Origin of the sequence: Amycolatopsis sp. WQ 127309 (genome assembly GCF_023023025.1) — a bacterium.
GTDB lineage: Bacteria > Actinomycetota > Actinomycetes > Mycobacteriales > Pseudonocardiaceae > Amycolatopsis.
In genome coordinates this window covers 3,049,357-3,160,126 of the sequence record NZ_CP095481.1, presented here as the reverse complement: position 1 = coordinate 3,160,126, position 110,770 = coordinate 3,049,357, and the positions used below count along the sequence as shown (strand labels likewise).

Annotated in this window: 115 protein-coding genes, 3 tRNA genes and 2 pseudogenes (2 of these 120 running past the window's edge); 60 read left to right on the top strand and 60 right to left on the bottom strand. The window is 69.8% G+C overall.

Annotated elements, in window-relative coordinates; genetic code table 11:
• Both MUY22_RS14685 and MUY22_RS14680 read left to right on the top strand, forming a co-directional pair.
• Window positions 1–284 carry the 3' portion of a MarR family transcriptional regulator gene (locus tag MUY22_RS14685; RefSeq protein ID WP_247060234.1) on the top strand. The gene continues 214 nt to the left of window position 1, outside the view, so 284 of the gene's 498 nt are visible here — the last part of the coding sequence; its start codon lies beyond the left edge, outside the window; it ends in the stop codon at window positions 282–284.
• 29 nt (window positions 285–313) lie between these two features.
• Window positions 314–1,099, top strand: a complete 786-nt coding sequence (locus MUY22_RS14680; RefSeq protein ID WP_247060233.1) for a class I SAM-dependent methyltransferase — start codon at window positions 314–316, stop codon at window positions 1,097–1,099.
• Between the two features lie 39 nt (window positions 1,100–1,138).
• Here MUY22_RS14680 and MUY22_RS14675 read toward each other — a convergent pair whose 3' ends face one another.
• Window positions 1,139–2,062 (bottom strand): ABC transporter substrate-binding protein, encoded by a 924-nt coding sequence (locus MUY22_RS14675; RefSeq protein ID WP_247060232.1) that lies wholly within the window; start codon window positions 2,060–2,062, stop codon window positions 1,139–1,141.
• A 138-nt stretch (window positions 2,063–2,200) separates the two neighbouring features.
• Here MUY22_RS14675 and MUY22_RS14670 point away from each other — a divergent pair, with 138 nt between their 5' ends.
• Together MUY22_RS14670 and MUY22_RS14665 are read left to right on the top strand one after the other, a co-directional pair.
• Window positions 2,201–2,899 (top strand): ABC transporter permease, encoded by a 699-nt coding sequence (locus MUY22_RS14670; RefSeq protein ID WP_247060230.1) that lies wholly within the window; start codon window positions 2,201–2,203, stop codon window positions 2,897–2,899.
• On the top strand, window positions 2,896–3,606 hold the full coding sequence (locus MUY22_RS14665) for an ABC transporter permease (RefSeq protein WP_247060229.1): 711 nt from the start codon (window positions 2,896–2,898) through the stop codon (window positions 3,604–3,606). Before MUY22_RS14670 ends, MUY22_RS14665 begins: the two co-directional genes overlap by 4 nt.
• A gap of 105 nt (window positions 3,607–3,711) precedes the next feature.
• Here the strand turns inward: MUY22_RS14665 and MUY22_RS14660 are convergent, their stop codons facing one another.
• The gene (locus MUY22_RS14660; RefSeq protein ID WP_247060228.1) at window positions 3,712–4,275 is read right to left on the bottom strand and encodes a cadmium resistance transporter; all 564 of its coding nucleotides are present in this window, start codon (window positions 4,273–4,275) and stop codon (window positions 3,712–3,714) included.
• A 60-nt stretch (window positions 4,276–4,335) separates the two neighbouring features.
• Between MUY22_RS14660 and MUY22_RS14655 the strand changes: the two genes are divergently transcribed.
• The gene (locus tag MUY22_RS14655) at window positions 4,336–5,271 is read left to right on the top strand and encodes a GNAT family N-acetyltransferase (protein WP_247060227.1); all 936 of its coding nucleotides are present in this window, start codon (window positions 4,336–4,338) and stop codon (window positions 5,269–5,271) included.
• A 386-nt stretch (window positions 5,272–5,657) separates the two neighbouring features.
• Here the strand turns inward: MUY22_RS14655 and MUY22_RS14650 are convergent, their stop codons facing one another.
• The 6 genes from MUY22_RS14650 to MUY22_RS14625 all read right to left on the bottom strand — a co-directional run bounded on the left by MUY22_RS14650 (window position 5,658) and on the right by MUY22_RS14625 (window position 10,160).
• Complete coding sequence (locus MUY22_RS14650) at window positions 5,658–7,079, bottom strand: aromatic amino acid lyase (protein ID WP_247060226.1); 1,422 nt, start codon at window positions 7,077–7,079, stop codon at window positions 5,658–5,660.
• Complete coding sequence (locus tag MUY22_RS14645; RefSeq protein ID WP_247060225.1) at window positions 7,076–8,083, bottom strand: ornithine cyclodeaminase family protein; 1,008 nt, start codon at window positions 8,081–8,083, stop codon at window positions 7,076–7,078. Before MUY22_RS14645 ends, MUY22_RS14650 begins: the two co-directional genes overlap by 4 nt.
• Window positions 8,080–8,622 (bottom strand): YbaK/EbsC family protein, encoded by a 543-nt coding sequence (locus tag MUY22_RS14640; RefSeq protein ID WP_247060223.1) that lies wholly within the window; start codon window positions 8,620–8,622, stop codon window positions 8,080–8,082. The genes MUY22_RS14645 and MUY22_RS14640 overlap by 4 nt, the downstream gene beginning before the upstream one ends.
• 51 nt (window positions 8,623–8,673) lie before the next feature.
• Window positions 8,674–8,967 (bottom strand): DUF2516 family protein, encoded by a 294-nt coding sequence (locus MUY22_RS14635; RefSeq protein ID WP_247060222.1) that lies wholly within the window; start codon window positions 8,965–8,967, stop codon window positions 8,674–8,676.
• A gap of 84 nt (window positions 8,968–9,051) precedes the next feature.
• Window positions 9,052–9,738: a hypothetical protein gene (locus tag MUY22_RS14630; protein WP_247060221.1), complete on the bottom strand. Its 687-nt coding sequence runs from the start codon at window positions 9,736–9,738 to the stop codon at window positions 9,052–9,054.
• Window positions 9,735–10,160 carry a helix-turn-helix domain-containing protein gene (locus MUY22_RS14625; RefSeq protein ID WP_247060220.1) on the bottom strand — a complete coding sequence of 142 codons (426 nt, stop codon included), beginning with the start codon at window positions 10,158–10,160 and terminating at the stop codon, window positions 9,735–9,737. The genes MUY22_RS14630 and MUY22_RS14625 overlap by 4 nt, the downstream gene beginning before the upstream one ends.
• Before the next feature lie 148 nt (window positions 10,161–10,308).
• Between MUY22_RS14625 and MUY22_RS14620 the strand changes: the two genes are divergently transcribed.
• The gene (locus tag MUY22_RS14620) at window positions 10,309–11,481 is read left to right on the top strand and encodes a methyltransferase domain-containing protein (protein ID WP_247060219.1); all 1,173 of its coding nucleotides are present in this window, start codon (window positions 10,309–10,311) and stop codon (window positions 11,479–11,481) included.
• Between the two features lie 731 nt (window positions 11,482–12,212).
• On the opposite strand, the gene MUY22_RS14615 is transcribed toward MUY22_RS14620, so the two are convergent.
• From MUY22_RS14615 to MUY22_RS14605, 3 genes are read right to left on the bottom strand one after another with little or no spacing between them, the layout of a single operon-like run.
• Entirely contained in the window at window positions 12,213–12,845 is a 633-nt protein-coding gene (locus MUY22_RS14615) for a nucleoside kinase (RefSeq protein WP_247060218.1), read from the bottom strand.
• 1 nt (window position 12,846) lies between these two features.
• A complete protein-coding gene (locus tag MUY22_RS14610; protein ID WP_305879367.1) occupies window positions 12,847–13,233 on the bottom strand; it encodes a zf-TFIIB domain-containing protein in 387 nt (128 codons plus the stop codon).
• 25 nt (window positions 13,234–13,258) lie between these two features.
• A complete protein-coding gene (locus MUY22_RS14605; RefSeq protein WP_247060216.1) occupies window positions 13,259–13,627 on the bottom strand; it encodes a VOC family protein in 369 nt (122 codons plus the stop codon).
• 90 nt (window positions 13,628–13,717) lie between these two features.
• Here MUY22_RS14605 and MUY22_RS14600 point away from each other — a divergent pair, with 90 nt between their 5' ends.
• Entirely contained in the window at window positions 13,718–14,179 is a 462-nt protein-coding gene (locus MUY22_RS14600; RefSeq protein WP_247060215.1) for a CGNR zinc finger domain-containing protein, read from the top strand.
• A gap of 211 nt (window positions 14,180–14,390) precedes the next feature.
• Here the strand turns inward: MUY22_RS14600 and MUY22_RS14595 are convergent, their stop codons facing one another.
• Complete coding sequence (locus tag MUY22_RS14595) at window positions 14,391–15,689, bottom strand: DUF445 domain-containing protein (RefSeq protein ID WP_247060214.1); 1,299 nt, start codon at window positions 15,687–15,689, stop codon at window positions 14,391–14,393.
• Between the two features lie 29 nt (window positions 15,690–15,718).
• Between MUY22_RS14595 and MUY22_RS14590 the strand changes: the two genes are divergently transcribed.
• Both MUY22_RS14590 and MUY22_RS14585 read left to right on the top strand, forming a co-directional pair.
• Window positions 15,719–16,885, top strand: coding sequence for a pyridoxal phosphate-dependent aminotransferase (locus MUY22_RS14590; protein WP_247060213.1), 1,167 nt, complete (start codon window positions 15,719–15,721; stop codon window positions 16,883–16,885).
• A gap of 523 nt (window positions 16,886–17,408) precedes the next feature.
• On the top strand, window positions 17,409–18,623 hold the full coding sequence (locus MUY22_RS14585; RefSeq protein ID WP_247060212.1) for a hypothetical protein: 1,215 nt from the start codon (window positions 17,409–17,411) through the stop codon (window positions 18,621–18,623).
• A 494-nt stretch (window positions 18,624–19,117) separates the two neighbouring features.
• On the opposite strand, the gene MUY22_RS14580 is transcribed toward MUY22_RS14585, so the two are convergent.
• Window positions 19,118–20,569, bottom strand: coding sequence for a PLP-dependent aminotransferase family protein (locus tag MUY22_RS14580; protein ID WP_247060211.1), 1,452 nt, complete (start codon window positions 20,567–20,569; stop codon window positions 19,118–19,120).
• A gap of 61 nt (window positions 20,570–20,630) precedes the next feature.
• Here MUY22_RS14580 and MUY22_RS14575 point away from each other — a divergent pair, with 61 nt between their 5' ends.
• Window positions 20,631–21,278 carry a YitT family protein gene (locus MUY22_RS14575; RefSeq protein WP_247060210.1) on the top strand — a complete coding sequence of 216 codons (648 nt, stop codon included), beginning with the start codon at window positions 20,631–20,633 and terminating at the stop codon, window positions 21,276–21,278.
• On the opposite strand, the gene MUY22_RS14570 is transcribed toward MUY22_RS14575, so the two are convergent.
• Together MUY22_RS14570 and MUY22_RS14565 are read right to left on the bottom strand one after the other, a co-directional pair.
• A complete protein-coding gene (locus MUY22_RS14570) occupies window positions 21,275–21,814 on the bottom strand; it encodes a Clp protease N-terminal domain-containing protein (RefSeq protein ID WP_247060208.1) in 540 nt (179 codons plus the stop codon). The two genes, MUY22_RS14575 and MUY22_RS14570, sit on opposite strands and share 4 nt — an antisense overlap.
• Complete coding sequence (locus MUY22_RS14565; RefSeq protein ID WP_247060207.1) at window positions 21,814–22,023, bottom strand: ECF-type sigma factor; 210 nt, start codon at window positions 22,021–22,023, stop codon at window positions 21,814–21,816. The genes MUY22_RS14570 and MUY22_RS14565 overlap by 1 nt, the downstream gene beginning before the upstream one ends.
• A gap of 90 nt (window positions 22,024–22,113) precedes the next feature.
• On the opposite strand from MUY22_RS14565, the gene MUY22_RS14560 reads away from it, so the two are divergent.
• Both MUY22_RS14560 and MUY22_RS14555 read left to right on the top strand, forming a co-directional pair.
• Window positions 22,114–22,899: a protein phosphatase 2C domain-containing protein gene (locus MUY22_RS14560; protein ID WP_247060206.1), complete on the top strand. Its 786-nt coding sequence runs from the start codon at window positions 22,114–22,116 to the stop codon at window positions 22,897–22,899.
• A 52-nt stretch (window positions 22,900–22,951) separates the two neighbouring features.
• Window positions 22,952–23,515: pseudogene (locus MUY22_RS14555) on the top strand (DUF998 domain-containing protein); the annotation flags it as partial.
• Between the two features lie 81 nt (window positions 23,516–23,596).
• Here MUY22_RS14555 and MUY22_RS14550 read toward each other — a convergent pair.
• Complete coding sequence (locus tag MUY22_RS14550; RefSeq protein WP_247060205.1) at window positions 23,597–24,625, bottom strand: D-cysteine desulfhydrase family protein; 1,029 nt, start codon at window positions 24,623–24,625, stop codon at window positions 23,597–23,599.
• A 106-nt stretch (window positions 24,626–24,731) separates the two neighbouring features.
• On the opposite strand from MUY22_RS14550, the gene MUY22_RS14545 reads away from it, so the two are divergent.
• The 3 genes and pseudogenes from MUY22_RS14545 to MUY22_RS14535 all read left to right on the top strand — a co-directional run bounded on the left by MUY22_RS14545 (window position 24,732) and on the right by MUY22_RS14535 (window position 27,537).
• Complete coding sequence (locus MUY22_RS14545; protein WP_247060204.1) at window positions 24,732–26,117, top strand: amidase; 1,386 nt, start codon at window positions 24,732–24,734, stop codon at window positions 26,115–26,117.
• Window positions 26,084–26,659: a TetR/AcrR family transcriptional regulator gene (locus tag MUY22_RS14540; protein WP_247060203.1), complete on the top strand. Its 576-nt coding sequence runs from the start codon at window positions 26,084–26,086 to the stop codon at window positions 26,657–26,659. Before MUY22_RS14545 ends, MUY22_RS14540 begins: the two co-directional genes overlap by 34 nt.
• Window positions 26,659–27,537, top strand: a pseudogene (locus tag MUY22_RS14535) (oxygenase MpaB family protein). The gene MUY22_RS14540 and the pseudogene MUY22_RS14535 overlap by 1 nt, the downstream one beginning before the upstream one ends.
• Before the next feature lie 59 nt (window positions 27,538–27,596).
• On the opposite strand, the gene MUY22_RS14530 reads toward MUY22_RS14535, so the two are convergent.
• Window positions 27,597–28,142: an ABATE domain-containing protein gene (locus tag MUY22_RS14530; RefSeq protein WP_247060202.1), complete on the bottom strand. Its 546-nt coding sequence runs from the start codon at window positions 28,140–28,142 to the stop codon at window positions 27,597–27,599.
• Between the two features lie 53 nt (window positions 28,143–28,195).
• Between MUY22_RS14530 and MUY22_RS14525 the strand changes: the two genes are divergently transcribed.
• The 5 genes from MUY22_RS14525 (at window position 28,196) to MUY22_RS14505 (ending at window position 32,630) form a co-directional block, all read left to right on the top strand.
• The gene (locus MUY22_RS14525) at window positions 28,196–29,050 is read left to right on the top strand and encodes an alpha/beta fold hydrolase (RefSeq protein WP_247060201.1); all 855 of its coding nucleotides are present in this window, start codon (window positions 28,196–28,198) and stop codon (window positions 29,048–29,050) included.
• Between the two features lie 95 nt (window positions 29,051–29,145).
• On the top strand, window positions 29,146–30,546 hold the full coding sequence (locus MUY22_RS14520) for a hypothetical protein (RefSeq protein WP_247060199.1): 1,401 nt from the start codon (window positions 29,146–29,148) through the stop codon (window positions 30,544–30,546).
• Window positions 30,543–30,935 (top strand): FixH family protein, encoded by a 393-nt coding sequence (locus MUY22_RS14515; protein ID WP_247060197.1) that lies wholly within the window; start codon window positions 30,543–30,545, stop codon window positions 30,933–30,935. The genes MUY22_RS14520 and MUY22_RS14515 overlap by 4 nt, the downstream gene beginning before the upstream one ends.
• Before the next feature lie 14 nt (window positions 30,936–30,949).
• On the top strand, window positions 30,950–32,092 hold the full coding sequence (locus MUY22_RS14510; RefSeq protein ID WP_247060196.1) for a hypothetical protein: 1,143 nt from the start codon (window positions 30,950–30,952) through the stop codon (window positions 32,090–32,092).
• Entirely contained in the window at window positions 32,085–32,630 is a 546-nt protein-coding gene (locus MUY22_RS14505; RefSeq protein ID WP_247060195.1) for a hypothetical protein, read from the top strand. Before MUY22_RS14510 ends, MUY22_RS14505 begins: the two co-directional genes overlap by 8 nt.
• Before the next feature lie 131 nt (window positions 32,631–32,761).
• Here MUY22_RS14505 and MUY22_RS14500 read toward each other — a convergent pair whose 3' ends face one another.
• Window positions 32,762–33,016, bottom strand: coding sequence for a DUF397 domain-containing protein (locus MUY22_RS14500; protein WP_247060194.1), 255 nt, complete (start codon window positions 33,014–33,016; stop codon window positions 32,762–32,764).
• 284 nt (window positions 33,017–33,300) lie between these two features.
• Between MUY22_RS14500 and MUY22_RS14495 the strand changes: the two genes are divergently transcribed.
• Window positions 33,301–33,570, top strand: a complete 270-nt coding sequence (locus tag MUY22_RS14495) for a hypothetical protein (protein ID WP_247060193.1) — start codon at window positions 33,301–33,303, stop codon at window positions 33,568–33,570.
• A gap of 3 nt (window positions 33,571–33,573) precedes the next feature.
• Window positions 33,574–33,822 (top strand): hypothetical protein, encoded by a 249-nt coding sequence (locus MUY22_RS14490; RefSeq protein WP_247060192.1) that lies wholly within the window; start codon window positions 33,574–33,576, stop codon window positions 33,820–33,822.
• A 96-nt stretch (window positions 33,823–33,918) separates the two neighbouring features.
• On the opposite strand, the gene MUY22_RS14485 is transcribed toward MUY22_RS14490, so the two are convergent.
• From MUY22_RS14485 to MUY22_RS14465, 5 genes are all read right to left on the bottom strand, one after another.
• Window positions 33,919–35,118: an IS30 family transposase gene (locus MUY22_RS14485; protein WP_247059359.1), complete on the bottom strand. Its 1,200-nt coding sequence runs from the start codon at window positions 35,116–35,118 to the stop codon at window positions 33,919–33,921.
• A 112-nt stretch (window positions 35,119–35,230) separates the two neighbouring features.
• Window positions 35,231–35,836, bottom strand: a complete 606-nt coding sequence (locus tag MUY22_RS14480) for a class I SAM-dependent methyltransferase (protein WP_247063889.1) — start codon at window positions 35,834–35,836, stop codon at window positions 35,231–35,233.
• Between the two features lie 2 nt (window positions 35,837–35,838).
• Window positions 35,839–36,687 carry an SAM-dependent methyltransferase gene (locus MUY22_RS14475; protein WP_371827616.1) on the bottom strand — a complete coding sequence of 283 codons (849 nt, stop codon included), beginning with the start codon at window positions 36,685–36,687 and terminating at the stop codon, window positions 35,839–35,841.
• The gene (locus MUY22_RS14470; RefSeq protein ID WP_371827615.1) at window positions 36,684–37,514 is read right to left on the bottom strand and encodes an SAM-dependent methyltransferase; all 831 of its coding nucleotides are present in this window, start codon (window positions 37,512–37,514) and stop codon (window positions 36,684–36,686) included. The genes MUY22_RS14475 and MUY22_RS14470 overlap by 4 nt, the downstream gene beginning before the upstream one ends.
• Before the next feature lie 102 nt (window positions 37,515–37,616).
• Entirely contained in the window at window positions 37,617–38,480 is an 864-nt protein-coding gene (locus MUY22_RS14465; RefSeq protein ID WP_247060191.1) for a helix-turn-helix transcriptional regulator, read from the bottom strand.
• 241 nt (window positions 38,481–38,721) lie between these two features.
• Between MUY22_RS14465 and MUY22_RS14460 the strand changes: the two genes are divergently transcribed.
• Window positions 38,722–39,642: an MBL fold metallo-hydrolase gene (locus tag MUY22_RS14460; protein WP_247060190.1), complete on the top strand. Its 921-nt coding sequence runs from the start codon at window positions 38,722–38,724 to the stop codon at window positions 39,640–39,642.
• An 85-nt stretch (window positions 39,643–39,727) separates the two neighbouring features.
• Window positions 39,728–41,167, top strand: a complete 1,440-nt coding sequence (gndA, locus tag MUY22_RS14455; RefSeq protein ID WP_247060189.1) for an NADP-dependent phosphogluconate dehydrogenase — start codon at window positions 39,728–39,730, stop codon at window positions 41,165–41,167.
• A gap of 156 nt (window positions 41,168–41,323) precedes the next feature.
• Here the strand turns inward: gndA and MUY22_RS14450 are convergent, their stop codons facing one another.
• The 5 genes from MUY22_RS14450 to MUY22_RS14430 all read right to left on the bottom strand — a co-directional run bounded on the left by MUY22_RS14450 (window position 41,324) and on the right by MUY22_RS14430 (window position 45,854).
• A complete protein-coding gene (locus MUY22_RS14450) occupies window positions 41,324–42,064 on the bottom strand; it encodes a Clp protease N-terminal domain-containing protein (RefSeq protein WP_247060187.1) in 741 nt (246 codons plus the stop codon).
• 52 nt (window positions 42,065–42,116) lie between these two features.
• Window positions 42,117–43,331 (bottom strand): NAD(P)/FAD-dependent oxidoreductase, encoded by a 1,215-nt coding sequence (locus MUY22_RS14445; protein WP_247063885.1) that lies wholly within the window; start codon window positions 43,329–43,331, stop codon window positions 42,117–42,119.
• Between the two features lie 58 nt (window positions 43,332–43,389).
• Window positions 43,390–44,175, bottom strand: a complete 786-nt coding sequence (locus tag MUY22_RS14440) for an IclR family transcriptional regulator (protein ID WP_247060185.1) — start codon at window positions 44,173–44,175, stop codon at window positions 43,390–43,392.
• A 222-nt stretch (window positions 44,176–44,397) separates the two neighbouring features.
• A complete protein-coding gene (locus tag MUY22_RS14435; protein ID WP_247060184.1) occupies window positions 44,398–44,715 on the bottom strand; it encodes an NIPSNAP family protein in 318 nt (105 codons plus the stop codon).
• On the bottom strand, window positions 44,715–45,854 hold the full coding sequence (locus tag MUY22_RS14430) for a 5-methyltetrahydropteroyltriglutamate--homocysteine S-methyltransferase (RefSeq protein ID WP_247060183.1): 1,140 nt from the start codon (window positions 45,852–45,854) through the stop codon (window positions 44,715–44,717). The genes MUY22_RS14435 and MUY22_RS14430 overlap by 1 nt, the downstream gene beginning before the upstream one ends.
• Window positions 45,855–45,973: 119 nt before the next feature.
• On the opposite strand from MUY22_RS14430, the gene MUY22_RS14425 reads away from it, so the two are divergent.
• Complete coding sequence (locus tag MUY22_RS14425; RefSeq protein ID WP_247060182.1) at window positions 45,974–47,305, top strand: nucleobase:cation symporter-2 family protein; 1,332 nt, start codon at window positions 45,974–45,976, stop codon at window positions 47,303–47,305.
• On the opposite strand, the gene MUY22_RS14420 is transcribed toward MUY22_RS14425, so the two are convergent.
• Window positions 47,292–47,831 (bottom strand): TetR/AcrR family transcriptional regulator, encoded by a 540-nt coding sequence (locus tag MUY22_RS14420; protein WP_247060181.1) that lies wholly within the window; start codon window positions 47,829–47,831, stop codon window positions 47,292–47,294. The two genes, MUY22_RS14425 and MUY22_RS14420, sit on opposite strands and share 14 nt — an antisense overlap.
• Before the next feature lie 88 nt (window positions 47,832–47,919).
• Here MUY22_RS14420 and MUY22_RS14415 point away from each other — a divergent pair, with 88 nt between their 5' ends.
• Entirely contained in the window at window positions 47,920–48,366 is a 447-nt protein-coding gene (locus MUY22_RS14415; protein ID WP_247060180.1) for a pyridoxamine 5'-phosphate oxidase family protein, read from the top strand.
• On the opposite strand, the gene MUY22_RS14410 is transcribed toward MUY22_RS14415, so the two are convergent.
• Window positions 48,367–48,894, bottom strand: a complete 528-nt coding sequence (locus tag MUY22_RS14410; RefSeq protein WP_247060179.1) for a hypothetical protein — start codon at window positions 48,892–48,894, stop codon at window positions 48,367–48,369. It abuts the gene before it with no gap.
• 130 nt (window positions 48,895–49,024) lie between these two features.
• Between MUY22_RS14410 and MUY22_RS14405 the strand changes: the two genes are divergently transcribed.
• Window positions 49,025–49,777, top strand: a complete 753-nt coding sequence (locus MUY22_RS14405; protein ID WP_247060178.1) for a rhomboid-like protein — start codon at window positions 49,025–49,027, stop codon at window positions 49,775–49,777.
• Between the two features lie 40 nt (window positions 49,778–49,817).
• Window positions 49,818–52,133, top strand: coding sequence for an EAL domain-containing protein (locus MUY22_RS14400; RefSeq protein WP_247060177.1), 2,316 nt, complete (start codon window positions 49,818–49,820; stop codon window positions 52,131–52,133).
• Here the strand turns inward: MUY22_RS14400 and MUY22_RS14395 are convergent.
• Window positions 52,130–52,480 (bottom strand): YciI family protein, encoded by a 351-nt coding sequence (locus MUY22_RS14395; protein WP_247060176.1) that lies wholly within the window; start codon window positions 52,478–52,480, stop codon window positions 52,130–52,132. The two genes, MUY22_RS14400 and MUY22_RS14395, sit on opposite strands and share 4 nt — an antisense overlap.
• An 811-nt stretch (window positions 52,481–53,291) precedes the next feature.
• Between MUY22_RS14395 and MUY22_RS14390 the strand changes: the two genes are divergently transcribed.
• Both MUY22_RS14390 and MUY22_RS14385 read left to right on the top strand, forming a co-directional pair.
• A complete protein-coding gene (locus MUY22_RS14390) occupies window positions 53,292–55,340 on the top strand; it encodes a hypothetical protein (protein WP_247060175.1) in 2,049 nt (682 codons plus the stop codon).
• Window positions 55,337–55,693 carry a hypothetical protein gene (locus MUY22_RS14385; RefSeq protein ID WP_247060174.1) on the top strand — a complete coding sequence of 119 codons (357 nt, stop codon included), beginning with the start codon at window positions 55,337–55,339 and terminating at the stop codon, window positions 55,691–55,693. Before MUY22_RS14390 ends, MUY22_RS14385 begins: the two co-directional genes overlap by 4 nt.
• A gap of 86 nt (window positions 55,694–55,779) precedes the next feature.
• Here MUY22_RS14385 and MUY22_RS14380 read toward each other — a convergent pair whose 3' ends face one another.
• Both MUY22_RS14380 and MUY22_RS14375 read right to left on the bottom strand, forming a co-directional pair.
• Entirely contained in the window at window positions 55,780–56,133 is a 354-nt protein-coding gene (locus MUY22_RS14380; protein ID WP_247060173.1) for a hypothetical protein, read from the bottom strand.
• Window positions 56,134–57,455: 1,322 nt separating this feature from the next.
• Window positions 57,456–58,454 (bottom strand): HNH endonuclease, encoded by a 999-nt coding sequence (locus MUY22_RS14375; RefSeq protein ID WP_247060172.1) that lies wholly within the window; start codon window positions 58,452–58,454, stop codon window positions 57,456–57,458.
• 79 nt (window positions 58,455–58,533) lie between these two features.
• Between MUY22_RS14375 and MUY22_RS14370 the strand changes: the two genes are divergently transcribed.
• On the top strand, window positions 58,534–60,276 hold the full coding sequence (locus tag MUY22_RS14370) for a hypothetical protein (RefSeq protein WP_247060171.1): 1,743 nt from the start codon (window positions 58,534–58,536) through the stop codon (window positions 60,274–60,276).
• 378 nt (window positions 60,277–60,654) lie between these two features.
• Here the strand turns inward: MUY22_RS14370 and MUY22_RS14365 are convergent, their stop codons facing one another.
• The gene (locus tag MUY22_RS14365; RefSeq protein WP_247060170.1) at window positions 60,655–61,836 is read right to left on the bottom strand and encodes a Fic family protein; all 1,182 of its coding nucleotides are present in this window, start codon (window positions 61,834–61,836) and stop codon (window positions 60,655–60,657) included.
• Window positions 61,837–62,583: 747 nt separating this feature from the next.
• Between MUY22_RS14365 and MUY22_RS14360 the strand changes: the two genes are divergently transcribed.
• Window positions 62,584–62,778 (top strand): hypothetical protein, encoded by a 195-nt coding sequence (locus tag MUY22_RS14360; RefSeq protein WP_247060169.1) that lies wholly within the window; start codon window positions 62,584–62,586, stop codon window positions 62,776–62,778.
• Between the two features lie 262 nt (window positions 62,779–63,040).
• Here MUY22_RS14360 and MUY22_RS14355 read toward each other — a convergent pair whose 3' ends face one another.
• The gene (locus tag MUY22_RS14355) at window positions 63,041–63,670 is read right to left on the bottom strand and encodes an NAD(P)-dependent oxidoreductase (protein WP_247060167.1); all 630 of its coding nucleotides are present in this window, start codon (window positions 63,668–63,670) and stop codon (window positions 63,041–63,043) included.
• Between the two features lie 311 nt (window positions 63,671–63,981).
• Window positions 63,982–64,818: a GntR family transcriptional regulator gene (locus MUY22_RS14350; protein ID WP_247060165.1), complete on the bottom strand. Its 837-nt coding sequence runs from the start codon at window positions 64,816–64,818 to the stop codon at window positions 63,982–63,984.
• A 236-nt stretch (window positions 64,819–65,054) separates the two neighbouring features.
• On the opposite strand from MUY22_RS14350, the gene MUY22_RS14345 reads away from it, so the two are divergent.
• The 20 genes from MUY22_RS14345 to MUY22_RS14250 all read left to right on the top strand — a co-directional run bounded on the left by MUY22_RS14345 (window position 65,055) and on the right by MUY22_RS14250 (window position 79,192).
• Entirely contained in the window at window positions 65,055–65,240 is a 186-nt protein-coding gene (locus MUY22_RS14345) for a hypothetical protein (RefSeq protein WP_247060163.1), read from the top strand.
• Between the two features lie 39 nt (window positions 65,241–65,279).
• Window positions 65,280–65,603 (top strand): hypothetical protein, encoded by a 324-nt coding sequence (locus tag MUY22_RS14340; protein ID WP_247060161.1) that lies wholly within the window; start codon window positions 65,280–65,282, stop codon window positions 65,601–65,603.
• Entirely contained in the window at window positions 65,603–66,100 is a 498-nt protein-coding gene (locus MUY22_RS14335; RefSeq protein WP_247060159.1) for a hypothetical protein, read from the top strand. The genes MUY22_RS14340 and MUY22_RS14335 overlap by 1 nt, the downstream gene beginning before the upstream one ends.
• Window positions 66,101–66,207: 107 nt before the next feature.
• Complete coding sequence (locus MUY22_RS14330; protein ID WP_247060158.1) at window positions 66,208–66,480, top strand: hypothetical protein; 273 nt, start codon at window positions 66,208–66,210, stop codon at window positions 66,478–66,480.
• Complete coding sequence (locus tag MUY22_RS14325; RefSeq protein WP_247060157.1) at window positions 66,477–66,914, top strand: RRQRL motif-containing zinc-binding protein; 438 nt, start codon at window positions 66,477–66,479, stop codon at window positions 66,912–66,914. Before MUY22_RS14330 ends, MUY22_RS14325 begins: the two co-directional genes overlap by 4 nt.
• Before the next feature lie 94 nt (window positions 66,915–67,008).
• Entirely contained in the window at window positions 67,009–67,197 is a 189-nt protein-coding gene (locus MUY22_RS14320) for a hypothetical protein (RefSeq protein WP_247060156.1), read from the top strand.
• Complete coding sequence (locus tag MUY22_RS14315) at window positions 67,194–67,439, top strand: hypothetical protein (RefSeq protein ID WP_247060155.1); 246 nt, start codon at window positions 67,194–67,196, stop codon at window positions 67,437–67,439. The genes MUY22_RS14320 and MUY22_RS14315 overlap by 4 nt, the downstream gene beginning before the upstream one ends.
• Window positions 67,436–67,738, top strand: coding sequence for a hypothetical protein (locus tag MUY22_RS14310; RefSeq protein ID WP_247060154.1), 303 nt, complete (start codon window positions 67,436–67,438; stop codon window positions 67,736–67,738). Before MUY22_RS14315 ends, MUY22_RS14310 begins: the two co-directional genes overlap by 4 nt.
• On the top strand, window positions 67,735–68,841 hold the full coding sequence (locus tag MUY22_RS14305) for a hypothetical protein (RefSeq protein ID WP_247060153.1): 1,107 nt from the start codon (window positions 67,735–67,737) through the stop codon (window positions 68,839–68,841). Before MUY22_RS14310 ends, MUY22_RS14305 begins: the two co-directional genes overlap by 4 nt.
• A gap of 17 nt (window positions 68,842–68,858) precedes the next feature.
• The gene (locus MUY22_RS14300) at window positions 68,859–71,027 is read left to right on the top strand and encodes a cell division protein FtsK (protein ID WP_247060152.1); all 2,169 of its coding nucleotides are present in this window, start codon (window positions 68,859–68,861) and stop codon (window positions 71,025–71,027) included.
• Between the two features lie 279 nt (window positions 71,028–71,306).
• Complete coding sequence (locus MUY22_RS14295) at window positions 71,307–71,480, top strand: hypothetical protein (protein WP_247060150.1); 174 nt, start codon at window positions 71,307–71,309, stop codon at window positions 71,478–71,480.
• Between the two features lie 61 nt (window positions 71,481–71,541).
• Window positions 71,542–72,639: a hypothetical protein gene (locus MUY22_RS14290; RefSeq protein WP_247060149.1), complete on the top strand. Its 1,098-nt coding sequence runs from the start codon at window positions 71,542–71,544 to the stop codon at window positions 72,637–72,639.
• Window positions 72,640–72,713: 74 nt separating this feature from the next.
• Window positions 72,714–73,181 (top strand): NUDIX hydrolase, encoded by a 468-nt coding sequence (locus tag MUY22_RS14285; RefSeq protein ID WP_256475898.1) that lies wholly within the window; start codon window positions 72,714–72,716, stop codon window positions 73,179–73,181.
• The gene (locus MUY22_RS14280; RefSeq protein ID WP_247060148.1) at window positions 73,178–73,450 is read left to right on the top strand and encodes a hypothetical protein; all 273 of its coding nucleotides are present in this window, start codon (window positions 73,178–73,180) and stop codon (window positions 73,448–73,450) included. Before MUY22_RS14285 ends, MUY22_RS14280 begins: the two co-directional genes overlap by 4 nt.
• 14 nt (window positions 73,451–73,464) lie before the next feature.
• A complete protein-coding gene (locus tag MUY22_RS14275) occupies window positions 73,465–74,400 on the top strand; it encodes a bifunctional DNA primase/polymerase (RefSeq protein WP_247060146.1) in 936 nt (311 codons plus the stop codon).
• Window positions 74,401–74,434: 34 nt separating this feature from the next.
• Window positions 74,435–75,466, top strand: a complete 1,032-nt coding sequence (locus MUY22_RS14270; RefSeq protein WP_247060144.1) for an AAA family ATPase — start codon at window positions 74,435–74,437, stop codon at window positions 75,464–75,466.
• 134 nt (window positions 75,467–75,600) lie between these two features.
• A complete protein-coding gene (locus MUY22_RS14265) occupies window positions 75,601–76,305 on the top strand; it encodes a hypothetical protein (RefSeq protein WP_247060142.1) in 705 nt (234 codons plus the stop codon).
• 51 nt (window positions 76,306–76,356) lie between these two features.
• Window positions 76,357–77,427 (top strand): hypothetical protein, encoded by a 1,071-nt coding sequence (locus tag MUY22_RS14260; RefSeq protein WP_247060141.1) that lies wholly within the window; start codon window positions 76,357–76,359, stop codon window positions 77,425–77,427.
• 222 nt (window positions 77,428–77,649) lie between these two features.
• Window positions 77,650–77,856, top strand: a complete 207-nt coding sequence (locus MUY22_RS14255; RefSeq protein ID WP_247060139.1) for a helix-turn-helix domain-containing protein — start codon at window positions 77,650–77,652, stop codon at window positions 77,854–77,856.
• Between the two features lie 10 nt (window positions 77,857–77,866).
• Window positions 77,867–79,192 (top strand): tyrosine-type recombinase/integrase, encoded by a 1,326-nt coding sequence (locus MUY22_RS14250; RefSeq protein WP_247060137.1) that lies wholly within the window; start codon window positions 77,867–77,869, stop codon window positions 79,190–79,192.
• Here MUY22_RS14250 and MUY22_RS14245 read toward each other — a convergent pair.
• From MUY22_RS14245 to MUY22_RS14220, 6 genes are all read right to left on the bottom strand, one after another.
• Window positions 79,189–81,249 carry a P-loop NTPase fold protein gene (locus MUY22_RS14245; RefSeq protein ID WP_247060135.1) on the bottom strand — a complete coding sequence of 687 codons (2,061 nt, stop codon included), beginning with the start codon at window positions 81,247–81,249 and terminating at the stop codon, window positions 79,189–79,191. The two genes, MUY22_RS14250 and MUY22_RS14245, sit on opposite strands and share 4 nt — an antisense overlap.
• Before the next feature lie 690 nt (window positions 81,250–81,939).
• Window positions 81,940–82,013: transfer RNA gene (locus MUY22_RS14240), tRNA-Phe, on the bottom strand.
• A gap of 31 nt (window positions 82,014–82,044) precedes the next feature.
• Window positions 82,045–82,118 (bottom strand) — tRNA-Asp (locus MUY22_RS14235).
• Window positions 82,119–82,155: 37 nt separating this feature from the next.
• A tRNA-Glu gene (locus MUY22_RS14230) sits at window positions 82,156–82,228 on the bottom strand.
• A gap of 101 nt (window positions 82,229–82,329) precedes the next feature.
• The gene (locus MUY22_RS14225; protein WP_247060134.1) at window positions 82,330–83,124 is read right to left on the bottom strand and encodes a hypothetical protein; all 795 of its coding nucleotides are present in this window, start codon (window positions 83,122–83,124) and stop codon (window positions 82,330–82,332) included.
• A 163-nt stretch (window positions 83,125–83,287) separates the two neighbouring features.
• The gene (locus MUY22_RS14220) at window positions 83,288–83,542 is read right to left on the bottom strand and encodes a hypothetical protein (RefSeq protein ID WP_247060133.1); all 255 of its coding nucleotides are present in this window, start codon (window positions 83,540–83,542) and stop codon (window positions 83,288–83,290) included.
• A 614-nt stretch (window positions 83,543–84,156) separates the two neighbouring features.
• Between MUY22_RS14220 and MUY22_RS14215 the strand changes: the two genes are divergently transcribed.
• Window positions 84,157–84,594 (top strand): hypothetical protein, encoded by a 438-nt coding sequence (locus MUY22_RS14215; protein ID WP_247060132.1) that lies wholly within the window; start codon window positions 84,157–84,159, stop codon window positions 84,592–84,594.
• 179 nt (window positions 84,595–84,773) lie between these two features.
• Here MUY22_RS14215 and MUY22_RS14210 read toward each other — a convergent pair whose 3' ends face one another.
• Window positions 84,774–84,977: a cold-shock protein gene (locus MUY22_RS14210; RefSeq protein WP_003097368.1), complete on the bottom strand. Its 204-nt coding sequence runs from the start codon at window positions 84,975–84,977 to the stop codon at window positions 84,774–84,776.
• Between the two features lie 469 nt (window positions 84,978–85,446).
• Between MUY22_RS14210 and MUY22_RS14205 the strand changes: the two genes are divergently transcribed.
• From MUY22_RS14205 to MUY22_RS14190, 4 genes are all read left to right on the top strand, one after another.
• Window positions 85,447–86,646 carry an Ig-like domain-containing protein gene (locus MUY22_RS14205; RefSeq protein ID WP_247060131.1) on the top strand — a complete coding sequence of 400 codons (1,200 nt, stop codon included), beginning with the start codon at window positions 85,447–85,449 and terminating at the stop codon, window positions 86,644–86,646.
• A 173-nt stretch (window positions 86,647–86,819) separates the two neighbouring features.
• On the top strand, window positions 86,820–87,113 hold the full coding sequence (locus MUY22_RS14200) for a hypothetical protein (protein ID WP_247060130.1): 294 nt from the start codon (window positions 86,820–86,822) through the stop codon (window positions 87,111–87,113).
• A 4-nt stretch (window positions 87,114–87,117) separates the two neighbouring features.
• Window positions 87,118–87,669 carry a SigE family RNA polymerase sigma factor gene (locus tag MUY22_RS14195; RefSeq protein ID WP_247060129.1) on the top strand — a complete coding sequence of 184 codons (552 nt, stop codon included), beginning with the start codon at window positions 87,118–87,120 and terminating at the stop codon, window positions 87,667–87,669.
• Entirely contained in the window at window positions 87,666–88,160 is a 495-nt protein-coding gene (locus MUY22_RS14190; protein WP_247060128.1) for a hypothetical protein, read from the top strand. Before MUY22_RS14195 ends, MUY22_RS14190 begins: the two co-directional genes overlap by 4 nt.
• Window positions 88,161–88,229: 69 nt before the next feature.
• On the opposite strand, the gene MUY22_RS14185 is transcribed toward MUY22_RS14190, so the two are convergent.
• Entirely contained in the window at window positions 88,230–89,606 is a 1,377-nt protein-coding gene (locus MUY22_RS14185; RefSeq protein ID WP_371827614.1) for an MFS transporter, read from the bottom strand.
• 201 nt (window positions 89,607–89,807) lie between these two features.
• Here MUY22_RS14185 and MUY22_RS14180 point away from each other — a divergent pair, with 201 nt between their 5' ends.
• Window positions 89,808–90,395, top strand: coding sequence for a PaaI family thioesterase (locus tag MUY22_RS14180; protein WP_247060127.1), 588 nt, complete (start codon window positions 89,808–89,810; stop codon window positions 90,393–90,395).
• On the opposite strand, the gene MUY22_RS14175 is transcribed toward MUY22_RS14180, so the two are convergent.
• The 14 genes from MUY22_RS14175 to MUY22_RS14110 form a co-directional block, all read right to left on the bottom strand.
• Window positions 90,396–93,119, bottom strand: a complete 2,724-nt coding sequence (locus tag MUY22_RS14175) for a serine/threonine-protein kinase (protein ID WP_247060126.1) — start codon at window positions 93,117–93,119, stop codon at window positions 90,396–90,398.
• A gap of 55 nt (window positions 93,120–93,174) precedes the next feature.
• Window positions 93,175–94,146 carry a glutamate ABC transporter substrate-binding protein gene (locus MUY22_RS14170; protein ID WP_247060125.1) on the bottom strand — a complete coding sequence of 324 codons (972 nt, stop codon included), beginning with the start codon at window positions 94,144–94,146 and terminating at the stop codon, window positions 93,175–93,177.
• Window positions 94,143–95,573 (bottom strand): hypothetical protein, encoded by a 1,431-nt coding sequence (locus MUY22_RS14165; protein WP_247060124.1) that lies wholly within the window; start codon window positions 95,571–95,573, stop codon window positions 94,143–94,145. The genes MUY22_RS14170 and MUY22_RS14165 overlap by 4 nt, the downstream gene beginning before the upstream one ends.
• Window positions 95,574–95,668: 95 nt before the next feature.
• A complete protein-coding gene (locus tag MUY22_RS14160) occupies window positions 95,669–96,307 on the bottom strand; it encodes a response regulator transcription factor (RefSeq protein ID WP_247060123.1) in 639 nt (212 codons plus the stop codon).
• Entirely contained in the window at window positions 96,304–97,425 is a 1,122-nt protein-coding gene (locus MUY22_RS14155) for a sensor histidine kinase (protein WP_371827613.1), read from the bottom strand. Before MUY22_RS14155 ends, MUY22_RS14160 begins: the two co-directional genes overlap by 4 nt.
• 9 nt (window positions 97,426–97,434) lie before the next feature.
• Window positions 97,435–97,614, bottom strand: coding sequence for a hypothetical protein (locus tag MUY22_RS14150; protein ID WP_247060119.1), 180 nt, complete (start codon window positions 97,612–97,614; stop codon window positions 97,435–97,437).
• A gap of 66 nt (window positions 97,615–97,680) precedes the next feature.
• On the bottom strand, window positions 97,681–98,949 hold the full coding sequence (locus MUY22_RS14145; protein ID WP_247060118.1) for a GAF domain-containing protein: 1,269 nt from the start codon (window positions 98,947–98,949) through the stop codon (window positions 97,681–97,683).
• Window positions 98,950–99,060: 111 nt separating this feature from the next.
• Complete coding sequence (locus tag MUY22_RS14140) at window positions 99,061–100,059, bottom strand: alpha-ketoacid dehydrogenase subunit beta (RefSeq protein WP_247060117.1); 999 nt, start codon at window positions 100,057–100,059, stop codon at window positions 99,061–99,063.
• 5 nt (window positions 100,060–100,064) lie between these two features.
• The gene (locus tag MUY22_RS14135; protein WP_247060116.1) at window positions 100,065–100,934 is read right to left on the bottom strand and encodes a thiamine pyrophosphate-dependent dehydrogenase E1 component subunit alpha; all 870 of its coding nucleotides are present in this window, start codon (window positions 100,932–100,934) and stop codon (window positions 100,065–100,067) included.
• 16 nt (window positions 100,935–100,950) lie between these two features.
• Window positions 100,951–101,964 (bottom strand): ATP-NAD kinase family protein, encoded by a 1,014-nt coding sequence (locus MUY22_RS14130; RefSeq protein WP_247060115.1) that lies wholly within the window; start codon window positions 101,962–101,964, stop codon window positions 100,951–100,953.
• A gap of 284 nt (window positions 101,965–102,248) precedes the next feature.
• Window positions 102,249–102,473: a heavy-metal-associated domain-containing protein gene (locus MUY22_RS14125; protein ID WP_247060114.1), complete on the bottom strand. Its 225-nt coding sequence runs from the start codon at window positions 102,471–102,473 to the stop codon at window positions 102,249–102,251.
• A gap of 64 nt (window positions 102,474–102,537) precedes the next feature.
• Window positions 102,538–102,741 carry a cold-shock protein gene (locus MUY22_RS14120; protein WP_247060113.1) on the bottom strand — a complete coding sequence of 68 codons (204 nt, stop codon included), beginning with the start codon at window positions 102,739–102,741 and terminating at the stop codon, window positions 102,538–102,540.
• A gap of 204 nt (window positions 102,742–102,945) precedes the next feature.
• The gene (locus MUY22_RS14115) at window positions 102,946–103,116 is read right to left on the bottom strand and encodes a hypothetical protein (protein WP_247060111.1); all 171 of its coding nucleotides are present in this window, start codon (window positions 103,114–103,116) and stop codon (window positions 102,946–102,948) included.
• A 214-nt stretch (window positions 103,117–103,330) separates the two neighbouring features.
• The gene (locus MUY22_RS14110) at window positions 103,331–104,989 is read right to left on the bottom strand and encodes a thiamine pyrophosphate-dependent enzyme (protein WP_247063879.1); all 1,659 of its coding nucleotides are present in this window, start codon (window positions 104,987–104,989) and stop codon (window positions 103,331–103,333) included.
• A gap of 135 nt (window positions 104,990–105,124) precedes the next feature.
• Here MUY22_RS14110 and MUY22_RS14105 point away from each other — a divergent pair, with 135 nt between their 5' ends.
• Entirely contained in the window at window positions 105,125–106,405 is a 1,281-nt protein-coding gene (locus MUY22_RS14105) for a hydroxyacid-oxoacid transhydrogenase (RefSeq protein WP_247060109.1), read from the top strand.
• Window positions 106,399–106,812 carry a thioesterase family protein gene (locus tag MUY22_RS14100; protein ID WP_247060107.1) on the top strand — a complete coding sequence of 138 codons (414 nt, stop codon included), beginning with the start codon at window positions 106,399–106,401 and terminating at the stop codon, window positions 106,810–106,812. The genes MUY22_RS14105 and MUY22_RS14100 overlap by 7 nt, the downstream gene beginning before the upstream one ends.
• Window positions 106,813–107,051: 239 nt before the next feature.
• On the opposite strand, the gene MUY22_RS14095 is transcribed toward MUY22_RS14100, so the two are convergent.
• Both MUY22_RS14095 and MUY22_RS14090 read right to left on the bottom strand, forming a co-directional pair.
• Window positions 107,052–109,829 (bottom strand): ABC transporter ATP-binding protein, encoded by a 2,778-nt coding sequence (locus MUY22_RS14095; RefSeq protein ID WP_247060105.1) that lies wholly within the window; start codon window positions 109,827–109,829, stop codon window positions 107,052–107,054.
• A protein-coding gene (locus tag MUY22_RS14090) for an ABC transporter ATP-binding protein (RefSeq protein WP_247060103.1) crosses the window boundary here: on the bottom strand, window positions 109,826–110,770 show its 3' portion. It continues 723 nt past the right edge of the window; only the last 945 of its 1,668 coding nucleotides appear in the window; its start codon lies beyond the right edge, outside the window — the gene reads right to left on this strand; the stop codon is at window positions 109,826–109,828. Before MUY22_RS14090 ends, MUY22_RS14095 begins: the two co-directional genes overlap by 4 nt.

Below are 110,770 nucleotides of genomic sequence, written 5' to 3'. Positions count from 1 at the left end.
CGGGCCTGCACCCGGCGACGATGACCGGCATCCTCGACCGCCTCCAGAAGGGCGGCTGGATCGTCCGGGAACGCGACCCGGAGGCGACCGACCGGCGCGCGATCGCCGTGCGCGCGGTCCGCGGCCGCAACGCCGAGCTGTTCCGGCTGTATTCGGGCATGAACGGCGCGCTCGACGAGATCTGCGACGAGTACAGCGAAGCCGAACTGGACCTGATCAGCGACTTCCTCCGCCGCGCGAGGGCAGCGGGCGGCGCCGCGACGCATGATCTGGCCCACAGCTGACCTGGGCTTTTGTGTGTTCTACTCACACCGTGGCGGGAGACATGTGGGTGGCCGGAGACGCGTACGAGGCCTACATCGGGCGCTGGAGCCGGCGGATCGCGGAGACGTTCGTCCGGCGGCTCGACGCCCCGGCGAGCGGCCGCTGGCTCGACGTCGGCTGCGGCACCGGCGCGCTGACGTCGGCCGTGCTGGCCGCGGCCGACCCCGCGGAAGTCGTCGGCGTCGATCCGTCCGAGCAGTTCCTGGAGACCGCCCGCGCCGGCGTCACCGACCCGCGCGCGACGTTCCAGATCGCCGACGCGCGTTCGCTGCCGTTCGAAGACGACCGCTTCGACGTCGTCGTGACCGGGCTGGTCCTCAACTTCGTCCCCGAGCCGGCGCGGGCCGCCGCGGAGATCGCGCGGGTGACGGCGCCGGGCGGCGTGGCCGCCGCGTACGTCTGGGACCTCGCCGAGGGCATGCAGCTGATCCGGCACTTCTGGGAGGCCGCCGCCGAGCTCGACCCGGCGGTGCCCGACGAGGGCCGCCGCTTCCCGCTGTGCCGCCCGGAACCGCTCGGCCGCCTGTGGACCGAGGCGGGCTTCCACGCGGTGTCCGTCGAGGAGATCAAGGTCCCGACCGTGTTCACGGGCTTCGACGACTACTGGACGCCGTTCCTGGGCGGCCAGGGCCCGGCGCCGACGTACCTCATGACGTTGCCCGAAGCCCGCCGCTCACAGGTCCGCGAACTGCTGCGCAGCCGCCTGCCGACGAACCCGGACGGCTCGATCCCGCTGTCGGCCCGCGCCTGGGTCGTCAGCGGAGTCCCCGCATGACGAAGGCCGCCCCTTCCGGGACGGCCTTCGTGCGGTGGGTCAGAGACCGGCCTGCGCCAGCCAGTCCTTCGCGACGTCTTCGGCCTTCTCGCCGTCGGAGTCGACGCGCTTGTTAAGGTCCCGCATGATGTCGGTCGTCAGCTTCGCGCTCACCGCGTTGACGGCGGTGGCGAAGTCGGCACCGCGCTCGTCGAGCACCTTCTTGTTCACCGCGGGCACGACGTTCTCAGTCGGCACGATGTTCAGGTCGTCCTTGAGCACGGTGTAGTTCGAGTCACCGGTCAGCGGGCTGACCGAGTCGACCGGGATCACCGTGACGGCCCCGGACTTGAGCTGCTCGACCCGCGGCCCGGCTTCCTGGATCGTCTGGAAGGTCGAGTTCGTCAGCTTGTAGACGTCCTTGAAGCCCTGGTAGCAAGGCAGGCGCTTCTCGCACTCGGGCGGGCCCGCCATGACGACCTTGTCCAGCTTCTTCAGGTCGCTGATCGAGGCGATGCCCTTTTCCTTGGCCAGGTCGGACTTGATGATGTAGGTGTTCTTGTCCTCGGCCGGGGCGAAGTTCAGCAGCGAGACACCGCTGGGCTCGAACAGCTTCGCGAGCTGGTCGTGCTCCTCCTGCGCCGTCTTCCCGGCGTCCTTGCCGAAGCCGGTCGTGATCGCCGCGCCCTGGTACTCCGGGATGAACTGCAGCTCACCGGACTTCAGGGACGGGTAGATCAGCTCGCGCGAGCCCAGGTTCAGCTTGCGCGTCACCGGGTAGCCCTTGGCCTCCAGCGCCTGCGCGTAGATCTCGGCCAGGATCTGGCTGTCGGTGAAGTTGAAGGACGCCACGACGATCGGCGCCCCACCCTTGCCCGGCGCGGCGGGCTTGTCACTGCTGTCGCTGCCACCCCCACAGGCGGCCAAACCGAGCGTCGCCGCGACGGCCACCGCCATCACGGACGCGTTCCGGAACCAGCGCACGAATCCCCACTCCCTCGTCACTCGAACAGACGAAAGGACCCTAGCCCTGTCCACCGACAAGGATCCACATGTTGGGAGAAAAGCGCCAGAATTCCCAGCCTGCGGAATTTCACCGCCCGATCGGGGTAGGGTCGGCCGGTGCATGTGACCGCGGTGACCCCGTTGGCCGCCGACAGCGGACCGCCGATCTTCCAGTGGCGCTGGATCGATCGCAACGCCGACGACATCGCCCAGCGCTTCGTCGAGCACATCTCGCTCACGGGCGCCGCGCTCGGCATCGGCCTGGTCGTCTCGATCGGGCTGGCGGTGCTGTCCTTGCGGTTCCGCTGGTCGTACGGCGTCATCCTGAGCACCGCGGGCGCGTTGTACGTGATCCCGAGCCTGGGCGCGTTCGCCGTGCTGGTGCCGTTCTTCGGGCTGACATTCGTGACCGCGATGATCCCGCTCGCGACGTACACGCTGCTCATCCTGATCAGGAACATCGTCACCGGCGTCGACCAGGTGCCCAACGAGGTCCGCGAGGCCGCGATCGGCATGGGCTACACACGTGGCCGGCTGTTGTGGCAGATCGAGCTGCCGCTGGCGCTCCCGGTGGTGATCGCCGGCCTGCGCGTCGCCGCCGTGACGACCATCGGCCTGGTCACGGTCACCTCGATGCTCGGACTGGGCGGCTTGGGTTACTTCATCCGCGCGGGCATCCAGACGGCGACTCCCAACCCGACGGAGATCATCGTCGGCGTCGGGCTGTCGGTGGTTCTCGCGGTGGTCGTGGATCTGCTGCTGTGGTTCAGCGAACGCCTGCTGGCACCCTGGACCCGGAAGGTGCGGGCGCGATGAGCTTCCTCGACCAGGTGAACGCCTGGCTGTCCGACCCGAACCGCTGGAGCTGGACGGACAAGGCGGGCATCCCCTACCGGACGCTCGAGCACCTCAGGTTCTCCCTCCTCGCGCTGGTGATCGCGGCGGTGCTGACGATCCCCGCGGCCCTGTGGCTCGCCCACTACCGCCGGGGCGCGTTCCTCGCGAGCAGCGCGGTCAACATCGGCCGCGCGATCCCGAGCTTCGGCTTGATCATCCTGTTCTGGTTCCTGGCCAGCCGCTGGGAGCTGGACACGACGTTCTGGCCGCTGCTGCTGGCCCTGGTCGCCCTGGCGATGCCACCGTTGTTCACCAACACGTACGCGGGCGTGGTGTCCCTGGAGCAGGAAACGGTCGACGCGGCCCGCGGCACGGGCTACCGCGAGTGGCAGATCATGCTCAAGCTGGAACTCCCACTGGCATCCCCGGTGATCCTGGCGGGCGCCCGGGTGTCGTTCCTCCAGCTGATCGCCACGGTCGCAATCGGCGCCATCGTCAACGACGGCGGCGGCTTGGGCCGCTACATAGTCGACGGCTTCGCCCTGGGAGCCCAGGGCTACGGCGAGATCTTCGCCGGCGGCCTGGCCGCGGTGGTCCTGGCCCTGGTGTGCGACGGCGTGTTCGCGTTGCTCACCCGCTTGGCAACACCGCGAGGCTTGGCCCTGCAGAACGCCCGCCGCGACTAGCACCCGGCCCGCCGGGCGGCGCTCCTCCCAGCCGGGTGGGGCCCTCCCCCTCCCCTCCCACCAACCACCTGTGCCGGAGTGGTCCTCGCCCTGACGTCGCGTCGGCTAGAACGCGCCGGTCAGGATCAGTACGCCGAGCGCGATCAGCACCACCGGCAGCACCACGTGCCCCCAGCGTGCGAGGGCTCGGGCGACGGTCGGCCGGGTCGCGAGGAAGCGGCCGATCACGCACCACAGCGCCACTCCCGCCAGGAACACCACGCCGTAGCCGGCCAGGCCCGCGGGTCCGGTCGTCGCGAACGCGGGGACGTACACGCCGATGTTGTCGCCGCCGTTGGCGAAGCACACCGCCGCGACTGCGAGCACGCCACTCGCCGGTGCCGGTTCGTCGTCGTCCCGGCGCCACGCCTGCCAAGCCGCGCGGATCCCGAGCAGCACCGGCAGCACGCCCAGCCACCGGACGGCACCGTCGGGCAGCAGCCCCGCCCCGAGCGCGCCCGCGACCGACGCGGCCAAGATCGCCGCGAAGCCGAGGAATTGCCCGGCCACGACCTTGAGCTCACCGCGACGTCCGGTCGCCTGGCCGAAGAACACCGCGAGCAGCACCAGGTCGTCGACGTTCGTCACGGCGAACATCGCGACCGCGCGCCCGATCAACCCGACGTCCACTCCTCACCCCTCCGGAAATCCGCTTGGCAGGAGCCGCCGCGGCACAGGACGATTCTGCCCATGCCTGCCGTCACGCGCCGCGCCTACACCGGTCCGGAGGACCTGCGGGCCATGCAGAGCCTGGCCCAGCGGATCTGGTCGCGGTCGAGTTCGGTGCACGTCGGGGATCTCGCGTGGCAGCGGTTCCAGCACGTGGGCCGCGAAGCCGAGTGGCCGACCGTACTGTGGGAAGCGGGTCGCGAAGTCGTCGCCTGGGGCTGGGTTTCGCTACCCGGCGGGCTGGCGCTGCTCGTCGATCCGGCGCGCCCCGAACTCGCGTCCGAGGTGCTCGGCTGGTTCGAGGACACCGCCACCACCGCCGAGCTCACTGTCACGGTGCTCGACGCCGAGAAGCATGTCATCGCCGCGTTGGAGCGAAGCGGTTACGCGCTTCCGGAGAGTTCCGTTCACCAGTCGTATATGTCTCGCCTCCTCGAAGATCTGCCGGAACCGGTGGTGCCCGGCGGGTTCACCGTCCGCCCGGTCGGTGCGGACGATCTGGCCCGGCGCGTGGCCGTGCATCGTGCGGTGTGGCACCCGTCGCGGGTGACCGAACCGAGCTACCGCAACGTGATGCGAGCCTGGCCGTACCGCGACCGCCTGGACTGGGTCGTGGAAGCACCCGACGGCCGGTTCGCCGCCCAGTGCCTGATCTGGCTCGACGACCGCAACGCCGTCGGCGAGCTGGAGCCCGTCGGAACTTTGCCGGAGTTCCGACGGCTGGGTCTGGCCCGCGCGGTGTGCCTCGCCGCAATGCACGCAGCGCGTGACGCCGGCGCTCGCGAAGCCGTGGTGTATCCCGTGATCGGTGATCCGAAGTCTCCAGCTGCCCTCCCGTTGTATCGCGATCTCGGCTTCAGCCCTTATGCGCGCACCCTCACCTTCACCCGGACCCGCCGTCGTATCCCTCCTTCCTCGGGGTCCGCGTCCCCGGAGGGCGCACACCAACGAACGTAGCGGCCGCGATGCGCGGCCTGTCCGATTCGGGGTCGGATCCGGGGCGGTTATCCACATCGGGATCGACCTGTGGACAACTCGGTGGATTTCCCTTGCGCGGCCCGAAAACGTCGGTGCCGGCCGATAGAGTTGAGACCGGGGGCGCCCCCACGCGCGGGGAGTGGAAGAGGACAAGCCTTGTGTGGCAAGGATGTTCGGCGCGTTGAAACCGGGGCGAGCAGCGGCAATCGACGGACTGTGTCCAGCCGATCAATCTGCAGGACAGGCCCAGCTTCTCGTCCAGACGATCAATCGGTCCACAGGGCTGGCCCACGGACGGGCGACCAGCCGCTGCGGCAAGGCGACCTCCGGCAGCGCGACCAACGCAAGCCCGGCAACCAGCCGGATCAGCCAGCCCGGCAGGCGGCGATCAGGCGCTCGATCTCGGGCCCGAGCGGACGATCCTCGTCCAGCGGTGGCACCACCGATCGCACCCATTCGTACGACTCGCGGAGCCCGGCGGCACCGTCGCCTCCAGCTAGATATCGCGCCTGGGAGCCCGTGATCAGCTCGCACGCCGTGATCGCGAACAGGTGCGCCGCGGCCGAACGCAGTTGCTCCCCCGCCGCCCACGCAAACGCTTGCACGTCCTCCTGGCCGGCCGAGGTGTCGATCGAGCCGAGGGTCGCGGGAGTCGCGAGACGGCGCAGCGCGTGCAACTCACCGACTGCGCGCTTGTGCAGCGGCACCAGTCCCGCTCGCGGGCCGGGATCGGCCGTGAGCTGCGCCGGGAGACCGCTGAAGCGCTCGTCCAGCAGCCGGTGCATCCGCTGCACCGACACTTCGCCGACGTGCACCAGCGCCGCCGTCAGCGCGTCCATCCGCAGTCCGAGGTCGACCGCGTGGTAGCCGGTGCCCGGCACGAACTCGCCGTCGACGAACGACGGTGAATCCCCGGGCATCGATTCCCAGCGCAGCCACGTCTCGCGCAGGTCCGCGGCGACGCGGTCCGCGTGCGCCAGGGCGCGCGGCGCGACCCGCACCGAGAGCGGCGACTGGACGATGTCCGGGCGCACAAAACCACCGCTGACCAGGTCGTTCAGTTCTTCCAGCAGGCGCCGCAGGTGGTCGTCACCGCCGGCCATGACCGGTGCGAACACCGCGGGGGGTGCGCCGAGGACGTCGATCGCGAACGCCGCTGTCAGCGTCTGCAGGCGAATCAGCCGTCGCGCCTCCGCCCAGCCGCGCTGCGCGTGCGTCACGGCCAGTGGAGATCCCTGGATCAGCGACGCGCCTTCCTTCGGGCCGAGGACATAAGGCGCGGCGCCACGCGCGGCGAGCGCCTCGGCCGCGGGCGTCTCGACGCCGTCCTCGAGGACCGTGCCGATCCCGAGGAATGTCTGGAAAGCGTGCGACAGCGGGATGATCTCGCCAGAACTGCCGAGTCCGGTGCGCGGAATCGCCGGGGTGAAACCGTCGTTCAGGCGGTCGACCAGGAACTGCACCAGGTCCGGGCTCACGCCCGACCACGGGCGCAGGAAGTCGCGCAGCCGCACCACAAGCAGCGCACGGACGTCTTCCGGCGGCAACCACGGCTGGCCGCCGACGGCGCGGCCGATCAGCAGGTTGCGCTGGTGTTCGGCCTGCTGCCGCGCGTCGAGCGCGACGCCCGCGAGGCGGCCCATCCCGGTGTTGACGCCGTACACCGGGTTTTCACCCTTTCGGAGGGCCGCCAAGACCTCGTCCCGACGCGCTTTCAGGGCTTCTACCAGCGGTTTGGTCAGAACCAACCGTTCACCGTCGGCGAAATCGCTTCCGGTGACGATCATCGGTACGGCAGCATGGTGCCGACGCCGGAAGCCTCGGCACGGGCCAGGATCATGTTCGCCACCGCGACGTCCGTTGTGGACAGTCCGCGGTGCCAGAACAGGATCCGCTCGGCGTCGTGCTCGCGGCCGGGCTTCTTGCCCGCCACGATGTCGCCGATCTCGGCGTGGACCCCGTCCGCGGTGAGGAGGCCGGCGTTGAGCTGCGGGCGCAGGGCGCCGAATCGCGGGTTGCCGGACTGCGATTCGCGCCAGTCGTCGACGACGACCTTGTCGATGTCGTCGAGCAGCGTGAGCTCCAGCGCGCTGATCGTGCCGTAGGGCACCAGGAAGGTGCCCGGCCGGAGGTACTCGCGGCGCACCAGCGCCTCGGGTTCGACCAGCCGGGAGGCCTCGACCTGGATGTCCGCGCCGTCCAGGGTCTCCTCGGCCGTGGCGCAGACGCGGACGTCCTTGCCGAGCCGCTCGGACAGCCGGCGGCCGAAGTCCTCACGTGACTCCGGGCGTTTGCTGGTCACGCGGATCTCGGCGAAGTCGAACAACGAGTCGAGGAGCACGACGTTCCACCAAGCGGTACCGCGGGCGCCGATGTGCCCGAGCACCCGTGAGTCCGGGCGGGCGAGGTACTTCGCGCCGACGGCGGTCATCGCGCCGGTGCGGGCTTCGGTGATCATCGTGCCGTCGACGATCGCCCGCGGCATGCCGGTGTCCGGGTCCAGCAGCAGGATCAATGCCATTTCCGAAGGGAGGCCCCGTTCGAAGTTCCCCACGAAGTCACCGACGACCTTGACGCCACTGACCTGCTTCGCCGACAGGTGGCCACGAAGGATGTTGAAGTGGCCCTTGCCGCCGTTGTCCGGCACGAGGTGCGTGCGCGGCTCGAAGACGACCTGGCCGCGGCCGTGGTCGCCGAGCACGTCCTCGACCGCGCCGACGATGTCCGCGTCCGTGACACCGAGCGAATCGATGTCGGCGCCGGTCAGGTACCGGAGCCAGACCGACGTCACTGCGCGAGACCCTCGATGACCTCGGCCCCGGGCAGCGCGGCCAGCGCGGCGCCGGCGATCAGCAGCTTGCTGCCGCGGATCCCGCTGCCGATGACCAGCTCGGGCGCGTCGGCGACGGCCTTGTCGATCAGGATCGGCCACTCGGCGGGCAGGCCGACGGGCGTGATGCCGCCGTACTCCATCCCGGTGAGTGAGACGGCTTCGTCCATCGGCGCGAACGACGCCTTGCGGACGTCGAGGCGGCGCTTGATCACGCCGTTGACGTCGGCGCGGGTCGTCGCGAGCACGAGCGCGGCGGCGAAGCGGACTTCGCCGGAGCGCTTGCCGGCGACGACGACGCAGTTGGCGGACGCCGTCAGCGGCGAGCCGTAGGCCTCGCAGAAGGCGGCCGTGTCGGCCAGCGAAGGGTCGATTTCGGTGACGCCGATGGCATCCGGCTCGGCGAGCGCGGCCAGCGCCTTGGCGACAGGCTCGGCGAGGAGGTCAGTACGCGTGGGGGCGGGAACGACAGTCAGGCTCCCGGCGATGGTCCAGGTCACGACCCCATTAAAACAGCGCCCCCGCCGAGAGCGACGGGGGCGGGAAGGAGCTCACCAGTTGGAGCCACCGCGCTGGACCTCGATGAGCTTGGGGCGGACGTCCACGATGTAGACGAGCGCCGCGGCCATCGCGGGCACCCAGAAGATCATCCCCGGGCCCATCACGCTGAACAGCGCCATGGCGAGCGTCGAGCCGCCGGTGATCAGCATCCAGATGGGCTTGGTCTTGCGGTCGGCGGCCGAATAGGCGTCGGCACGCTGCAGCAACGCGTGCACGAAGGCGAAGAGCCCGACCAGCGCGCTGCCCCAGTGGATGACTTCGAGGATCCAGTAGGCAACTAGCACAGCCACAGCTTACGGCAAACCGCCCGAACGACCCCGGCCCCGCCACCGGAGGTCCGATGGCGGGGCCGGGTGTTCACGGCGTTTTTACTTGTCGGTCTTCGGCGCGACCGGCTTCTTCGCAGCGGTGCTGGTGGTCGTCGTGGTGGTCCGGCGGGCCGGGGCGGCCGTCTTCGGAGCCGTCTTGTTCGCGACCTTGCGGGACACCGAGCGGGTCTCGTGGGCGACGTCGTCACCCAGCTCCTCGACGGCCTCGGCGGCTTCGCCGGCGACCTCGGTCACCTTGCGGGCGGTCTTCTCGCCGACCGAGCGGGTGCGCTTGGTGAAGGTCGACAGCACGCCGTCGACGCGCTCGCGGACGTCGGTGGTGACGTCCTCGACCTGGCCCTGCGCGGTGGTGAGGGCCTCTTCGAGCTGCTCAATGGCCTTCTTGACCTGCGGCTGCGCGGAGAACTTGTCCCACGCCTGCTCGCCCGACTCGGCCAGCTTGTTGTACAGCTTCAGCGCGGCCTCGGTGTACTCGTCGATGACCTTGCGCAGCTCGGCCGGGTCCAGCTTCTCGCGGAGGCTCTCGACGTCGGTCGGCAGCTCCTGCAGGTTCTTGCGGGCGCTCTCGCTGCTCTTGGCCACGTTCTCGCGGGCCTTGGCCACGGCGTCGGTGACGGCCTGGCCGGCCAGGTTGCCGGCGCCGAGCGCGGCGAGCAGCGGGGTGCGGACCTGGTCGAGGGCGGTGTTGACGGCCTTCTTGACGTCTTCGGTCTTGGGGGTGGTCATGCTGACTCCTTCTTGGTGTCTGCGGCTGGCGAGGTGTCTGTGGTGTCTGCGGTGGGGGATTCGGCGGCCGGCCGTGCCGCGGCGTTCTCCCGTCGGAAGGACTCGAAGACGTCGAGCAGGACCTGCTTCTGCCGCTCGGTCAGCTCGGCGTCGGCGCGAATCGCGTCGCCCACCGGACCGCCCGTCGGCAGATCGAGGATCCCGGCCTGCACATACAGCGCTTCAGCTGAAATGCGCAGCCCCTTGGCGATTTGCTGCAGGATCTCGGCGCTGGGCTTGCGCACCCCGCGCTCGATCTGACTCAGGTACGGGTTGGACACTCCGGCGAGCTTCGACAGCTGGCGCAACGAGATCTTCGCGGTGTTGCGCTGCTGGCGGATGTACTCGCCGATGTCGGAAGCGAGGTCCGCGACCTTCTCCATGGGGCTGCCGGATCCTGGCTGCGTCCCACCGGTTTCTGTCATCCGGTCACCTCCTTGCGACACCAATGACGCTACGCGCGCGTGCTAGCTATTGCAAGCACCCTGCTTGCACATCGGGTGTGGTGGTGCTCACCGCTAACGTGGTCCCATGACGAGCTCGGGCCGGCTGCGGCGACGGCTCGTCGAGCTGCTGCTCGACGAGGACGTCCTGCACGCCCCGGAATGGATCGCCGCGTTCCGCGCGGTGCCCCGCCACGTCTTCCTGCCGCGGTTCTTCACGCGGGCGGGCGGGCTGTGGGCGGCGGTCGACCGGGGCGACCCGGGGTGGCTGGAGGCCGTCTACTCACGCGACGTCCTGGTCACGCAGCTGGACGACGATCCCGGCCGCTGGGAGCTCGCCCGGACCACCGGCCCGGTGACGGGCACGCCCACGAGCTCGTCGAGCATGCCCGCGATCATGGCGATCATGCTCGAAGAGCTGCGGGTGCGGGACGGGCACCGCGTGCTCGAGATCGGCACCGGCACCGGGTACAACGCCGCGCTGCTCAGCCACCGCTGTGGCGCCGGCCAGGTGTCCACAGTGGACATCGACCCGGTGCTCGCCGCCGCCGCGCGCGAGCGGCTGGCCGAGGCGGGCTACCGACCCTCTTGCGCGGTCGGCGACGGCGCGCTCGGTTTCCCGGCGGGGACCGTCTTCGACCGGGTGCTGTGCACGGCGTCGGTGACGTCGATCCCGCCGGTGTGGCTGGAGCAAACGGTGCCGGGCGGGCTGATCGTGACGACGCTGAACCGGCCGATCGGGGCCGGGCTGGTCCGGCTCGTCGTGGGTGAGGACGGCACCGGGCAGGGCCCGGTCCTCGCGCGCGATGGCCGTTTCATGCCGCTTCGCGCGCACCGGCTGCCGGAGGCGGACCCGCTGCCGATGCCGTCGCGCGACGACTGGGAGCAGACGCGGCTGCCGATGTCGATGGTGCTCCAGCCGCGCAAGCAGTTCGAGTTCTTCGCCGGGCTGTCGCTGCCGGGCGTCCGGGCGGTGCGCGAGCACGACGGCCTCGACCCGAACACCGCGGGCGGCCCGGGTGAGGCCGGCCTGGCGCTGGTGCACCCGGACGGCTCCTGGGTCCGCCACCGCAAACGCGCCGGCGCGAACGAGGTCGCCCAGGGCGGCCCGCGAGCGCTGTGGGAGGTCGCCGAAGCGGCGTACGTGGAGTGGTGCGAGCTGGACAAGCCCGACCGCGACCGCTTCGGGGTGACGGTGACCGGCGAGCGCCAGGAGTTCTGGCTCGACGCCCCGGACGGCCCCACCTGGCCGCTGGCCTGACGCGCCACGCCGACACCGCGGGTCGCGCTGACGCCGCCCACGCCCTCGAAGGCCGCAGCTCACGCCAACAGCAGTTCGCCCCGACTGGAGCAGCCCACCGCAGAGGCCACGGCCCACGCCACAGCAGTTCATCGGGACCGCCATCCGCCCCGGCCCCGTACGGCCCCTTGCTCGGCACCGCGAACTCCTCGATTGACGCCATCGCGCACCCGGAACAGCCCGCCGCAAAGGCCGCAACTCACGCAACGGCAGTTCACGCCGACAGGAGCAGCCCACCCCGAAGGCAGCGGCTCACGCCGACGCAGCCCACGCCCGCAACGAACCGCAGCTCACGCCGCAGCAGCTCGCCCCGAAAGCCGCGGCTCACGCCAACAGCAGTTCACCTGACCGGAGCAGCCCACCTCAAAGCCGCAGCCGGACCGACCCGGCCGGCGCGGGTTCACCAGGCCGGGGCCGACGGCGGGAACCGGCCGCGCCGGGCGTGGCGACGAGCCCGCGATCTGCACCGGCCCCCAGCCCTGCTCACGCCAAAGCCTCGACGGCAGCAGACCGCCATCTGACGTTTCCCGCTCAGGTCGCGCCGAGAAAGAGCGACCCGCCGCAGGGCGGCCCCCACCCATCCCAGGGGGGCGTCCCCGATCCCAGCGTATCGCTACCGACCTGCGAAAACGGGGGGTGCGGAAATCTGTGGACAACTTTCGGCCTGTGGATGGCGGACTTGACAGCCGCGCTCAGTCGCGCTCAATCCGGCTACCCGGCAGGTGGGACCGGATCCACTTCTCCGCGTGGTCCGCCGTTGCTTCCGGTGGGACGTCTGTGGTGTCGAAGATCTCCACGCCCAGTTCCGGTGCCGACTTCTGGAGCCAGTCGTTGAACTCCAGCATCTCCTCGATCCGCGGCTCGTCCCACTCGCGCCATGCCGGGCGCGCGCGCAGCCTGCGGCGCAGGGACTCCGCCGAACCGACCAGGGCCAGGTAGTGGATCTCGCTGAAGAACACTCGTTCCGGCAGCGGCTCCAGCTCCGGTGGCGCGACCGTGCCGCACAGGACCACCGGGCGGCCGTTCTGGTGCAGCATCGCCGCCATCCGGAGCCAGGCCCCGCGGAACGCGCGGATGTCGCCGCGCAGGGCGTCCGCCCATAAGACGTCTTGCTCCAGCACCACCACTTCGCCCGCGAAGCGTGACGTCAGCAGGGGTCCCACCGTCGACTTGCCGGCGCCGCTGGGGCCCGTCAGCGCGAACAGCGGCAGCCGGCGAAACGGCCACCGATGTCCGCACCGGACGCACGAAAGTTCCGCGCCGACGGCGACCGGGCGGTCTGCCCGGTCGCCGCACGACGGGCAGATCCGCAGGTCGAGCGCCACTTCAGTCGAAGAGGTTCTCGAGGAAGCCGCGCTTGCGGTGGCCGTGGCCGTGCGGCCTCGGCGAATCCGAATACCCGCCGCGGTGCGGCCGCGGCGAGTCCGAGTAACCGCCGCCGCGGTACCCCTTCGGCGAGTCCGGGTAGCCGCCACCCCGGTACGGGCGCGGCGAGTCGGACCGGCCGTACTGCGGGGCCGCCCCGCCATACTGCGGAGCCGCCCCGCCGTACGGCGGTGGCTGCTGGCCGCCGTAGAAGGAGGTTTCCGCACCGGCGATGGCTTCGAGCTCACCGCGGTCCAGGAAGATCCCGCGGCAGCCCTCGCACTGGTCGATGTGGACGCCGTTCTTGTCCACGGTTCGCATCTGGTTCTGACACTTCGGACAAATCACTCATCCGAGACTACGCATGTTCGGCTCAGCAGGCGCAGAGGCAGAACGGGTGGCCCACCGGATCGGCGTAGACGCGGAACCCCTTCGGCTTGTCGTCCAGGAGCTTCGCGCCCAGATCCAGCACGCGCGCGTGCGCCGCTTCCATGTCCGTGACCTCGAGATCGAGGTGCATCTGCTGCGGGTTGTCCGCGGACGGCCACGCCGGCGGCCGGTAGTCGGGCACCCGCTGGAACGCGATGCCCGCGCCGCCGGCCGGGTTGGGCAGCGTCACCCAGTGGCCGTCGTCGGAGACGTCGGGTGCGCCCCAGTCCAGCACCGCCCGGTAGAACCCGGCCAGGGCCACCGGGTCGGGGCAGTCGATGGCCACCACACCCAGCGTCGGTACCGCACCCATCGTCGCTCCCTTCGATCACGGATAACCAGTGAACGAATTATGTGGGTTAGCGCACGAGGGTGCAACCACCTTCCGCCGTACACTGGTTCGGTGCACACCGACGCTTCCCTCGTGGTGGAGTTCCTCAACACGGTCAACGTCGAAGAGGGCGCGGACCTGCTCGAACAGCCCGGGCCGTGGCGCGAGTGGGCCGCCGGGCACGCGCTGACGGCCAATCCGGCCGCCGAGGCCCGTGCGGCGCGGGACGCGCTGCGGGCCTCGATCGGCGATCCGCGGCTGCCCGGCGGCAGCGTCGACGTGGGCACCCGGATCTCCCTCACCGACGCCGGCCCGGCGCTGATGGCGGACGACGTCGTCGGCGCGGTGTTCGCCGCCTGCACCCGCCTGGTCGTGCGCGGCGACTGGATCCGGCTGAAGATCTGCCCCGCCGACACGTGCCTGTGGGCGTTCTACGACGAGTCGCGCAACCGGTCGCGGACCTGGTGCTCGATGCGCGTCTGCGGCAACCGCGAGAAGGCGCGCGGCTGGCGGGCGCGCGCGGCCACTGGTTGAGACTCTCATCCGAGCGGTCGACCCCCGACCAGCTGTGGACAACTCGCCACACCAGCACCACATATCCACGGCCCGGGCGGGGTTGCCCCCACACGTTGTGGACAGCCGTTAGGCCATCACCGTGAAAAGTTGTGGATAACCCGGGGGATAACTCAGCTTCCTGTGGACAACTGGTTTGAACCTCTCTCGGGTGTGGTATACGGAACGGCCGTCAGAACAGCAGCTCCGCCACGGCGTAGATGACGAGCCCGGCGAGCGCGCCCACGACGGTGCCGTTGATGCGGATGAACTGCAGGTCACGGCCCACTTGGAGCTCGATCTTGCGGGACGTCTCCTCGGCGTCCCAGCGCTCCACCGTGTCCGTGATGATCGTGGTGATCTCCTGGGAGTAGTTCTTCACCAGGTACACCGCGCCACCCTCGACCCAGCCGTCCACCTTGCCGCGCATCTGGTCGTCCTCGACCAAGCGCGTGCCCAGGGACATCAGGCCCAGGCGGACGCGCCGGCGCAGTTCGCTCGACGGGTCCTCCGCCGCGTTGAGGAGCATCTCCTTGGCCGTGCTCCAGGCCGAGCCGATCAGCCGCTGCACCTCTTCGTGGTGCACGATCTGGCCCTTGACCTGCTCGGCGCGGGCCATCACGTCCGGGTTGGTCTGCAGGTCCTGTGCGAACTCGCCGAGGAACTTGTCCAGCGCCAAGCGCATCGGGTGGTTGACGTCGGTCTTGACCGCCCACGCGAACGAGAGCACCTCGCCGTAGACCTTGTCCGCGAGCATCTCGTCGACGAACTTCGGCGACCAGCTCGGCGCCCGGTCGGACACCACACGCAGCATCGTCGTGTGGTTCTCGCGCACCCATTCGTAGGCCTGGTCGCACATCAGGTCCACGAGCTTGTGGTGCGCGCCGTCGGCGAAGACGCCCTGCAGGATCTTGCCCAGCGGCGGGCCCCACGGCTTGTCGATGATCCGCCGCGCGACGGCCTGCTCCATGATCGCCTGGACGTCTTCGTCGCGGAGGACCCGGACCGCGGCCCGGACCATCGTGGCCAGCTCGGACGTCACGCGCTCGGCGTTGTCCTCCTGCGCGACCCACGCGCCCAGGCGGCGGGCGATCTCGACGCGCTTGAGCTTGTCGCGGATGACCTCCTCGGAGAGGAAGTTGGACCCGACGAACTCGCCGAGGCTGTTGCCCAGCGCGTCCTTCTTGTTCGGGATGATCGCCGTGTGCGGGATCTTCAGGCCGAGCGGGTGCCGGAAGAGCGCCGTGACGGCGAACCAGTCCGCCAGCGCGCCGACCATGCCGGCCTCGGCCGCGGCCCGCACGTAGCCGACCCAGCCCGCCCAGCCGCTGGACTGCGCCCAGCTGGCCAGCAGGAACACGACGGTGGCGCCGATCAGGAACGACAGCGCGACCAGCTTCATCTTGCGCAGCGCGCGCCGCTTTTCCGCTTCACCGGCTGCGCCGCCCGGCGGATCGGCCGGGGTCACCTTGGCGGGGGTCAGTTGCTCCACACCACCATTGTCCGCGAGGATCGCTGATCGTGCGCGAACCTGCTCTCGTCCCCCGGCTGCGGCCCTTCACGTCGACCATCTTCGCCGAGATGACGGCGCTGGCCGTCAAGCACGACGCGGTCAACCTCGGCCAGGGCTTCCCGGACACCGACGGACCCGCCGGCATGCTCGACGCGGCCAAGAACGCCCTGTTCGGCGGCGCGAACCAGTACCCGCCGGGGCCCGGCCGCCCCGAGCTGCGCGCGGCCATCGCGCGGCACCGGCTGCGCTACGGCACCGAGTACGACCCGGACACGGAGATCCTGGTCACCGCGGGCGCCACCGAGGCCATCACGGCGACGCTCATCGCGCTGACCGAGGCCGGCGACGAGGTCGTCGTCATCGAGCCGTACTACGACTCCTACGCCGCCGCGGTCGCGATGGCCGGCGCCCAGCGCCGGGTCGTCGGGCTCGTCGAACGCGAGGACGGCCGGTTCGGCCTCGACGTCGACGGGCTGCGGGCCGCCGTCACGCCGCGGACCCGGGCGATCCTCGTCAACTCGCCGCACAACCCGACCGGCACGGTGTTCACCCGCGCCGAGCTCGAGGCGCTGGCCGCGCTCTGCGTCGAGCACGACCTGATCGCGATCACGGACGAGGTCTACGAGCACCTGGTGTTCGACGACGCGGAACACGTCCCGCTCGCCACGCTGCCCGGCATGCGGGAGCGGACCGTGAGCATCTCCAGCGCGGGCAAGACGTTCAACTGCACCGGCTGGAAGATCGGCTGGGTCTGCTCGACGCCCGAGCTGGTCGCCGCGGTCAAGGCGGCGAAGCAGTTCATCACCTTCGTCTCCGGCGGGCCGCTGCAGCCGGCCGTCGCGCACGCGCTCGACCACGAACTGCCGTGGGTCGACGGGCTGCGCGCGAGCCTGCAGGAGAAGCGCGACCGGCTTTCGGCCGGGCTCGCCGACGCCGGGTTCACCGTGCGGCCGACGGCGGGCACCTACTTCGTCTGCGTCGACGTCCGGCCGCTCGGTTTCACGGACGCGGCCGATCTGGCGTGGGAGCTGCCCGGCCGGGTCGGGGTCGCCGCGGTGCCCGTCAAGGTGTTCACCGATCACCCGGACGAGTGGAAACATCTTTTGCGTTTCGCGTTCTGCAAGCGCAACGACGTCATCGACGAGGCCATCACCCGGTTGCGCAAACTGGTCTGACGTCCGACGGCGAAGCTTCCGCGGCGGCGCAGACGCGAGTCCCTCACATGCCGCATCGCTTCGTGACGCTCCGCCACTGCCGGAAGCGCGCGAACGCCGCCGTCCGGCCGCCGACGGTCACGGACCGCAGCCTGCCGTCTCACAATTCGGAAACATGCTGATCGGTTCGTCGAAATCGGCGAACACGCACCCAGTGCGACCGCTTGGGCACGGTCCGCGACCCGTGCCACGAAAACATCAGGTCAACGCCGAATGGGCCCAACTCCGGCACTCGTCCGAATGGCCGCAGAGAGGCGTCCGAACGGCACTGAGAGTGATCAACTCGTCGGCCGTAGATACCTTGCCCGGTAGGGCCGTTCCGCCTTACGGGCTGGATAGAACGCGGGAGAGGTGAAAGACTCCCGAGCGGTGCTAGAAAGAGTGCAGCCCCGGGGGATCTGCGACCTGGCCGGAGAAAGACCCCAGCAAGATCAGACTCGAGCGGGTATCGCGAGAGCCTCAGGCGCGGATGGTGGTGGTGGCGGTGAGTGACACGGTATTCGTGCGCCCCGGCGCCCCGGCGCGGCCCGCGTTCACAGCCGGTGAAACCCCTTCGCGGATGCGCGCTCCGCGCCCGTGGGCGGCAGCGCTCCCTCGGCCCGCGGCCCGGATCCTGCTCGCCGGCGGGCTGACGCTGGCCGGCTGGCTGCTCGGCGCCGCACTGGCCGGCAACACCGCTTCCGCCGCCGAGACGGCGACGTCGTCCTGCCCGCACTCCTCGGTGTCCCGCTCTTCGGAGTCCACTGTGGAGCACGGCAAGCACGGCCACCACCGCACGAGCCACCGGGACAACGGCGCCGCCACCTGCGCGCAGCAGCCGAAGTCCGATGACGGCACCAAAACAGACGAAACGCAGACGGACGAGACGCCCGCAGCGGAGACGAAGCAGTCGGTCCAGCAGCAGAGCCTGGCAAAGGTCAGCGCGAAGCAACAGTCCACGAAGGACGTCCAGACCGACGAAGCGCCCTCGGCCAAGAAGACCACCGCGGCCACATCGTCCGGTGGTCTGCTCGGCGGGCTCGTCGGCGGCGTCCTCAACGTCGTCGGCGGGACGCTCACCACCGTCACGGACACCGTCGGCGCGGTCACGCACACCGTCGCCGCCGTCACCGACACGCTCAGCCACACGGTGCTGGCGCCGCTCACCCAGCCGCCCGCGGACAACCCGGACGCGCCGGTGCTGCTCCCGCTCGACGACATCCTGGACCCGGTCCTCAACGGCGGGTCGAACTCGGGTGGCGTCACGGCGACGGTGCCCGACGCCGTGAGCGGCGTCGTCACGCAGGTGACGACCCCCGCCACCGAGACCACGTCCGCCGCGACGCCGACGCCGACGTCGACGCCGGTCGCCGCGACGGAAGAAACCCAGACCCGCACCGCCGTGGTGCACCTGGTCGAGGTGCAGAACGCGCTGCCCGCCGTCCACCAGGAGCAGCCGCGCGATTCCGGCGTCCACGCACGCGACGGCGGCGACTCCACCCCCGGTCTTCCCGGCCTCCCCGGCGGGACGTCGGCGCCGAGCGCGCCGGCCAGCAGCGCCGCCCCGGGCCACGACGGCCCCGGTGGCGCCCGCCCGCAGTTCGCGGTGCACTCCGACGACGTGACCACCACGCAGCTGAAGCTCATCGGAGCCAGCCGCGACCACGACGTCGACGGCGCGGGGCGCGAAGCCGCCCTGCCCACCACCTCCCCCGACTGACCCGACCGGGCAACCGGGGAGAACTGCGTCCAAAACAAGATCAACTTGCCGGACGTCCACGCTGATAACGCGTAGTGTTTTCCCTGCTTAAGTACGTAATCCGTGACTCTTTCACGTCTCGTGACGCCTAGCCGCGTCCGACGTACCCCAGGGGCCTTCCATGTGCACCACCCACAGTCTTTCCGACCGGCCGACCGCGCCCGGCCGGGTCGGATCCCGGTCCCGGCGTCGCACTGCCCCTGCGACGCCGGGACCCACACCGGGCGTGCTCCGGGAGTTCCTGCTCACCGCGCCGAGCAGGGACTCGCTTTACCGAGAGCCCGCCTGAGCCGCCGGCTTCCCGGCACGTCGAGGGGCTGTGCCGGGAAGCCGCGGTACCCGCAGCGGAGTCACGTACCGCCGCGGGTGGTGGAAACAGACCGGTGCGCCGGATGCACACGAACGCCGCCCATCCCTGGGAGCAGGCTCGCATCCGGCGCACCGGTTTGTTCTTCCTAGGAGATCGGGACGTCCAGGGAGCGCGGGGTGCCCTGGACCGCGGCCGCCGCGGCGCTCAGCCGCCGGACGGCTTCGTCGATCCGCTCCGGCGGCAGTGAGAACGGCAGCCGGATCCAGCGCTCCAGGCCGCCGTGGACGCCGAAGCGCGAGCCCGGCGCGATCTGGATGCCGTGCCCCGCGGCCGCCACCGCCAGCCGGGAGCTCACCGGCTCCGGCATCCGGCACCACAGCGAAAGCCCGCCCTTGGGCAGGCTGAACGTCCACTCCGGCAAGTGCGTGTGCACCGCCGAAACCAGGGCGTCGCGGTTGCCGCGCAGCTCCGTGCGACGGCGGCCCAGCGCGGCCCAGCCCTCGTCGCCCAGCAGCTCCGTGAACACCACCTGCTCGAACACCGGCGACCCCAGGTCCACCGCGTAGCGCGCCGAAACCAGGCGGCCGAGCAGGTCCTCCGATGCGCGGATCCAGCCGATCCGCAGCCCGCCCCAGTGCGACTTCGACGCTGAGCCGACGCAGATCGCCAGGTCACCGGCGAACGCGGCCAGCGGCGGCGGGCCGTCCAGCGGATCACCCTCGAGGTCCAGCTCCACCAGCGTCTCGTCCACCACCACCGGCGTCCGCGCGCGGGTGAGGACCGCGCCGAGCCGTTCGCGCCCTTCGGCGTCCAGACGCAGGCCGGTCGGGTTCTGGAAGTCGACGACGAGGTAGGCGAACCGCGGGGCCGCCTGGCGCAGCGCCGCGTCGACGCCGGCGATGTCCCAGCCGCGCGCACCGGTCGGGTCGAGCGCCACCGGCACCGGGATCGCGTGCGCGGCGCGGATCGCCTCCAGCGCGTTCGGGTAGGTCGGCTGCTCGACCAGCACGCGGTCGCCCGGGCCCGCGAGCATGCGCAGGGCCAGCACGAACGCGTGGTGCGCGCCGTTGGTGACCATGACCTGCGCGGACGTCGTCGGCAGCCCGCGCTCGGTGTAGCGCTGGGCGATCTTCTCGCGCAGGCCGAGCAGGCCGCGCTCCTGGTAGCCGTGGTCCCCCAGGTGGCCGAGGAGCTCGCGGCGGGCGACGTCGACCGCGCCGATCATGCCCGGGATGGCCGGTGACGACGCGTGGGTGAAGTCGATCAGGTCGTCGCCGACCGCGGCGAGCGGCTCGCGGCGACGCCGCCCCGGCGCGGCGATCCACGACCCCGCGCCGCGGCGGCTGGCGACGAACCCGTTGTCCCGCAAGCGGTCCAGCGCGCCGCCGATGAGCGTCCGGCTGGCGCCGAGCGCGTCGGCCAGCTCGCGCTCGGCGGGCAGCCGGGTGCCGAGCGGGAGCTGGCCGTCGAGCACCTGCAGCTCGATGGCCGCGGCGAGGTCGGCCGCACCCTGCCGGGAGCCTTGCCGCCACGAGCCCAGCATGACGGCCAGTCGCGGACCGGAGATGCGTCCACCCAGTGGGAGCGTGGGTTCCATCAGGCCAATATCCTGGAATTGGCTATGGTTTACAAGGCCACTTGACGTCGATAGTGGTGACGTGGCTCAGATCGATCTCCGGCCCGTCCGGATCTCCCGTGACCCCGCCCGCCGCAGCTTCCAGCTGCTCGCGGGCCTCGCCCTCTACGGCGCCAGCGTCGCCCTGGTCACCCGGGCCCGCCTGGGCCTGGAACCGTGGAGCGTGCTGGCCGAAGGCGTCATGAAACGCACCGGTCTCACGTTCGGCACCGTGACCGGCGTGGTCTCGGTGGCCGTGCTCCTGCTGTGGATCCCGCTGCGCCAGCGGCCCGGGATCGGCACCATCGCGAACGTCGTGGTCATCTCGGTGGTGGTCGACCTGGTCCGGGCGGTGCTCCCGGACCAGCACGACCTCGGTTGGCAGATCGCGCTCCTGGTCGGCGGGGTCCTGCTGAACGCCGTCGCGACCGCCACCTACGTCGGCGCCCGGCTCGGCCCGGGCCCCCGCGACGGCCTGATGACCGGGCTCGCCGGGCGCACCGGCTGGTCGGTCCGGCTGGTCCGGACCGGCATCGAGGTCACCGTGGTCGGCGCGGGGTTCCTGCTCGGCGGGACCGTCGGGGTCGGCACCGTGCTCTACGCCCTCGCGATCGGTCCGCTGACCCAGATCCTGCTGCCCCGGGTCGTGTGGCGCGAACCGCAGCGCGAAGAGCAGGAGCCCGTTCACTAACCCGCCTTGCGCTGCTGCACGATCCGCCGCAGCGTGACGTAGTCGGCGCCACGGCGGGCGAGGACGTCGTCGGTGCCGCGTTGCTGGGCCAGCGCCAGCAGGATGTGCTCCTGCCCCAGGTGCTTGTCCCCCAGCCGGACGGCTTCTTTGAGGCTCAGCTCGAGCGTCTTCTTCGACTGGGCGGTGAACGGGATGTGCCCGCGCTTGGCCTTGCCGAGCCGGCCGGCGAGGGCGCCCGCGCCGTGGGTCTGCTCGACGCGTTCCACGATCTGCTCGACGTCGATGCCGAACTCGGTGAGCGCTTCGGCGTCGGCGTCGCTGACCCCGCCGCGGCGGCGGGTGCGCTCCAGTTCCGCGGTGACGTCTTCGGTGGAGACGCCCAGCTCGGCGAGCAGCCGGACGCCGTCGCCGTCGGCGATCTTGACCAGCCCGGCGAGCAGGTGCGGCGGCGCGATCTCCACCGACCCGGACTCCCGCGCCACGATCTGCGCCTCGACCACCGCCAGCCGCGCGTCGGCCGTGAACCTCTCGAACATCAGTTCCTCCCGTACTTCTTGTGCACGGCCTGCCGGCTGACCCCCAGCTCGGCGGCGATCTCCTGCCACGACCACCCGTGCATCCGCGCACTGCGGACCTGCACGGTCTCCAGTTGTTCCAACAGCCGCCGGAGCGCGGCGACCGCGCGCAGTCCCACTCGGGGATCGCGGTCGCCGGCCCGGGCGGCCAGGTCCGTCGCTTCCGTCATGATGTCAACCTACGTTGACGTCTCGGCCTTGTCAACCTGAGTTGACGTCGTCAGCGCGAGGAACCCGCCCGGGAGCCGTACAGTCGGGTGATGCCCGAGATCGTGATCGCCGAGCGGGCCGGGGTGGGCGCCGACGGCCACCCCCGCCCGACCGAAGACCACGTCGTCGTGCTGGACAACGCGGTTCTGCTCCTCGACGGCGCCACCTCGTCGGACCCCTCGCTGCCCCCGGGCGGCTGGTACGCGGAACGGCTGGCCCGGCGGCTCGCCGACGACCTGCGCACGACGCCCGAAGCCGACCTCACCGACGTCCTGACCACGGCGATCGCCGTCGTCACGGCGGAGAACGAGCTGCGCCCCCAGCGCTCGCCGTCGAGCACCGTCGCGGCCGTGCGCTGGCTCGACGACCGCGTCGACGCGCTGGTCCTCGCCGACAGCCCGGTGATCGGCTTCGGCGGTTTCGGCACCGACGGCGTCGACGTCGTCTCGGACGACCGGCTCGCGGGCCTGCGGCGACGCGGGATGCTGCAGACCGGCGCCGACGTCCGGCGCCGGCGCAACGCCCACGACGGCTTCTGGGTCGCCGAGGCCGATCCGGGCGCCGCCGCGCACTCGGTCCGGCGCAGCTGGCCGCGGGCCGACGTCGACGCCGTCCTGCTCGCGAGCGACGGCGTGTCCATCGGCGTCGACCAGTACACGCTGTTCGACTGGCGCGAAGTCCTGGCGACCACCCGCGCCAAGGGGCCGGACGCGGTCCTCGACGCCGTCCGCACGGCGGAGAAGCAGGACCCCGACGGCGACCGCTGGCCGCGTCCGAAACGCCACGACGACCAGGCGCTCGTCCTCGTCGACTTCGCGGCCTGTTCCAGGGTCTGATTCAGGGTCTTCCCGGATCACCGCCGTCCGGTTCTTCGGGACCCTGGACGGCATGGGGACGGAACAGGGGAAACGCACCCGCCCGTGGCGGCTCGTCGCGGTGTGCGCGATCGGCTGGGGGCTGTTCACGGCCGTGGTGCTGCACATCATCAGCTCGCACGACCCGGTGTACGACACGCTGTCGAGCTACACCGTCACGGACCGGGGTGAGGGCATGCTCGCGGCGAGCGTGCTGTCACTGGCCATCGGCTCGCTGGCGGTGCTCGGCGCGCTGCACGTCGCGGGTGTGCCGCTGTCGCGGACGACGCGGCTGCTGCTCGCGCTCTGGTCGCTCGGGATGGCCGCCGCCGCGGTGTTCCCGGCGAGCTACCCGGAGGCGCCGAACCCGCTGAGCGGCGAGGTCCACCTCTACGCGTGCCTGGTCGCGTTCTGCAGCCTGCCCGGCGCGGCGTTCACGTTACTGGAGCCGCTGAAGGGGCGGCCGGAGCGCGTCGCCGTCGTGCGCGCGCTCCGGCTGAGCGCGGTCGCGTTCGGCCTCTTCGCCCTGAGCTTCGTGTTCGTGCGGCTGAGCGAAGCCGGCGTCGAACCGTTCCACGCGGTTTCGGACGTGGTGCCGATCGGCGTCACGCAGCGGGCGTTGCTGCTCGCGGACGTCGTGCTGCTGTTCACCTTGCTGCGGGTGGCGACCCGGCTGGAGTCAGCGTTCGACAGCCGCCGCGAATTCGGGCGCGTAGCCGTACAGGCCGGGCATGCCGCCGGTGTGCAGGAACACCACGTGGTCGTCCGGGGCGAAGTGCCCCGCCCACTCGACCAGCGCGGCGGCCACCTTGCCGGTGTAGACCGGATCGAGCACGACGCCTTCCGTGCGCCCGAACAGCCTTAGCGCGTCCCAGACCGCGTCGGTCGGGATGCCGTAGCCGGGGCCGAGCGTGGAGTCGCCCAGCCGGACGTGGTCGAGCGACGGCGGTTCGACGCCGAGCAGCTTCGCCGCGCCGGAGGTGAGTTCGCGCAGGTTCTCGGTCGCCTCGTCGAGCGGGTGGCTGACGCAGGCGACGCCGACGCCGAGGCCGCCGAGCAGCCCGGCGGCCAGGGCCACCCCGGCCGCCGTGCCGCCGCTGGCGTGCGGGACGACGAGGTGGGCGCGCTCGATACCGCGTTCGGCGAGCTGAGTCGCGAGCTCGTAGGTGGCGCGGACGTAGCCGAGCGCGCCGAGGTCGTTCGAGCCGCCGACCGGGACCATGGCGATCTTCCGGCCTTCTCGCGCGGCTTCGGCGACGAGCCGGTCGTACGTCCGGCCGGTCTCCTCGCCGTCGGCGCAGACGTGGACGGTCGCGCCGAAGAGCCAGTCGAGCGGGATGTTTCCGGAGTGCTCGTACGCGTCGCCGTCGCGCGGGACCTTCGCGGTGAGGACGAGTTCGCAGCGCAGGCCGAGCTTCGCGCAGGCCGCGGCGGTCTGGCGGCCGTGGTTGGTCTGCAGCGCGCCGAACGTGATGACGGTGTCCGCGCCGGCCTCGAGGGCGGCGCCGAGGTGGTACTCCAGCTTGCGGAGTTTGTTGCCGCCCGCGCCGAGCGGGTGGACGTCGTCGCGCTTGAGCAGGAGGTTCGGCAGGCCGAGGGCTTCGCCGAGCCGGGGCGCTTCGTGCAGCGGCGTCGGCCAGCCACCCAGGTCGACGCGGGGCACGGCGTCCAGCGCGGCGGTCGGGAATCGGTCGAAGTCGAACGTCATCGGCCCTCCAGGCTCGGTTGTCCGCCCACAGTAAAGCGGGAGTGGCCGGAGACCGTCGGTATCCGGTAACGTTCGTTCGAACGAACGAGAACCCTCGGGGGCAGCCATGACCGCGACACCGAAGACCGGGCTCGACTTCACCGGGCTCGCCGCGCAGGCCGCCCAGCTCACCGCGGGCGAGGTCACCGCGGCGGAACTGACCGCGGCCGCGCTCGGCCGGGCGCACGCGAGCCAGCCGACGCTCAACGCCTTCCGCTACCTCCGCGACGACGACGCCCGGGCCGACGCCGCCGCGGCCGACCGGCGGCTCGCGGCCGGTGAACGCGGGCCGCTGCTCGGCGTGCCCGTCGCGATCAAGGACGACGTCGACCTCACCGGCCTGCCCACCGCGTTCGGCTGTCCCGGCACCTTCCCTGCCGCCACCCGGGACGCGCCCGCCGTCGCGCTCCTGCGCGAAGCCGGCGCCGTGATCATCGGCAAGACGAACACGCCCGAGCTGGGCCAATGGCCGTTCACCGAAGGGCCGGCCTTCGGGACCACACGCAACCCCTGGGACCTCGGGCACACGCCCGGCGGTTCCTCGGGCGGGAGCGCGGCCGCGGTGGCGTCGGGGGTCATCGCGGCCGCGCTCGGCTCGGACGGCGCCGGCTCGGTGCGGATCCCCGCCGCGTGGACTGGGCTCGTCGGCATCAAGCCCCAGCGCGGCCGCATCCCCACCGACGGCGAGCTGTTCCACGGCCTGACCGTGCTCGGCCCGCTCGCCCGCACCGTCGAAGACGCCGCCCTGCTGCTCGACACCACCACGGGCACCGGACGGACGTTCCGGGCGGCCGCGGCCCGCGAGCCCGGGCGGCTGCGGATCGGGCTGTCGACGCGGATCCCGTTCACCGCCACCAGGACCCGGCTCGACCCGGTCGTCGAAGCCGCCGTGCGCCGCCTCGCCGAGTCGCTCGCCGGGCTGGGCCACGAGATCGTCGAGATCGAGCCGGACTACGGGCTGATCGGCCTGACGTTCCTGCCGCGCTCGCTCACCGGCGTCCGCGACTGGACGCTGCGGGTGCCCGACCGCGCCGGGCTCGACCCGCGCACCCGCAGCAACGCCGGTCAGGGCCGGCTGCTCGCCGGGCCCGCGCTGCGGCTCGCCCGCGCGCTCGAGCCGGGGCTGCACCGCCGGATCGGCTCGGTCTTCGGCCGCGTCGACGTCCTGCTGACGCCGACGACCGCCACCCCGCCACCGCCGATCGGCACCTTCGACGGCCTCTCCGCCTGGGAGACCGACCAGGCCATGATCGCCGCCTGCCCGTACGCTTGGCCGTGGAACGTGCTGGGCTGGCCCGGGGTCGGCGTCCCGGCCGGGCGCACGGCAGGCGGGCTCCCGCTCGGGGCCCAGCTGCTCGGCCCGTCGCACGCCGAGGAGCGGCTGATTTCGCTTGCCGCGCAACTGGAAGAGGTCGAGCGGTGGCCGGAGCGGCATCCCGAGACAAGCTGGTAAGCACCCGGGAAGCCATCCTGCGCGGCGCGCTGACCGTCGTCGGCGAACACGGCGTCGGCGGCCTCACGAACCGCCGGATCGTCGCCGCGGCCGGCGTTTCGCTCGGCACGCTCACCTACCACTTCCCCAGCCAGACGGCGCTCCTGCGCGAGGCGATGCTGCTGTTCGTCGAAGAGGAAACGACCAAGCTCGGCGCGATCGTCGACGGCCACCGGTCGGACGGTCTCAGCCTCGAGCAGGCGGCGACGATCGTCGAGCACGTGATCGCGCAGCTGCCGTTCGGCGCCGACGAGCTCGGCGCGCACGAGCTGTACCTCCAGTCCGCGCGCGACCCGGAGCTGCGCGAAGCGTCTTCGCGCTGCTTCGCGGCGTACGACGAACTCGCCGTGACGATCCTCGAAGCGCTGGCCGTGCCGGAGCCGCGGCGGCTGGCCGGGCCGGTCGTCGCGCTGATCGCCGGGCTGCAGCTGCGCCGGCTGGCCACCGGCGACACCGCGACGCCGATCGCCGAGCCGTTGATGATGCTGATCCGCGGCGCCTGATGGCCCGGCCGATCGTGCGCGGAACAGCCGCGTGGAAGTACTTCGGCGACTTCCGCGACGGGCTGCTGGCCGGGCAGGTCCTGGTACTGCAGGTGGCGCACCCGGTCGTCGCGGCCGGCGTGCGCGATCACTCGAACTACACGGAAGACCCGTGGACGCGGCTGATGCGCACCGTCGCGTCGCTCGCGATCTACGTCTACGGCGGTCCATCCGGCGCCCGGGTCGAGGCTTGCCGGTTACGGGAGTTGCACCGCGGCTTCACCGGCGTCTCCGAAGGACATCGGTACAGCGCGCTGAACCCGGCCGCGTACGCCTGGGTGCACGCCACGCTCGTGAAGGCTCCCGTTGACGCGCAACGGTTCTTCGGCCGAGCACTGTCCACTTCGGAGCTGGACGAGTACTACGCGCAGATGTGCGACATCGGCCGGCTGCTCGGCGTGCGCGAGCAGGACCTGCCGCCGGACTGGGCCGCGTTCGAGCGTTACTACGACGGGATGGTCGCGGGTTTCGAGCCGAACGCGACGCTCGAGACGCTCTTCGAGACGTTCCGGACGGTCCGGAAGCCGGTCTCGTGGCTGCCGGACTCGTGGTGGCGGCGGCACGTCCGCGGCTAGCTGTTCCTGATCAGCGCGACGCTGCCGCCGGCGGTCCGGACCCGTCTCGATCTACAGTGGACAGACCGCGACCAGCGGCGGTTCAAGCGGTTCGCGGGCCTCGTACGGCTGGTCTGCACGCCGATCCCGGCCTGGCTGCGGACGGCGCCGATGCGCTGGGTCGGGAAGCTGAACGTCTGGTTCCGCGCCCACCCCCGCGCCTACCGCCTGCTGGTGCGCCACGACGACGGCCCCGGCGCCCGCCCCGAGACGCATCTTTCGTAGGGAAAGTGCCGCTCAGCGTCTCCGGTGGAGCTTTCGCTGAGAAAGTTGCGGTTGGGGCGTCAGGGGGTGTCGGAGCGGAGCCGGGCGTAGTGGGCGCGGGCTTTCGCGCGGTTGCCGCAGCGGGCCATCGAGCACCACTGGCGGTTGCGCCGGGGGGACGCGTCGCTGAAGCGCAGGCCGCAGTCGTCGGCCGCGCAGATGCGGACCGCGGCGCCGCTTGGCGCGAGGTCGATCGCGTCCGCCGCCAACGCCGCGAACGCCGACGCCACCGGGTCCGGCGGCGTCGGGACTTCGCGACACAACCCGCCGTCGCCGAACGCCAGCCGCGGGGGTGCGGCCGGGGCCGCGGCGGCCGTGGTGTTCACCAGGTCGACGTCCTTCCACTTGGGCAACCGGGTGAGCAGCACGCGGTCGATCGCCTCGCGCAACGCCTTCGCCGCCAGGACGTTCCCGGCCGTGACCGCGCCCGTCGTGAAGCCGGCCAGGCCGAGCCACTCGGCCAGCGCGTCCGGACCGGTCAGCAGCTCGACGCCCTCGGTGTGCCGGGAGCGTCGCGTGTTGACCAGGTCGAGGCACGCGCGGCCGCCGTCGAAGACCCATTCCATGCCTTCATCCTAACCCTTGAATGCGGTTAGAACCCCGCGTACCGTCTAACCCCATGAACCGGTTAGGGAACATGGCGACGGTGAACGACCTGCGGATGCACTACCTGCGCGCCGGCGACGGTCCGCCACTGTTCCTGCTACACGGCTGGCCGCAGACGTCGCACTGCTGGCACAAGGTCCTCGAACCGCTGGCCGAGACGCACACCGTGATCGCCCCCGACCTGCGTGGTTACGGCCGCACCGACAAGCCGAAGTCGGGCTACGACAAGCGCACCATGGCCGCCGACGTCGCCGCGCTGGCCGAGCACCTCGGCTACGAGCGAGTCGCCGTCGCCGGGCACGACCGCGGCGGCCGCGTCGCGCACCGCTGGGCCCTCGACCGCCCGGACCAGGTCGAACGCCTCGCCGTGCTCGACATCGCGCCGACCCGCGCGATGTGGCAGCGCCTCGACACCGGCGTCGCGAAGGCCTACTGGCACTGGCTCTTCCACCTCCAGCCCGACCTGCCGGAGCTGCTGGCCGGCCAGAACATCGCCGGCTACCTCGGCTACTTCTACGAGCGCTGGACCTACCAGCGCCACACCCTCGACCCGGACGCCGTCGCCGAGTACGTCCGCGCGTTCTCCCAGCCCGGCGCGCTGCGGGCCGGTTTCGACGACTACCGCGCCTCCTTCCCGGACGACGCCGGGCTCGACGACGCCGACTTCGCCGCCGGAAAGCGGCTCACCCAGCCGGTTCTCGCGCTGTGGGGCGCGAACGGCCTGCTCGGCACATTGCCGACGCTGGAGATCTGGCGGGAGTACGCGACCGACGTCACCGGCGTCGCGCTCGCGGAGTGCGGGCACTTCCTGCCCGAGGAGCAGCCCGGCGAAGTCGTCTCCCACCTGCGGAAATTCCTGAACCCCTGAGATCCCCGGGGGTCCGGGTCCCCCGGGGAGGGGACCGAGGTTCCCTCGCCGCCGTGACGCCCGCCACCCCGCGACGTCGCTAGGTTCAGACCACGATGGGGACCACACCTAAAGCGACTTTGCTGCTCCTGCTGGCCTTGCTGGGGATCGCGCTCGGCACGGGGACCGCGCACGCCGACGGCGCGCCGACCGGCGCCGACGTCCAGGTGGCGCAGACGCTCGGCGCGCGCGAGCTGACCGTGATCATCCGGCGGGTCGACACGACGCCGTCGCCACTGCGGGTCGACGTCGTGACGCACCAGGGCACCGCACCCGGCACGCTGCACCTGGCCGTCGCGGCCGACGGCGTCGTGACCTCGCGGGGTGACGTCGTCCTCGGCGCCGAGCCGGGCGTGTACCCGGGGACGTTGGAGGTCGGCAAGCCCGGGCCGTGGCTGCTTTCGCTGAGCGACGGCACCGGGCCGGCCGCGACGATCCCGTTCCTCGTGCCCGCGCGCGTCGTGCCGCCGTGGGAGAGGGCGACCTACGGCGGGTTCGTCGCGGCGGGGGTGTTCCTGCTGCTCGCGCTGGCCGTCGGGGTCCGGGCGCGGCGGACGGCGTTCGCGCTGATCCCGGCGGGCGGCATGGTCGCCGCCCTCGCCGTCGCGGTCACCGGCGCGCTGCTGTCGGCGAGCACTCCCCCGCCACCCGCGCCCGGCAGTCAGCTCGACCCGACGTTCGACAACGTCACCGACCCGTACGCGAACGCCCAGTTGTCCACTGTGGACTACTCACGGCCGCCGGTGAACCTCGCGGTGCGCGTCGAAGCCGGCGACCTGCGGCTGGCGCTCACCGACGGCGCCACCGGGCTGCCGGTCGACGACCTGCTCATCCACGACAACGCGCTGGTGCACCTGGTCCTCGTCTCGCCGTCGGGGCGGATGAGCCACCTGCACCCGGTGCGCGTCGGCCCCGGCGACTACCGCGTCCGGCTGGCCGATCCGGAAGCGGGCACGTACGCCGTGGCCGCGGAACTCGTCCGGCGCGGCGGCGGCGTCCAGCTGGCCCGGTCCACAGTGGACGTGCGGGGCACCGCCGCGCCCACGCCCGAACCGCCCGGCGCCGGAAAGCGCACGATCGACGGCACCCCGGTCGACCTCACGATCTCCCCCGGCACGCCGACCACCGTGACCGCACACTTCCCTGCCGGCGACCTCCAGCCGTGGCTGGGCATGCTCGGGCACCTCATCATCGCCGGGCCGATCACCGGGCCGGACGTCGGCGCGGCCGCCGCGAAAGCCCCGACGTGGGCGCACGTCCACGCCATGATCCCGCCGGTCGCGGGCCAGCTCGACCGGCCCGACGAGACGGTCGCGGCTTACGGCCCGGACGTCAGCTTCACCTACACCTTCGCCACGCCCGGCCGGTACCGGATCTGGCTGCAGGCCGAACGCGGCTACCGCGTGCTCACCATCCCCGTGGTGGTCGACGTCCCGACGACAGGAGCCGCCCGATGAAACGCCCGACGTTGCTGATCACCGTGGTCGCGCTGGTCGTCGCGGCCGGGGCCGCCTGGCTGCTGTGGGGTGGCAGCGGCGCGAAACCCACCACGCAGCAAGCGACTTCCGGCCCGTACACCGTGCAGTTCTCCGCGGACCAGCCGCGCATCGGCGGCAACACGTTCGCGGTGGCGGTGACCGGGCCGGCGCCCGAAGCCGTCACCGTCGCGCCGGTCATGGCGCAGATGGGGCACGCGCTCGCGCCCGTGGCCGCCGGGCCGGACGGGCCCGGCCGCTTCCGCGCCGCGGACGTCGGGCTGCCGATGTCCGGGCAGTGGGAGATCACCGTCTCGCTGCAGGGCCCGGGCGGGCCCGCGCAGGTCGTCTTTCCGTTGCTGGTCAAATAGAAAGGTCGGGGGAAATGGATCTCACCGCATCCGGCGTGCACACCACGTCGGTGGCGAAACAGGCGCGAACGGGGTTGCTGCCGGCGAACGTCGTGCTCGGCGGTTCGCTGTTGTCACTGGTCGGGCTGACCTGGGACATCCAGTGGCACAGCGACGTCGGGCCGGACACGTTCTTCACGCTGCCGCACCTGTTCCTGTACGCGGGCAGCGCGGTCGTCGGCCTGGCGAGCCTCGCCGTCGTGCTGCTGACGACGGCGGCGCGGCGCGCGGGCCGGCCGGTCGACCCGCGGGTCGGCGGGCGCGTGGTCAACGTGTTCGGCAGGACCTTCGCGGCCCCGATCGGTTACCTGGTCTCGGGGGTCGGCGCCGCGACGTTCCTGGTGTACGGCCTCTGGGACCAGTGGTGGCACGGCCTCTACGGCTTCGACGCGGTGATCGACTCGCCGCCGCACATCGGCCTGCTGCTGTCGATCACGGTGTCGCTGATCGGCACGACCGCGGTGTTCGCCGCGGCTCGCGAACACCGCTGGGGCCGGGTCGGCACGCTGGCGTCGCTCACCGTGCTGCTCACCTTCGGACCGGTGCTGGCGCTCGGTTTGCAGCAGGTGCCGGACGACTACGCCGACGCCGTCTCGATCGGCTGCTCGATGATGGCGGTGCTGCTGGTCGCGGTCGGCGCCGGATTCCTGCGGCGCCCGGGTGGGGCGCTCGGCACCGCGGCGATGGTCGCGGTCGTGCAGGCGGTCTTCTGGTGGTTTTCGCCGTGGGCGGCGCAGTCCTACGCCGATCTCGTCGGCCTGCCGATGCGCGACGTGGTCACCGCGGTGCCGCAGATGCCGTCGCTGACGCCGATGGCGTTGCTGCCGGTGGCCGCGCTGATGGAGCTGGGCTACCTGCTCGGCCGTCGTCGCGGCTGGCCCGTGGGCCGCGTTTCGGTGGTCGTCGGCGGGGTCGCCGGGCTGCTGATCGGCCTGAGCCTGCCGCTGCAGCGCGCGATGCTCTACACCGGCGCGCACGTGCCGCCGGTCTGGTACCTGACGACGACCGCCGTGCTCAGCGCGGCGCTGGGGCTGCTCGGCGGGTTCGCCGGGTGGCGGTTCGGCGGGATGCTCTGCCTGCTGGCACCCGCGAAGAAGGGGGAAACCGCTGATGCGTAAGGCACTTCTGGCTATGGCCGCCGTGGCCGGGCTGTTGTTCGCCACCGAAGCGCCGGCGAACGCGTACGAGCCCGTCAACATCGTGCACACGGAGCACGTGCAGGCCGGCCCGTACCGGATGACGATCGGCTTCAGCACCTGGCCGCTGCGCGCGGAGCAGTCGCTGGACTTCACCTTCATCCCCGACGGCGGGATCGCGGACAAGTCCGGCACGCTCACGATGATCAACCCGGAGGGCGGGAAGAACCGGATCCAGGCGCTGGTCCGGCACCCGCGCAAGCGCGAGGTCTGGGGGCTCGACGTCCGCTCGATGCCGCGGCCGGGCGAGTGGACGTTCCACTTCGTGGTGAACGGGCCGGCCGGGCCCGGCACCGGCGACCTGCGCGCGCTGCCGGTGCTCGAACAGCCGGGACCGCCGATGGGGCTGAGCTGGGCGATCAGCACGCTCCCGCTGATCGGGCTCGTGGTGATCGTCGTGCTGGCGTGGCGCCGGACCCGTGGCCGGTTGCGGGGAGGGGAGCTCCCGGCAATCGGGTGAGATATCGGTCACATACGGCAGTCGCCCGTATCCACGCCGTCGCGAAGGCCTCCTTCTCCGTAGAGGGGAAGGGGGCCTTCGTCACTTTCTTACACGGTCGGGTGATCATCATCACCCAGTCAAGGGATACGTCAGGCGGGCAGGTCGAACTGCCCCGCCTTCACGGCGACGAGGAACGCTTCCCACTCGGCGGAGTCGAACACGAAGACCGGGCTGGTCGAGAGCTTGGTGTCCCGGACCCCGATCAGGCCTTCCCGACCCAGGTTGACCTCGACACAGCTGCCGCCGTTGGGCTCGCTGGCGAACGACTTCTCCCACGCGGCCTCTTCGAACAGGGACACGGCCGTGCTCGGATCGTAATCCGCGAACGACGGATAATCCGCCATGGGTCGTACCTCCGTGGATCGATGGGGGGCGCGGCCGCAACCTGGTCGAAGGTACCCGCTCCCGGCTACTCAGTGTCTCAATGGAGCAGAGTGCAGGGCCAAGCGGGTGATCAACTAGCTCCGGCCTCGACATGAAGATTATTCCAGGAGTAGGATTAATCGCATCGGCCGGGGGCGGCGCTGTCGGTGAACGACAACCCGCATGCGGCGGGCGGCACGATCGCCGCGCCGGCCGCGCACAGCACACCATCCACCAACGCAGTACCTCATGGGGGAGGACCAGCGTGATCGTCGAGGACAGTGCCCCACCAGGCGTCGTCGTCGTGGGCAGGCTCGCCAAGGGAACCGCCGGTGAAGCCCGCCGGGTGGTCCACGTCTTCGGCGTGGAGGCCACCGCGGCCACGAGTGCGCTGATCCGTACCAAGTGCGGGGAAGCGCTTTCCCGCACCGATGTCGAATGGCTGGCCCCCGGGGTCGGCATGCCTTGTGAACCCTGTCTCGGACTGACCACCGGCGAACCCGCCAGGTCACCGCGACGAGAGCTGGGGGTGTAGACGATGGCCGTCCGGTTGAACTCGCTCTTACGACGTGAAGAAGAACACCGCGGCCGCCGAGGGATCGCGACCGAACTGCGGAACCGCTTCGGTTTCAGCCTGATCCAGGCGCCGCTGCGCAAGACCACCACCTGGGCCACGGACCTCGACGTCCCGGCCCGGCACTCCGACGGCGTGCGCACGACGCGCCCGCTGGAGACCGCGATCGACCTGGCCCCGCTGCTGCGCGGCCGGATCGGCTCGCGCGCCTGACTGCGTTCCACCACCACATCATGAAGGAGCCCCGGTTCACGACGAACCGGGGCTCTCGCCGTTGCAGGGCCTGAAAGCCGTGAAGGCCTGGCGGATTCACGCGGTGGTTGCAACACCTGTCGTTGGTTGATCCAACAGTAGCTTCGTGAGGACCTCGGCTGGTGTTCGCCAGCCGAGGGTCTCCCGCGGTCGCCCGTTCAGCTCAGCCGCGACCTCCGCCAGGTCCTCAGCTGTGTGCTGAGACAGGTCGGTGCCTTTCGGAAAGTACTGCCGGAGCAGACCGTTGGTGTTCTCGTTGGACCCCCGCTGCCACGGCGAATGCGGATCGCAAAAATAGATATCCAGCCCCGTGGCCAGGGTGATCGTCCGGTGATGCGCCATCTCCTTGCCCTGATCCCAGGTCAGCGACCCCAGCAGCAACGGCGGCAACGTCGCGATCATCTCGGTCATCGCCGCGGCGACGGTGGCTGCGTCTCGCCCGTCGGGCAGGTGCAGCAACATCACAAACCGGGTCGAACGCTCCACCAGCGTCCCGATCGCCGACCGGTTGTCTTTGCCCAGGATCAGGTCACCTTCCCAGTGCCCCGGGACTGCCCGGTCGGCGGCCTCGGCGGGACGTTCGCTGATGTTGACCATGTCCTGGATCCGGCCCGACGGTCGTTCCCGGCGGGCCTGGGTTTGCCGTCTCGGCATCCGCAGTGCTCGTCCGGTCCGCAGCGCCGCGGTCAGTTCCCGGCGCAACGCTCCGCGGCTTTGGACGTACAGTGATTGGTAGATCGTTTCGTGTGACACCCGCATCTCCGGCCGGTCGGGGAAGTCCAGGGCCAGTCTTTCGGAGATCTGCCGTGGTGACCACTTGCGGTTCAGCCCGGCCTGCACCACCGCCCGCAGTACCGGATCAGCGGCCAGCTTCGCGGTCTTGGGTCGTTTCGCGCGGTGTTCGGCGCGGTGCTGGGCGCTGCTGGGCCGGTAGTTCCCGGTCAGGCCGGTGTTGCGGGCCAGCTCCCGCGACACCGTCGAAGCCGACCGGCCGATCATCCTGCCGATCGCGCGGGGCCCGTGACCTGCGGCGGTCAGGCAGGCGATCTCGTCCCGCTCAGTGATGCTCAACCGGAGCGGACCGGGGCGGGTGGGTGCGTTGCTGCTCACCCCGCCAGCGTGGCGGAACAGCCGGACTCCGGTGGCGGGGGCGAAGCCGGCCGCTCGCGCGGCCGGCTTCGCCGCCTTTCCTGCCCGGATGTGGTCCCAGAACTCCAGCTGCACTGACCTGGGCAGCCAGCGATGCGCTCGAACCATCGGCAACTCCACCTTTCATCGAGGTGGTGTTGCAACGACCCCATGACTCCGAGCCTCCTTACCGGCCATAAGAGCCGGTAAGGAGGCCTTCACGGCTTTTCGCCGTTGCGGGCTACGGTTTCCGCAGCAAGAGCGCGCCGCGGCGGAAACGCTCGCCTTCACCCGGCTCGCGGTACATCCGGCCGAGCTCGGTCAACCCGGCCGCGAGGGCCAGCGCGGCCAAGTCGTCGAGCGGCCATCGGTAGGCCGGGGTGACCGCGTGGTCGAACACCGTCAGCGGCTCGCCGTCGGATTCGAAGCAGCCCAACAGAACGTGACCACCCGGCGCCAACGTCCGGGTGAATTCGGCGAAGTACCCCGGCACCTCTTCGGGCGGGGTGTGGATCATCGAATACCACGTCAGGATCCCGGCGAGCGAGGCGTCCGGGACGTCCAGCGCCGCCATCGAACCGACCTCGAACCGCAGATCGGGCGCGGCCGCCCGGGCCAGCTCGATCATCGCCGGCGACAGGTCGACGCCGAAGACGTCCACGCCGCTGTCCCGGAGGTGCGCTGTGAGGTGGCCGGGCCCGCAGCCGAGGTCGGCGACGAGCCCGGCGCCCCGCACGTGGTCGGCGAACGCGGCCAGGGCGGCGTTGTCCAACGGCGAAGCGTCCCAGACCTCACGGACGAACTCGGCGTACCGGACGGCCATCGCGTCGTAGGCGGCGGCCGTCACGCTCACGGCTTGCGGCCGAGGCCGCAGATGTGGCCGCTGAACGCCGGGTCGTTCGCGAGCTTCTTCGTCGCCCGGGACTCGATCTCCTCCGGGTGCCACTCCGGCAGGTAGACGATGCCCGGCTCGACGAGCTCCAAGCCGTCGAAGAACGTCGTGAACTCCGCCTTGCTGCGCAGGTACAGCGGGGTGCTCGACTTGTTGTACTGCTCCACGATCGACGCCCGGCTGTCGGAGTCGGCCAGCGCGTCGAGGCCCTCGGTGGTCAGGTGCGAGGACAGGAAGTACGAGCCGGACGGCAGCAGCGACAGGTACTTCTGGATGGTCTCGGCCACCGGCTCGTCCTTGCCGAGGAAGTACAGGACGCCGACGATGATCAGCCCGATCGGCCGGTTCGGGTCGAGGACGCCGGTGTCGAGCGCGCGCTTCCAGATGTCGGCCGGGTCGCGCAGGTCGCCCTGCAGCACCGCGTGCCGGCTCGCGACGCCTTCCTTCTCCAGCAGGATCTGCGAGTGGGCGACGGCGACCGGCTCGTTGTCGACGTACACGCACCGCGCGTCCGGGTTCACCTCGGCCGCGACCTCGTGCACGTTGCCGACCGTCGGGACGCCGGAGCCGAGGTCGAGGAACTGGTCGATCCCGTTGCGCGCCAGGTAGCGCACGCCGCGGCCGAGGAAGTCCCGGCCGACGCGGGCGACCGTCCGGATCATCGGGAAGGTCTTGACCGCCTGCTCACCGAACTGCCGGTCGATGGCCCAGTTGGCGTCGCCGCCGAGGAACCAGTCGTAGATCCGGGCCGCGTTCGGCCGGTCGAGGTCGACGCCTTCGGGGGCTTCGGGATCCTGCGTCGTCATGCGTTCCGTCCTCCAGGCTTGCGGCCGACACCGCCGACCACGCTCGCGAGGGGGACCGTGGCGGCGCCGGGGTCAGGGCGCCACTCTCCCACAGGCACGATTCCCGGCTCGACCACGTCGAAGGTACCGAAGAACGCGGCGATCTCGTCGAGCGAGCGGGAAACCGCGGGCGAGCTCGACCGCTCCGACAGCTTCACGAGCCGCCTGATCTGTTCCAGCTCCGTGCCGCCGACGCCGGATTCGGTCGCGTGCGACAGCACGTACGCCGATCCCGGCGCGAGCAGCTTCCGGTAGTCGCGGATCGCCTCGCGCACGCCGCCGGCGTCGGGCAGGAAGTGCAGCACGGCCACGCTGAGCAGGCAGATCGGCTCGTCCGGGTCGAGCACGCCGGTGGCCAGCGCGGCCGCCCAGACGTCCTGCGCGTCCCGCAGGTCGGCGTGCAGGACGGCGTGGCGGCCGACGTCACCGGCCTCCTCCAGCAGGATCCGCCCGTGCGCGACGGCCACCGGCTCGTTGTCGACGTACACGCACCGGCTGTCGTCGACGTGGTCGTCGGCCACCTCGTGCACGTTGCCCGCGGTCGGGATGCCGGAGCCGAGGTCCAGGAACTGCGTGATGCCCTGGGAAAGGCAGTAGCGGACGGCGCGGCCGAGGAAGTCGCGGTTGCCCCGCGCGAGGGCGCGCGCCAGCGGGAACGCCTGCAGGGCCAGCTCGCCGAACTGCCGGTCGACCGCCCAGTTGGCGGTGCCGCCGAGCGCCCAGTCGTAGATCCTCGCCACGTTCGGCCGTTCCAGGTCGACGGCGTCGGGGAGGAAGTCGGGGTCCACGATGTCCCCTTCGGATGACGCAGCCGGTGGTGGGTTCGGGCGCAACAGCAGCACTCTACCGAAAGTTGTTCACCACTTGGCCGCCTCGCGGGGCCGTTCGCCCTATTGGCTCTGCTGCATCTGCGCGCGGTAACCCTCAGCGAGCTCCTTGAGGAACTGCCGGGTCTCCTGCCGCTCCAGCGCGGCTCCGCGCAGCCTGTCCCACGAGTCGACGAAGATGTTGAAGTCCTTGACGTCGTCGAGGTACAGCCCGCCCGCGGAGTGCTCGATGTAGACGAAGTCCCGGGTGCGGTCCGGGAAGCGCATGATCGTGAAGTCGTTGGGCACCGCGGCCAGCCGCGCGCCGAAGGGCAGCACGTGGACGTAGACCCGCGGGTGCCGCTCGAGCGAGAGCAGGTGCTCGACCTGGTCCAGCATCACCGCGGGCGCGGACCCGCCGGGCGCCCGGCGCAGCGCGCCTTCGCTGATGATGAACCGGTAGTACGGCGGCTGCTGCTGTTCGAACACGGCTTTGCGGTCGAGCCGGTTGCGCACCAGCGACGTCACGTCGGTGGCGCCGAACTCGGTGAACTGCTTGAGCATGTAGTGCTCGGACTGCAGCGGGCCGGGGATGCGCTCGCCGTGCCAGGTGAGGATCTCCGCGGCGGCGGGTTCCAGGTCCGTGAAGGTGCGGAACCAGTGCGGCACCACGGAGCGGTAGCCGGACCAGTGGCCGCGCTGCCCGGCGGCCGCGCGCGCCAGGTTCATCAGCGTGTCGGCCTCTTCGCCGTTGATCCCGAACGCGTTCAGCATCGATCGCACATCCCCGAGCTTGACCCCGACGGCACCGGACTCGATCTTGTTGACCTTGCCCTGGGTGCAGCCGAGAACCTCGGCGACCTGCTGCTGTGTCATCCGCGCCGCGGTGCGGGCGTGCCGGAGCTCGTTCCCGAGCTGCTTCCGGCGCGAGGTGACGGTGCTGGCCATCGCCCTGCTCTCCCGGACCACTATCAAGCGATGACAGCCCGTATCCGGAGCCGTCATCACACGCGAACTATCGAACTCACCCAGGTTAGTGCTTGCCCTGCGGATCTCGATGATGACATCGCGCAGCGTTCCAGGAAATGTCGCGGAACGCCAGCCACCTGGGTTGTCACTCGCCTGGACCAGCGAAATTACGAATTATTCCGCCAACCGGCGGAGCCGGTTCTCGGGCAGACTGGTGCGCGTGACCGATCGTTCTCCCGCCGCTGCCGCCGTCACCCGGCTGGCCGACCAGGTCCACGGGTACGTCCAGCCGGACGGCTCCTGGTACATCAACAACTGCGGGTTCGTCGCAGCCGGTGACCACACCGTGCTGATCGACACCTGCTCGACCGAACGCCGCACGCGCGCGCTGCTCGCCGCCGTCGAGGGCGCCACCGGCCGCCCGGTGACGACGCTGGTGAACACCCACCACCACGGCGACCACACCAACGGCAACTACCTGGTCGAGGGCGCCACGATCATCGGGCACCGCAAGACCCGCGAGCTGATGGTCGCCGAGGGCATCCAGACGTTCGACGGCATCTTCACCGGCAGCGACTGGGGCGAGCTGCGGTCGCGCCCGCCCGAGGTCGTCTTCGACGACCGGCTGACCGTGCACGCCGGCGACGTCACGATCGAGCTGATCCACCCCGGCCACGCGGCCCACACGACCAACGACGTGCTCGTCTGGCTGCCCGAGCAGCGTGTCCTCTACGCCGGTGACCTGGTGTTCAACGGCGGCAGCCCGTTCGCGCTGATGGGCTCGGTGGCCGGCTGGCGCAAGGCCCTCGACGTCATCCGGGAGCTGGAACCCGAAGTGATCCTGCCCGGCCACGGCCCCGCGTGCGGCCTGGACGTCGTGGACACAGTGGACGGCTACCTGGCCTTCGTCCAGCGGACGGCGGAGCGCGGGAAGGCCGCCGGGCTGGGGCCGCTGGAGCTGGCCAAGGACACCGACCTCGGCGAGTTCGCGGGCCTGACCGAGCAGGAGCGGCTGCCGGGCAACCTGCACCGGGCGTACGCCGAGCTGGACGGCGCCGAGTGGGGCGCGCAGATCGACCTGGTCGCGGCCGTGATGGACATGGTCGCGTTCAACGGCGAGCCGATCCGGTGTTTTTCCTGAACTGAGTGGCCCCCATCGCCGTGACCTCCCTTGAGGCGTCGATCGGACTAGGGTCTGAATCGAGAGAGTCTTCGGAAGGATGCGGATGAGCAAGAAGGCGAGCATCGGGGTCACCGGCCTGGCGGTCATGGGCCGCAACCTGGCCCGGAACCTGGCGCGGCACGGCCACACGGTGGCCCTGCACAACCGGTCCGAGGAGCGGACCCGCACGCTGGTGGACCAGTTCGGCGACGAAGGCGACTTCATCCCGGCGTACTCCGCGCAGGAGTTCGTCGACGCGCTGGAGCGGCCCCGGCAGGTCGTGATCATGGTCAAGGCGGGCGGCCCGACCGACGCCGTCATCGACGAGTTCGCGCCGCTGCTGGAAGACGGCGACGTGATCATCGACGCCGGCAACGCGCACTTCGCCGACACCCGACGTCGTGAGAAGGCCCTGCGCGAGCGCGGGCTGCACTTCGTCGGCAGCGGCGTCTCCGGCGGCGAGGAAGGCGCGCTGCACGGGCCGAGCATCATGCCCGGCGGCTCGAAGGAGTCCTACGAGTCCCTCGGCCCGCTGTTCGAGGACATCTCGGCGAAGGTCGACGGCGAGCCGTGCTGCACGCACATCGGCGCCGACGGCGCCGGCCACTTCGTGAAGATGGTGCACAACGGCATCGAGTACGCCGACATGCAGCTGATCGCGGAGTCGTTCGACCTGCTGCGCGGCGCGGGCGGCTACTCCCCCGCGGAGATCGCCGACGTGTTCCGGACCTGGAACACCGGCCGGCTCGACTCGTACCTGATCGAGATCACCGCCCAGGTGCTGGCGCACGTCGACAAGTCGTCCGGCAAGCCGTTCGTCGACGTCGTCGCGGACGCCGCCGAGCAGAAGGGCACCGGCCGCTGGACCGTGCAGATCGGCCTCGACCTCGGCGTCCCGATCTCGGGCATCGCCGAAGCCGTCTTCGCGCGTTCGCTGTCCGGCTCGACGTCGCTGCGTTCGGCCGCTCGCGGCCTGGGCGGCCCGGCGCGCTCGCCGCTGACCGGCTCGTCGCTGGAGCGCTTCGCCGACGACGTCGAGCAGGCGCTGTACGCGTCGAAGGTCGTCGCGTACGCGCAGGGCTTCAACCAGATCCAGGCCGGCGCGACCGAGTACGGCTGGGACATCGACCTCGGCAAGGTCGCCTCGATCTGGCGCGGCGGCTGCATCATCCGCGCGAAGTTCCTCAACGACATCACCGCGGCCTACGCCGAAGAGCCGGGCCTGCCGACCCTGCTCACCTCGGGCGGCTTCCGCAAGGCCGTCGAGGACGCGCAGGACTCGTGGCGTTCGGTGATCTCGACGGCGGTCAAGCTGGGCATCCCGACGCCGGGCTTCTCGACGGCGCTGGCGTACTACGACGGCCTGCGCGCCGACCGCCTCCCGGCGGCCCTGGTGCAGGGCCAGCGCGACTTCTTCGGGGCGCACACGTACCGCCGCGTCGACCGCGACGGCTCGTTCCACACCGCGTGGGCCGAGGACGGCCGCCCGGAGTCCGACGCCTGAGTTCAAAGCCGTGAAGGCCTCCTTACCGGCTCTTATGGCCGGTAAGGAGGCCTTCACGGCTTTCCGGGGTGCCTGAGCGGGAAGACCCCCTGGTCCATCCCGATCAGAGCAGCGTCACCAAGGCCAGCGCTAGCAGCGCGGCCAGCAAGAGCAGCTTCACTGGCCTCGCGCGGCGAGGATCTCCGTCAGGACCGCGACGATCTTCGCCTCCGCCTTGTCCTTCTTGATCCCCAGGCCGTCGAGCACCTGGAAGCCGACGCCTTCGCCCTGCTCCAGCAGCGCCAGCAGGATGTGCTCGGTGCCGATGTAGTTGTGCCCCAGCCGCAGCCCTTCGCGCAGGGTCAGCTCCAGGGCCTTCTTCCCCCCGGGGCTGAACGGCATCGGGCTCGGCACCTCGCCGGCCGGCTCGGGCAGCTGGGCTTCGGCCGTCTCCTGGACGGTCTCCAGCGTGACGCCCTGGGCGAGGATCGCGCCCGCCGCGAGCGCCGCGGGCTCGGTGAGCAGGCCCAGCACGAGGTGCACGGTGTCGATCGCCGGGCTGCGGTGGTCGATGGCCGCCTTCTGCGCGGCGACGATCACGTGCCGCGCGCGGTCGGTGTAGCGGCCGTAGACGCGCTCGATCGCGCCGGAGACGTCACCACCCGGGTCCACCTTCGGCACGAACCGCTTCTGCGCGGCCTGCTTGGTGACGCCCATGCTCTTGCCGATCTCGGTCCAGGACGCGCCGGAGCGGCGGGCCTGGTCGACGAAGTGGCCGATGAGGTGGTCGGCGACGTCGCCGAGGTGCTCGCCCATGTAGACGGCGTCAGAGAGCTGGGCGAGCGCGTCCTGGTCGTTGTTGCTCTTGATGGCGGTGATGAGGTCGTCGAGTTTGACGGAGTGGTCAGGCAGGTTCATGCCGTCAACTGTAGGTTGACGCATCAGATGCGTCAACCACGAGTTGACGATCTCAGGCGACGCGCGCCTTCAGGTGCGCCTTCAGATCGAACCCGCTCGCTTCGAGGTCCGCGTACGCCGGGTGCGGGTCGGCGGTGAACAGCCGCCGTGCGGCGATGTGGTCGGCCGGGCGGTTCACCGACTCGACCGCGATGAGGACGTCATCGCGGAACGACAGCACCGAGAACTTGCCCGCCTCGCGATCACCCGCCACGACCGTCCGGTCGGCGCGGTCGAGGATCCCGGCGATCTGCAGCTTCGCGCCCGACTGGTCGGTCCAGAACCACGGCAGGCTCGCGTACGGCTCTTCGGCGCCGGTCAGCGCCGCGGCCACGCACCGGGCCTGGTCGACGGCGTTCTGCACCGACTCCAGCCGGGTCGCCGCGCCCGCCTGCACGCACGGGAAGTTCGCGCAGTCGCCGATCGCGAAGATCCGCGGGTCGGCCGTGCGCAGGTGCGCGTCGACGACCACGCCGTTCGCGATGTCCAGCCCGGCGGCCTCGGCGAGCGCGGTTTCCGGCACGACGCCGACGGCGATCACGACGAGGTCGGCGGGCAGCCGCGTGCCGTCGGACAGCTCGACCTCGCGCACCCGCGAGTCGCCGTGCAGCGCGGAGACGCCTTGGCCGAGCAGGACCGTGTGCCCGGCCTCGCGGTGCAGTTCGGCGAAGTACCCGGAGATCTCGGGCGACGCGACGCGGTTGAGCAGCCGGTCCTGCGCCTCGACGACTGTCACCGGCCGGCCGGCGTGGGACGCGAACTCGAGCCCGATGAAGCCACCGCCGACCACGACGACGTCCTGAGCGTCGGACAGCGACGCGCGGAGCCGGTCGGCGTCGTCGCGCGTGCGCAGGGCCAGCACGCCCGGCAGGTCCGCGCCGGGCACCGGCAACGCCCGGTTGCGCGCGCCGGTGGCCAGGACGAGGTGGTCGTAGGCCAGCTCCTCGTCGTCGTCGAAGTGGACGCGGTTCGCGGCCCGGTCGATCGACTTGACGCGCGCGTCGACGAGTTCGATGCCCTTCTCGGCGAAGAAGTCCTCGCCGCGCAGGTGCAGCTGCTCGAGCCCGGCGGTCCCGGCCAGGTAGGCCTTCGACAGCGGCGGCCGCTGGTACGGCACGCCGGGTTCGTCCCCGACCAGCACGACCCGGCCGTCGAAACCCCGGTCGCGCAGCGATGCCGCGGCCTGGAACCCGCTCTGCCCGGCGCCGACGACGAGAACCGTGCCCACTCCCTGCTCACCCATGGTTTCATCTGAGCACAACCCGCTCGGCTCGTCGAGGAGTCGATCAGTGGGGTTCGCCGCTGGTGCGCAGCGCGCGCGGGGCGCCGAGGACCCGCGAGATCCCCCTCGCCGCCGCGCGCACCGCCGGGACCAGCGTTCTCGGGTCGGTGCCCTCCGCCGGCACGACCACCGAAATCGCCGCCGCCACCTCGTCGTCGGCGCCGAAGACCGGCGCCGCCACCGAGAGGGCGATCAGCTCGATCTGGCCGTCGCTGATGGCGTACCCGTTGCGCCGGACGTCCGCGAGCACGCGACGCAGCTCACCTTCCGAGCTGATCGTCTTGGTTGTGAACACCTTCAGCGGACCCTCGACGACCTCCGCTTGGACGTCGGCCGGCGCGTGCGCGAGCAGCACCTGGCCGACGCCAGTCGCGTGCGCCGGCAGCCGGCCACCGACCCGCGTCAGGACGTTGACCGCACCGCGGCCGGAGATGCGCTCGACGTAGACGACCTCCGGCCCGTCGAGCACCGCGAGCTGCACGTTCTGGTGCGTGGCCTCGTAAAGGTCCTCCAGGAACGGCATCGCGCTCTCCCGGAGTTCGGCCCCGTGCGGCGCGAGCGAGGCGACCTCCCACAGCCAAAGCCCGACGCGGAACGCGCCCGCTTCGTCACGGACGAGCGCACCACGCCGGGTCAGCTCACCGGCCAGCCGATGCGTGGTGGACAACGGCAACCCGACGCGGCGGCTCAGCTCGGACAGCGTGAGCTGCGGCCGCTCGGCGGAGAACGCGCCGAGCAGATCGAGGACACGATCAACCACCGACGGCGGCCGCTGCGCGCTGTGTCGCATGGGGATCAGTCTTCGCACCAACGGGGTGACCCGCAACCCGCGGCCAAACCGTGCGCAGGTACGGCGCGTGCGGGCGGTGCGGCCTGCGCCAACGACTTCGGCGGCAGTTGATGTCGCCCACGTACTGGACGCAGTAGCCGTTCGCCGACGCCTTGACCGTCTCGTAGTACTTGAACGACACGCCAGCGGGTCGCCCCGGGTGCAGGCCCGGGGCGACCCACCTCAGAGGTCGTCGTCCGGGAGCAGCGGTCGCATGAACGATCGGCGGTAGCGCACCACGCAACCGCTTTCCTCGCGGATCTTGTCGGCCTCGATGAAGTCCGGGTCGACGCCGAACAGCGTTCGGTACTGCTCGTACGCGGCGAAGCTCTCGAAGCTGAACAACGCGCGCGCTTCGTCGCTCGCCCCTTCCGACGGCAGGAAGTAGCCGTGGTGGACGCCGCCTTCTCGCTGTACCAAACGCATCCACGCGGCGGCGAACCGTTCGAAGTCGGGCAGTTTCGCGGGGTCGATGACGTAGTCGACGACGCAGGTGATCATCAGTGGCTGCCCCAGACGCGGTCGGCCGTCTTCACGATCAGCTCCAGCTTCCGCAGCTGGTCGTCCACGGTGAGGTCGTTGCCTTCCTCCGTCGAGGAGAACCCGCACTGCCCCGACAGGCAGAGCCGGTCGACGTCGACGTACCGCGACGCCTCCTCGATCCGCCGCACCAGGACGTCCGGGTCCTCCAGCTCCGGGCGTTTGGTGGTGACCAGGCCGAGCACGACCTTCTTGTCCTTCGGCACGAACCGCAGGGGCTCGAAACCACCGGAGCGTTCGTCGTCGTACTCCAGGAAGAACCCGTCGACGGCCAGCTCGCCGAACACGGCTTCCGCGACGAACTCGTAGCTCCCGGAAGCGGCCCACGAGGAGCGGAAGTTCCCGCGGCACAGGTGAGTCGTCACCGTCAGGTCGTCCGGCCGGCCCTCCAGCGCCGCGTTGATCGTCGCGATGTTGCGCAGGTGCTGGGTGTCCGGGTCGCCGCCCATCCGCTGGACGAGCTCGCGCTGCGCCGGGTCGTTCAGGTACGCGAGACTCGTGTCGTCGAGCTGCAGGTAGCGGCAGCCGAGGCCGGCCATCGCGGTGACCTGCGCGGAGTACGCCGCGCTGAGGTCGGTGAAGAACTCTTCCAGCTCCGGGTAGACGGTCTCGCTGACCGCCGCCCGGCCGCCGCGGTAGTAGACCATGCTCGGCGACGGGATGGTCAGCTTCGGCGTCACGCCGGCGTCCACATGGGACTGCAGGAACCGGAAGTGGTCGGCGAAGATCGGCTCCTCGAGCCGGACCTTGCCGTCGACCTGCAGGCCCGGCGGGCTGAACTCGAGGTCGCCCGCCAGGTTGTGGAACTTGACGTGCAGCCGTTCGTCGCTCTTGGAGATGCCGCCGAGTGCGTAGATGAAGTCCATGTGCCACGAGGCCCGGCGGAACTCGCCGTCGGTGGCCGAGCTCAGCCCGGCCGCTCGCTGCATCTTGATCACGTCACGGATCGCGTCGTCTTCGACCGCGCGGAGCTGCTCCGCGCCGATCTCACCGCTTTCGTGCCGCCGTCGCGCGTCGCGCAGCACCGGGGGCCGCAGGAGGCTCCCGACGTGATCGGCGCGAAACGGCGGGCCCACCTGGGAAATACCGCCCGATGTCATGCACCGATGGTCACACATCGCGGCCCGATCCGCCGCACCCCGGAAACACGATCATCACGGCGGCGTCTTGCTACCGTCATCCGAAGCGCGTTGGCTGGCACGGCAAAAGGGGGCTGTTCATGACGAAACCCGAGGTCCACCCGGTAGACCAGGGCCTGCCCGCCGGCCGCTTGGCGCTGCTCGGGCTGCAGCACATGTCGATCATGTACGCCGGTGCGGTCGCGGTGCCGCTGATCGTCGGCAGCGCGCTCAAGCTCGACCCGGCGACGATCGGGCTGCTGGTGAACGCCGACCTGCTGGTCGCGGGCATCGCCACGCTGATCCAGTCGATCGGCATCGGGAAGCTCCTCGGCATCCGGCTGCCGGTGGTGGCGGGCGCGACGTTCAGTGTCGTCAACCCGATGATCCTCATCGCGTCGCAGTACGGCCTGCCCGCGGTCTACGGCGCGATGATGGCGTCCGGTGTGTTCGGACTGCTCATCGCGAAGCCGTTCGCGAAGCTGATCCGGTTCTTCCCACCGCTGGTCACCGGGACGCTGCTGCTCGTCATCGGCGTCTCGCTGCTCGGCCCGGGCGCCGGGCTGATCGCGGGCAACGATCCGACCGCGCCGGACTACGCGGCCCTGTCGCACATCCTGCTCGCGTTCGGCGTGCTCGCGCTGCTCGTGTTGTTCACGCGGGTGCTGCGCGGCTTCGCCAACCAGATCGGACCGCTGCTGGCCCTGGCGATCGGGCTGGTCGTCGCGATCCCGCTGGGGCTGGTGCACTGGGACGGGCTGAGCGCGGCCGGCTGGTTCGGGCTCGCGGCGCCGTTCCACTTCGGCGCGCCGACGTTCCCGGTCGCCGCGGTCCTGTCGATGTGCGTGGTCATGCTGGTGACGTTCACCGAGTCGACCGCCGACATGATCGCCGTCGGCGAGATCACCGGGCGGCCGCCGACGGACTCCGACCTCGCGCGCGGCCTGGCCACCGACGGCTTCTCGGCCGTGCTCGGCGGCGTGATGAACTCCTTCCCCGACACGGCTTTCGCGCAGAACGTCGGTCTGGTGCGGATGACCGGCGTGCGCAGCCGCTGGGTGGTCGCGGTGACCGGCGGGATCCTGGTGCTGATGGGCCTGGTCCCGAAGATCGGCGCGTTCATCGCGGCGATCCCGCAGCCGGTGGTCGGCGGGGTCGCGGTGGTGATGTTCGCGATGGTCGCCGCGGTCGGCGCCCAGAACCTCCGAACGGTGGAGTTCTCCGGCAACCACAACACTTTCGTCGTGGCGGTGGCCTTGGGCGTCGGCCTGCTGCCGGCGTTCGCGCCGAAGATCTTCCAGCACTTCCCGGCCTGGCTGCAGACGATCGGCGGCAGCTCGATCACGGTGACAGCGGTACTGGCGTTCGTGCTGAACCTGCTCTTCAACCACCTCGGCCGACGCGAGGAACCGGACCTGCTCAAAGGGTCTTGAGCAACCGTTCGACGAATTCGGCGCCGGCGCCCGGCTCGACCGGGAGCCGGAACAGGACGCGCAGGTAGAGCGGGGCCAGGACGTGGTCGAGGACGTCCTGCACCGACGGCACCGCCTCGCCGCGCGCCGTGGCCGCGTCGAGGGCCTGCTGCAGGTCGTCGCCGCGGGCTCGGAGGTATTCGACCGGTTCGCGTTCCGGGGCCATCGTCGCGACGAGCGCGCGCAGCAGGATCTGGCCGTGCCGGTCGCGCATCGCGCGTTCGACGCCGGCCGCCCAGCCCGTCAGGTCGCCGCGCAGCGAGCCGGTGTCCGGGATCGGCGACGTCTCGCGCAGGCGCGTCACGGCGGCGTCGAGCAGCAGGTTGTCGAGGTTGCCCCAGCGGCGGTAGATGCTGGTCGGGTTGACGCCCGCCCGCTCGGCGATCTTCGGGACCGTGGTGTCGGTCTCGCCCGCAGCGAGCAGCTCGACGACGGCGTCGTGCACCGCGTCGCGGACGCGGGCGCTGCGGCCGCCGGGTCGGGTCATGATCCCATCCTAAAGCAAAGGTACTTGCTTTAGCGAGCCGCGTCTGCGTACCTTTAAGGCAAATCAAATTGCCTTAAGGAGCGAGACCATGGCCCGCAAGATGACCCGTGAAGAGCGGGAAGCGTTCCTCGCCGAGCCGCGCGTCGGCGTGCTGAGCGTCGCCGCCGAACCCGGACGCGCGCCGCTGACCACGCCGATCTGGTACCGCTACGAGCCGGGCGGAGACGTCATGGTGATGACGTCACCCGGGCTGCGCAAGACGCGGCTGATCGAGGAAGCCGGCCGGTTCGCGCTGTGCGTGCAGGAGCAGGACGGCGTCTACAAGTACGTCTCGGTCGAGGGCCCGGTCGTCAAGACGTGGCCGATGACCAAGGCGGAACGGCACGAGGTGGCGGCCCGCTACCTGCCGCCGGGCATCAGCGAGGCCTACACGGACGCGACCGACGCCAGCCACGGCAACAACATCGCCATCGTGATGCGCCCGGAACGCTGGAACACGTCCGACTTCAGCGACCTCGGCGAGCAGCTCGCCTGATCACCAGCAGATGATCAGGATGCACGTGACCTGGTGCGGCGGCGAAGTCGACGTCGTCGGCGGTGGCGGCGGCTGCTGCTGACCACTGACCGGTGTCGTCGTCGTGGTCGGGGCGGTCGTGGAGCCCGGCGCGCCGGCGGTCGGCGCGGTGGTCGCCGTCGCGGATTCGGTGCTGCTCTCGGTGTCCGACGGCCGGCCCGGCACCTCGGTGACGGTGCCCTCGTGCGTGCCGGGGACGACGTCGCCGCCGGTGCCGCCGCCGACCCCGCCGTCGTTCGGCGAGTCCGTCGCCTGGCCCGCGCCGCCGAGGCCGGTGGTGCGCTGCGGCATCGGGACGACCTGGATCTCGTCGACCGGCGCGGCGTCCTGGCGCACCTGACCGCTGCTGAACGCGACCAGCACCGCGGCGGCCCCGCAGCCGATGACGACGGCGAGCATCACCGCGACCACCCGCCACCGAGACTGCACCGGCCGGTCGCCCCAACCCTCGCGCACGAGCAGCTCGGCGACCGATACCTCGTCGTTCACGGCCGTATTTTTACCGCACAAAGCACCCGAACGGGTGAGGTACCGGCAAAAATTCGTTACGTGCTGTGTGATCTGACGGTCAGTGACTATCCACAGGGGTTTCACAGCTGCGGTTGGGGAGAATCCCAGCATGCCCGGCGAAGCTGAAACCATGCTGCTGAAAGCCGAACCGCGGGTCCTCGACCTCGCGGGTCCGGCGCGGCGCAACTGGCGACAGTTCGTCCGGTTCATCCCGAACCCGCGAGCGACGCCGTTCACCTTCGGCTATCTCGTCCTCCTGCTCGGCACGACCCTGCTGCTGCGGTTCGCCGACACGGACCTGACCGACCGGCTCCTCCGGCTGTCCAGCACCGACGCCCACAACCTGTGGCGCCGGCCGCTGACCTCGCTGCTGACCAGCGCCCTCTGGCTGGCGGACGAAGGCTGGCTCGTCTACGTCCTCATCTTCGCGATCGCCGTCGCGCCGCTGGAACGCCGGTTCGGCATCCGCCGCGTGGCCACCGTGTTCTTCTCCGGTCACGTGCTCGCCACGCTCGTCACCGAACTGCCGGTGATGGGGTTGATCAGCGCGCACGTCCTGCCGAGCTCGGCCGGGCACTGGCTCGACATCGGCGTCAGCTACGGCTTCTTCACCACGGCCGGCGCCCTGGTGTTCCTGCTCCGCGGCCGCACCCGGCTCCTCGCGCTGGCCGCGATGGAGGCGTTCGTCGCGGTGATCTACCTCAGCGACGACCCCACGACCCTCGACTCGGTCGTCACGCTGCTCGGCCACGCGTTCGCCGCGCACTTCGGGCTGCTGTTCTGGGGCCCGCGGTTGCGCCGCGCATCCGCAGGCCGGACGCGTATTCCGGCGGGTATGCAGAGGCCGGAGTCGGTGGTGTAATCGACGGGCCACAGCCGAGCAGCATGGGGGACGGACGCACATGGAGGCAGACTCCCTCGCCGAGCTGGTCGAGCTGAGTCCGGACGCGATCTGCGTGCACGAGAACGGCGTCGTCACCTACGCCAACCGTGCCGCCTTGGACGCGCTCGCCGCCTGCTCCGCCGACGAGGTCGTCGGCCGCCCGTTCACCGACTTCGTCACCGAGGACTCCCGGCCCGCGCTGCTGGAGAAACTCACGCTGCTGACCGGGCCCGGCGCCGCCACCGAGCCCGTCGAAGCCCTGATGTCCCGGCTGGACGGCAGCAAGTTCGCCGTCGAGGCGCAGACCGTGCGCACGGCCGGGCCCGGCTACCAGGTCGTCATGCGTGACATCACCGCGAAGAAGGCGGCCGCCGACGCCCTCCGCTACCAGGCCGCGCTCGTGTCGCACGTCAGCGACGCCTTGATCGCGACCACCGGTGAAGGTGTCGTGACCAGCTGGAACCCGGCCGCCGAGACGGTGTACGGGTGGACCGCGGCCGAAGCCGTCGGACGCCGGGCGAGCGAGCTGGTCGGCGCGCCGCTGGAGCTGCGCCGCGGTGGTGTCGCCGAAGCCGTCCACCGGCGACGCGACGGGGCACCGCTGACGGTCCGCGTTTCGGCAGCTGAGATGAACGACGGCTGGGTGCTCGTCTGCGCCGACGAAACCGCGCGCCGGCGGGCCGAGCAGAACTACCGCACGGTCGTCGCGTCGCTCGACGAAGGCGTGCTGCTCATGGGGCCGACCGGGCTCGTCGAAGCGGCGAACCCGGCGGCGTGCCGGATCCTCGGCGCCGCCGAAGCCGACCTCATCGGCGTCCCGTGCCACTCGCTGGTGCTGTTCACCGAATCCGGGCAGTGGATCCCGCCGGACGAGATGCCGTCGGTGCGGACCCGGCGGACCGGGGTCAGCTACAACGGCCTTGTCGTGCGCCTGCGCCGGCCGGACGGCCGCGACGTCTGGGTGTCGCTGACCTCCCGGCTGCTCGACCCGGACGACCCGGCGGCGGCCGCGGTCGTCACGTCGTTCACCGACATCAGCGAGACCCGCGCGATCAGCGCCCGGCTCGCGCACGACGCCACCCACGACCCGCTGACCCGGCTGGCGAACCGGACGCTGGTGCTCGACCGCCTCGACGTCCGGGGCCGCCGCGGCCCGGCGACCGTGCTGTTCCTCGACCTCGACAAGTTCAAGGTCATCAACGACTCCCTCGGGCACTCGGTCGGCGACCAGGTGCTGCGGATCGTCGGCGAGCGGCTGCGGCGCTCGTCGGGCCGCGCCGACCTGGTCGGACGGCTCGGCGGCGACGAGTTCGTCATCGTGACCGACGAGGTCACCGAGCCCGGTGAGGTCCGCGCGCTGGCCGAGCACCTGCGGGCCGCGCTTGCCGAGCCGATCGGCGTGCTCGGCCGGCAGCTGCACCTCGACGCCAGCATCGGCGTCGTGCTCGTCGACGGCGCCGACCAGCGCAGCGCCGAGGACCTGCTGCGCGACGCGGATGTCGCGATGTACCAAGCGAAAACGCTCGGCCGAGGCCGGCACCACTTCTTCGACGTCGGCCTGCGCGAGCGGATGCAGCGCCGGCTGCGGATGGAACAGGACCTGCGCGACGCGGTCCACGAAGGTCAGCTCTGGCCCGCGTACCAGCCGGTGGTCGACCTGAAGACCGGCGAAATGGTGGCGGTGGAAGCGTTGCTGCGCTGGACACACCCGCGGCTCGGCCCGATCTCCCCGGCGGAGTTCATCCCGCTGGCCGAGGAGAGCGACCTGATCAACGTGATCGGCAAGGAGATGCTGCGCGCCACCACCCGCGAGCTCGCCTGGCGTCGCGCCAACCAGGGCTTGGACCTGACGCTGAAGGTGAACCTTTCGACGCGGCAGCTCGACGACCCGCACCTGGTGCCCGCGGTCCAGGACGCGCTCGCGAGCACCGGGCTGCCCGCGGGCGCGCTCTGCCTGGAGGTCACCGAAAGCGCGTTGATGCGCGACCAGGAAGCGGCCGGGGAAGTGTTGGCAGCACTGCGATCCCTGGGCGTGCTGCTGGCGATCGACGACTTCGGCACCGGCTATTCGTCGCTCGCGCAGCTGCGCCGGCTGACGCTGGACACGCTCAAGATCGACCGCTCGTTCATCACCGGCATCGCCGAATCCCACGACGCCGAGGCGATCGTCACGAGCATCATCGCGATGGCCCACGCGGTCGACCTGACCGTGATCGCGGAAGGCGTCGAAACCGCGGAGCAGCTGGAGCTGCTCCGCCGGCTCGGCTGCGACCAGGCGCAGGGATTCCACCTGGGCCGGCCGATCCCGGCGGACGAACTGTTCGGCAGCCGCTAACCCTCGTGGATCACCTTCCGCACCTCGACGGCGGTGTACTGCGCGTCCGGGATCTTCGCAGCCAGCTCGACGGCCCGTTCTTCGCCCTCGACGTCGACAACGTAGTAGCCACAGAGGAAAGCGTCCGACTCGACGAAGGTGCCGTTCTCGACGCGCGGCACACCGTTCTCGACCCGGACGGTCCTGGTGCCGGCCGGATCGACGAGCGCCTTGGTCTCGACCATCTCGCCGGACTCGGTGATCAGCTTGATGAAGTCGTCGTGGCCGCCGTAGACCTCGTTCTTCTGGTCGTCGGTCAGGGTGCCCCAGAGGGCGGGGTTCATGTGCAGCGTGAGCAGGTATCGCATCTCGGCTCCCCGTGTTGGGCGGCGGCCCGTTCTCGGGCTGCCTTCGCCGATGGGTCGGCGCCGCTCGCCGCGTTCGGACATGGACGTCCGGGGTTCACTCGTTCGGCTTAACGAGCAGCCGGAGGTCGACGACGTCGGCCGCGGGTGGCGGCTGATCTTCTCCGGCAGAATCGGGCCCCCCAGCGGATCCAGTCGGGCACGGTGGTCGTGATCATCGAAGGCCCAAGCCCGTCGGGTACTTCCACGTCGAGGAAGCCGGGTAACGAAAAAACCGCCTCGACTGAGTCGAGACGGTCTTCGTGAGCGGTGGCCAGGGCCGGGGTCGAACCGGCGACCTTCCGCTTTTCAGTTCTACGCATGCCCGTTCACAGCCGGTCAGGAACGTTCGAACCGCCAGGTCAGCGCGCGTACACGATCACGCTTGAACAGGTCCGGACGGGCGCGAACTGAGACGGAATTTGAGACGGTCGACCGGATCGAGGCAGACCATGATCAACTACGCAAGGCCAGGATTCCGGTCAGCGCAGCCAACCACCACCGACTGAGTGGCTGTGACGGCTGCTACAGTTATCGCCGACGGTGTCCGGCAGTGACCGGCCGCGGCCCACGCTTGCGTGGGTGCAGATGACCTCAGCCGCTGGTTTGGGGAACCTGAAACGCAGCCCAGTACCTTCCGGCCCGCCACGAAGGATCTCGACCCGCCGGGCCGAGACCTGAAGGGCGCTGACTCCTTACATGTCGGCCCCTCGACGGGCCCGACACGAGCTCCACCCCCCGTGTCTGCAAGCGGTGGAGCACGAAGGAGAAAGGGATGGTTTCCCCCGAGTTCGACGACCAGGGCATCAAGCCGCTGGTTCACGGAATCCCCGAGCTGCCGAAGGCTGCCCAGACGAAGGCGCTGGCGCGCAGCATCAAGCGCAACGGGATTAAGGCGCACGATGGCACCGTGGTCGCGGAGTTCGACGACGCGAGCGCCGACCTGCTCGCCTATCCGTGGGTCTTTCCTGGTCAGATCGCTGGTCAGCTGCAGGCGCCCCAGTCGGTGTCCGTGCAGGCCGGCACGCTGTACTTCGTGACCGGGCTCGCCCTGGTCACCCGGATGATGGCGGCCTACCACAACAGCCGGGCCCGTTCCAAGCTGGCGATCCCGCCCGCCGACAGCGACGGCCACGTGCCGATGCCCTGGATGGTCCGCGACGTCCAGCCGGACCCGGAACGTGAGCACCAGCTGCTGATCACCGCGCAGAATCTCGACGCCCTGCTCAGCGCGGCCCATAACACCGCGACCCACGTCGAGGCCCTGCAGAAGCAGCTCAAGGAGGCGCTCGCACGTGAAGGTGTCGAAGAACAGGTCCTGCTGACCCCGGCCCGGTTCAGGCTGATCAACGGCACGCTCACCAGCGACAGCGTCTGGATCGGCTCCGACGGCGGCAGCCGGATCACCATCGAGCAGGGCTTCCTGGCCGACGCAGTCGACTACATCCTCAAGCACAAGGACGAGCAGTTCTCCCCGAAGCGCCGGGCGGGGCTGGAGCGGCTCGGGGTGTACCTGCGTGGCCGCGTCGCCGGCCTGCTGGTCCGGGACGCAGTCGCCGAGCGCGACCTCAGGGACGAGCTCGAAGACCTCCGCGATGAGCCCGCCGGCCACCTGATCGCCAACCGGCTCTACGCCGCGCAGCGGGCGCTCGTCGCCCCCGCTCGCGCGCTGGTCGCCTTCCGCCCGCACGGAGGGACCGTGCTCGACGCGACCCAGCAGCTGATCGGCAACGCTCACAAGCGCGGGCCGAAGCAGTGGGACACGGCCGCCACCGCGGTCGACACCCGCGACGAGGTCCTGCGGAAGCTCGACAACGACGGGGAACTGGCCGAGCGGGAGAAGTACCTGCTGGGCCCGGCGTTCGAGGAGGCGTACCGGCGCTTCGGGGTGCCCAGCAACCCCGACTACCGGGCCGCTGAGCTGGTCCGGTTCTTCCACGATCAGCACCCCTCCAGCGAGCTCGCGCGCAAGGCCACCCGTGAGGTCCTGCGCTTCAGCAAGCTCATGCCGACCCAGCGTGCCAAGGTCATCTCCGGCGCGATCCTGGAGCAGGTGCACGAAGCCGACGCGCGCCGTCGGCAGCTCATCGAGAGTGCCCTCGATGAGCTGCTCGCCCACCCGCCGTTCTGGGGCGCTCCCGTCCGCTGGCCCAACCGGGACCCCGAGGTCAGCGACCTGGTCGCCGAAGCCAAGAAGGAACAGGACGGAGAGGAAGGCGACCAAGGCCCGGCGACCATCGAGCTGACGGTCAAGGGCGGCATCGCGCTGGCGATCCTGGGTCCCCTGCAGCGCATCTACGGCGATGACGACGCCACCAGGCGGAACTACAACGTGCTCGACCGCATGGCCACCGACCCCCTCGGCCTGGAACTGCTCGGCGAAGGCATCCAGGCGCTGCGTGACGGCCGGGACCAGATCGTGAAGCGCGACCCCGACTCGCACAAGCCGGTCTGGGACGGCAAGACGGCGAAGGCCATGGACAGCGCCAACCTCCGCGACCTGTTCCCGTCCTCCGACAAGCAGGCCAAAAAAAAGCAGAACAGTGAGAGCGATCTGCTGAAGTCGATCGTCAAGCACCTGACGAAGGGTGTGTCCACCGACCTCGACTCCTTGGAGGAGCTGCCTAAGGTCCAGCAGCAGGGCGTCACCCCTGCTGACGAGCTCACCGAGGCGATCGAGCTGCTCAGCGACCAGCGTGACCGGCTCGGGCATCTCAAGCGCAAGCACGCGGACTACTTCCGCGAGCAGGCGCCGGAACCGATGCCGGAACCCAGCGTGCCGGGCGACGAAGACGGCGACGGCGCGGACGGCCTGACCTGGTGAACCCGAACATGTATTTGGCGGCCTGGGGCGCCGCGGGCCGGTACGCGGCGGCCCCGGTCCCTCGCCCGTTCCACCTCTCCCGTGGCCTCCAGGCCATCCTGCCGGCCGAGCGCAACGCGATCTACGTCGCCTGCACCCGCGATGGGGTGATCGACTACGTCGGCAGTACCAGGCGCACTGCGCACACCCGGGCGGGTGAGCACGTCCGCAAGCCCTCCCGCGGCAAGACCTGGGACACGCTCTGGGTCATCCCCCTGCGCGAGAGCACACCGGAGGGGATCGTCCGGCAGCTCGAAGGCCGGGTCGGCAGGCTGCTTCGCCCGGCCAGCAACCGCCGACTCCCACGCAGCTAAGACCAGGGCCACCCCGTCGCCCGCGGCACGGCGTAACACCGTGCCGCGGGCGCTGCTGGAGGGGCTTGGGCTATCCCCGTGCAGGTCTAGCAGCCCGTGAGCCACAGCGTTCGCTCAACCTCATCGATCGCCGCCTGGCTCGGGAGGTGAAACTCACCGAAGTTCGCGGCACCGTCCGTCGTCAGCTCAACGAAGCTGAGCAACGTCACCGACAAGGCACGAGTGCCAGTCAGCTCTGAACTCCGGCTGTCATACCGGGCCGTCAACTCCCGGAACCCCATGGCACCGTCTTCGAGCATGAAACCACCGTTAACCGGTAAACCCGACGCACCACCTGACTGTGGATAACCTGTGGACAAATCGACAGCTGTCCACAGGTATTTTGCAGATTGCCACTCTTTGCGACCAAGAATTTCCTGCGACCACTGACGTGTCGCCATTCGTCCTCGGGCCACCGAGAAATATGGCACTTTGCGTCATGTCTTGTACCCAATAGGGTACGAACCATGCACGATCAGGTATCCAGGCTAACCATCTACAAATTAACCCATTCGGAGCAATCAAATTCGACAGCTTGACCACGGAGCGCAACAGATATTTTCATCCTACCGTGCATTTGTAAACGCTTCGAGTGTACGTACCCGACCGCGGCGCATCGTTTTTTACGTGCTGTAGCCGAAATTACGTTGCCACCCCGCCGCAACACACTAACAGGCGATACGTGATATGTTTTGTGTCGTCACGGAGCTTGATCGACTGGACAGACGGCATCGACTCAGGTCGTACGCGTCAGCTGGCAGCAGTGATCAGCGTCAGGTTCCGCAGATGAAGGAGAGCCTGAACCGAGCAAGCGACACAAGCAGTCTCGGCTCAAGGTTCAAATGAACAAAGCGGGGAAGTCGCTACCTCGCGATGGCTACGACTTCCCCGCCCTGTTGTGGCGGTCTCGACTACCGGCTCAGATAGATGGTAAGGATGGCCTCAGAGGCAATCCAGACCAGGGCGGTGGTCCCGTTAAGAGTGATTATGACGGGACCACCCCACTTCATTTCCAGCATGAGCCGGAACCGAGACCGAGGGACATCCGGCGAGCGCTCTTGCTCGTCTTTGTCCTTCTTCACCGCTGTCACCTTTCCTCGCGCCGACCGGTTGTCGACGACTAGCCACCCGGCACCCGAAGCGCCTGAGGATGATGACGCGGAAAACCTACCACTAGACTAAGACGCTCGTTTGAGTCCCACGCACTCACCCATATGGGACGTTATCGGACTACGGAGCGTCGCTTGAGACGTTTAGCGCACCAAGATTCAACGCGACGATAAATTATCGTACCCCTTCGGGTTTCACGAATCTCGATTCGGCACTCAGCGTCATGATGCCTGGACCCTCGGTCGATGTGACCGCCCCCGGCAACCAGCGCAGGGCATTGCCTTCCGCATGCAAGCTGCAGGCGGACGCGCCCCCGAGGCTGAGAACCGGATCCCTGGCCGACCACCCCGATCACAGCCGTGCCAGTCCCGGCCGACGTGACCACCAGCTTCCTGTGTCACCAGGAAGGTACTGCGTACCTCGTTCGCGCTGGTCTCCATCGCTACCGCCCTCGCCGCTGCGAAGCCAGTCGTGCGGCAAAGTAGCGCGGTCCACCGACAAAACTTCCGATTTACCGGGAGCCAGGGCGTATCAGAGCCACCGCCGCGCAGGTCAACCAGCTGGCCGCGCCCCGGGCACCTGCGGTGCCGGCTGGACGCGATCCAGCGCGCGGCTACGCCCGCGATCCCGCGTGCTGCTCGACGAGGGCGCGCAGCTCGGCGGGGGTCAGCCATTGGCTGCCGCGGTGGATCATGCGGTGGCAGTTAGCGCAGAGCACGGCGAGGTCGGCGAGGCGGGTGGTGGTCGGCCCGGTGACGTGAAGCGGGACGACGTGGTGGACTTCTGCATACCGGGCGCCGCGCTCACCGTAGATCCGTTCGAAGTCGAACCCGCAGACCTCGCAGGCCAGGCACCCGCGGGCAGTGAGGACCTGGTCGAGCTTCTTTGCCCGCAGCTTCGGGTTCCGTTCCCGCCGCAGGTGCAGCAAGACCAAGGCCCGACCTTCGGCAATCGCTTCCTCTTCATCAGGGTCGGCGACGGCGGGCAACGTGGTCAACGTGCCGGAGGTGATGCCGACGCGGATCGCGCCGGCCTCGGCATGCATCTCGTCAGGGCGATCGAGAAACGCCTGCAAGATCTCTCTGTCGAGCTTGCCACCCCGAGTGGGTCTCCCCTGGTAGTCCGGGTGCTGGGTAGCGATGTCTGCGATCTTGCGATGCACGCTGTTGACGTTGCGGAAGGTCGTCCCGCGGGTCTCCGGCGGGTGTAGCGGCAGAAGCTGCAGTAGCCGGGACACCTCGGCCACGTGAGGGTCGTGGGTGCGCAGCACGCGCCAGCCATTGCCGGCGACGAGGTCGCAGGCCAGCACCAGCTCGGCTTCAAGCCAAGCAGGACTGCGCTGGGCACGGACCTCGAACTCGCGGTCGTGCAGCAGCTTGACCACGGTTTCCAGCCCACCGGAGAAGTCGGCAGCCGTAAGCGCGTCCTGGTCATCGAGGTAGCCGTGGGCGACCCCGACGATTGCCTTCGAGTCGTATTCCCGGTGCTCGTGCACCAGCATATAAGTGCGGGCCGGGCCGAACCCGTGGTCCTGGAGAAACGTCTCGGGGTTGCGGTCGTGCTCGGCAATGGCCTGGAGGATGGCGTCGCGGGTGACGTCACTGATGCTCACAGGCTAAGACGCTAACTCGGCAAGCATGCAGGCTGGAACCACGTGTCACATTTCGTAGCGCGCCATCGACTACGGTGGCGTGGACGAGACGAAGCCCTCACCCGTGCTGACCGACCTGACCCCGCTTGAGCAACAAGTGGTCAACACCGCCCGGCGCGGGGAAGTCGCCAGACCTGCCATAACGATGACGGTGGCGGAGCTGGCGGTCACCGACAACCCCGAACTGCGGATACGCGCCGATCTGATCCGCGAGCTGCTCCGGGGCCTGCACGGTGACCTCGACCCCCGCGGAATCCAGATAGCGGGGATGCGCGTCGTCGGAAAGCTCGACCTTGAGCATCTCACTGCCCTCACCGGTCTGGACTTGCACCGATGTGCCCTCCCGGAAGGCATCGTTTGCCGGGGCGCGGACCTTCGCTATCTGTATCTGAACCACAGCCTGCTCGCCTACCTGGAAGCAGACGGTCTTCGCCTCGTCGGCGGTCTGTTCATGCGGGACGCCACCATCACCAGCACCAAGAAAGCCGGAGCGATCTGCTTGAACGCGGCCCACATCGGAGGCCAACTCAGCCTCAGTCAAGCGGCCATCACCAGCACCGCAGGCCCCGCACTGAACGCCGACGGCCTCCACACCAACGGCCACCTGTTGATGACGGGCGTTACTCTCACTGGCGCCGGAGAACTCGGCGCGATCCGCCTGCTCGCCGCCCGCATCGGCGGCCAACTGGGGCTCGACCAAGCTGCCATCACCAACACCACCGGCCCCGCACTGCACGGCGACGGCCTCCGCGCAGACGGCGGTCTGTTTATGCGGGACGCCACCATCACCGGCACCGGAGAACGCGGCGCGGTCCGGCTGGTTGGTGCCTCCCTCGGCGGCCAATTCGGCCTCGATCGCACCGCCATCACCAACACCACCGGCCCGGCGTTGCTGGCCGACGGCCTCCGCACCGACGACAGCCTGTTTATGAACGATGCCACTATCACCGGCACCGGAGGAGACGGTGCGATCCGGCTGGTCGGCGCCCACATCGGCCGCCAAGCTGAACTGCGGGTGGCCAGGCTGGACAACAGCACAGGGCCGCTCCTGATGCTGCACGAAGCGCAAGTCGCCGGGGCGTTGCTGTTTCCGCCGGCGGCGGCGTGCCCAGCAGGCAGACAGGAAATAATCCGCCGTGGCTGTCCTGATAGCGACCGCACCATCACAGCCCACGGATTGACCTACTCCACCCTGCGCGAGATCTCGTGGCGCCAATGGCTGCACCTGCTGGTCCACCACACCCCCGCCTACTGGCCTCAAGCCTTCCAGCAACTCGCCGCGATCGAGCGCCCCGCCGGCCACGACAACAACGCCCGTGAAGTACTGATCACTCAGCAAAACGACCTCCGTCGCCGCACCCCCCTTGCTGTGGGCAACCGGCTCGCACGCGCACGACACGCGCTCTGGGGCTGGCTCGGTCACTACGGCTACCGCGCCCACCGCCTCGTCACCGCCCTCGTCATCGTCCTTACCCTCGCCGCCACACTCAGCCTGCTGGCCGGACACGTCACCACCTACCCCGGCCACCAAGCCGCCGAACGCGTCCCACCCGCCACCGCAAAAACCGACACACCCTGCTCACCCGTCGAACTCATCGGCCTTGGCATCGACCGCGGACTCCCCCTCGGTACCACCGGGATTCGCGCCCACTGCGACCTCGACACCACCACCGGCTGGGGCCAAACCTTCACCGCCGCCCTCTGGGTGCTCCAAGCCCTCCTCTGGGGCCTGGCCACCCTCGCCATCGCCGCCTACACCGGCCTCGTTCGCAAACCCACCTGACCCCGCCTTGCAAAGATGCGAACCGGTTTCGCCGACGACCTGCAGAACCTTCGCTCCCTGGTCAGCGCTCTGCATGGCCTGCCGTTCCCCGTGGTTCCCCGCGCACTCCCCCGACAACGGGCACGCGAGGGGCACGTGGGGGCACAAGCGGCTGAAACAGGTGGTTGTCAGCTACTCCCCCTGTTCCAGTCGCTTTCGTTCTTCCTGTGACTATAGAGACATAGAATTAGAGTGGGGAAAGAGCTGTCACCGAAGGTGTCACTCATCTGTCACACCTATACTCGCAGGTCAGACGGGGTTGAGTGACAGAGTGACAGGTGTGACAGTCTCGACACCCTGCAAGTGTCACACCGAGCATCGGCCTAGACTCCGAGTCTACTACTCGTTGCCGTTGTTGATCACATCATAAACGCGATCACAAACAAACAGGCGCCCATAGCTCCGCCCAGTCAATTCTTTAAGGTACCCCGCCTCGCAAAGCTTAGCGACAGCATTATTTGCTGTCGGATAGGCAACATTATAAATTTCTTTGACATCATTCACAGAGACGATTGGATACCCGATCAAGTCGCCGCCAAGCTGAGTGACGACGCCGGTAAACTTCTTCTCTCGCAAGTCAAACAAGACTTCCTCGCGAAAGCTCATCAGGTCCTCAATCGTCTGAATTGCAGCTTCAGAGCGAACCGTGACAGCTTCAGCAAAGAAGCTAACCCAGCCATCATATTGACCGGTCTTACTAATCCTCAAGAGGTGATCGATATAGTCGTCACGCCGAGGCTCAAGCCAAGGCGACAGGTTGAGCACTGGATAGTCCAGCACTCCTGCCGCAATGAGTTGAAGCGTAATAGTTAGACGACCGATCCGTCCGTTCCCATCACTAAACGGATGCAGCGTTTCGAACTGGTAGTGCCCCATTGCAGCCTTGACAAGGATTGGGATATCATCGACGCGATTGATCCATTTCTCCCAATCGCTCACGCCCTCAATAAGTGCATCCCCGTGTGGAGGTGGCACGAAACGCGACTGCTCAATGCCACGTCCGCGGTCACCAATGCACACGAGCCGATCACGAAGCTGCCCGGCATCGTAACTGTCGCCGCGAGTTCGATCGACCAAGACTCTCTGAAGTTCGGCAACGACTCTCAGGCATATCGGATGAGTCCGAATCAGCTCAAGACCACGGTCGGCCGCGGAGACGTAGTTGCGGATCTCGCGAACCTCACTCGACAGGTGGTCAGTGTTGCCGTACTGCGCCTCTAGCACATCGGCAAGGGGGGCATAGGTTCCCTCCAGCGCCGACGTGCTCATGGCCTCCTGAGTAAGAGCCGGCCGAACAAGCAGGCTCGGGTTCGGCAACTGAGAGAGGCGGGCGTTGAGCCCTCCGATCGCCCGGTCCGCCTTACTGAGGACGTTGTACGTTGCCTGCCCCAGGGGGATCTCTGAGGGCAAGGCGTCCGGAACGAACGCGAAGTGATCGAAGGTCCGTCGCGTACGACTGTCCGTACCACTGATCGGAGTCAGACGCCCAACGGGAGAGTCTTTGAAGTCTTCTACCTGCACTTTTAAAGTCTAGGCCGGATCACGTTAGAAGTCCATCAGACTTTGAACGCCCACGACCCTGAAGAGAGTCAAATTAACGTCAGACCCTCAACGACGTTAGATCACACCAGTGGAATTAACTTCATTCCGCCAGCAGCCCCGTCAAGACTACACCGTCGCCACATCTTCCTTGCGACGGGGTCGGACCACGGAGCCAGATAGCGCCCTACGGCCGCCCAGGTGGCCCACAGGGCGCCTATCTTGCCCCCCTGAGGGTCAACGAGACCCCTCTACCCCAAGAAGGTCTCCACAGCCAAATGGTGGCCTAAAGTTTCGAACGTATGTTCAGAAACCAATGGACTATTGACCTGAGCATGTTTCCGGCGTATAAGCCCTGAATCTTCCCGTCAGATGCTGGCATCCAGTCTTACCACCAGCGGACAGCTGACTTGGTCGCTGAGGGTAGCTCGACGGCGACCCCCTGCATCGAACTCCTATCAGCGTTCCAGCATGTCCCGGGTGTCGCAACTACGCCAACCAGACCCGAACGCGGGTTCGAATGGAGCACGACAGATTCTCACCCCGATGGCATAAGGGATCCTCGGGGCGAGATGCGTGCCCCACAACACGAAGAGTTGCACGTCATCGAACACGTGTTCTACGGTGGCAAGCGTCGGGCGAGGCGGGGAAGCTCCCGCCCGACGCGTCACAGCACGTCGCCCCGTACCGCACATGGCGGGGCGACGTGCGCCCAAACCGGAGCACGCGATGGAAACGCCACCCGACCTGACGAACGCGACGACGTATGTCGTCGTCGACCAACCGTCCGCGGTCGACCGCTGGCACGTCCTGCCCAACATGACCGTGATCTACGAACGCCGCCCCGGCGAGTTCGAAGAGGCCCGCGTGCTGACCGCCGCCACCTTGCGCAGCCGCCCGCCCTGGACCGAACTCCCCCGCTGAACGAGTAACAACTCAAGTCGTCCGCGGCCGGCGTCGCGGCGTGACCGGAAACCGTCAGTGGCGAGTGCCAGACGCAGGCTCGGAGGAAGCACGGACCTGAGGGGGAAGCATCGCCCTGATCTACCGCGACGGCGACGACTACGTCGGCTACCCCGCAGCTGCCGCACGCTCACTTGTCTGACTAGGGAGTTGTCACGTCCCTGTAGACCATGCCCAGACAGTAAGACCAGTAGTCGGCAAGATCGCGGCTCGCGCTTGGCCTCTAGTTGTGTTCGACAGCATTCGGCGGTTGCTCCCCCCGCAAGAACGCAGCGATTTGGACGGCCGCCACCTCGTAGCACAACCGGTTGGTTCCCGGCACAGTCCTGGCGGAGTGGGGGCTGATCACTGCTCCCTGCTGCGCCCACAAGGGGTGGCCATCAGGCAGTGGCTCCGGGTCGGTGACGTCGAGCGCTGCACGCAAACGCCCCGCGACCAGCTCGACAAGTAGTGCGTCTGTGTCGACGATCTTGCCGCGTCCCGCGTTAACGAGAATTGCATTATCGTCCATTAGCTTCAGAAACTCTGAACCGACTAGTCCACGAGTTTCTTCCGTCAAAGGCGCCGCGATTACGACGATCGAGTGACCGGGCACGACTTCCGGTAAAGAGTTCGCACCTAGGACACCCTTTCGAGGACGAGAGGCAACTAGCGTCGAGCTTGCACCGAACACGTCGAAGCGCCGCGCGACTTCCGTCCCTATTGCCCCAGCGCCGATAATTAGCACCCTCTTTCCCGCCAAAGTGTCTGCTTCGAACTGGCGATGCGCCCACACACTTTTGTCCTGGAAGCGAACTAACGCCGGCCATTGCCGAAGCTGCGTGAGCACTGCCGACAACACCCATTCGGACACGGGACCAGCGTGAGCACCCCGAGCTGTCGCAAGCACCACCTCCCTAGGCACGTCTGCCGACCATTCGTCACCCCCTGCAGACAGGAGTTGCACCATCTTGAGCGCGTCGAGCTGACCAAGTAGTCGAATAGGCCGGTGACTACTGCGATATGGAGGCAACAGAACCGAAGCTGTTGACTGTTGCGAGGTTAGCTCCTCGGCGTTTGGATCATACAGTACAACCTCGACGTCTTGAAGGCTGCCGAGTAAGCCATGGCCGACCAAGTCGTCAGCTTCGTTGCTTACGAGAACCTTCGCCGCGGGGATGCTCATTACTTCCCTTTGCTATCGAATGCGAGCCGTTCGATAAGTTGATGCGCCTGCTCCATCATTACGCCGCCCGATACTGAGTTGTCGATTACGACGTGCGGAACCGGTGGCCGAAAGTCGACGTCGACCCCTTGCATGTAAGCGTCCCAGTTGGCAAGTTTGGTAGCGTCGCGCGGCGCATCACGGTGCCGGACGTACGTGTGCATTGTGTCGGCATCACAGTAGACCCAAACGATTGTCAACTGCGCGCCGAGATTCCGGCAAAGCAACTCGCGCTGCCGAATCCATCCTTTATCTGAAAATTCTCGAATGAATGGGGCCGTGACGATTGCATTGTTACCACATTGCAAGTTCTCGGCCGTAGCCTCAAGAAGCGAATCATACTCAGCGGGCCGAATCTTAGCCAGGTACGTCTCCGACTCACGGTCATTTCGTGAAAGTCCCTGCATTTCGAGCGCAGACTCGACGACGAACCTAGTAAGAGTGTCTTTATCGAGCATGGGCCAACCGGTCCCGCGGGCCAAAATGCGCCCGAGTTCCGTCTTTCCGCTGCCAGCGTAGCCGCCGATCATGAGAACTTGCGGGGCCGCGGCTCGAACCTCGCGACGCCCTTCGCGATCTGGAACGTTCACGGTGCGGGCGGCCCGCGGCTTGCTCACCACCAGCCCCTTCTTAGCAAGTATGTCCATCGCTTCATTGATGGTGAAGACGCTTACGTCCCACTCGCGAGCCAGCTCCCGGGACGACGGCAAGCGCTGCCCGTGCCGAAGGCGTCCGGCGTCGATGTCGTTCTCGACGTTCCGGGCGATCTGCTGCGCAAGCGGCTCCGACCTCGCCACCGGCGACCTTGGGCGCGACATGGCTACTCCTCGCCGGGCTCCTGCCCATCGACTCAACTGAACGGTCACCGTACCAGAACCTATCAGTTGATCTCCATGTTACCGCAGGTCATGACCCATTTTCGACCAAATAACACCTAACAGTTGACCTGCTAACCATTCAACTGTTAGCTTCTTGGTGGTCCGGGTCACACGAGTCGGACTGCAAGGGCTCACCACCGAATGGAGAGACAGCGATGGCGAAGCAGCAGCAGCAGCAGGGATTTCCGGTCTTGAAGGCCGGTTCGGGGTTCGGCCGGAAGGTCGTCGGGCTGGTGCTGCTCGCCGCGGCACTGCTGTTCATCGTGTCGTCGCCGCTGGAGGCGGCCAGTCACGTCCAGCACGTCGTGCGCAGCCTGACCACGTTCTTCGGCTCGCTCTGATCACCCGCTGACCAGCAACTTTTCTCGAAGGGACCTCAGATGGACACCAACGTCTACCGCCGCCAGATCGACGCCGCCGCGCTGACCGCCGACGAGCACGCCGGTGAAGCCGTCTTTCCGGACGGCCTGACCGAATCGGCGATCGACGCGCTGCTGGAGGACGTCGACCGTGAGCTGGCCGCCGACGCATTCGCCGCGGAGGCCGCGTACCGCTTCGACTTCAACGACCAGCGCCGGGTGAGCCGGTCCCGGCGCCGCGCCGGCCGCGAGCTGCTGCGGTCGCACTTCCTGATCGCCGGCGTGCAGAGCCAGGGCAAGAGCACCGCGGCGCTGTCGCTGCTGCTCGGTGACGAGGCCGCGTGATGGCCGCCCGGACGGTCCGCGGTCTGGCGTTGTTCGCCGCGTTGCAGGCGACGTTCGCCGACATTCACCCCCTGTGCGACCAGTGGTTGCAGTCCAGCGAAGACGCCGCACGCAAGGGCAAGCCGGGCCACGAAGGCGCGAAGCACTGCGCCCGCCACGTCGCGAGCTACACCGCCGGTCAGGTCGGCGCCGCGGTTGCGGTGACGCGGGTCCTCGGGTTCCGGGTGCCGCTGCGGGCGCTGGTCGCCGGCGCTGCGGTGAACGCGGTGACGCACTTCGTGATCGACCGCCGGGAGCCGCTCAAGGCCATGGCGCGGCTTACCGGCCACCAGGGCTACATCGAGCACGCCACGGTCCAGCGCCGGGACGGCGTGGTCGACGTCGCCGGGCCGGGCACGGCGCTGACCGAGCTGGACCAGGCCGCGCACCGCGCGATCGGCGTGCTGGCCTCGCTCACCACCACCTGGCTTGCCCTGCGGGCCGGTGGTTCCCGATGACCATTCGCCTGAAGTTTTACCCCGACGCGGCGGCCCCTTCCGGCAAGAACGCGCCGACCGCGCCGGGTTCCACCGACCAGTCACATAACCGCACGGAGGAAACCCAGATGGTAGACACCACCAGCCCGGCCCGCGACGTCCACACGGTGGCCTACACCCCGGCGCAGCTGAACCGCCTGATCTCCCGCGAGATCGCCGGCCGCCTGCACGAGGTCAGCGAGACGCTGCTGACCAACGTCGCGTTCCTGATGGCCAACGACGCCGTGCCGGCCGCCGCCAAGCAGGTCCGCACCCGCACCTACCTCGACGTCGTCGCGCAGCTGTGGCTGCTGGCCGCCGGCGAGCTGGACAGCGTGACCGGCGAGCAGGTGACCCGGTGAACCCGCGCAACCGCCGCCAGACGGTCACCACCGTGTTCGACGGCCGTACCCACCACGTGGCGCTGTGCCGCGGCGAGCAGGACGGGCTGCCGGTGTTCGGGTGGGGCGAGGCCCCCTCGACGCTGCTGACCCGCTCGCAGCTGCGCACGGTCGGACTCCGCCCGAACGGGCAGGACCCGGTGGCGTTGCTGGTGTTCCGGCACGTCAAGCCCTACGCCCGGGAGACCACCGCCGAGCTGTTCTCGGTCGAGCTGGCCGCGGCCTACCGGCCGCCGACGCCGGCGCAGCTGACCGCGCTGGACCGCGCGATGGAAGCCCGCCGGACCTGCGTCGACTGCACAGAGGTCAAGGACTACTGCGTGCCGACCAGCACCCGGCAGTGCTGGACCTGCTTCGACCTGGAGCAGGCCGACCGGGCGGGGGTGGCTGCGTGAGCAGTAACGACTCCGGCGCCTGGCACCGGGAACTGCAGCGCCAGCAAGAAGAGATCGAGCGTCAGCGCCGCGAGGCCGCCCAGAAGGAGAAGTGATGGACGACGAGGACGGCTTCTACTGCGACGACTGTGCCGACTGGCACGAGAGCGTCGACGACTGCCCGATGACGCTCTACCCCTGTCCGAACTGCAAGGAACTGTCAGTGGTGGTCGAGAGCGGCCCGGCCCCCGACGACCCGCCGGAGGCGTACTGCCAGGACTGCGGATGGGGGTCCCCCGCATGAACACCTTCGAAGTCCTGCAGCGCCACGGAACCCTCGCCCTGATCCGGTTCGCCGGCACGGTCTGCCTGTTCCTGACCCTGCACCTGCTGCGCATCCCGCTGGTCATCGCCGAACGCGTCCTCGCCGGCGTGCTGCTCCGCCTGGACCGGGCCGCCGCGGTGCAGGCCTCCCGCCCGCCCTGCCGGCGCGTCAACCAGTTCTTCCCCCTCGACTTCCCCACCGGGCAGGAGGTGCCCCGATGAACGTCACCCGCGAGAAGCAGACCCGCCTGGAGCACGCGATGGAGTGGGCCGTCTGGCACTTCGGTGAGCTCGCCGGCGTCCTCGGACCGCTGGTGCTGGCCGTGGTGTTCACGCCGTGGTTCGCGCTGCTGTCGGCCCTGGTCGCCGCCGGGTGGGCCGTGCACGAGATCCGCGACCACCGCGAGCAGACCCGCCTGCGGGCCGGAGCGCTCGAACGTAAGCAGCTGCCGGCGTGGCCGGCCACCGACACCGACACCCCGACGTCGGGCCGTGACGAGAGCCGGGAGGACGCGCGATGACCAGCTGGGCAGAGGAACGCCGCGCCAACCGCGCCGCCGACGCAGAGCAGCACCGCCAAAACGCCGACGCCGCCGTAGCCCGGAAGCTGCGGGAGCAAGCCGCCCGGGCCGAGCAGGCCCGCACCGACGCCGCCGCCGCCGCGAAGCTCGACGACAAGCAGCGCGAAACCCGCCGCGCCGCCCGCGCCGCCACGCTCGCCCGGGTCACCGGGTGGCTGTCGACGAACCGGGTCCGGCTCCCGATCTACCTGCTCGCCCTGGTCTCCGCCGGGATGGCGGTGCCCGCGATGGCCGGGTACGGGCTCGACACCTACGGGGACGTGACAGGCGCCGCGCTGCCGGCGCTGTCGGAGCTGGGCATGTGGGCCTTCGCCCTCGCGGTCGAGGTCTCCCGCCACCGACACCCGGACCGCCCGGTGTGGGCGCTGCAGCTCGGCACGTGGGTGTTCGCCGGCGTCGGGTTCACCCTGAACCTGCTGCACGGCTGGCACCGCGGCTGGGACGCCGCCCTGGTGATGGGCATCGTGTCGATCGCCGGGGTCATTGCCCACCAGCTCGCGGTCGCGTCCCCGCCGCGGTCGCCGGCGGAGCGGGCCGCCGCCCGGATCGAGCGCAAGGCCCTGCGGAAGGTCGCGAAGGTCCGGGCCGCCGCGGTCCGGACCGCGGTCGCCGAAATCGACGCCACCGGCACGGCGCGGCTGGTGTTCACCCCGGGCCGCTACACCCTCGACGGCCGTCGGCTCGCCGCGGTCATCGAGCCGGACCGCCACGCCGGTGACGTCCTCGCCGACGAGGTGTCCGCGTTCCTCGCCGACCAGGTCCGACCCGCCCACGGGGTCGACGACGGCCCGATCGTCGATGCCCCGGTGCTGACCCTCGACCGGCCCGCTGACCAGCGGGAGTCGACCCCGCCGCGGCGGACGATCCCGGCGCCGAAGGCACGCACGATCGACCAGCTGCGCACCGAGTTCGCGGCGGCGATCGACGACCCCGACGTGACGATCAACCCGGCGTCGGCGGAGTCGATCCGCAAGACGCTGCACTGCGCGATCAAGGCCGCGCGGCAGCTGCGTGACGAGCACAAGAACCCGAACCGCAAGTGAGCCGGAGGGACACGACCATGGACACCACCGAGAAGCCCGACGCCGGCGAGCTGGCGACGGTGCACCACCTGCCGATCCAGCCCGAGCAGGGCGAGGTGATCGAAGGCGAGATCGTCACCGACGAGGAGTACGCCCGGCTGACCTCGCAGCGGACCCGGGCGCTGGCCCGGTACGAGGGCTACCGCAGGGACGTGACAGTCGTCGTCGGCGCCGCCCGCAAGGCCGCGACCCACGAGAAGACGAAGGTCGCGCTGCACCACAGCCTGACCGTCGTGCAGGGCCTCGACTCGTGGCGCGGCCGGCTCTGGGACGCGTCCACGATGGGCGTCTACCGCCGCCAGATCAAGGCCGCCGAAGCCATGGGCGACCAGGCGCTGGTCGCGGAATGGCTGGAGCGCAAAGCGCGAGTGCAGGACGCCCGGCACCGACGGGTGATGGACCTGCCGAAACTGCTGGTCGGGCTGGTCAAGGCCGGCGTCATCGGGCTCGCGGCGCTGGTGGTGATCGTGCTGCTGATCGGGCTGCTCGTGCAGCTGTCCGGGGCCGGCGAGTTCACCCGCGTCGTCGGCGGGGTGATGGACTCCCTGCGGTTCATCTTCACCGCCATCGCGTGGGCCTGGACCCCGCTCGCCCTGGTCGCGCCCTACGTGATCAGCATGGGTGTGATGCTCGGGGCGTGGCGCGAGGGCCGTCAGCGGGGCAAGGTTCCGGGCTGGCTAGCAACGTCCACACAGGACAGTGACGTCACGATCGACGAGACGACCATCGCGCAAGCTCTTGGGGCGCTGCGGATTCCGCAGATCACGAACTACCTCAAGGAAGGCTTGCCGATGCAGTACCTCACCCCGGCTCGCCGGGACGGGCGCGGCACGCACGCCGTCGTACGCCTGCCGGCCGGGGTGACCGCGGAAAAGGTCGCCCGCCGACGCGCTGACCTGGCCACCGGTTTGCATCGACTGTCCAAAGAGGTCTGGCCGACCACCGGCAGCGAAGCCGGGATCCTGGACCTGTGGGTGGCCGACAAGGGTGCCTTGTCCGAAGGTGCCGGCGCGTATCCGCTGCTGGAGGACGGTGCGGTGGACGTGTTCAAGGGTGTCCCGTTCGGACGGACGCTGCGCGGGGAACCGATGTTGGCGCCCCTGCTGGAGCGCAACACCATCTGCGGTGGCATGCCTGGTCAGGGCAAGTCGTCCGCGGCGCGGGTCATCATGGCCGGCGCGGCGCTCGACCCCACGGCTGAGCTGCGGATTTGGGTGCCGGACGCGAACTACGACTTCGAGGTGTTCGTGCCGCGGTGCTCCCGCTACGTGATGGGCGCCGAAGACGAGAAGATCGCCCAGATCGCCGCCGACCTGCGTGAGCTGCACGCCGAAGTGCAGCGCCGCGGTGACCTGCTGGTCAGGTACGAGATCCCTGCGGTGACCAGGGAGTATGCGTCGAAGAACGTCGGGCTGCACCCGATCTTCGCGCTGCTGGAAGAGGCCCACGTGGCGATCCAGCACAAGAAGTACGGCGAGGAGATCGGCCAGCTGCTGGTTGACATCGTCCGGCTGGGCCGCAAGCGCGCCATCCACCTGATCGTCTCGACCCAGGCCCCCACCAAGGACAGCATGCCGAGGGACGTGACACGCAACTGCTCCAACGGGGTCGCGTTCGCGGTCGGCGACCACGTCGCCAACGACGCGCTGCTCGGGCAGGGTGCCTACTCCGCCGGGCACCGCGCCACCGAGCTGATTCCCGGCACCGACAAGGGAACCGCCGTGGTCAAGGGCTTCTCGGGGGAGCGGTCGGAGATCGTGCAGGTCTACTTCCTCGACGTCGCGAAGGAGCACGACCAGGTCACCCCGATCCTCGAACGCAGCCTCGCGGCGATCGCCAAGCGCGGTCGCGTCCCCTGGTCCACCAGGGACAACACCGAGAATGAGGCGCCGCCGGCGCCGCGGAACCTGCTCGAAGACCTCGACGAAGTCCTCGGAGACGACCCGGCGCCCGCGGCGAAGGTCGCACCACTGCTGATCTCGCTGGCCACCGAGTACAGCGGCCTGACCGGCAAGCAGCTCTGCGCCGACCTCGCCGCGGTCGGGGTCAAGGTCCCCAGCTCGAAGAACGTCTACCCGGTCGACCCGGTCACGATCCGTAAAGCTCTGGCCGACCAGGCGACCGCCGACCTCGACGACGAGAACTAGCCGAACCGCGACGGGTTAGCCCGCCCACCGGGCCGCACGCGGCCCCGGATTCCAGCCGGAAACCCGGCCGCCGGGAGCGGGCTAACCCACCTAACCCAGCTAACTTTCCGCAGGCCAGCGGCCACGCCGCGGCTCTAACCCCGAGGTTAGAAACCTAACCCGGAATCGCTGACCTAACCCCGCCGATCTAACCCGCCACGCGACACCACACCGGGTGCTCGCGCCGGCACCCCCTACCTCAAAACAGGCACACACCGTTACCGATCGAAGGGAAGTCCGATGGCCAGCACACCTGTTCTGCATCGCGGCCGGAAGTCCTGGTGGTCCGGCAAGGTCACCACGCTCTGCGGGCTCGTGCTGGAGCCCGGCGAGGGCCGCTCGCCCTGGTTCTGGTGGTTCACCCCGAAGTGCCCCGGCTGCGAGGCGGTCCACCAGCTCAAGCAGCGGACGTAGCTGCGCAGGTCAGCCCGGGGACACGACAACTTCGACCACGCCGCAACGGGAAGGACTCGTCATGTGTCGCTCCACTTCGGACGGTGGACGCCGCTGCACCGGCAGCAGCCACGCCCGCACCCGCGCACTCGGCACGGCCCGCAAAGCCGTCGAACGCGCCGGCCGCGCCGTCGACCAGGCCCGCACCGCCGGCGACCAGGCCGCGGTCGACTCCGCGAAGGCCCAGCTCACCGCAGCTGAGCAGCGGCTAGACGACACCCGTGCCACGCACCCGCACGCTCCCGCCGCTGGTCAGCCGCGGGGACACGACACCGCCGAGGAGACCGAGATGCCCGAAGACACCAGCCGTCGCCACGACGACGGCGCGGACGCCGGCGCATACCGTCCCGACGAAACGCCTGTTCATGACGGGGACACGACACCCGGTGTCTTCGACCTCGCCCCCGGCGAAAGCTACCGCGTCGGCGACAACGTCATCCACAACGGTGGCAGCGCGCCGACCCGGGTCTACCACTCCGGCGACGGCGACACCCACTTCACGGAACCGTTTTCTCAGGCCAGGTCTGACCACGCCGACCGGGCAGACCTCCCCGCTGATGCAACCGCGTCTGAGCAGCAGAGCCCTGACCTGGAGGCGCAGCTGAAGTCGCTGGCTCAGGCGCGACGCAACCTCGAAGACTTCGCCCGAAGGAGTGCGAAGGCTCAACCCGAGCACCACTACTACGGCGACGGGCCTGTGTTCCTTCACGGTGGCACCGGAGACACCTTCTTCAACGGCGAACGGGTCGGCCCGAGCAGTTCCGGCGACACCAGCAACAGCACCAGCGCCGACGACGGACCGCAGACCACCAGCCACACCACCACGTCGGACGGTACGACGTTCACCAACGTCAACAACGCCGCACCGAGCGCGGTCGTGGGAATACAGGCCCACACCGTCAACGGCGCGACCGTGGTCATGGGCGGCGGCCCCATCCCGGCGGGCCTGCCCGACCAGCTGCGCCAGGTGCACGAGCAGGTCCAGACCGCGATGGCTGGCGGCCACTACACCGTCCACCACAGCGACGACATCACCGAACCCAGCGGCCCGACCGCTCCGGGCGAACGCGTCGCCTTCCAGGTCGGCTACGTCCACCGGCGTGACAACCCCACCACCTGAACCCACCACACAAATGCCCTGCTCACGACAGGGACACGACAACCCCTGGTAACCGTCCAGAAAGGACACACGCGATGGAACACGCCCACGACACCCACGAGACGGTCCGGCTGACCGCCGACGTGCTCGCGTTCGCCCGCCGCAACGACGTCTGGCACATCCTGATGATCCAGCGCCGCTGGGAGCCCTTCCGCGGCCAGTGGGCGTTCCCCGGTGGGCACGTCGACCCCGGCGAGACCTTCCGCGCCGCCGCGGCCCGCGAGCTGACCGAGGAAACCGGGCTGCTCCTGTCCGACCTGCGGCAGCTCGGGATCTACGACCAGCCCGACCGCGACCCCCGCGGCCGCTACATCACCGTCGCGTTCTTCACCGTCGTCCGCCACCAGGTCAAGCCCACCGCCGGCGACGACGCCGCGGTCGCCGCGTGGGTGCCGGTGCCGTGGCTGCTGCGCAACCGCGACGCCCTCGCGTTCGACCACGCCGACATCCTCGCCGACGCCGCCGCGACGCTGACCCACTTCACCTTCGGGGAGGCCCGATGACGACGGCAACCGGGCTGAGGGTCTGGATCGACGAGGACGGCAACTACAACGTGCTAGGGCCGTGCACCCGCGAGCAGGCACTGGACCTCATGCGCGAGTACGCCGTCGCGGTCGACGACCACGACGGCCCGACCGCGCAGGACCCGGCGGACCTGGACACCGGGTGGGTGCTGAACCCGGTTCCCGGCTTCCCGGACGGAGACGTGATGTACGCGCCCGTTCCGGCCGGCACGCCCGGCGCCCTGCCCGTCACGACGTCGCTCTACTGAACGGGGGAACCACGATGGACACGACCACATTGGACGCCGCCCTGGACGCCGCGGCCCGCGGCTGGCACGTCTTCCCGCTGCGGCCGGGCAGCAAGCGCCCGGCCGGGCACCCGGAGGACCGGTGCCCTGGCACCGGGCGGTGCGCCGGCGGGCACCGGACGTGGGAGCAGCGCGCCACCACCGACCCCAGCAAGATCCGGGCCGCGTGGACGCACGCCCCGTACGGGATCGGCGTGGCGACCGGCCCGTCCGGGCTGTGCGTGCTCGACCTCGACACCGCCAAGCCCGGCGAGGAGATCCCGCAGCGGTGGGCCGCGGCCGGCGCCCGGTCCGGTGAGGACGTGCTCGCCGTCGTCGCCGACGAGGCCGGGCAGGAGCTGCCCGGGGACACGCTCACGGTTCGGACGCCCTCGGGTGGGCTGCACCTGTACTACCGGGCGCCGGGGGACGTGACACTCCGGAACACCAGCGGGGACCGGGGGAACGGGCTTGGGTGGAAGGTCGACACCCGCGCGTGGGGCGGTTACGTCGTCGGCTCCGGCACGGTCACCGATGCCGGCAGCTACGAGTTCCTGTGGAACGGCGCGGTGGCGGAGCTCCCGCGGTGGCTGGTCGAGCGGCTCACCCCGGCGCCGCTGCCCGCGGCCCCGGTGCTGCCGATCCGCCCGGCTGGTGACCGCCGCTCCCGCTACCTTGACGCCGCGGTACGGGCAGAGGCCGGGAAGGTCGCCGACGCCAAGACCAGCCGTAACGCCACGCTCTACGCCGCGGCGGTCGCGCTCGGGCAGCTGGTCGAGGGGAACGCGCTCACCGAAGACGAGGTCCGTGCGGCGCTGATGACCGCGGCCGGGCGCCACATCGGAACGCGGCACTTCACCGCCCGCGAGGCCGAAACCGCGATCACGTCCGGACTTCGTGCCGGTGCCAAGCGTCCCCGCCGGATCGCCTGACCTGCACGTTGTCACGTCCCTGGAGGTCCGAACCATGACCACGCCCCGGCCTTTGGCCGCCGTCCCGGCACCACCTGCCCGCCGCACCCGGTGGACGGATGCGGAGCTGATGCGAGAGGAGTTCCCGCCGCCGAAGTGGGCCGTCCCCGGTCTGCTCGCGGAAGGGCTGAACCTGCTGGCCGGTGCGCCGAAGCTGGGCAAGTCATGGTTCTCCCTCGGCACCGGCGCCGCCATCGCCAACGGCGACCCCGTGCTGGGCTCAATCGAGGTGGAGCGCGGCCCGGTCCTGTACTGCGCCTTGGAGGACACCGGGCGCCGGTTGCAGCGCCGGCGGCGGCAGATGCTCGCCGCCGGCGGGCGGGCCGCGCCGCTGCTCACCCTCGAAACCGCCTGCCCCACCATGACCAACGGCGGAGACGCCGTGCTGGTCGAGTGGCTGGAGGAGAACCCGCACGCCCGGCTGGTCATCATCGACACCTTCGAGAAGATGCGCGGCACCGACGCGGCCGGGTCGTCGGCCTACAGCGCCGACTACGCCGCCGCGGGCCGGTTCAAGCAGCTGGCCGACCACTACAGCGTCCCGTTCCTGCTCATCCACCACGTCCGCAAGCAAAGCGCCGAAGACTGGCAGAACCTCGTCTCCGGAACCGCCGGCATCACCGGCGCAGTCGACGCCACCCTGGTTCTCGAGCGCGGGCGTGGGCAGGCGGACGGGGTGCTGCATGTGACTGGCCGCGATGTCGAAGAGGCCGACTACGCCATGTCCTTCGACGCGACCGCTGGCGCCTGGACCAAGCTCGACGGCCCTGCGACGGATCACCTGGTCGCCGACACCCGCGCGGACATCCTGCGCCTGCTGCGCGAGCACGGGCCGCTCAAGCCCGCGCGGATCGCCGAAGCGCTCGACGCCAACCCGAACACCGTCCGCAAGACCTGCACGCGCATGGCTGACGCGGGACAGCTGCACAAGACGCCCGCCGGCACTTACAGCGCCCCCGGCACCAGCGACAACAGGGACACCCCCGAGGTGTCACACCTGTCACCACTGTCCCTCGACGGCACCTGACCAGCACAAATAAGTGTGACAGCAGGTGTGACACCCCGCAGGCCTGTCACAACCCGAGCCGTCACCACCGCTACCGGCCGCCCGCCTGTGGGGACGTGACAAACCCCAGCTCACCGCACTGAGGAAGGACCACAATGGACACGTTCACCCTCCCGGCCCGGCTCCCGTGGACCGGCCCCGGCCCGCGGCCCCGCATCCTGATCGGGTTCTGCTGCCAGGGCGGTGAAGCGATGGGCTACTGGCAGGCCGGGTTCGACATCACCGGCATCGACATCAACCCGCAACCCCGGTTCCCGTTCACGTTCGTGCAGGGCGACGCGATCGCCTACGCCCGCGAGCACAGCCACACCTACGCCGCCGTCGCCGGCGGGCCGCCGTGCCAGGGCTACTCCCTGACCCACCGCATCCACAGCAACGACCACCCGCGCCTGATCGCCCAGTTCCGCGAGGTGGTGGCCGGGCTCGGGAAGCCGTACGTGATCGAGAACGTCGAAGAAGCCCGCGCCGAACTCCACAACCCCGTGCTGCTGTGCGGTGCCATGGCCGGGTTCGGGCTGCACACCTACCGGCACCGGCTGTTCGAGACCAACTGGCCGCTCACCGCACCGGATCACCCCGGACACGGGGACCACCTGGTCAAGATGGGCCGTCCGCTGGAGCCCGGGGACTGGTACCACGCGGTCGGCAACTTCTCCGGCGTCCCTTATGTCCGCGCCGACATGGGCGTCCCGTGGATGAACCGCGACGGCATCCGCGAGTGCATCCCGCCCGCCTACGCCCGCCACATCGGCACCCAGCTGCTCAACCACCTCGCCGCCACCCGCACCGCGGCCGCCTAGGTGGGCGGGGACGTGACAAAACCCAGTTCACCAGACCGAAAGGAGACCCGGATGTGCCGCTCAGCCGCTGAAGGTGGCCGCCGGTGCAGCGGACGCAGCTGCGGAGCCGCCGGCGCCCGCGCCCGGCAGGCCCGCTCCCGCGCCCGCCGCGGCCTGGACGCCGCCCGCGCCGCCGGTGACCCGGACCAGGTCGCCGCGGCCGAAGCCAAGTACACCGCCGTCACCGGCACCCCGCCACCCGCACCCAATGTCGTCGGCACCTTCGCCGGGCAGCTGCCTGCCACGCCCGAACCGACCGCACCGGGGAAGCCCATGCCGAAGCCCGAACCCCAGCCCAGCAAACCGGAACCGGCCGACGCGCCGTCCGGGTCGACCGAGGACCGCGTCCGCGACGCCGTGGCCAAGCTGGCCGCGCAAGGCGAATGGGTCGGCATCGTCGACGTCCGCAAGGCCCTCAGGGACGTCGACCACGACGAGGTGACCCGGGTCCTGCTGGACATGAACCGCAACGACCCCAACGTCCACATGGTGCCGGAGGACAACCGCAAGGCCCTCACCGACGAGGACCACGCCGCAGCGATCGAGATCGGCGGCGACGCCCAGCACGCCATGCGGATCGAGCGCCCGCGCGACACCAGCGCGAAGGACCGCGTGCAGGCCGCCGGCGTCGGCAACGCCAGCGCGGACGACCTCGCCCAGGCCCTGAGGGACCCGCTGACCCCGTCACGGACCTACGACGAGATCCGAGCCGAGCAGAAACGCCGTGAACAGCGGGTTGTCACGTCCCCGGCCTCAACCGAAGCCACGTCGGCGACCGAGACGGCACGCACCGAAACCCGACCACCCGCAACAGCTGAGCAGCGCGTCCGCGACGTCTACCGCGAGCTGGCCAGCAGGCCGCAGGGCTGGGTGCGCCTCAGCGACGTCCGCGAGCGACTCGGAGCCACGCTCCCGCGGGACGAGGTCGACAAAGCCCTGCAGGCCATGACGCGGACCGGGCGGGTCCACCTCTCCCCGGACTCCGACCGCCGTGGCCTCACCCAGGTCGACCACGACTCCGCCGTACGGATCGGCCGAGAAGACAACCACCTCCTCGCTATCGAGCCGGACGACGACGAGTAGCCGCCTGACCTGCACGTTGTCACGTCCCTGACAGGTGTGACACCCGAGACCCCCCCCGCAGGTGTCACACCTGCCACTCCGTCACTCAACCCACCCTGACCAGCACAAACAGATGTGACACCACCTGTGACACCCCCTAATCGCCGATCACATCGACCGACCGAAGGAGAACGCCGTGTTCATGCCCCGTCGCCTCGCCCGCCACGCCACCTGGAGCACCCCTTGGACACCGCCACGCCTACCGGCCCCCGGACCCTCCTGACCGTCGAAGCCGCCGCGGAACAGCTCAGCATCGGCCGAACCACCATGTACGCCCTGATCAAGGCCGGCGAAATCGCCACCGTCCAGATCGGTCACCTGCGGCGCATTCCGGTCGTCGCACTCGCCGCCTACGTCGACCAGCTCGGCGCCGTCTCGACCGCCGCCTGAAAGGAACCCAATGCCCCGCAAGAACCGCGCCGAAGGCACTCGCGCGCCGAATGGCGCCAGCACCATCTACCTCGGGAAAGACGGAAAGTGGCACGGCCGCGTCACCATGGGCGTCCGCGACGACGGATCCCCGGACCGACGACACGTCGAACGCAAGACCGAAACCGAGGTCATCGATCGTGTCCGCGAGCTGGAAGCCGAGCGCAAGGACGGGACTGCCGGCAAGCCCGGTCAGGGCAGGTGGAAAGTCCGGCAGTGGCTCACGCACTGGATTGAGGACATCGCGCCACTGACCTGCCGATACAAGACCCTCCAGGGCTACCGCACTGCGGTGTACCGGCACCTCATCCCAGGACTCGGTGAGCACTGGATGGAACTCACCGAGCCTGGCCACTTCGAAAAGCTCTACGGCAGGATGCTCGCCACGGGCCTGAAGCCAGCCACAGTTCACCAGGTGCACCGGACCGTGAGGACCGCGTTCGGCGAGGCCGAAAACCGGGACGTCATCAAGCGGAACCCTGTCGCGCGCGCCAAAGCGCCACGGGTCGAAGACGAAGAGATCGAGCCGTACGACGAGGACGAGATCGAGCGCTTGCTGGTGGCTGCCCTGGCTCGCCGCAACGGTGTGCGCTTCGTGGTGGCGCTGGTCTTGGGCACGCGCCAGGGCGAGACGATCGGCTTCAAATGGGACCGGCTGAACCGCAAGACCAAGCGCCTGCGGGTCGCGAAGCAGCTCCAGCGCCAGACGTGGCAGCACGGCTGCAGCGACCCGCACGCGTGCGGCGCGAAGTACCACAAGACGAAGCCGTGCAAAGAAGGCTGCAAACGGCACCACCGCAAGCCCTGTCCGTCGCCGTGCCCGTCCGGCTGCACGACGCACGCCCGCTGGTGCCCACAACGGCATGGTGGGGGCCTGGTCGAAGTCGAGGTGAAATCGAAGGCCGGGCGGCGCGGGTTCGCTGTCCCGGACCAGCTGTTCGACCTGCTCATGCTCCACGAACAGCAGCAGGCGGCAGAGCGAGAGCTCGCGGGGTCAGAGTGGCAGGAAGGTGGGTGGATGTTCACCCAGCCCACCGGTAGGCCGATCGACCCGCGCCGCGATCTCGACGAGTGGAAGGCCCTGCTCGAAGCCGCCGACGTCCGGGAAGGTCGGTTGCACGACGCACGCCACACCGCGGCCACCGTGCTCCTGCTACTCGGGGTGTCTCAGAGGATCGTCATGGAGATCATGGGCTGGTCCAACAGCAGCCAGGCTAAGCGGTACCAGCACGTCACTGAGACCATGCGTTCGAATGTCGCGCAGCAGATCAACAGCTACTTCTGGCGAGCCACCTAGTCGGCTTCTCGAACTCGACGCTCTGTTCCGGAGCACTGCCGGATGAGATCAGCGGTCAATGGGCCGCCGACCGGGTGCAGCACGACCGCGCGGAGGTCGCTGTCAGCAGCGAGATGGTGCAGGGCGGGGGGCAGGCAACCGGAAGCCCATTGCGGGTCGATCAATCCGAGTATCGCGTCGGGAGCCGCTTCGAGATGATCCGCGATTGAGGGCCATCGAACGCGGAGGATAGTCCACAGGGCAAGGACGTCGGACGGGACGGTGTTCTGCTCAAGAGTACGAACCGACCGCAGGACGTTGTAAGTGTTCAGGAACCTCTTGATGTTACGCGGATTGGAGTGCAGAAGCGGGAGAAATTTGCTCAGCGCGTGTTCGGCTCGCGCGCGAGCCTGCGGCGTACTCAAGAGGACAGCAGCTTCTCCTGCAAGCCTGTCTCGCGCAAAGGCACTGGCAGAGTTGATAATTTCCAGAATCTCTGATTCATCGTCGGCTTCAACCAGAGCTTCCCTGCCGTCTTCAATTTCTCTTGCAAGCTCTTCATTCCCACTGGAGTCCGTGATTCCAAGTAGCCGCTCAAGATATCTCACCCGCGCAGACGCGCTTGGCACAGGAACCGGCACAGTGAGCTGGAAAAGCTTGTCCAGAAAAAGATAGCCCAAAGAGTTTCCAGGCGTTGATACTGAATCAAGAAAGGACGGAAAGGCATTTTCGTAACTTTTACGCAACCAGGCACCGTCGGCGGCGACTACGAAGTAGGCAGCCGAGACTTCAATTTCCGTCACACTACTCGGGTTTTTACGGATCAGAGTTTGGGCCGCGTCAAGCAAGTCGACTACGTAGGTATCTGGACATCGATCAAGGTCGTCCACAAAGAACAAGATAGGTCGGTTCGCTTTTCCGAGCAGCCAGGTGAAATGCGCGGCAACCTGATCCATCGGATTCGGTGCCGATTGCTCGAACAGGCGAGCACCGCGAACGGAGTCCCACAGCAGAGTTCGCCCAATGACACGGGCACCCGTCCAGAGCGTTGCCACTGTTCCCGCCACGGCTGCGACAGCTTTGGCAAGTGTGGCAAGAGCGTCGCCGCCAGCAACGCGAGGCAAAAGAAAGACTGCCAGTCCGGCTATCACAATGACCAGGAGAAAGATCGACAGCGTGACAGCTGCACTGGCACGTCGGGTGCGCACGACTGCCTCCGCCGCCCGGAGCGCACCCCTACTGAAAAGGTTTCGCTCACGAGCGACCCCTTCGCGAGTTGCACTAAGCAGGGCCCACCACGGCGGCCCGAGACGTGACTGCCGCCAGGCATCGAACCAAACGACCGTAAATTCGTCGTCAACCCGCGCCTCTAGGAAGTTCAGCAAAGTGCTCTTGCCGGTGCCCCAAGCGCCATTGAGATGGATTAAGAAGGAGGTTCCGGGATCCCTGTCACGGATGTCGTGAAGCTGGGCGGCTAGTACATCGGCCAGTGATGCGCGGTCGAGATGATCTTCATAGGCAGGCGCATCGGTCGCCCAGTCGACCTTAGTCTCGGAAGGTGATGCCGACGGAGCGTTGGACGCGGCGGCGCTGTCAGCAGAATTTGCCGATTGGTCAGGAGTATTGCCTCTGGGGTCAGCCTCGTCAGCGCTTACGGCCGCAGCGGTTGCTACGGTTGCTGAAGAGCTTTTGCTAGCGAGTCCAACGTCGGATTCGGCTCCGATCTCGGCGGCGAGACGGGCGATACCACGGTCCATCCGTCGGCGTGCTGAGCGGTCCGAGAGGCTTAATCGTTCGGCAAGGACGGCTATTCGGTCGCCCAGCAAGGGATGTTGAGCGCCTGGCTCCAAATTTAGTGCGATCGTGACTGCCAGCCGGTCATCGGCTGGAAACTCTGCGATCGCTGCCATGATCGCATCACGCAGTACGCGCCGCGCTTCGCGATCGTTATGGGCTCGGTGAAGGTCGCACCAGTCTGAAAGCAGCGGGCCCACGCGCCTGCGGAGCCCTTCCGTTTCCAAACCCCAGCCGCGCCGCAACGAGCCCAGTTCTCGGATGAGCTCCTCTTCGTGTGCCATCAGTACACGATTGTGCCCCGTGATCGGCGACCGCAGGTGACCCGTTCAGGTGAAGTCTGGCCAGTCGTAGGCACTTTCCGGCCAAATTAGGCACGGCGTTGGCACTTTCTCACCACGAGGTCCGGTGATCATGGTGCCTGGTGCGTAATCCCTCGCTATCAAGCCTGACAGTGGGCCAGTCCATGGCAAATTCCACCGAAATTAGGCCTGCCTCAGGCATATTCCCATCTTGCTCGCGGAAGATCTACGACCGGCAACCTCACCTTCATACTGTGCGCTAGAGAGTCAACCGAAGCATGGCCGCTCCGCTGGCATGGCTCGCGTACGTTGTCATGATCGACTGCCGATGCTTGTGTTCGCGACCCTCAATGCTCAACTGCCTCTTGGCTCTCGTTGGTCACGGGTCCGAGGTCGGCCCGGGTCCACCGGTTGTCATCGATCCGGCCAAGTTGACTTCAGCTCTCAGCCGGATCCGTCAGGATTGGCGCGAAGGCTTGCCTTGGCGGTGGACGGGAGAAGCCGGAGCTGGTCAGCACCAAGACGCCGTGTGCACCCCGGGCTTGCCGACGGTACGAGCCCACCGGGGGGGACCCGGCAGTCAAGCCGGAACTGAGACGGAAACTGAGACGGGCCAACAACGAAACAGCCCCCACCAGTGTCGGTGGGGGCTGTTTCTACTGCTCAGAGCGGTGGCCAGGGCCGGGGTCGAACCGGCGACCTTCCGCTTTTCAGGCGGACGCTCGTACCAACTGAGCTACCTGGCCGGGAACGCCGGCCTGGAGCCGAACGATCTTGCGACCCTGACGGGACTCGAACCCGCGACCTTCGCCGTGACAGGGCGACGCGCTAACCAACTGCGCCACAGGGCCTTGCGTACTGCTTTCGTTCCTTTACTACTGTACTGCGTACTCCCAACGGGATTCGAACCCGCGTTGCCGCCTTGAAAGGGCGGAGTCCTAGGCCGCTGGACGATGGGAGCCCGATCAGTTTCGGCTAACCGACCGACCGCGCTCTCAGGTTGTCCCCCGGGAGCGATTACAAGCATAGGGCACGCCACCACCCCTTTGCACCGGGGGTTCCTTAACCCCTCGGCAAAGCCGGGACCTGCGCAAACTCCGCCAGCTCCGCCAGGTGACGGCCGAACTCGGCGCGCTCGGGCTCCGTCAGTGCCGATGTCAGCAGCTCACCGACGCGCTCGTCGGTCAACGCCTCCGCTCGGTGCCAGCGATCACGCAGGTCCGGCTTGCGCGCCGCGGACGCCACGAGCTCGTCGGCCGCCTCCGCGGGCCACGCCGTGCGCAGCAGGCGCTCGCGGCCGCCCTCGGGGTCGGCCACCACCGCTTCCGGCACCGACAGGCCCACCGCCCGCAGTGCCGCGAAGTGCAGGCCGCCACGCAGTTCGCGGAAGACCATCAAGGCGAAGCCCAGCCGCTCCGCGTCGCCCTCCGGGCGCGAGGCGTTCTTCCAGCCGGCGAAGAGGGCGAGGCCGCTCGCGTCCGCCGTGTCGACCACGCGGAACAACAGCTCCGCCAGGCGACCCGGCTCCGGTGCGGCCGAAAGGCTGACGCGGGACCAGCGCGCCGATGACTCCGCGTAGGCGCGGACCGCGGCGGGTGCGTCCAGGGCCGCCGTCGCCGGCGGCAGGACGAAGTCGAACAGCCAGTGCGGGAAGATGCCGAACAGCTCCGCGGCCACCTTCGGCGGGACGTCGCCGAGCACCGCCGAGCGGCCTCGCACGTACAGCGAGCGCGGCAGCAGGCCCACCTCGGCTTCGACCGCCGCCAGCTCCGGCGACGTCATGAACCTGCCGCCCAGCACCTGCACCACCGGGCGGATCCGGTTCGCCAACCCGGCCGCTTCCTCGATCGCCAGCATGTCCGGCCCCTTTCGACGCGGCAAACGTAACACTGTTACGAAACTAGCGTCAAGGAACCTGCGAAGACCTGGGAATCATTGCCCGAAACGGGCGGCAACCTGCACGAACATCACCGGAAAGGCCCGGCGGCGACCACCCGGGCCGCCGGACCCGCCGACCACCTCACCGCTGGACCGGCGCCTGCCCGTCTTCATCCAGGTTCAAGCCGAGCATCTCCAGCAGCTGGACGCAGTCGTCGACCCCCAGCGCACCGTTCGCCACGGCCAGCCGCGCCCGCCGGACCTGGTCGTCCGACACCCGCTGCGTATCAGCGGCACCACTGCGCTGCGCCGGCAAACCCCCGGCGAGCGCGGCACCACCCCCATCGGCACCTTCGTACCGAAGGAGGAACTCCCGCACTTCGACAGACCCGCTCATAGCCCCTCCACACGGCTCACAACAACTTGGCCGCGAGGCTAACCAGCGCCGGGCGCCACACACAGCCCCCCGGAGAGTGAACCTGAGGCCACGCTCCGCTCAACGCAGCGCAATCAGCACGACCGGAGAACAACACCACCCGAACGAACGTCACCCCAGCGCAAAGTGACACCCCACGCGGAAATTTCCCGCTGCGCACTCGCCCAACCACGCAACTCGTGCAACAATCGAGGTGCTGACACACCCCCGGTCAGCGCCTGTGGAGATCCCCTCCGACCCCCGCGTTCCTCCCCCTGGCGCGGGGGTCCTCCATTTCTCGGGGGCTTCGGGCTTCGCCCTTCGCTCCCCGATCATTTCGGCGTATTGCCCGGGGGGCCGAGCCCCCCGGACCCCCCACGGTGCGGCCGCCGGACTTCCAGCGTTTCCCGGTCACCGTTGCCATCTTTTTGCGTTGTTTCTTTGGGTGATCGACTCGTACTGTTAGTGACTGGTTGCTTTGTGTTTAGTTTGCTTTGGGCTATTTGGGTGGGGGTTGGGCTGATCGGGTAAAGAAAGGGGCGTGTTGTGGCTCACAGTGGTTTGTGTGGTGAGACCCAACCGTTATCGTGTGGCTCGTGCCCCTTCCCTCACTCGGCCGCTTAGGCAGCCGCACGAACCTCAAGGCAGTGTCCTCCGGGCGTCACCGCGGTGCCGCCAAGACCGCCGACGACGGTGTTGTCGAGGACAAGGAACTCACGAGCTACCTGGCCGCCCTGGCGCCTGATGCGGACAATGAGAGCACCGGGACCGGCAAGCGCTTCGGTGAGGCGCAGGTGTTCCAGCTGCGCATGAGCCTCATCGCCAGCAAGCAGCTCACCGACGTCGCCGAGGCCCGCGGCATCTCGCCCCAGGCCCTCGCTCAGGAGTGGATCCTCGAGCGGCTCAACTGGGAGGGGCAGGCCGCCTCCCTCCAGGACCAGCGGCAGGTCGGGGCCGAAGAGGTCACCGACCTCACCGACGAGTTCCACTTCCCCGCCGACGCGTTCGACGCGCCGGCCGCCGGACGGCGCTGACCAGCCCCGCGACTCATGAGAAAGGGCCCCCGGCGGAAGCCGGGGGCCCTTCACTCAGGCCTTGAGAGACGCAAAGGGCCTGCGAGACTTGTTCAGCCGTCGCCCGCCGCAAGGGCGTGCGCACGAACCAGCGGGTCTGTGTGCGGGGCGCGGTGGGCTGACCGGAACAAGCCTCGGTCTCAGATCGCGCGGACCTTCTGGGCCTGCGGGCCCTTCTGGCCCTGGCCGACCTCGAACTCCACTCGCTGGTTCTCCTCGAGGGTGCGGAAGCCGCGGCCCTCGATCTCCGAGTAGTGCACGAACACGTCGCCTTCTCCGCCGTCCTGCGCGATGAAGCCGAAGCCCTTCTCCGCGTTGAACCACTTCACAGTGCCTTGCGCCACCGCTGTTCTCCTCGTTGCACAATCCGCTTCGAATGCCACCGAAGCGGCACCCCGGCCGTCCCGGGCGGTTCCAACGAGTCGAGTCAAGAGCGTGTCGGCTCCATGGCTCGCGTCAGAAGTTCCGCGAGTGTGAAGCCACGAACACGCAAAACGACGGCCTCCGAGCAGAGTACCGGGATCTGGCCAAAGTTGAACCCCGTGATCGAGGCGAAAAACGCCTGCACGGGCCAAGGTCACCGGAACGTCGTAGGGCTCCGCACCCGGTTCTGTCGGACCCACCGGTTAGTCTTGCGCGGCACATCGGCTCCGTGATCACCGGATACGGCTCGGAGTCGACCGTGCCCCCTCTGTATAAGCCTCTCCGGGCGACTGTGACGCTCGTCACTCGAACACCGCTCAACGTTCGAGGTCCGCGAGGCGTCTCGTAAGAGGGGAAGCACCAAAGGGGCAAAGGGGATTGGCAGTGACGGTGAGGACTTCCACGCGGCGCCGGGGCGCGGCTGTGGTACTGGGCTTGGTCGCCGTGCTGGCGCTGGGGGCGTGCAGCAGTGAACCCACGGTGTCGGCGAGCGGGACGTCGGGCGGGGGCCCGACACCGGCGCCGGCGCCCGCCGCGCAGCCCGCGAAGCTGGCGGTGACACCGGCCGCGGGCGCGCAGGACGTCGCCCCCGGCGAGCCGGTCGGCGTCAAGGTCGACAGCGGCACGATCCTGTCGGTCACGCTGACCAACCCGGACGGCAAGCAGGTCCAGGGGCAGACGTCGGCGGACAAGAAGACCTGGAACACCACCGAGCAGCTCGGCTACGGCAAGACCTACACCTGGTCCGGTCAGGCCGCGGGCGCCGACGGCAAGAACGTGCCCATCGGCGGCACGTTCACCACCGTCAAGCCGAAGCGGCAGACGCAGGCCAGCCTGAACGTCGGTGACGGCCAGACGTACGGCATCGCGATGCCGATCGCCCTGAGCTTCCCGAGCCGCGTCACCGACAAGGCCTCCGTCGAGAAGGCGCTTTCCGTCGAGACGACCCCGAAGACCGAGGGCTCCTGGGCCTGGCTGGACGGCGACACCTCGGTGCACTGGCGGCCGAAGGAGTACTTCAAGCCCAACACTCAGGTGAAGGTCAACGCCAAGATCTACGGCGTCAAGATCGGCGAAGGCGTGTACGGCAAGCAGGACGTGTCGGCCAGCTTCGCGATCGGGCGCTCGCAGATCGTCAAGGGCAACACCACGCAGCACACCATGCAGGTCATCCGGGACGGCCAGCAGATCGCGGACTACCCGGTGAGCTACGGCCTCGACTCCGACCCGGGCCGCGTCACCCACAGCGGCACGCACGTCGTGATGGGCAAGCAGTCCACCTACGCGATGAGCAACCCGAAGTACCACTACGAGAACGTCGTGGTGCCGTGGGCGGTCCGGATCTCCAACAACGGCGAGTTCATCCACGGCCTGGCCGCGTCGGTCTGGGCCCAGGGCAAGAAGAACATCTCGCACGGCTGCCTGAACCTGTCGCCCGCGCGCGCCAAGGAGTACTACGACGGCGTGCTCACCGGCGACCCGGTCGAGATCACCGGCAGCACCCAGACGCTGACCGCCAAGGACGGCGACTACAGCGACTGGACCTACGACTGGGCGAGCTGGCAGAAGCTGTCGGCGCTCGCCGGCTGAGAAAGACCTTCGAGGAACACCGGGCGGCCGGGAAGTCCAGTGCGGACTTCCCGGCCGTTCGTGCTTTCCGCGAAACCCGGGAAATCCGATGCAACCCCGGCGAGCACTCGCCGCATGACTACGGGCAGAGGCGCGGCGATCGACAGCCGCGTCCGCGAGAATGAGGAGCTGTCTTGCGTATCCGCATCGCCCTGTCCCTCGGCGCGCTCGTGCTCGCCGGTGGCGCCCTGACCGGTGGCGTCGCCATGGCCCAGTCGCAGCCGACCGCGCCGCCCCAGGCGACGACCCAGCCGCAGGCGCCCACCCAGGCCCCGCCGCAGGCCACCACCCGCAAGCCCGTGTCGGCGCCGAGCGCCGTCCCGGCGACGAGGGCCCCGCGCGCCGAGCAGGCCCCGCGCGTCCCCCGCGCCGTCCCGGCCGGCCCGACCGGTGATCTGCACCTGCCGGCCATCGGGGTGACCCGGTAGTCAGGTGATCACCCGCTCCCGTCCGTCGACCGGGCCGGGCTCGCCGTGGGACGGCGAGTTCGCCCGGTACTTCGGCGAGCGCGCGCACAGCCTCCGGTCCACGGCGTACCTGCTCTGCGGTGACTGGCACCAAGCCGAAGACCTCACGCAGGCGGCCCTGATCAAGCTGTACCTCGCCTGGCCGAGGCTGTCGCGCCACGACACCCTGGACGCCTACGCCCGCAAGGTCGTGCTGCGCACGTTCCTCGCCGAGCACCGGCGCAGCAGGTGGAAACGGGAGCGGCTCACCGACACCCTGCCGGAGCTCCCGGCGGAAGCCGGGAGCGAGCAGGACACGCTGGTCCGGCAGGCTTTGGCCGTGCTGGCCCCCAAGCAACGCGCCGTGCTGGTGCTGCGGTACTTCGAGGACCTGAGCGTCGAGGAGACGGCGAAGGCGCTCGGCTGCAGCACCGGCACGGTGAAGAGCCAGGCCTCCCGGGGCCTGGCCACCCTGCGCAACCGGCTCGGCCCGCACTACACCGCGCTGACGTTCAGCGCACCCACGGAGGGGAGGTGACGAACGTGGACCCCGAAGACGACGTCCGCGTGATCCTGACCGGCGCGACCGGTGACACGCCGCCGATGCGGCTGGAGGCCGCCGACGTGATCGAACGCGGCGGCCGGATCCGGCAGCGGCGCAAGCGGCTGGCGGTCGTGGGCACTTCGACCGCGACGGCGGTGATCCTCGCGGTGGCCGGTTTCCTGGCCGGCCACCGCCTCGGGCCGCCGGACCCGGTGCAGCCCGCCGACCCCGGCCTGTCCACGATCGGCACCACCGCTCCCCCGTCGCCGCTGCCGATGCCGTCCCAGGAGGAGGTGCCGGCGACGTCGATCGAGCCGCCGGCGGCCCAGCCGGGCCGCTCGGTGCCGAGCACGCAGCGGCCGTCGAGCCCGCCGGTCGCCGCGACCACCCGGAAGTCGAGGCAGCCCTCGTCGGTCTCGCTGCCGCCGCCGTCCGCGAACCCGACCCAGACGGCGCCGGAAGCACCGCGGACGACGTCTCACTGACCCCACGACGCACGTGTGCCCCGCCCGGTGATCCGGACGGGGCACACGTATTTCGAGGCGCGGGACCGCTCAACGCTGAGCGGACGCGCCGGTCAGGGACTTGCCGCCCCCGCTGTCCTCGGTGTCGATCTGCTCGATCGGCACCTGCGACGTCTCCGGGATCTTGATGATCGGGATGATCGCGATCAGGGCCGCCGCCATCAGGTAGTACGCCGGCCAGTCCGGGTTGCCGGTGCTCTGGATCAACGCCGTCACGATGACACCGCAGGTACCACCGAACAGCGACGTCGAGATGTTGTAGCCGATCGCGAACGAGCCGTACCGGACGCGGGTCGGGAACATCGCCGGGAACGTCGAGCCGATCACCGCGAGCATCAGCACCAGCAGGATCGCCACGATCAGGAACCCGACGAACAGCCACAGGATGCTGCCGGACTGCATCAGCTTGAGCGACGGCCAGCTCAGCACCAGGAACCCGATGGCCGCGGTGAGCAGCAGCGGCTTCCGGCCGATCTTGTCGGACAGCGCGCCGAGCGGCACGATGATCGCCATCTGCAGGACCTCGACCGCGATGATGATCAGCGTCGACGTGTTGTCGTTGATCTTCAGCGTTTCCGTGAAGTACGTCGGCATCGTGGTCAGCAGCAGGTAGTCCGCGACGTTCAGCAGCAGCACGATGCCGATCAGGTTGAGGATCATCCGCCAGTTGCGGGTGAAGATCTCCTTGAGCGGCGCCTTGCGCGGCTTCTCGCCCGAGGCCTCCAGCCGGCGGAACTCGGGGGTGTCCTCGAGCTTGTTCCGCAGGTAGAGCCCGACCAGGCCCAGCGGCAGCGCGACGAAGAACGGGATCCGCCAGCCCCAGGCGTCGACCTGGTCGGCCGACAGCGAGAGCGTCACGGCGAGCACCACGAGGTTGCCGAGCACGTACCCGGCGAGCGTCCCCAGTTCGAGGAAGCTGCCGAAGAAGCCCCGGCGTTTCGTCGGCGAGTACTCGGCGATGAACGTCGCCGCGCCGCCGTACTCACCGCCGGTGGAGAAGCCCTGGATGATGCGCAGGAGCAGGATCGCGATCGGGGCCGCGATGCCCATGCTGTAGCCGCCGGAGTACGTCGGCAGGACGCCCACCAGGAACGTGCAGCCCGACATCAGCAGGATCGTGATGGCCAGGACCTTCTGGCGGCCGATCTTGTCCCCGAGCGGGCCGAAGAACGCCCCGCCGAACGGCCGCACGATGAACCCGACCGCCAGCAGCGCCAGCGACTTGAGCACGGCGTTGCCGTCGCCGGGGAAGAACTCCGAGCCGATGCTGACGGCGATCGCGCCCGAGGTGAAGACGCCGTAGTCGTACCACTCGGTGGCGTTGCCCATCGCGGACGCCCACACGGCGCGCTTGACGGTTCTCTCGTCCACTTCCGGTTTGCCCGTCGTAGCTGCTGGTTCGCTCATGCCGGCGACGACCTCCTCCGTAGCGTGCCCGTTGGGCCGTTCGAGCTCATCAAGCCAGTCTCGACCGGTTGCCGCAGGTCGGCAGTCTGAGCCCGGGAATCTCTACAGTGGGGAACTTTCCGGCTACTGAGAGGTGTACGTTGCCGGGTCACGTCGCGGGCCGGACGAAGCGGACGACTACCCGCGAGTTAACGTCAGCGCATGAGCCGTGTTTCTCAACCCTGGCCGCCGGTACCGGTGGAGCCGGCGGTCCCGCACCCGAAGGCGCCGGAACCCGGCACCGAGCTGGGCGTGCACTTCGGCGAGTGCTTCGGCTGCGGTGACGAGGCCGACGCCGGGCTGCACCTGCGCTCGACCGTCGGTGAAGGCCAGGTCGTGCACTCGCGGTTCACCGTCACCGCGGCCCACCAGGGCGCGCCCGGGCTCGCCCACGGCGGCCTCCTGGCCTGCGCGTTCGACGAGGCGCTCGGCTCGACGGTGGGCAACTTGATGCGCCGCCCGGCGGTCACCGGGAAGCTGGAGACGGACTTCCGCCGTCCGGTGCCGGTCGGCTCGACGCTGTTCATCACCGCGCACCTCGACGGCATCGCCGGCCGCAAGATCTACGTCAGCGCGGACGGCCGCCTCGACGCCGAGGACGGCCCGATCGCGGTGAGCGCCCGCGCGCTGTTCATCGTGGTGGGCTTCGACCACTTCGCCAACCACGGCGACCCGCAGGCGCTGGAGAAGCTGGCCGCCCAGCACGAGAAGAACCAGCGCGAACGCGGCGACTGGGAGATCAACCCCTGATCAGGTGAGGGTGCGGGGGCGGATGGCGTTCGCCTTGTCCACCAGCTCCACGCGCTGCTCGACCGTTGCCGCCAGGCGGGCCAGGGCCCGGTAGCAGCGCTCCAGGCCGAAGCGCAGCTCACGCTCCTCCAGCGGGCAGCCCAGCACCCGCGCTCCCGGCGTCGGCGGGCCCTGGCGAGGGCCGCGAAGCCACTCGTACGCGGCTTCGAGCACTCCCGCCGACAGGCTCGTGCGGCGCTCGGCGTCCAGGCGGAGGCGCTCCAGCCGGGCCGACGCGTCGAGCAGGTCGTGCTCGGCGACCAGGGCTTCCTTGCCCGCCGCCCGGGTCGCGGTCGTCTTGATTTTGATCGCCGCGACCTGCGCGTCGACGTAGTGCGTCGACGACGACGGCACCATCTCGAGCACCTCGACCGCGCTGGTCCGCGCGCCCTGCGCGAGGTACACCCGCGCCAGGCCGAACGCGGCGCTGACGTAGCTGCGGTCCGTGCGCCAGACCAGCTCGTAGAAGCGCGCGGCCGCGAAGTAGTCGCCGACGCCTTCGGCGCTGACGCCCAGCGCCAGCTTCGGCGCGATCTCGCCCGGCAGGTCGTCGTACACGGCTTCGAACGCGACGTGCGCGACGCGCGAGCGGCCGCCCGCCAGCTCGATCAGGCCGCGGTACCAGTCGATCCGCCAGTCGTGCGGGAAACCGTTCTTGATGGCCAGGTACTGCGCCGCCTGCAGCTGCCGCTGCGCCTCGGACAGCTCGCCCAGCTCGATCCGGGCGCGGACGATCCGCAGCCGCACCTCGATCGACTCCCGGGGCGCGCCGGCCAGCGCTTCGATCGCGCCACGCGGCTCGAGCGACGTCGTCGTGGCGAGCACGCCCGCCGCCGGGTCGTCCGTGTCGACCTGCGGGATCGGCAGGCCGGCGACGACCTCGGCCGCGCCGGGCAGCGGCACGCTCCCGCCGGCCTCCTGCACCACCAGCTGCACGCCGAACGTGCGGCTCTCCGGGCCGAACACCGTGGACGCGCCGGGCCGCGGCTTGCCGGTGCCGAGCGCCATGATCTCGCGCAGCACGCCGGTGAGCTGGTCGGCCATCTCCTCGGCGGAGAGGAACCGCCGGTCCGGGTCGGCGTGCGTCGCGCGCTTCAGGAACCGGTGGTACGAACCGAACAACGCGAACAGCGGGACCGCGTCCGACCCGGGCAGCGTCGTCTTGAACTTGCTGGTGTAGCCGGTGAACTCGAAGCTCAGCACGGCGAGCGTGCGCCCGACGGTGAACAGGTCCGACGCGATCGACGCGCCCTGCGTCGCCAGTTCCGGTGCGCTGTAACCGGTCGTGAAGAACAGCGGGCTCTCGTAGTCGTCGAGCCGCCGGACCGCGCCCAGGTCGATCAGCTTCAGCTGCTCGTTGGTCTGGATCACATTGTCCGGCTTGAGGTCGCAGTACAGCAGGCCCTGGCTGTGCAGGTAACCCATGGCGGGCAGGATCTCCAGCCCGTACGCCAGCACCTGGCCGATCGGCAGCGGCTCCGGGCGCCGGCTTTCCCGGTGGTGCGCCAGCGCGAGCTGCCGCAGCGACTGGCCGCCGATGTACTCCATCACGATGTAGCCGACGGTCGTGCCGCTCTGGCGGTCCGGGTGCTGCACGAAGTTGTGGATCTTGACGATGTTCGGGTGCTCGACCTCGGCCAGGAAGCGCTGTTCGTTGGCCGCGGCCGCCATCGCCGTCGCGTCGCCGGTGTCGATCAGTCCTTTGAGGACGACCCAGCGGTCGGACACGTTGTGGTCCTGCGCCAGGTAGATCCAGCCCAGGCCGCCGTACGCGATCGCGCCGAGGACCTCGTACTGCCCACCGACCAGCTCGTTCGGCTGCAGCTTCGGCACGAACGAGAACGACGTGCCGCAGTTCTCGCACTTTCCTTCCGCCGCACCGGGCTTCCCGCCGCTGGTGCCGCGGCCGACCTTCGCGCTGCAGCTGCCGCAGAAGCGCTTTTCCTCCGACACCATCGGGTTCGTCAGCACCGCGGACGCCGGGTCGCGCGCCGGGACCGGCGGGACCTCGACCAGGCCGGCGCCGAGCCGGCCGCGGCGCGAGCGGGACGTCCGCGACGACGTCCGCCGCGAAGTGCCGGGGAACGGTCCGGAGCCGGAAACCGCGGCGCTGCCACTGCCACTGCCGGTTCCGGTGCCCGTGCCCGTTCCGGTGCCCGTGTGCCGGCCGTCGCTGCTGCGCTCGGGCAGCACGCTCTCGGTGCCCGGGTCCGGCAGCGCGCCCGGCCCGGGCTCCGGCCGCGGGGCCGGCGGCATGATGCTCTGGGTCTCCGGGGTGGGCACCGCGAGCACGCTCGTCGGCTGCGGCGCGTTCGGATCCACCCGGACGGCCTGCGTCGGCTCCACCGACGGCGCGACCGGCGCGACCGGCGGCGTGCCGGGCGGCGGGGTCACCGGGCTCATCCGGCCCGGCGGCCGGGTCGGGTCGTCCGCGCCCGGGATCTGCCCGCGCACGAAGGAGGAGGACTGGCCGCGCGGCGGCGTCGGCGCTGCCGGCGGACGCCGGACCGGCGCGTGGAAGACGGTGCGCTCGGCGGCGGGCGGTTCGGTGTCGTCGAGGCGGCCGGAGATCGACGGCTCCGGCGTCTCCCACCGCACCGGTGGCGGCGGCTGCCAGCTCGGCGTGGCCACCTGCGGCTCGTCGTCCGGCGCGGCGTGCCGAGGACGGCGCGGCTCCTCAGACACTGCTACCTCCCAGATCCCCGACGACGTACGAGGACCGATCCTAGCCGCGAGCGGCTCACTGGTACTGCGGCGACGGCGGCGACGCCGGCCCCAGCGAGGGCTCCACCCATTTGCGGTAGCTGTCCTGCCAAGCGCCGCTGTTGCGGATGTTGTCGAGCACGGCGTTGACGTACTTGACCATGTCCGTGTTGTCCTTCGGCACGCCGATGCCGTAGTCCTCTTCGGTGAACTGGTCGCCCACGACCTGCAACGTCGGGTCCTGCGCGGCCATCCCGGCGAGGATGGTGTCGTCGGTCGAGACGGCTTCGACCTGGCCCTGCTGGAGCATCACCAGGCAGTCCGACCAGTTGTCCACCGAGACCGGCACCGGCTTCGCGGGGTCCGTCGCGATCTTCGCCAGCGACGTCGACTTCTTCGTCGCGCACACCCGCTTGCCGCTCAAGTCGGCCAGCTTGGTCACCTTCGACTCCTTGGTGACGAGGATCCGCTGACCGGCTTTGTAGTACACCGAGGAGAACTGCACCTTCGCCTTGCGCGCGCAGGTGATGCTGTAGGTCCGGACCACGATGTCGACCTGGCCCTGCGTCAGGACGTCTTCGCGCTGCGACGACGGGATCGCGCGGAACTGCACGCGCCCTTCCGGCGCGCCGAAGATCGCCCGGGCGATCTCGTTGACCATGTCGATGTCGAAGCCCTCGATGTTGCCCGTGGTGGGGTTGCGGAACCCGAACAGGTACGTCGTCTGGTCGACGCCGGCGATCAGCTTCCCGCGTTCCTTGATCTTCGCCATGGTCGAGCCGTCGGGAATCGACGTCCCGCTCGGCGCGAGGCTGGCCTGCGGGTTGCAGCTGGTGTCGGTGCCGCCGCCGGCCGTCGAGTCCGGGCCGCCGACGTGCGCGGGCTGCGGCCAGGCCGCGTTGCTCACCGGCGCCGGGTCGACCGGTTTCCCGGGGCTCCCGCAGGCCGCCGTCAGCACCGCGACGACCGCCAGCGCGCCGATCCGGACCGTGTAACCCCGCCTGCTCACCGGTACTCCCTCAGTCGCTCCCGGATTCCCATGGTGGCCCCCGCCGCGGCGACGATCGCCAGCACGGCCAGGCCCGGCGCGAGGAGCGTCAGCGCGCTGTCGCCGCCGTGGGTGCTGTCGAGGAACTCCTGCCGCCCGACGTCGATCGCGTCCTGGAGGGCGTCGTCGAGCCGCCGGAACGCCGGGGCCGAGCCGTCGGTCTTGTCCTCCAGCACGGCGAAGTCGACGGCTTCCTGGTACTGCCCGGAGTCGTCCTGGGACCGGACCGTCTTGTGCGCCTTGAACCAGTCGTTCGCCGCCTTCGTCGCGTCGACGACCTTCGCGGCGCCGTCGCCGTCGGAAATCAGGCTGCGGGCCTCGCCGAGCAGGCCGCCCTGGCCATCGGCCCCGGCAAGCTGAACGGCGTTGGTGCCGAAGTCCTTTTCGTACGCCGCGCCGTCACCGCGGGCGACCAGCGTCAGCGTCTCGTCCGCGCGGGCCTGCAGCGCGGCGATCCGCGCGCGCACGAGGACGTCGACGCGGTGCGAGCCGTCGTCCTGCCCGGCGCCGACCAGACTGCCCTGCACGACCAGCGCGACCGCGCCCCACAGCAGCGACAGCACGACCGCGACCGTCGCGACGACGAGCCCGACGTTGAGCAGCCGGTTCGTCCGCCGCGTCAGGTAGATCTGGGCGACGACGAGCGCGGCGAGCAGCGCGACCACCAGGATCGTGGCGAGCCACGGGAAGCCGGTGGCGCTGTCCTGCTCTTCGATCAGCTTCTCGGTGTCGACGCGGTAGAGGTCCTGGGCGGCGGGCAGGATCTTCGCCCGCATCAGCTCGGACGCCTCGCGCAGGTAGGACGCGCCGACCGGGTAGCCGAGCCGGTTGTTCGAGCGGGCCGTCTCGACCAGGCCGGTGTAGACGGGCAGCTGCTGGTTCAGGACGTCGACCGGGCCGGCGGCGTCGGCGACGTCACCGGAGTCCGAAGCGGCCTTCGCGAGCGCGGCGCCGGCCTCGGCGATGTCACGCTCGTAGCGCTGGCGGAGTTCGGGCGGCTCGGTGCCGATGGAGAGGAACGCGCTCGCCGCGGTCGCGTCCGCGTCGGACAGCGAGCGGTAGACCTGCTGCGACGCGGCGGCGAGGGGTTCGCGGTGGTCGATGACGCCGGTGATCGTGTCGTCGCGGTTCTGCACCGACAGCGTCGCGACGAGCCCGGCGACCAGGGCCAGCAGCACCAGCCCGACGGCGATGACGGTGAGCCGGCCGGGGGTGGTCGCGGCGGATCGGATGACCGCGCGTATCCCCTGGCCAGGCAGGTCCAGCAGGCCCAGGAAACCGCTGCGGCCCCCGGCCCGGTCGCGGCCTTCCGGCGGCGGCTTCGGCTTCGGCGGCGCGGGTCCGGACGCGGGCGCCGGGGGACCCGGCGCCGTCGCAGTGCTGGTCATCCCCGATTCCTCCCCATGAGCCTTACCCGCAGAAAGGTAGCCGAGTCGCCGCACGCGCAGCCACCGGCACCGCCCGCTGTCATCAGCACGTGATCTCAGAGTCGGTGAGCGAGCGCATAGCGGACGGCTTCCGCGCGGTGGCGGGCGCCGATCTTCGCGAAGGCGTTGTTGATGTGGGTTTTGACGGTCGCTTCGCCGATGAACAGCTCGCCCGCGATCTCCGCGTTGGTCAGGCCCCGCGCGATCAGCCCGAGGACTTCGGCTTCGCGGGCGGTCAGGCCGTCCGGCAGCTCGGCTTTGGCGCGCGACGCGGGCCGGCCGTCGAGCGCGGCGACGAGCCGGTCGGAGACCGCGGCGGTGAAGATCGCCTGCCCGGCGGCCGCGGAGCGCAGCGCGGCGGCGATCTCGGTGCGGCCGGCGTCCTTGGTCAGGTAACCGCGGGCCCCGGCGCGCAACGCGTCCGCGATCGACGTGTCGTCGGCGTAGGTCGTCAGCACGACGACGGCGGTGCCGGGGTGGTCGCGCCGGATCAGCCGGGTCGCGGCGACGCCGTCCAGCTCCGGCATCCGCAGGTCCATCAGCACGACGTCGGCGGGGTGCGTGACCAGCGCTTCGACGGCTTCGCGGCCGTTGCCCGCCGAGGCCACGACCGTGATGTCGTCGAGCAGGCCGAGCAGCGCGACCAGGCCTTCGCGGACGGCTTGCTGGTCGTCCGCCACGACCACCCTGATCAACTCCGCACCTCCGCGAGCACGCGCCACCGGCCGGCTTCCGGGCCCGACGCCAGGGTGCCACCGGCGAGCGCGAGCCGCTCGCGCATCCCGGCCAACCCGAAACCTTCACCTGTTCGAGTGAAGTCGCTCGTTGTGTTGACGACGTCCAGCCGCACGACACCGGGTTCGTACGTCAACCGCATCCGGACGTCCGCACCCGGCGCGTGCTTGCCCGCGTTCGTCAGCGCTTCGCGCGCGGTGCCGACCAGCGCGACGACGGCCGCCGACGGCAACGGCCGGGACGCGCCGTCGGCGGCGAAAGCCACGGAAACCCCGTGGTCACGGGCGTGCGCGGCCGCCACCGCGGCGAGCGCGTCGGCCAGCGGCAGGACGTCCCGGCGGAGCGCGGCGACGGCGTCGCGGGCCTCGGCCAGGCCGTCGTTGGCCAGGCGCCGGGACCGCCGGACGGCCGCGAGCGCACCGTCCACATCGGACTTCTCGGCCAGCAGCACCTCGGCCAGTTCGAGCTGGACACCCAGCGCCCCCAGCGAATGCGCGAGGACGTCGTGCAGCTCGCGCGCGATCCGGGTGCGCTCGTCGAGCGCGGCGGCGCGGGAGTGCTCGGCCTGCGCGAGCCGCGTCTGCTCCAGCAGCGCTTCCGCCTGTTTCGCCTGCACTTCGTACTGCCGCCGGTTGAGCCCGAGCAGCACGAGCAGGAGCATCACGCCCAGGTCGACGAGCCCGAGGCTCCGCCCGGCGACGGCGTACGACGTCACCGCCAGCACGACGTCGGCCACGCCGACGGCGACGATCGCGGCGACACCCACCGTGACCAGCGTCGCGAGCCGGCCCAGCGCCACGACGGACAGGACGATCGCGGACGAGTCCCCGGACCATCCGAGCACGGCCGCCGGCACCGCACTGGCCACCGCGAGCAGCACCGCCGCCGTCCGCGGCAGCCGGTACGCCACGACGACGAACCCGAGCCAGCACGCGGCCGAGACGCCGTAACAGGCCCAGATCCGCGCGTCCGGCTCGCGCGCGGTCAGCAGCGTCGCCGCGATGAAGAGCGTGCCGAGTGCCTGCACCACCAGCCACGACGGCGCGATGGTGTCCGGCAGCAAGGGCCGCTTCGGCAACACTCCCCCTTACTTGTGGGACAAACTGGTGATCAGCTCGACGAGGATCAGCCGGTAGGCGATGAACGCCACCAGCACGACGACGCCGATCACGGCCAGTGCGAGCACGGTCTTCCCGGTCATCTTTCCCCCACGGTTGTGTTCCGTCGCCTTGGCGATGGCCAGGCGGATGAGATCCGACTTGTTCATGGCGCTGACGCTACGAACGAACCGGGGTGGACCGGGACCGTCGGCGGGTGGAGCCGGGGGTGGAGTTCAGCCGCGGATGGCCGGGGCGAGCGAGTGCGGCAGCACGGCCTCGGCGTTGTCCGGCCGCCGGACCAGCACCTCGACGTCGTCGGCGAAGCGGTAGGGCTTCGCGCCGAGGATGCCGCCGAAGTGCCGGCGCAACCGGGACATCTCGGCGCGGACGGTGACCGTGCGGCCGGCGTCGCCGAACAGGTCCAGCGACAGCTCGGACGCCGAGCGGCCGTCGCGGCGGCTGGCCAGCACGTACAGCATCTCGGCGTGCCGCGGGCTGAGCCGGTGCGTCCAGGTCCCGGCGCCGCCCGAGACGGTCAGCTCGGGCTCGCGCGCCGACCGGACGTCCAGGACGACGCGGGTGGCCGGGGCGGTCTCGGCGTCGGACTCGGTGAGCCGGATCAGCCAGCCGCCCGGCACCGGTTCGACCGCGACGGTGCCGTACGCGGGGAGCCACGCCCGGCCCGGCGCGAGGCCCGCCGGCAGGGCGATCCGGTCGACCGGCGCGAGCCCGGCGGCCGCGGCGACCCAGCCGTGCTCGTCGGCCACGACGGCCGGCTCGCCGACCTTCGCGAGCACCGGGACGGCGAAGCCGCGAAGCCGTTCCAGCTCGGTGAGGTGGGTGGTGCGCAGCTGCGTCTCCGCTAGCCGCGTCACGGCGTCGACCAGCGCCAACGTCGACGCGTGGACGGTCGGGGCCGGGCCGGAGAGGTCGACGACGCCGAGCAGCCGGCCGTCGCGAGGGTCGTGCAGCGGCGCGGCGGCGCACGTCCAGAAGTGCTGGGACCGGACGTAGTGCTCGGCGGAATACACCTGCATCGCGCGGCGCGCGACCAGTGCGGTGCCGATCGCGTTGGTGCCGACGGCCTCTTCCCGCCAGTCGGCGCCTTCGACGAACCCGAGCCGGTCGGCGTGGCGGCTGACCGCGGTGCTGCCGTCGCGCCAGAGCACCGCGCCGTCCGCGTCGACGATGACCATGATGTGCGCGGCCTGCTCGGCGAGGCTGATCAGGCCGCCTCGCAGCGTCGGCATGGCCTGGACCAGGCCACTCGTGCGGCGACGGGCTTCGAGCTGCTCGAACGTCAGCACGGGCGCGGCGGCCCGGCCCTCCGGGTCGACGCCGAGCTTGCGCATCCGTTGCCAGGACGCGTGGATCACCGGCCGCAGCCGCGAGGGCAGCGCCCGGCCGGCCACCGCCGCTTCGTGCACCTGGGCGAGGGCGCGTGCGTGCTGCCGGGGGTCGGCCCCGGCCGGCAACGCTGCCTCGAGGTCCCGTTGACCCAACCGCCGCTCCTCGCGCTCGACCGGCCCCAGTGTGCCGTTTCGATCCCGTGATCGGTAGGTGGGGACGATCTCGCCCTTCAGGTCTTGCCCTCGGCGGCCCCGGTCTCCCGGCTACCCCACGCCTCCGCCGTCGCGTCCATTGTGGACGGCAGGCGAGCTGCGGCGGTACTCCACAACCGCCTTCGCGGCGTTGAGGACCTTCTGCGCGTCCGGGATGTAGAGGTCTTCGAGGGCGTCGGAGAACGGCACCGGCGTGTGCGGCGGCGTCACCATCTCGATCGGCGCCCGCAGCGCGCCGAACGCCTCCTTCGCGACCAGCGCGGAGATGTCCGTCGCGAGGTTGCAGCGCGGCGAGGCCTCGTCGACGACGACCAGCCGGCCGGTCTTCCGGACGCTCGCCAGGATCGTTCCGGTGTCGAGCGGGCTGGTGGTGCGCGGGTCGATGACCTCGGCCTCGACGCCGGTCGCGGCCAGCTCGCCCGCGGCCTGCCGGGCCATCGCGACCATCCGGCCGATCGCCACGATCGTCACGTCGCCGCCTTCGCGGACGACGTCCGCCTGGCCGAACGGGATCGTGTAGCTGTCCTCCGGCACCTCGCCGCTGGTCTCGTAGAGCGCCCGGTGTTCGCAGAAGACGACCGGGTCGTCGTCCCGGATCGACCGGATGAGCAGGCCTTTCGCCTCGTACGGGCTCGACGGCACGACGACCTTGAGGCCGGGGATGTGCGTGAAGATCGGGTACAGGCACTGGGAGTGCTGGGCCGCGGCCCGCAGCCCGGCGCCGTACACCGTGCGGATCACCACCGGCGTCCGCGCGTTGCCGCCGAACATGTACCGGAACTTCGCCGCCTGGTTGAAGATCTGGTCGATGCCGGCGCCCATGAAGTCGATGGACACCAGCTCCGCGACCGGCCGCTGCCCGCGCGTCGCGGCACCGATGGCCGCACCGACGAACGCCGACTCGGAGGCCGGCGTGTCCAGGACACGCCCCGGGAAGAGCCCCTGGACGGCACCGGGGGCGCCACCGAGCACGATGACCGACTCGTCGCGGGCCATCTCCTGCGCGAGTGCCTCGTCGATCGCCTCGCGGTAGCTGATCGTGCGGGCCACGGCGGTCAGTACGACGCGTAGACGTCGGTTTCGAGGTCCGCCCGGGTCGGTTTGGGCGCGGCCTTCGCCTCGGCGACGGCGTCTTCGACGAGCTTCGCGACTTCGGCGTCGATGTCGTCCAGGACGGTTCCGGGCAGCTCACCGCTCTCGGTGACGCGGGCGCGGAACCACGCGAGGCAGTCGAGTCCCCGCTGGTAGCGGGTGAACTTGACCTCGATCAGCGTCGGGCCGCCGCCTTCGCGGGCACGCTCGATCGCCTCGCCGGCGGCTTCGTGCACGGCGAAGAAGTCGAAGCCGTCCACGATCACGCCCGGCACACCGAAGCCGGCGGCCCGGTCGGCGATGTTGTCCGACGCGACGGACCAGCTGCTCGACGTCGCCTCGGCGTACCCGTTGTTCTCCGCGACGAAGATCGCCGGCAGGTTCCAGGCCGCCGCAAGGCTCAGCGCCTCCAGCGTCGTCCCCTGGCTGCTTTCACTGAAGAAGGCCACTCCGACACCGCCGGTGTCCTGCTGTTTCGCGGCGAGCGCGGTGCCGCAGATGAGGGGCGGGCCGGCGCCGAGCACGCCCTTCGAGAGGTCGGCGATGTGCGTCGAACCGCCTTTGCCGTGGCAGGAGCCGGTCCGGCGGCCGTAGATCTCGGCCATCATGCCCTTGACGTCGACGCCCTTGGCGATGCTGTGCCCGCGGTGGCTGCCGGCGATCGCGTCGCGGTCCCCGAGGTGGGCGCAGACCCCGGCGACCGAGGCCTCCTCACCGGCGTGGAGCTGCATGGCCCCGGGGATCTCGCCGGTCGCGAACTCCGCGCGCACCCGCTCTTCGAAGGCCCGGATGGTGCGCATCGTGCGATACGCCGCCCGCAGGGTGTCCGTCATCGTCGGAGCTCCTTCGCTAGTTCGGTTCGCTGCGCAACAGCCCTTTTCGTGCCGCTTCGGCCATCGCGGCCCGGACGTCGACGCACCACGGCCCGTCCGGCTTGAGCTCGACGAACGCGCTCTCCCCGAGCTTCAGTTCGAGTTCGCGCTCGCCGTCGAGCGCGATCACCCCACCCGCCGCGGCCAGCTCGACCCGCATGCCCGGCTGCAGGACGCCCCAGCCCCGCACTCCGACCGGCCGCACCAGCCCCGGCGCGATCGGCGCGTGCACGACGTACGGCGTCTCCCCGACCGGCCCGAGCTGCAGCGCGACGCCGTCCGGGCTCGAGCGCGGGCTCGGGCAGAGCTGGCCGGCCACGCTGGAGAGGCCGATGCCGTCGGGTTCGGCGAAGGTGCAGTACAGCTCGGTGAGCGACGCCGGATCCCACAGCGCCCGCGCGCCGATGTGCCTGCTCAGGGACACGCAGACGTCGACGAGCGCGATCTCGCGGCGGGCCTTGGTGACGACTTCGAGCACGCTGACCCGGTGCGTGACCAGGTCGGGGTCGATCTGCCCGGTGGCGATCAGCCCGGCGGCGAGCCCGGCGACGGTCGCCTCCCGCGTCTGCGGGAAGGCGTTGTTGGTCCCGGTCGAGAGGGCGAGCAGCGGGACGTCTTCGCAGGCCGCGGCCGCGACGCGCGCGGTCCCGTCACCCCCGAGCACGACGATGACCCCGGCGCCGGCCTCGACCATCCGGCGCACGGCGTTGCTGGTGTCCTTCGCGGTGCCGCTGAGCGGATCCTCGTCGAGGAAGTCGACGTGCGGCCAGGTCCCACCCCGCCCGAGAGCCCGCAGCACCGCGGCGGAGATGCCGCCGAGATCGGTCGAGACCATGGCCCGATCGACCCCGGCCACGGCGAACGCGGCCAGCAGCCGCTGGACCATGTTCGCCTTCTCCGCGGTGGGGAACACGGAAGCCTGCGCGACCAGCCGGCGGATGTCCCGCCCCGACGCCGGGTTCGCGACGATCCCCGCCACCGACTCGCCCAACCTGACCTCCCGATTCCCGCGTCGGGTACCAGGAGACTCCTTCAGGTGTGCCGGAGGGAAGGGTTGCAGGGCGTTGCATGTTGCGGGCTGCGTGTAACAAGGCACGGCGAAGATCACAAAGTGGGCCGCGGGCCCGGGCGTGGCGGGGCGTGCCGCCGTCCTCAGGCTCGACAGATCAGTGGATGCGGCCGATCAGCCCAACGGACGCCTGAAGTGAGCAGTGTGGACAGTCCAACCTGGAGCCACACCGCCGGAGAAGAACCAACCGGCCCGCGGCGTCGTGCTCACGACACCAGGCTGGCCACACCGACGTAGGTGAAACCCGCTTCTCCGACCGCGGTCCGGACGTCGTCCTCCACCAGCGCGGCGTCGGCGCGCACCACGACCCGGCCGGTCGGGACGTCGACGTCCACTTCGGTCACTCCGGGCAGAGCGGTGATTTCCTCGGTGACCGACTGCGCGCAGTGCCCGCAGCTCATCCCGGAGACGGTGTACCCGTGCTCGATCATGGGGCGGAGCATACGAAAAGGGCCGCCACCCCGAACGGGTGACGGCCCTTTCCCAAGATCAAAGTCAGATCAGGTTGACCGACGTGGCCTGCGGGCCCTTCTGGCCCTGGCCGATCTCGAACTCGACGCGAGCGTTCTCTTCAAGGGTCTTGAAGCCGTTACCCTGGATCTCGCTGTAGTGAACGAAGACGTCGCCGCCACCGTTGTCGGGGGTGATGAAGCCGAACCCCTTCTCGGAGTTGAACCACTTCACAGTGCCCTGAGTCATAAAAAAGTCTCCATGTGTAACACAAAACAGGAAGCCACTTCGGCAACCCGGGTCAGTACCCGGACGGTTTGCTTCCTCGGCGAGGAGACACTACGCCCGCGGAATTCTGCGAGCGTGAGCTAACACGAACACAAAAATCGACCATCTGAAGTAAAGCACAGGTTGACCTGCGCGGACAACCCGTCTTCACCCGGGAGAGGTGAGCTATTCGCCACTCGCCGGGCGCAGGCCCTCGGCCGAGAACGGCGAACGCCAAGCCGTCTCGTGCTCGGCGACGACGACCGCGTCGTCGTGCGCCTCCGCGCTGGCGCTGAACAGCACCGGTACGACGCCGGACTTCCGCGCTGCTTCGGTCGCGTGCTGCTGATCGGCCACGTCGAAACTCCCCTCGTTCCCTGCCCGCTGCAATGCGGGTCATGACCGTGATGGTGCCATGCGGCACCGACAGAAACCGGTTGTCTCCCGCCGGGACCCGGCCGGGAAGGTTCAGCGGCGAACCACCACCGGAACACCGCCAGATTACCTCAGCCAACGGCCTGCTACCACTGAACATTCCCGGCGTTTCCCGGAATGAAACAGTCCGAAACCGTTACTGGGCGGGAGGTTGCGGGCGCGCTTGACCCAGGAGCGCCGACAACCGCACGTCGGGCGTCACCACATCGGGGTCCGTCCGCACGTCGATGACGCACGGACGCTGCCGCACCAGCGCGCTGGCGATGATCGGCTCGAGCTCCTCACGATCGTCCACCGTGTACCCGGCCGCGCCCAGTCCACGCGCCCACGAAGCGAAGTCCGTCAACGGGATCGACACCCCGGACAACCGGCCGTGGGTACGGGCCTGGTGCATGGCGAGCCCGCCGTGCAGGCCGTTCTGGAACACCACCACCATCACCGGCGCCCGGTAGCGGACGGCCGTCTCGATCTCCTGGCCGGTCATCAGGGTCCCGGCGTCCCCCACCATGGCTACCACGGTCCGCCGCGGTTCGGCCAGTTTCGCCGCCACGGCCGCCGGCACGGCGTAGCCCATCGCGGCGTTGGACGGCCCGAGCTGGCTGCGCGGCGCCGTGAAGCACCAGTACCGGTGCATGAACTGGGCGAAGTTGCCCGCGTCGCTGGTCACGATGGTGTCTTCCGGCGCCAGTTTACGCAGGGCCCGCACGACGTCCACTGGGTGGACGCGGGTGTTGCCGCTGGTGTCGGGCGGGGTCATGAAGGTGTGCACCGCGGCGTTGGCCGCCGAGGCCCGCCGCGTCCGGGGTGACGCCACGGCCCGCAGCTCCCGCAGGAACGGCTCGACCTCGGAGTCCACCCGGAACGTCAGCCCGCGCCGCCGCATGCTGACCTCGATGCCGGTGCCGACCATGACCAGCGTCTGCTGGGCCGTCGGGTAGCGGTAGGCCTGCGTCGTCACCTCGTCGAGCTGGGTGCCGAGCGCGAGCACCAAGTCAGCACGTTCCAAGGCGTCGAGCTGCCGGGCCGGGATGCCGAGCCCGAGGTGCCCGGCGTAACGCGCGTGGTTCTCGGGGAAGGCGTCCTGGCGCCGGAAGGCGTTGTAGACGGGCAGCGCGAGCTCGTCGGCGACCGCGATCAGCTCGTCGCGCGCCGACCGCGCCCGCCCGCCGACGATGACGACCGGGTACTTCGCCTCGTCCACCAGCTGCGCCACGGCGTCCGCCGAACGGCCCAGCGTGCCGGACGCCGGCGGCCGCACCCGCGCCATCGGCTTCGCCGCGTCGTAGGGCATGCCCCAGATGTCGCAGGGCACACCGAGCACGACCGGCCCCGGCCGCCCCTCCTGCGACGTCGTCAGCGCGTGCGCCAGCAGGCTGGGCAGGCTGTCCGGGTCGGTCACGCTCAGGGTCGACTTGGCGATCGACTCGAACATCGCCGTCAGGTCCGATGTCGGCAGCTCACCGGAGCTCCACACCGTCGGGTCGGTGGCCGGCGTCTCCAGCAGCACGACCATCGGCGTCTCGTCCTGGTAAGCCGTCTGGACACCGATCGCCAGGCTCGCCGCGCTCGGCCCCCGGCTCGCGAGGAGCACGGCGGGCCGTTCGGTGAGCTTGCCCTCCGCCTCCGCCATGAACGCCGCGCCGGCGTCGTGACGCGCCGAGACGAGCGTGATCTCCCGCTCGCGTTGCAGCGCGTCGAGCAGTTCCAGGAAGGACTCACCGACCACCGCGTAGACACGGCGGACACGCGCCTCGGTCAGGATCCGTACGGCCGTCTGGGCGACGGTCGCTCCCAGTTGGTATCTAATGAGGAGAGCTTATGCGGGCACCGTTCAGTGCAGTCAAGTGATCTTCGCCGAAACCCGGCAAGGTTGGACCTGAATGTCCGCTTTGACCGACTGGATCCGATCAAGGGAGCGAGGACCCCAGCCTTGGCCGCGACCGAACATGAAACCGTTTTTACTTATGGCGCACCGGCATTGAAGTACGGCACCGGTGCCAGCGACGAGATCGGCTACGACCTGACGCAGTACGGCGCCCGCCGGGTCCTGGTCGTGACCGACCCGCAGGTCGCCGCCACCGGCTGGCCGCGACGCATCGCCGACGGCATCACCGGTTACGGCATCGAGACCGAGATCTTCGACGGCGTACACGTCGAACCCACCGATGTCAGCATGCAGAAGGCGGTTGACTTCGCCCGCGGAACCGGTCCGTACGACGCCTTCGTGGCCGTCGGCGGCGGCTCCTCGATCGACACCGCGAAGGCCGCGAACCTGCTGACCAGCAACGACGGCGACCTGATGGACTACGTCAACGCGCCGGTCGGCGGCGGCCGCGCGCCCGACCGCCCGTTGAAGCCGCTCGTCGCCGTGCCGACGACCACCGGCACCGGTTCGGAGAGCACCACCGTCTGCGTCCTGGACGTGCTGTCCCTGCGCGTCAAGAGCGGGATCAGCCACCTGCGGCTGCGCCCCACCCTCGCCGTCGTCGACCCGCGGCTCACCGTCAGCCAGCCCGCCGGCGTGACCGCCGCGAGTGGCATGGACATCCTGTGCCACGCCGCGGAGAGCTACACCGCCAAGCCGTACACCGAGTTCGACCGCAAGCGCCCGGAGCAACGCGTGCCGTACTGCGGCGCGAACCCGCTGGCCGACATGTTCGCCGAGCAGTCGCTGCGGCTGCTGTCGTGGGCCCTGCCCGCCGCGGTGCGCGACGGCTCCGACCTCAAGGCACGCGAAGCCATGGCACTGGCCGCGACGTTCGCGGGCCTCGGGTTCGGCAACGCCGGCGTGCACATCCCGCACGCGAACGCGTACCCGATCGCCGGGCAGGTCAGGGATTTCCACCCGGACGGCTACCCGGGTGACGAACCCATGGTGCCGCACGGGATGGCCGTCTCGCTGACCGCGCCCGCCGCGTTCCGCTTCACCTTCGACGCGGCGCCGGACCGCCACCGGCAGGTCGCCCGCCTGCTGGCGCCCGATTTCGAGTGGTCCGGCGACGCCGCCGGCCACCTGCCCGCGGTGCTGATCGACCTGATGCGGAAGATCGGCATCCCGGACGGCATCGGTGCCGTCGGCTACACGGAGTCCGATGTGGACTCACTGGTCGAGGGAACCCTGAAGCAGCAGCGGTTGCTGGCCACCGCACCCCGCGAGGCGTCCGAGGAGGACCTCGCCGACATCCTGCGCGACTCGGTGTCCCTGTGGTGAACGGCTACCCACACTGGCAGACGATTCCGTTGCGCTGGAAGGACAACGACGTCTACGGGCACGTCAACAACGTGGTGCACTACTCGCTGATGGACACGGTGATCAACACGTGGCTGATCGAGCAGGGTGGTCTCGACATCGAGACCGGGGAGGTGATCGGGCTGTGCGTCGAGTCGCACTGCGGGTATCACTCATCGGTGTCCTTTCCTGGTTCGCTGCGGGTCGGTTTGCGCGTGGCACACCTGGGGAAGTCGAGCGTGCGCTACGAGATCGGGATGTACGCCGCGGATGAATCACTGGTCGCGGAAGGCCACTTCGTGCACGTGTTCGTGGACCGCGAGTCCCGCCGGCCGGTTCCGGTGTCCGGCAAGCTGCGTGGAGCGTTGGAAGCACTGCAACCCGAATGACGTGCCCCGCCGGCTGATCACCTCCCTCCTGGCGGTGCGGTAGTCCGAGTCGCGTTCCTTCCGTGCTTCCGATCATGCACGACAGCGCCGACACAAGTCGGCGATCGGCGCGAGTTATCCACATGTGGTGACAAGACGGCGAAGTTATCCACAGATTCGCGGCGACGGGTTCCGCGGCGCTTCGACGGCGGTAACGTGGACGGCATTGAAATGTCCACTGTGGACGAGCAAGCAGGTGTTCAGCCGGTCCGGGCGGTACGCGGAACCGGCGACGGCCGCCACGGCGTTTCGGAGCTGGCGGTTGCTTCGGAAGGTGCGCTCGCGGCAGCTGTCGCGCTTCCACCGGCGAGTTCTCCGGCGGATGTCGCGGCACCACCCACGGCGGTAGTGGCAGTCGTGGCACCACGGGCAGGGCCATCCGCAGCAGCTGGGGCGGCACCACCGACCGGGCCATCCATGGCAACTGGCGCGGCACCATCGGCGAGGTCACCGGTGAAAGCAGCGGCAGTCGCGGAACTACTGCCCGAACCACGGGCGGAAGCGGCAACCGCGCCGCCACCGGCGGCAGCCGGCGCAGCACCAACGGCGAGGTCACCCGTGAAAGCACCGGCAGTCGCGGAACTACTGCCCGAACCACGGGCGGAAGCGGCAATCGCGCTGCCACGGTCGCGGCCACCTGCGGCGGCTGGCGCGACACCACTGGCGAGGTCACCGGTGAAAGCAGCGGCAGTCGCAGGGCTACCGGCCGAACCACAGGTGGAAGCGGCAACCGCACTGCCACCTGCGGCAGCTGGCGCGACACCACTGGCAAAGCCATCCGCGCCAGCAGCGGCAGTCGCAGGGCTACCGGCCGAACCACAGGTGGAAGCGGCAACCGCACTGCCACCTGCGGCAGCTGGCGCGACACCACTAGCGAAGCCATCCGCGCCAGCAGCGGCAGTCGCAGGGCTACCGGCCGAACCACAGGTGGAAGCGGCAACCGCACTGCCACCTGCGGCAGCTGGCGCGACACCACTGGCGAAGCCATCCGCGACAGCAGCGGCAGTCGCAGGGCTACCGGCCGAACCACAGGTGGAAGCGGCAACCGCACTGCCACCTGCGGCAGCTGATGCGGTACCACTGGCTGAACCGCCAGCAATAGCTGGCGCGACACCACCGGCGAAGCCACCCGCGCCAGCAGCCGTCGCGACACCACCGGCAGAACCGGCGGCGGTCGCGGCAGCACCGGCCGGACCACCCGCAGCTGCAACCGCGGGTTCCGTGCCGGTGACCCGAACCGCCGCGGACCCAGCGCCTCCGGTGGCCGCTCCCCCGGCCACCGGCGTCGCCCAGGCCTGCATCAGCTCCGCGTAGCGCGGCGACCTGGCCAGCAGGTCGGCGTGCTTGCCCACCGCGGTCTCGCGGCCGTCCATGACCAGGACACGGTTCGCGCGCAGCGCGGACGACAACCGGTGCGCGATCACCACCAGCACACCACCCCGCGCGGCGAAGGCCCGCTCCGCGCGGGCTTCCGACACCGGGTCGAGATGGGAGGTTGCTTCATCGAGGATCACGAACCGCGCCGAACCGGCGTACACCCTGGCCAGCGCGAGCAACTGCGCTTCGCCCGCGGAGATGCCTTCGCCACCGTGGCCGATCTCGGCGTCGAGACCGCCCAGTCGCTTCAGCAGCGTGCCCGCGCCCACCGCGGTCGCGGCGGCGGCGAGTGCGTCGTCGGCGGCTGACGGTGCGAACAGGGCGATGTTGTCGCGGACCGTTCCCGCGAAGACGTACGCCTCCTGCGGGATCAGCGCGACGAGCTCGTGGCGCAGCGCCCTGGGCACGTCCCGGACCGGGACGCCACCGAGCAAGACTCGGCCTTCCTGCGGCGTGAGCATGCCGGTCAGCAAGCCGGCCAGTGTCGACTTGCCGATCCCGCTCGGGCCGACGACGGCGAGGTGCTCCCCCGACCGCAGCCCCAGGTCAAGCCCGCGGACCACGGGTTCGGCCGTCGCGCCCCAGCCGAACGTCAGGGCGCGGACGCGGACCTCGATGCTGCGTGGGGTCGCCGTGCCGTCCGGACGTTCCGGCAGCTCGGCCGTCTCCGCGAGCCGGCGGAGTGCGACCAGCAGGCGGAGCACGACGGTGCCGGCCGTGGCCGCCAGGCCGCGCAGGGCCGGCTGCATCGTCGTGGCCAGGTAGACGAGCGCGCCCAAGGCCGCGCCCGCGGTCAGCTCGCCGGTGGCCACCAGACCCGGGGCCAACCACAGGGCTAGCAGCAGCGGCGCGAACCCGCCGAGCGAGATCACCAGTGACCGGAGGGCACTGGACCGCGCCACCCTTGTCGCGGCCGTGGCTTGGGCGTCGACCGCGTTGTACATCGCCAGCGCGGCGATCGGCTCGGCACCGCAGGCGACGACGTCGCGCATCCCGGCCAGGGATGCGCCGGCCGTCGCGGCCGTGTGCTCGTCGGCCAGGGCCAGCGCGCGCTGACGACGAGCCAACGAAGGGAGGAGACAACCGAACACGACCAGGGAGGCGATCACCGGCACCGCGACCGGGAGCACCAGCGCACCGGCGACGGTCACCAGACCGGCGAGCGCCGAGGCCGTCGTCACCAGCATGGCCCGGGCCTGCACCAACAGGCCCGCGGTCGCGTCGCGGACCACCTCGACGTGCTGGGTGATCCGGGCGACGCCGCTCGAGTCGGGCTGGTTGCGCGACGGGGACTCGTCGTGCAGCACGCCCCGCACGACGGCCGTCACGAGCGCGTCGCGCAGGGGTTCGACGACCTTGCCGAGCTGGTGCCAGACCATCCGCGAGCCGAACGCGCCCAGCACCGCGGCCAGGCCGAACAGCGCCAGCCAGCCGAGCCCGGTGCGCGGGTCGCCGACGGCGAAGCCGCGGTCCACGGACAGCTCGACCAACCGACCCGAAAAGAAAGCAGGGAGCCCTTCGAGCACCGAACACACGAGCAGCACGACGCCGCCACGCCACTGCCCGGTGAGCGCGGACCAGTACAACCGGCGCAGGCTCACTCGTCGTCCTCCGTGAAGACGCCGCGGTACCCCGGCTCCTGCCAAAGGGCCGCGTGCGGGGCGACCGCGCGGACCCGGCCCTCCTCCAGCCAGACCACGAGGTCGGCGCGGGCGGCGGTGCCGGCCCGGTGGGTCACGACGACGCGCGTCCGACCAGGCAGCGCGCTCGCGAGCGCGCGCTCGACCGCGGCCTCGGTGACGGTGTCGAGGCTGGCCGTCGCGTCGTCGAAGATCAGCACGCGCGGCTGGTGCACGATGGCCCGGGCCAGCCCGAGGCGCTGGGCTTCGCCGCCCGACAACGGCGTCTCGGCCAGCGGGGTGCGGTAGCCGTCGGGCAAGCGGACGACGACCTCGTCGACCTGCGCGGTCTGGCAGGCGTCGCGGATCGCGGCCTCGCCGGCCCACGTGCCGTAGCCGACGGCGTCGGCGACCGTCGCGCCGAGCAGCGCGGGGCGTTCGAACGCGTAGCCGATCACCGCGCGCAGCTCCTCGCGGCGGACACGGGCGAGCGGACGTCCGTCGAGCAGGACCTGGCCCTCGTCGGGCGTGACCAGCCCGCCGAGCACGCCGGCGAGCACGGACTTCCCCGCGCCCGACCGGCCGACGACGGCGAGGCACGTCCCGCCGGCGATGGTCAGGTCGACCTCGGCCAAGGCGCCCGTGACGCCGACGTGACGGAGGTCCAGGGTGCCGTCGCCGGGCAGCAGCGGGAGCTTGCCGTGCGCGGGTTCCGGCTCGTCGAGGACTTCGGCGAGCCGTTCGGCGCAGCCGCGCGCCCGCGACAGCATCGTGAGCAGCGGGATCTGGGTGACCAGGCCGAGGGCGAGCGCGACGTAGCCGAGCACCGCGACGACGTCGCCGACGCTGAGCCGGCCGGCGAGCACGCCGAACCCGGCGGCGGCCAGCACGGCCAGCTCGACCGCCGGCGTGAGCAGCCCGGC

What these genes read in the sequence shown, in the direction of transcription:
- MUY22_RS14665 (WP_247060229.1), top strand. Translation starts at nt 2,896, where the DNA reads ATGAGCTTCCTCGACCAGGTGAACGCCTGGCTGTCCGACCCGAACCGC.
- MUY22_RS14655 (WP_247060227.1), top strand. Translation starts at nt 4,336, where the DNA reads ATGCCTGCCGTCACGCGCCGCGCCTACACCGGTCCGGAGGACCTGCGG.
- MUY22_RS14650 (WP_247060226.1), bottom strand. Translation starts at nt 7,079, where the DNA reads ATGATCGTCACCGGAAGCGATTTCGCCGACGGTGAACGGTTGGTTCTG.
- MUY22_RS14630 (WP_247060221.1), bottom strand. Translation starts at nt 9,738, where the DNA reads ATGACCACCCCCAAGACCGAAGACGTCAAGAAGGCCGTCAACACCGCC.
- MUY22_RS14625 (WP_247060220.1), bottom strand. Translation starts at nt 10,160, where the DNA reads ATGGAGAAGGTCGCGGACCTCGCTTCCGACATCGGCGAGTACATCCGC.
- MUY22_RS14620 (WP_247060219.1), top strand. Translation starts at nt 10,309, where the DNA reads ATGACGAGCTCGGGCCGGCTGCGGCGACGGCTCGTCGAGCTGCTGCTC.
- MUY22_RS14605 (WP_247060216.1), bottom strand. Translation starts at nt 13,627, where the DNA reads ATGGGTGCGGTACCGACGCTGGGTGTGGTGGCCATCGACTGCCCCGAC.
- MUY22_RS14580 (WP_247060211.1), bottom strand. Translation starts at nt 20,569, where the DNA reads ATGGAACCCACGCTCCCACTGGGTGGACGCATCTCCGGTCCGCGACTG.
- MUY22_RS14570 (WP_247060208.1), bottom strand. Translation starts at nt 21,814, where the DNA reads ATGTTCGAGAGGTTCACGGCCGACGCGCGGCTGGCGGTGGTCGAGGCG.
- MUY22_RS14565 (WP_247060207.1), bottom strand. Translation starts at nt 22,023, where the DNA reads ATGACGGAAGCGACGGACCTGGCCGCCCGGGCCGGCGACCGCGATCCC.
- MUY22_RS14560 (WP_247060206.1), top strand. Translation starts at nt 22,114, where the DNA reads ATGCCCGAGATCGTGATCGCCGAGCGGGCCGGGGTGGGCGCCGACGGC.
- MUY22_RS14550 (WP_247060205.1), bottom strand. Translation starts at nt 24,625, where the DNA reads ATGACGTTCGACTTCGACCGATTCCCGACCGCCGCGCTGGACGCCGTG.
- MUY22_RS14545 (WP_247060204.1), top strand. Translation starts at nt 24,732, where the DNA reads ATGACCGCGACACCGAAGACCGGGCTCGACTTCACCGGGCTCGCCGCG.
- MUY22_RS14530 (WP_247060202.1), bottom strand. Translation starts at nt 28,142, where the DNA reads ATGGAATGGGTCTTCGACGGCGGCCGCGCGTGCCTCGACCTGGTCAAC.
- MUY22_RS14525 (WP_247060201.1), top strand. Translation starts at nt 28,196, where the DNA reads ATGAACCGGTTAGGGAACATGGCGACGGTGAACGACCTGCGGATGCAC.
- MUY22_RS14520 (WP_247060199.1), top strand. Translation starts at nt 29,146, where the DNA reads ATGGGGACCACACCTAAAGCGACTTTGCTGCTCCTGCTGGCCTTGCTG.
- MUY22_RS14515 (WP_247060197.1), top strand. Translation starts at nt 30,543, where the DNA reads ATGAAACGCCCGACGTTGCTGATCACCGTGGTCGCGCTGGTCGTCGCG.
- MUY22_RS14510 (WP_247060196.1), top strand. Translation starts at nt 30,950, where the DNA reads ATGGATCTCACCGCATCCGGCGTGCACACCACGTCGGTGGCGAAACAG.
- MUY22_RS14505 (WP_247060195.1), top strand. Translation starts at nt 32,085, where the DNA reads ATGCGTAAGGCACTTCTGGCTATGGCCGCCGTGGCCGGGCTGTTGTTC.
- MUY22_RS14500 (WP_247060194.1), bottom strand. Translation starts at nt 33,016, where the DNA reads ATGGCGGATTATCCGTCGTTCGCGGATTACGATCCGAGCACGGCCGTG.
- MUY22_RS14490 (WP_247060192.1), top strand. Translation starts at nt 33,574, where the DNA reads ATGGCCGTCCGGTTGAACTCGCTCTTACGACGTGAAGAAGAACACCGC.
- MUY22_RS14485 (WP_247059359.1), bottom strand. Translation starts at nt 35,118, where the DNA reads ATGGTTCGAGCGCATCGCTGGCTGCCCAGGTCAGTGCAGCTGGAGTTC.
- MUY22_RS14475 (WP_371827616.1), bottom strand. Translation starts at nt 36,687, where the DNA reads ATGACGACGCAGGATCCCGAAGCCCCCGAAGGCGTCGACCTCGACCGG.
- MUY22_RS14465 (WP_247060191.1), bottom strand. Translation starts at nt 38,480, where the DNA reads ATGGCCAGCACCGTCACCTCGCGCCGGAAGCAGCTCGGGAACGAGCTC.
- gndA (WP_247060189.1), top strand. Translation starts at nt 39,728, where the DNA reads ATGAGCAAGAAGGCGAGCATCGGGGTCACCGGCCTGGCGGTCATGGGC.
- MUY22_RS14450 (WP_247060187.1), bottom strand. Translation starts at nt 42,064, where the DNA reads ATGAACCTGCCTGACCACTCCGTCAAACTCGACGACCTCATCACCGCC.
- MUY22_RS14440 (WP_247060185.1), bottom strand. Translation starts at nt 44,175, where the DNA reads ATGCGACACAGCGCGCAGCGGCCGCCGTCGGTGGTTGATCGTGTCCTC.
- MUY22_RS14435 (WP_247060184.1), bottom strand. Translation starts at nt 44,715, where the DNA reads ATGATCACCTGCGTCGTCGACTACGTCATCGACCCCGCGAAACTGCCC.
- MUY22_RS14430 (WP_247060183.1), bottom strand. Translation starts at nt 45,854, where the DNA reads ATGACATCGGGCGGTATTTCCCAGGTGGGCCCGCCGTTTCGCGCCGAT.
- MUY22_RS14425 (WP_247060182.1), top strand. Translation starts at nt 45,974, where the DNA reads ATGACGAAACCCGAGGTCCACCCGGTAGACCAGGGCCTGCCCGCCGGC.
- MUY22_RS14420 (WP_247060181.1), bottom strand. Translation starts at nt 47,831, where the DNA reads ATGACCCGACCCGGCGGCCGCAGCGCCCGCGTCCGCGACGCGGTGCAC.
- MUY22_RS14415 (WP_247060180.1), top strand. Translation starts at nt 47,920, where the DNA reads ATGGCCCGCAAGATGACCCGTGAAGAGCGGGAAGCGTTCCTCGCCGAG.
- MUY22_RS14405 (WP_247060178.1), top strand. Translation starts at nt 49,025, where the DNA reads ATGCCCGGCGAAGCTGAAACCATGCTGCTGAAAGCCGAACCGCGGGTC.
- MUY22_RS14400 (WP_247060177.1), top strand. Translation starts at nt 49,818, where the DNA reads ATGGAGGCAGACTCCCTCGCCGAGCTGGTCGAGCTGAGTCCGGACGCG.
- MUY22_RS14395 (WP_247060176.1), bottom strand. Translation starts at nt 52,480, where the DNA reads ATGCGATACCTGCTCACGCTGCACATGAACCCCGCCCTCTGGGGCACC.
- MUY22_RS14390 (WP_247060175.1), top strand. Translation starts at nt 53,292, where the DNA reads ATGGTTTCCCCCGAGTTCGACGACCAGGGCATCAAGCCGCTGGTTCAC.
- MUY22_RS14380 (WP_247060173.1), bottom strand. Translation starts at nt 56,133, where the DNA reads ATGGCGACACGTCAGTGGTCGCAGGAAATTCTTGGTCGCAAAGAGTGG.
- MUY22_RS14360 (WP_247060169.1), top strand. Translation starts at nt 62,584, where the DNA reads ATGGAAACGCCACCCGACCTGACGAACGCGACGACGTATGTCGTCGTC.
- MUY22_RS14345 (WP_247060163.1), top strand. Translation starts at nt 65,055, where the DNA reads ATGGCGAAGCAGCAGCAGCAGCAGGGATTTCCGGTCTTGAAGGCCGGT.
- MUY22_RS14340 (WP_247060161.1), top strand. Translation starts at nt 65,280, where the DNA reads ATGGACACCAACGTCTACCGCCGCCAGATCGACGCCGCCGCGCTGACC.
- MUY22_RS14335 (WP_247060159.1), top strand. Translation starts at nt 65,603, where the DNA reads ATGGCCGCCCGGACGGTCCGCGGTCTGGCGTTGTTCGCCGCGTTGCAG.
- MUY22_RS14330 (WP_247060158.1), top strand. Translation starts at nt 66,208, where the DNA reads ATGGTAGACACCACCAGCCCGGCCCGCGACGTCCACACGGTGGCCTAC.
- MUY22_RS14320 (WP_247060156.1), top strand. Translation starts at nt 67,009, where the DNA reads ATGGACGACGAGGACGGCTTCTACTGCGACGACTGTGCCGACTGGCAC.
- MUY22_RS14315 (WP_247060155.1), top strand. Translation starts at nt 67,194, where the DNA reads ATGAACACCTTCGAAGTCCTGCAGCGCCACGGAACCCTCGCCCTGATC.
- MUY22_RS14310 (WP_247060154.1), top strand. Translation starts at nt 67,436, where the DNA reads ATGAACGTCACCCGCGAGAAGCAGACCCGCCTGGAGCACGCGATGGAG.
- MUY22_RS14305 (WP_247060153.1), top strand. Translation starts at nt 67,735, where the DNA reads ATGACCAGCTGGGCAGAGGAACGCCGCGCCAACCGCGCCGCCGACGCA.
- MUY22_RS14300 (WP_247060152.1), top strand. Translation starts at nt 68,859, where the DNA reads ATGGACACCACCGAGAAGCCCGACGCCGGCGAGCTGGCGACGGTGCAC.
- MUY22_RS14295 (WP_247060150.1), top strand. Translation starts at nt 71,307, where the DNA reads ATGGCCAGCACACCTGTTCTGCATCGCGGCCGGAAGTCCTGGTGGTCC.
- MUY22_RS14290 (WP_247060149.1), top strand. Translation starts at nt 71,542, where the DNA reads ATGTGTCGCTCCACTTCGGACGGTGGACGCCGCTGCACCGGCAGCAGC.
- MUY22_RS14285 (WP_256475898.1), top strand. Translation starts at nt 72,714, where the DNA reads ATGGAACACGCCCACGACACCCACGAGACGGTCCGGCTGACCGCCGAC.
- MUY22_RS14280 (WP_247060148.1), top strand. Translation starts at nt 73,178, where the DNA reads ATGACGACGGCAACCGGGCTGAGGGTCTGGATCGACGAGGACGGCAAC.
- MUY22_RS14275 (WP_247060146.1), top strand. Translation starts at nt 73,465, where the DNA reads ATGGACACGACCACATTGGACGCCGCCCTGGACGCCGCGGCCCGCGGC.
- MUY22_RS14270 (WP_247060144.1), top strand. Translation starts at nt 74,435, where the DNA reads ATGACCACGCCCCGGCCTTTGGCCGCCGTCCCGGCACCACCTGCCCGC.
- MUY22_RS14265 (WP_247060142.1), top strand. Translation starts at nt 75,601, where the DNA reads ATGGACACGTTCACCCTCCCGGCCCGGCTCCCGTGGACCGGCCCCGGC.
- MUY22_RS14260 (WP_247060141.1), top strand. Translation starts at nt 76,357, where the DNA reads ATGTGCCGCTCAGCCGCTGAAGGTGGCCGCCGGTGCAGCGGACGCAGC.
- MUY22_RS14250 (WP_247060137.1), top strand. Translation starts at nt 77,867, where the DNA reads ATGCCCCGCAAGAACCGCGCCGAAGGCACTCGCGCGCCGAATGGCGCC.
- MUY22_RS14245 (WP_247060135.1), bottom strand. Translation starts at nt 81,249, where the DNA reads ATGGCACACGAAGAGGAGCTCATCCGAGAACTGGGCTCGTTGCGGCGC.
- MUY22_RS14225 (WP_247060134.1), bottom strand. Translation starts at nt 83,124, where the DNA reads ATGCTGGCGATCGAGGAAGCGGCCGGGTTGGCGAACCGGATCCGCCCG.
- MUY22_RS14220 (WP_247060133.1), bottom strand. Translation starts at nt 83,542, where the DNA reads ATGAGCGGGTCTGTCGAAGTGCGGGAGTTCCTCCTTCGGTACGAAGGT.
- MUY22_RS14185 (WP_371827614.1), bottom strand. Translation starts at nt 89,606, where the DNA reads ATGAGCGAACCAGCAGCTACGACGGGCAAACCGGAAGTGGACGAGAGA.
- MUY22_RS14180 (WP_247060127.1), top strand. Translation starts at nt 89,808, where the DNA reads ATGAGCCGTGTTTCTCAACCCTGGCCGCCGGTACCGGTGGAGCCGGCG.
- MUY22_RS14165 (WP_247060124.1), bottom strand. Translation starts at nt 95,573, where the DNA reads ATGACCAGCACTGCGACGGCGCCGGGTCCCCCGGCGCCCGCGTCCGGA.
- MUY22_RS14150 (WP_247060119.1), bottom strand. Translation starts at nt 97,614, where the DNA reads ATGAACAAGTCGGATCTCATCCGCCTGGCCATCGCCAAGGCGACGGAA.
- MUY22_RS14135 (WP_247060116.1), bottom strand. Translation starts at nt 100,934, where the DNA reads ATGACGGACACCCTGCGGGCGGCGTATCGCACGATGCGCACCATCCGG.
- MUY22_RS14125 (WP_247060114.1), bottom strand. Translation starts at nt 102,473, where the DNA reads ATGATCGAGCACGGGTACACCGTCTCCGGGATGAGCTGCGGGCACTGC.
- MUY22_RS14120 (WP_247060113.1), bottom strand. Translation starts at nt 102,741, where the DNA reads ATGACTCAGGGCACTGTGAAGTGGTTCAACTCCGAGAAGGGGTTCGGC.